Raw genomic sequence first — 113,492 nt, 5'->3', positions numbered from 1 at the left:
CGACAGGCTCTTCCTGAGCAGCGCTCCGAACCCGAACCCGAACCAACGACCAGTAGCGCAACATCGCTATCACTTCGACCAGGGCGAATGGACTGCGCCACCAGGGCTACAGTAAGGACCGCCGGTGCGACGGCAATCGCTGGCCTGGCCGGAGGGCTTGCGCGAGAACGGCCATCCGATGGGCCGACTCGACTAAGGAGCTGACCAACCGCTCCCTCGGCGCCCGGCTCTAACACCGCGGCGTGAAGTGACCCTCGCGTCAGCATGGCCCAGTCCAAGCCGGTTGGCCTGAATCCAGCGTTCAGCCTTGAACGGGCCAAAGGCCACACCAGCGAACCCTCCCAGCCCGCAAGACTCACCCCACCTGCCGCCCGACACTTCCCCCCGACCTCGGCGACCCCACAGGAAGCCTCCCCTCGCGCGCTGCGGCACGCCCGGCCCAATCCGGCCGGCGCAGCCCGGATCGCGCCGGAACCACCGCGCAGCGCCTCTCCTGCTCGCATCTCACCGGGGCGGCGGGGGCACCGGACCTGGGGCCCCGCGGCGCGGTATACTCGGCCTCAGTCCCCTACAGCTAATGTGTCGCGCTCCCGGCCTCGCAGGCGGACCGCGCAATCCCACAGAGCATGTCCGAAAACAACGATCAGACCCCCGGCCAGACCCCGAACCAGACCTACGACTCCAGCAAGATCACTGTCTTGCGCGGGCTCGAGGCCGTACGCAAACGGCCGGGCATGTACATCGGCGACGTCCACGACGGCACCGGTCTGCATCACATGGTGTTCGAAGTCGTCGACAACGCGATCGACGAGGCCCTCGCCGGGCACGCCGACGATGTGATCGTGACCCTGCACGAAGACGGCTCGGTGTCGTGCTACGACAACGGCCGCGGCATTCCGGTCGACATCCACAAGGAAGAAGGCGTTTCCGCGGCCGAGGTCATCCTCACCGTGCTGCACGCCGGCGGCAAGTTCGACGACAACAGCTACAAAGTCTCCGGTGGTCTGCACGGCGTCGGCGTCTCGGTGGTCAACGCGCTGTCCGAACAGCTGTGGCTGGACATCTGGCGCGACGGCCACCACCACCAGCAGGAATACGCGCTGGGCGAGCCGGTGTATCCGCTCAAGCAGCTGGAAGCCTCCGACAAGCGCGGCACCCTGCTGCGCTTCAAGCCGGCGGCGGAAATCTTCACCGACGTCGAGTTCCATTACGACATCCTGGCCAAGCGCCTGCGCGAACTGTCGTTCCTGAATTCCGGCGTCAAGATCACCCTGGTCGACGAGCGCGGCGAAGGCCGTCGCGACGTATTCCAGTACGAAGGCGGCATCCGCTCCTTCGTCGAGCATCTGGCCCAGCTCAAGACCCCGCTGCACCCGAACGTGATTTCGGTGTCGGGCGAGCAGAACGGCATCACCGTGGACGTGGCGCTGCAGTGGACCGATTCCTACCAGGAAACGATGTTCTGCTTCACCAACAACATTCCGCAGAAGGACGGCGGCACCCACCTGATCGGCTTCCGCGCCGCGCTGACCCGCACGCTCACCAACTACATCGAAAACAGCGGCATCGCCAAGCAGGCCAAGATCGCGCTGTCCGGCGACGACATGCGCGAAGGCATGATCGCGGTGCTGTCGGTCAAGGTGCCGGACCCGAGCTTCTCCTCGCAGACCAAGGAAAAGCTGGTCAGCTCCGAAGTGCGCCCGGTCGTGGAAAGCACGTTCGGCGCGCGCCTGGAGGAGTTCCTGCAGGAGCACCCGAACGAAGCCCGCGCGATCACCGGCAAGATCATCGACGCCGCGCGTGCGCGCGAGGCCGCGCGCAAGGCGCGCGACTTGACCCGCCGCAAGGGCGCGCTCGACATCGCCGGCCTGCCCGGCAAGCTCGCCGACTGCCAGGAAAAAGACCCGGCGCTGAGCGAACTGTTCATCGTCGAGGGCGACTCCGCAGGCGGTTCGGCCAAGCAAGGCCGTAACCGCAAGACCCAGGCGATCCTGCCGCTCAAGGGCAAGATCCTCAACGTCGAGCGCGCGCGCTTCGACCGCATGCTCGGCAGCGCCGAAGTCGGCACCCTGATCACCGCGCTCGGCACCGGCATCGGCAAGGACGAGTACAACCCGGACAAGCTGCGCTACCACCGCATCATCCTGATGACCGACGCCGACGTCGACGGCTCGCACATCCGCACCCTGCTGCTGACCTTCTTCTACCGGCAGATGCCGGAGTTGATCGAGCGCGGCCATGTCTACATCGGCCTGCCGCCGCTGTACAAGATCAAGCAGGGCAAGAACGAGCTCTACCTCAAGGACGACGCGGCGCTGGACGCCTACCTGGCCAACAACGCCGTCGAAGGCGCCGCGCTGATCCCGGCCGCCGGCGAGCCGCCGATCGAAGGCGCCGCGCTGGAGAGGCTGCTGCTGGCCTACGCCGGCGCGCGCGAAGCGATCGCGCGCAACGCGCACCGCTACGACCCGGCCGTGCTCGAAGCGCTGCTCGACTTCACCCCGCTCGACAGCGAGCACCTGCTCGCCAACGTCGACGAGCGCCACGAACTCGACGCGCTCGAAAAGCGCCTCAACCGCACCGGCCTGGGCAAGCCGCGCTACTCGCTGCAGCTGCACAACGCCAACGAGAGCCGTCAGGCCGCGTTGCTGGTCACGCGCAGCCACATGGGCCAGGAACTGACCCAGGTGCTGCCGCTGTCGGCGTTCGCCGGCGGCGAGCTGCGTGCGCTGCGCGAAGCCGCGCAGCAGTTGCACGGGCTGATTCGCGAGGGCGCGCAGATCCTGCGCGGCAACCGCGCCCAGCCGGTGCAGAGCTTCGTCGAAGCGCAGGCGTGGCTGCTCGAAGAGGCCAAGAAGGGCCGCGCGATCCAGCGCTTCAAGGGCCTGGGCGAAATGAATCCCGAGCAGCTGTGGGACACCACGGTCAATCCGGAGACGCGCCGCCTGCTGCAGGTGCGGATCGAAGACGCGGTCGCCGCCGACCAGATCTTCAGCACCCTGATGGGCGACGTGGTCGAACCGCGCCGCAACTTCATCGAGGACAACGCGCTCAAGGTCGCCAACCTCGACGTCTGATCCACGCACGATGCCGGCCTCCGAGCCCGCCAGCGCCGCCGCCGCGGCGCTCGCCCCGCCGCCGCTGCCTGCGCTAGCGCAGGCAGCCCCACCGCGGCGCGTGCGCGCCGTGGTCGGCCACGCCGCGCTCGACTTCGCCATCGCCGTGGCGATCGTGCTGGCGCTGAGCATGATCGCGATGATGGCCTGGGCGTTCGCGCGCGGCCTGGAGATCGCCATGCGCCAGCCCGGTTCGGCCGCCACCGACGCCCTGCAGGCGATCGGCCAGCCCGGCGCGCTCGCGCAGCTGAGCATGGCCATGGCCGCGGTAGGGGGCGCCGCCGTGGCGGTCTACCTGCTGCGCCGCCGCGCCGGGAGCGAGGAACGCGCCGCCTCCTGGCGCGCCGCACGCCGCCCCGCGACCTGGGGCTGGGCCCTGGGCGTGGGTCTGGCCGCGTTCGGTCTCAGCGCCGCGCTGAGCTGGATCGGCGAGCGGCTCGGCATCGAACCCGTCCCCAGCAACGTCCAGATGATCCAGGCCGCCCTGCGCAGCCAGTTCGCCCTGACCCTGCTGTTCGCGGTCGTGGCCGCGCCAGCCTACGAAGAGCTGCTGTTCCGGCGCGTCCTGTTCGGCCGTTTCTGGGCCGCCGGCCTGCCAGGGCTGGGGATCGTCCTGAGCAGCCTGGCCTTCGCCCTGATGCACGAGGTGCCCGGCCTGAGCGGTAACGGGCCCGGCGCGATCGCCCTGCTGTGGCTGACCTATGCCGCGATCGGCGCCTCTTTCGCCTGGGTCTACCGCCGTACCGGCACGCTCTGGGGACCCATAGCCGCACATGGAATCAATAATTTGCTCGCCTGTGCCCTGCTCTATCTGCACAGCTGAGCCACCGGTTCGTCGGGATTGACGAAAAGTTAATCCTGATCGGTCTACAACGCGTTCATACGTACTGGGGAATCGCATAAGTGAAGCGTCTACTGCTCAGTGTCCCGATCGCGCTGATCGTGACCGCCTGCGCCACCACGACCTCGCCCACCGGGCGGCGCCAGAACGTGGGCGCGGTGTCGCAGGAACAGCTCAACCAGATGGGCGCGCAAGCCTTCGTCGAGGCCAAGTCAAAGGGCAAACTCAGCACAGATTCCCGCCAGAACGGGTACGTCCGCTGCGTGGTCGATACGGTGACCCGCCAGCTGCCGCCCGGCTGGCAGGCGCAATGGGACGTCGCGGTATTCGTCGACAGCTCGCCCAATGCCTTCGCCCTGCCCGGCGGCAAGGTCGGCGTCAACACCGGCATCTTCAGCGTCGCCAAGAACCAGGATCAGCTGGCGGCGGTGATCGCCCACGAAATCGGCCACGTCGTCTCGCGCCACCACGACGAGCGCATCACCCGCCAGATGACCGCCCAGACCGGCCTGAGCATCGCCGGCGCCCTGCTCGGCTCGCGCTACGGCGAGGGCGCGGCCAACGCCACCAACCAGCTCGGCGGCGCCGCGGTCCAGGGCCTGTTCCTGCTGCCCGGCTCGCGCACCCAGGAGAGCGAGGCCGACGTGGTCGGCCAGCAGCTGATGGCCCAGGCCGGCTTCGATCCGCAGCAGGCGGTCAACCTGTGGGAGAACATGATCGCCGCCAGCAGCAGCCGGCCCCCGCAATGGCTGTCGACCCATCCGGACCCGCAGTCGCGCATCCAGGAACTGCGCGCCCGCGCCGGCGGGCTCATGCCGGTGTACCAGCAGGCCCGTTCTGCCGGCCGTACGCCCAAGTGTGGATGAACGCTACGCATTAAAGACAGTAAAACCCCGTATCGCGCCGCCCCGCGTTTCTGTTAGCGTGACGGCCCCCCGGCCCTGCGGCCATCGACCCCGCACACGCGGCAGCTGATTGAGGTGAACATGAACAAGCTCCCCACCCGCCACCGCACCGTGCTGACGGCCGCCATCGGCGCCGTGCTTGCGCTGGGCTCGATCGCCCAGGTTCACGCGCAGTCGGCGATGGACCGGGCCGAGGAGCGCCGTCAGCGTCATGGCGAGAAGAAGGAAGACAAGAAGGCTTCCGCCGCCGCGTCCAAGGTCGAATACCCCAACGCCACCCGTCAGCAGCCCGACGCCAAGGCCTCGGCCAAGGTCACCCCCAAGCTGAAGAAGATGATGGATCTGTACGACGCCGATAAGGGCAGCGAAGCGCGCGCCATCGCCGACGAGATCATCGCCAACTCCGCCGCCAACGCCTACGACCACGCCTTCGCCGCGCAGATCGCCGCGCAGCTGGCCTACGACGCCGACGACACCGCCGCCGCCATCGGCTACTTGAACAAGGCCCTGGAATTCAACGGCCTGGACAACAACGGCCACTACAGCTCGATGTTCATGCTGGCCCAGCTGCAGCTGCAGGAAGACAAGTACGCCGAGTCGCTCGCCACCATGGACCGCTTCCTGAGCGAGACCAAGAGCACCAAGCCCGAGCACCTGATCGTCAAGGGCAACGCCCTGTACCGTCTGGAGCGCTACGCCGACGCGTCCAAGATCATCAAGCAGGCCATCGACGCCTCGCCCGAGCCCAAGTCCGACTGGCAGCAGCTGCTGATGGCGTCCTACGCCGAATCCGGTCAGACCGGCGAAGCGACCAAGATGGCCGAAGCCGTCGCTTCCAAGAACCCCACCGACAAGCGCGCCCAGCTCAACCTGGTCGCGACCTACCTGCAGGCCGACCAGTACGACAAGGCCGCAGCGGTGCTGGAGAAGCTGCGCGCCGGCGGCCAGCTCAACGAAGACAAGGACTACCGCCAGCTCTACTCGACCTACCTGCAGATCGACGGTAACGAGAAGAAGGCCGCGGACGTCATCAACGAAGGCCTGACCAAGGGCATCCTGAAGCCGGATTTCCAGGCTTACCTGGCCCTGGCCCAGTCCTACTACTTCTCCGACCAGGTGAACCCGTCGATCGAGGCGTACAAGAAAGCCGCCCCGCTCGCTCCCGACGGCGAGACCTACCTCAATCTCGCACGCGTTTTGTGGCAGGAAGACCGCATTCCAGAGGCCAAGGAAGCCGCCAAGCAGGCGATCGCCAAGGGCGTGAAGAAGCCCGACGACGCCAAGAAGATCATCGCGCTGCCGGGTAAATAATCGGCACTCGATAGGCAAATCCGCCCTTGGAACCTAGGGCGTGGTTTGGTATATGCTAGGAGGTTCGCGCGACTGGAAACGGTTGCACGAACCGAACGACGGCCCGCGGCGCCCTTGCGTCCGGAAACACTTCCCGAGCTGACGGCATGACGCAAGACCTCGAAATCCACGCTAAGAAAGATGACGACCGCGAAGGGCTGAACTGGGCACGTATCGCCGGTATCACCTCCGCGATCGCCGTGCATGTCGCGGCGCTGCTCTTGCTGCTCGCGCCCATGGCGCCGCCGGCAACCGAAAAGGCGGAAGAGCAAGTCACCGTCGTTAACCTGATCAAGCCGCCGCCGCCGCCCCCGCCGCCGCCGCCGCCGCCGCCGGAACCGCCGCCGCCGCAGCAGATCCGTCAGCTGGCCGCGCCGCAGCCGACGCCGCTGCCGCCGCCGCCGGAAGAGCCGCCGATCGTGGTGGACGAACCGAGCCCGGTCGACATTCAGGCCGAACCGCCGTCGCCCCCGGCTCCGCCGGCTCCGGCCACGACGATCAGCTCGGGCGTCGATCCGTCGTCCAAGCGCCTCAATCCGCCGAAATACCCGCCGACCGAAGCGCGTCAGGGCGTGGGCGGCACCGTGGTCCTGGTCATCAGCATTGATGCCTCGGGCAACGTGCTCGACGTCTCCGTCGAGAAATCCAGCCGTAACCGCAACCTCGACCGCGCCGCCATGGATGCCGCACGGAAGTGGAAGTTCAACCCCGAGATGCGCAACGGCGTGGGCGTGCCCAGCAAGGTTCGCGTCCCGGTCGATTTCGTCCCGCCGAACTGATCGGGTTCGCGAGACGGGTGTAACGCTCTACGTACTACTTCTTTCCTTATCCACGACATTCAAAGGTAAGCGTCATGCTGCAGGAAACCACCACCGCTGCTACTGCCGGGGGCTCCAACGCCGAAGCCCTCCAGCAGATGAGCTTTGCCCATCTGTTGCAAAACTTCGACCTGGTCGGCTGGGTCGTGTTCCTCACGCTCGCGATCATGTCGATCCTGTCGGTCTACTGGATCGTCGTGAACTTCGTGAAGAACCTGCGTCTTCGCGGCAGTTCCGACCGCGTCGTCAGCACGTTCTGGGAAACCCCCAACGCGCAGGACGCCATCCGCTTCATGGAAGAGCAGTCGCGTAGCGAGCCGTTCTCCAAGATCGCGCTCGATGCCGCCCAGGCTGCCGCTCACCACCAGCGCCACGAAGGTTCGCGCCTGGTCGAGTCGCTCAACCGTTCCGAGTTCGTCGATCGCGCCCTGCGTCAGGGTGTGACCCGCGAAAGCTCGCGTCTGGAAAGCGGCCTGACCGTGCTCGCCACCGTGGGTTCGACCGCACCGTTCGTCGGTCTGCTCGGCACCGTGTGGGGCATCTACCACGCCCTGATCAAGATCGGTGCGACCGGCCAGGCTTCGATCGACGCCGTCGCCGGCCCGGTCGGCGAGGCGCTGATCATGACCGCCATCGGTCTGTTCGTCGCCATCCCGGCGGTGCTCGCGTACAACTTCTTCGTGCGCCTGAACCGCGTTACGAACAACAAGTTCGATACGTTCGCGCACGACCTGCACGACTTCTTCGCTACCGGTTCGCGCGTCGGCGAACTGGCCGCGAAGCGCTAAGTCGCCTAACCGCGACGTCTTCACCTTACTTGTAGTAGTTGGAGTTCGGACATGGCCTTCAGTACAGACAGCGACAGCGGCGGCCCGATGGCACAGATCAACGTCACGCCCCTCGTGGACGTGATGCTGGTGCTGCTGATCATCTTCATGATCACGGCGCCTCTGATGTCGCATAAGGTCAAGGTCGAATTGCCCGAAGCCACCCTCAACAAGCCGACGGCCACCGCGCTTCCGACGACGCCGATCACTCTGGCGGTCAAGGAAGACGGTTCGTTGTTCTGGAACGACGAACCGATCACCAAGGACCTGCTCGAGAGCCGGCTGTCGATCGAGGCTCAGAAGACGCCGCAACCGCAGATCAACGTCCGCGGTGACAAGACGACCAAATACCGCATCGTGCAAGAAGTGGTGAAGATTGCGCAGGGCCAAGGCATGCGTAAGGTCGGCTTCGTAGCGATCAAAGAACGCTAAGGCAAACGGAGACTATTTATGGCTTTCAGTTCCGGCTCCGGTGCAGGCGCTCCGATGGCTGACATCAACGTCACGCCCCTGGTGGACGTGATGCTGGTGCTGCTGATCATCTTCATGGTGACGGCGCCCGTGATGTCTTATCCGATCGAAGTCAACCTGCCGCAGCGCACGACCACGCCGCCGCCCCCGACTCCGCCGAAGGAGCCGATCCGCCTGCGGATCGACGCTTCGGGTCAGGTCTTCTGGAACGACACGCCGCAACCGATCACGGCGCTCCAGAGCATGATGGAAGTCGAAGTCCAGCGTGAGCCCACCAACCAGCCGATGCTGGAGATCGACGTCAGCACCGATGCCGATTACGGCATCCTCGCCAAGGTGCTGGCGAAGGCAAAGAACGCCAATATGGAAAAGATCGGCTTCGTGCAGAACGACTGACCGATCGACAAGTTTGACGCTTACCGTCGTGAAAACGCTGCCTTCGGGCGGCGTTTTTTTTGCGCTCTTGCCAGCCGGGCCGGAACCGGTTTAGCGTGGAACCGGGCATTCCGCCCAGTGGGGGTAGTGCAATGGCCGTCTCCGCGTATTTCGATTCCCCGTCCCGTAACGACGCCCGCGCCGTCGCCGAAATCAACATCACCCCGCTGGTCGACGTGATGCTGGTGCTGCTGGTGATCTTCATGGTGGCCGCGCCGGTGATGACCGGCACCTTGAACCTGAATTTGCCGGTGGCCACGCCGCCGACCGCGGAAGCTCCGCCACCGCGCGTGCAGTTGTCGGTCCAGGTCGACGGCAGCTATATGCTCGACGGCCAAGCGGTCGCGGCGGTGTCGCTGCAAGACGCCCTCGACACCCTGGCCGGCCGCGCCCCGCGTACCGTGCTGGAGATCGCGGCCAACGCCGATGCGGACTACCAGGGCTTCGCCACCGCGGTGTCCGCGGCCAAGGAAAGCGGCCTGAAGAACATCGCCCTGCAGTGACCGCGGCGCGAGCGCGCGGTGCGGCCTACAGCAGTCGCAGGTAGGCCCGCACCGTCGCGTCCAGGCCCGCGTACAGGGCCTCGCCGATCAGGGCGTGGCCGATCGACACTTCCAGCACCTGCGGGACCGTGCGCAGGAACTTGCCCAGATTGGCCTGGCTGAGGTCGTGGCCGGCGTTCACGCCCAGGCCGGCAGCCTGCGCGCGCCGGGCGGCATCGGCGAACAGCGCCAGAGCCGCACCGGCGTCGCCGCGCGCATGCGCTTCGGCGTAGGGACCGGTGTAGAGCTCGACCCGGTCGGCGCCGATCGCCGCGGCGATCTCGATGCCGTCGGAACCGGCGTCGGCGAACACGCTGACCCGGCAGCCCATGGCCTTGAGCTCGCCGATCAGCGGTCGCAGCGATTCGCCGTCGCGGCGGAAATCGAAACCGTGGTCCGAGGTCAGCTGGCCGTCGCCGTCCGGCACCAGGGTCGCCTGCGCCGGCCGCGCCTGCGCGCACAGGGCGAGGAAGCCCGGATAGCCCGCGCGCGGCGGCGCGAAGGGATTGCCTTCCAGGTTGAACTCGACCGCGCGCTCGCGGGTGAGCTGCGCCAGCGCCATCACGTCGTAGTCGCGGATGTGGCGCGCGTCGGGACGCGGATGCACGGTGATGCCATGGGCGCCGGCATCGAGGCAGGCACGCGCGGCGCCGACCACGTCCGGGTCGTTGCCGCCGCGCGAATTGCGCAGCACGGCGATCTTGTTGACGTTGACGCTGAGTACGGTCATGCGCGCAGTCTAGGGCGCGCCGACCGGTTTCCCAAGCCTGCCGAACCAGGCCTCAGCGCTGCTGCTGCGGCTCCGACGACGCCGGCTGCGACGACGCTGCGGCGAGCTTGCGCGCCTCGGCCTGCTCGCGCAGGCGGCGCAGCTCGGCCGGGTCCAGCATCATGCCCTCGTCGCGGCTCTGGCTGCCGATGCGCGCGGCCACCAGGCCCAGCACCCAGGCCAGGAAAAAGCCCAGCGAGGCCAGCAGGCAGACCACGAGCAGCACGCCCGAGGAAGTCTTGAAAGCGATTACGAGCGCGGCCAGGGCCAGCAGCAGAAACAGCCAATACATGGCGGCGGTGCTCCCGTCGGTAGGTGGTTGCCAGTCGCCGCGAGTGTAGCGCGCCGGTCGCCGGGCTACAGCCCGATGATGGTGCCGCCACGACCGCCCGTCGTACGCGACGTGACCCAGTGCGCGTTCACAGCAGCGGCGACACCAGCCGCGCCAGCGCCTCGGGCAACCGCCGGCGCCACAGCGGCTGCTCGCGGTCGGCGCGCACGCGCGGGGCGTAGCTGCATTCGGCCTGGATCAGCTGGGCCAGCTCCGCCGCCAGCGGCCCGTCGTGGAACATCACCGAAATCTCGAAATTCAGCCGGAAACTGCGGTGATCGAAGTTGGCGCTGCCGATGATGGCCAGGTCCTCGTCGCACAGCAGGGCCTTGGTATGCAGCATGCGCGGGCCGTACTCGTGGATTTTGACGCCGGCCTCGAGCAGTTCGTCGAAATACGAGCGCGCGGCGTAGGTGACCAGGCGGCTGTCGCTGCGCCGCGGCACCAGCAGGCGCACGTCCAGTCCGCCCAGCGCGGCCGAGGTCAGGGCCATGCGCGCGGCCTCGCCGGGCACGAAATAGGGCGTGACCAGCCAGACCCGTTCGCGCGCGGCGTAGATCGCGCCGACGTGCAGGCGGTGGATCGCCTCCCACGACGAATCCGGACCCGACACCAGCACCTGCGCAGCGATCTCGCCCGGCTGCGGCGCGGGGTGGGTCAAGCGCAGCGGCGGCTGGCCGGTGGCGTAGGCCCAGTCCTCGACGAACACCAACTGCAGCTCGCGCACGATGTCGCCTTCCAGGCGCAGGTGCAGGTCACGGTAGGCGTCCTTGCGGATGCGCTCGTCTTCCTCGTCGGTGATGTTGATGCCGCCGGTGAAACCGACCCGGCCGTCGATCACCACGATCTTGCGATGCGTGCGCAGGTTCAACCACGGCCGCTTCCAGAACCAGCGCAGCTTCATCGGATGGAACCAGGCGACTTCGCCGCCGGCGTCGACCAGCGATTGCAGGAAGCGGTTGGACGTCGAGCCCGAACCGACCGCGTCCAGCAGCAGGCGCACCTGTACGCCTGCGCGCGCTCGCTCGACCAGGGCATCGCGCAGCGCCGCGCCGCAGGCGTCGGGCTGGAAGATGTAATACTCCAGATGGATGTGCTCGCGCGCCTGCGCCACCGCTTCCAGCAAGGCCGCGTACTTGGCGCCGCCGTCGATCAGCAGACGCGCCTGGGTGGCCGTGGTCGGCGGCAGACCGGTGGTCGCCTGCGCCAGCTTCGCCAGTTCGACCGCCTCCGGCGACGACGACAGCCCCGGCAACGCCGCCGGCAGCGACGCACGCGCGCGCACCCGGCGCAGACGCTGGCGGTGGATCCGCTGCGGACCGAGCAGGTAGTAGATGAAGAAGCCCAGGTAGGGCAGGGCGGCCAGGCTGACCAGCCAACTGATGGTCGCCACCGGCTCGCGCTTCTGCAGCACGATCCACAATCCCAGCCCGATCAGGTACGCGGCCCAGCCGAGCGTGAGGTACAAGCCCAGGTGCGGGATCGCCGTAATCGCCTCCCAGGCTTGTTTGAGCGTATCCATCATCGGTCCTATCCTGGGGCGGCCGCGGCATCGGAACAGGCTGCGCGTGCCGTCGCTAGACTAAGTCGCATTCGCTTCGGCGCAAAGCCGTAAGGTCCGGTGTCGTCGCCGCAGGGCAGGACATCGGTGGAGGCCGACAGCGTCCAGCTCGGCGTCTATGCCGGCTCGAACGCGGCGGCCTCGGTCTGCGCTTCGGCGCGACGTACGCCCGCCACGATCTCCCGTCCCGGGCCGGCGATAGCGGCGCAAAGTGCGGGCCGCCCCGCGAGCGGTACGATGCGAGCCGGGCCTGCCGGCACGTACGTCAGGCAGCATGGCGCGGACGGGCAAGGGCACGGCGACCGCGCCGTGAGCGAGCGACGTCCTGGGGGCGCGGCCGACAGATCCGGCGCGCACCCGCCGACTCTCCCATCCGACCAGGACTTTCTCGCATGAAAATCGCATCGCTGCTGTTGCCGATCCTGTTGGCTTGCCCCCTGCTGCCCGCCGCGGCGCAAACGCATGTGGGCGCCGCTGCCGCGCGCAGCGTCAACGTGTCCGGCAGCGCCGAAATCAAGGTCGCTCCCGACGAAATCCTGCTCAACGTCGGGGTCGAGACCCGCGACGTCGAGCTCGCTCCGGCCAAACGCCTCAACGACGAGCGTGTGGCGGCGGCCTTGGCCTTTCTTGCCCGCAGCGGTGTGCCCAGCAAGGACGTGCAGACCGATTTCGTCAGCATCGAACCCCAGTTCGAGGACGACGACACCAGTCGCGCCGCACGCGAGCGCTCGCGCGTGACGCCGGTGGTCTATGTGGTGCGCAAGAACATCGGCATCCGACTGACCCGGGTCGGCGACTACGAGGCGGTGCTCGCGGGCCTGCTCGACAATGGCGTGCAGTACATCCATGGCGTCGAGTTCCGTACCTCGCAACTGCGCAAGCATCGCGACGCCGCACGCGCGCTGGCGGTGCAGGCAGCGAAGGAAAAGGCCGACGCGCTGACCTCCGGACTCGGCGCGCGCCGCGGCGCCGTGCAGAACGTGTCCGAATCCTATGCCGGCGGCTGGTGGCGCAGCGGCGCGTCCTGGGGCGGCAACCGCGGCCAGATGATGCAGAACACCGTGCAGAACGGCGGCGGTGGCGAAAGCGCGGACGGGGCGACCTTGTCGGTCGGGCAGATCAGCGTGACCGCATCGGTGGACGTGACGTTCGCGATCGAGTGAGAGCGGCGCGCCGGCGCGGACGAACGGAGCGTTCCCTGCAGGCCCTGTTCAGCCCCGTCGCACTGCCTGCGACGCTCGCGGCGTAGCCTGGCGGCATGGACGACGCCCGCCGATCCCAGCTCTCGATCCAGCCCGCCGCGATCAAAGGCCGCGGTGCGGCGTCCTACGTGCCCGGCCGTTACGCGGTCACCACCGCGCAGGGCGAGGACGACGGCTGGGGTTCGCTTCACGACGCGGCCGACGAACAATCGCGGCCGGACACCCAGGTCACCGAAGAGCGCGCGCGCAGCATCGTCAGCCGCAACGAATCGCCGGACATCGCCTTCGGCCAGTCGATCAATCCCTACCGCGGCTGCGAGCACGGTTGCGTGTACTGCTTCGCCCGGCCTTCGCACGCCTATTTGGAGCTGTCGCCGGGCCTGGACTTCGAGACCAAGCTCTACGCCAAGACCAACGCCGCCGAGCGCCTGCGCGCCGAACTCGCGCGGCGGTCGTACCGATGCGCGCCGATCGCGCTGGGCATCAACACCGACTCCTATCAGCCGATAGAACGCCGCTACAAGATCACGCGTTCGCTGATCGAGGTGCTCAGCGAGTGCTCGCACCCTTTCAGCCTGATCACCAAGAATGCCGGCGTGGTCCGCGACCTCGACCTGATCGCGCCGATGGCCCGGCGCGGGCTGGTCACCGTGTACTTCTCGGTCACCACCTTGGACAACCACCTGTCGTCGAAGATGGAGCCGCGCGCCTCTGCCCCGCACGCGCGTTTGCGCGCGATGCGTGAACTCGCCGACGCCGGGGTGCCGGTCGGGGTGATGGCGGCGCCGATGATCCCGATGATCAACGACGCCGAGCTTGAGCACATCCTGGCCGCCGCTCACGAGGCCGGTGCGCGCGCGGCCGGCTACGTGGTCCTGCGCCTGCCGCACGAGCTCAAGACGATCTGGCGCGAATGGCTGGCTTTGCACTATCCCGACCGCGCCGAGCACGTGATGAGCCTGGTCCGGCAGATGAGCGGCGGCAAGGACTACGACAGCGCCTACGGCAAGCGCATGCGCGGCGAGGGGCCGTTCGCACAGCTGATCGAACAGCGTTTCAGCAAGGCCTGGCGCCGGATCGGCTACGGCCGGCTGCCGGCGCTGGACACCAGCCAGTTCGTGGCGCCGCGCCCGGATTCGCCCCAGGGCGAACTGTTCTGAGTCCTATCGGCCGGGGCATGCGCCCCTTGGCGCACCGCGTCGTGGCGGTTGTTGGCGGTTCAGCGCAGAGCCCTGCCTGCACCGCGCCATCACGGTCGCAGCCGTTACACTTGCCCGCCAGAGGAACTCCGAGTCCGCAAAGAATGACCGAAGCCGCCGCTCACGAAACGGGCGAGGACCGTTTTCGCATGGCGATGCGGGCCTCCGGCATCGGTATGGCCATCGTCGATCTGCAGGGGCGCTGGGTCGAGATCAATCCGGCCCTCGAAAGCCTGCTGGGCTACAGCTCCGCTGAGATGGTCGGCCGGACCACCGCCGAATTCACCCACCCCGACGACATCGCGCTTTCCAGCAGTCTGTTGGAAGGCTTGGCCGATGGCGCCATTCCGGCGCTGGACGCGCGCAAACGCTACATACGCCGCGACGGTGCGGCGGTCTGGACTCACGCCAACGTCGCCCTGGTGCGCAGCGCGGAGGGCGCGCCGCGCTGCCTGCTGGTGCAGATCCGCGACATCGGCGCCCAGGTGGCGGCCGAGGATCAGGCGCGCAGCGACGCCGACGAGTTCGCCCATGCGCTCGACGCGTCCAACCGCCATCTGCAGCTGTTCGCCGACGCGGTCGCGCACGACCTGCGCGCGCCGCTGCGCTCGATCGAAAGCTTCTCGGGCCTGCTCGCCGACCGCGCCGCCGAACGCCTGGACGAGACCGACCGCGATTATCTGAACCGCATCCGCGCTGCGGCCGGCCGCATGACCGCGCTGCTGGCCGCGCTCAACGATCTCTCGCACGTGACCCGGACCACGATGCGCCTGGCGCGCGTGGACCTGAGCCTGCTCGCGGACTGGGTCGGCGCGGAACTGCTGGATGCCGATCCGCATCGCCGCGCCGACATCCAGGTGCAACCCGGCTTGTTCGTCGAAGGCGACGAGCGCCTGCTCAAACTGATGCTGACCCAGCTGATGGGCAACGCCTGGAAGTTCTCGCGCGAGCGCGATCCGATCCGGATCGAGATCTCCGGCGAACGCGACGACGGCCGCCTGCGTATCGCGATCCGCGACTACGGCGCCGGTTTCGACATGCGATATGCTCATAAATTGTTCGAGCCGTTCCAGCGCCTGCACGGGCCGGACCAGGGCGGCGGCCATGGCCTGGGCCTGGCGATCGCCAAGCGCATCGTCGACCGTCACCGCGGCCACTTGCGCGCGCAGTCGGGTCCCGATGTCGGCAGCACCTTCTTTATCGAACTGCCCACCGCTGCGGCGGTAGAGGACACCGTGCATGCATAAGGTCATCCTGTTGGTCGAAGACAATCCCGACGACGTCGAGCTGACCCGGCTCGCGTTCGAGGAGGCCAAGGTCGCCAACAAGCTGATGGTGGTCGGCGACGGCGCCGAGGCGCTGGACTATCTGTTCGCGCGCGGCCGCTATGCCGAGCGCGACCCCGCCGATTTGCCGTCGATCGTCCTGCTGGACCTCAACCTGCCCAAGGTCGACGGCCGCGAAGTGCTGCAGGCGATCCGCGCCAACGAATCCACCCGTACCCTGCCGGTCGTCGTGCTGACCACCAGCACCGAACCCTTCGACGTCGAAGCCAGCTACGCCCTGGGCGTGAACAGCTACATCCAGAAGCCGGTGGATTTCGAGCAGTTCGTGTGGGCGGTGAAGCAGGTGGGCTTGTACTGGCTGGTGTTGAACCATCCGCGTACGCCTTGAGGGCGCGTCGTCGCCGAGCTTGACCATCCGCTACGGAGCGAGCTCATCGACAGCGCCTTTCCCGCAAGTCGTGCTACCCCGAGGCAACGGGGTAGATCTCGAGGGAATCTCAAGGATCTGCCAACTAGCGCTTGATGCGCCTGAAATACTCGCGCGCATGAAGATCTGGGATATTCGGCCTGTTTGTCCCTGTGTACGTCCACATGGCATCAGGGCCTGAGAAGAAATAGGTCCAAACCTCTTCTTCACCTGTCGCGGATTCCCGTGCCGCTATGGCGACCATGCGCGCGTTGCAGAACAGAACTCTGTAGGTATTGCGCTCTTCGAATCCGCCGAATGGCCTGGGCTTGCCCCCTATCGAAACCTGAGTATCCGGCATTTTCAGATGCATATCCTTGGGGGTGAACTCCATCGTCATCTTGCCCATCAGGGAGGCAAGAAATTCGTCCTGACGCGGCTCCAACTTCGCCTTTGCACGGTTGAAAGCCATCGTCGCTGCCGCATCCGATTGCCAGGAGCCGATGATGAAATCGCAAGCCCTGGAGGCCGGCGACAGGACAAGTAGGATTGTAAGTAAGAGGATATGTTTCATGGTGTGGCACCTGGCTGGTTCAGCCCGACGGGTACGTCCAGTTAGAGAACTGAGATAGCTTATCGAAGGCTACATAACGGCAAATCGCCGCGGAATATCGTGCAAGACCGCCGAACCTCAAGCGGCGCGGTCAGCGCGGCCATAAATGGGTCGTCAGCCGTCGTACACGTACTCCATCGGCACGTACACCAAGCCATTCTTCGTTTGCGGTGTGTCCCTGGCGACGAAGCCGAAGCGCTCGTAGACCGGAACCGCGGGCAGGGACGAGTTGACTACGAATGCGTCGCTGCCGGACTCGGCCTTGGCATGTGTCCAAAGCGCGCGGGCAATGCCCTGCCCATGAGCATCCGCGCGGACGAACAGGTGGTAGAGATGCGAGCTCTCGCGCAAGGCGATGACGCCCAGAAGACCGCGCGGACCTTCCGCAACGTAGTAACGGAAACTCGGCGCCTCAATGCGCTCGGCCGTGGCCGAAGGAGTCAGCGTCGCCAGGAATGCAGCGGCTTCCGGGGGCGCCGGATCCTGCAGGTAATGGTGCGCCCAACCGGTGATCAGCCCACTGATCTCCTCGGCGTCGGATGCGCTTGCTGGGCGGATAAGGAAATCCATCGATGGCAATCAATGCTCGAAACGGCCGAAACCGCTTCGCGGCTCGCTGGAACAGGCGGTCAGCCACCGCCCGGGATATTGATGATCGTAGCCTGCATCACCGCAACCGTCTCCCGGCGCGAATCCCGCTCCCCGACCACCCGGCCCTGACAGACCGTCAGGGTCTTGCCCGCCTCTCCGCACCCAGGGCAGTCATCAGATCCTGAGTGGAGAAGCTTGCGGCGATATGAGTTTGCAGCTCGAACACGGACGTTCTCCACCACACTTGAATCAGGCGGGGCCATCGATACCGGGCCCGGCGACGTCCTTTCGAGAGCCTACAGGCAACCCGAGCTTGCTCAGCCGAGCGCGAACTAAACGCAGATGCAGGATCGGGTAGACGTTGAACACGATCTGCACCGCCACGAACAGAATCGCTTCCGCCACGAGCCCGCGGGCGCCCACGTAGACGATGTACGGCGTGAACAAGATCGCGGCCCAGAAATGGGTCGCCTCTGCGGACTCCGCTTGGCGCCGCAGTTCCGCCAGGCTTCGCTTGCCGGAAGAACGATACACAGAGTCGTTCAGATACCGAAGCGGCGTGTTACGCAATAGCGCGCCGAATCCGCGAACGCCCAGCCGGCGATACAGCCGGTCGTCGGGCAGGCTCGGCTGCACGGCGCGCAGAAGGCGGGGCAGGCGCAGAACGAACACCGGTTCGGCGAACTTTGCCAAGGCCATGAAATAGAACATCAGCAACAAGCCGAGCCAAGGCGAGCCATAGCCGATGACGCGCGCCAGCATGAAGAAGCAGGTGGCAAGGAAGATCGCGATAACGACCAGCTTTGTCAGATTGCGCCAGAACATCCACGCCGACTCCTTGGCCATGCTCGCTACCGCCTGAGCTGGGCCCAGCCGTAAGGCGGGTTCGGCTTGAATGGGTGGTCAACTCTCATCGGGATCCAGCTCGCTCGGGAAGCTTTCCCAGGGAGCATCGACGGATTCGACCAGGGCGACTTCGGTTCGAACAGGCGGTCCACAGGCTCACCTTCTGAAGTCGGTGTGCTGCTCAAGCTGATAGATGGCGTCTTGCACGTCTTCGAGTTTGGCGCTCAACGCCGCCTGGGCATCGTACAGGCCGCGGTTGTAGTAGTACGCGCCCAGTTCCCGGGACACGAAGTCGAGCAGGAACTGGGCGTCGAACTGGCCGATCGGCTGCTTGAGTTCCTCGGAGACGTACAGCTGGATCTTGCGGACGATGAGCGCCTGTTCGTCTTTGCTGAAGGCAATGTCGGTCATGGGTCGTATGGCTCAACGAATGAATCGATGCCGCTGACGGAGCCGGCATGAGGAGTGGTTCCGACTTCCGCACCGCCATGGAAGGTCTGGCTAAGCGCAGGCGCAGCCGGTGAGTCGGTCCTATTCCAGGATAAACGGCTCGGCCCCTCTCTCGATCAGGAGCGCTGCGATATCGCCGTTACCTTTCTCCGCTGCGCACGCCCAGGCATTGAAGCCGTCGGCGTCGCGGTGGTTGACGGCTGCGCCGCGCTCCAGCAGCAGGTGGACCAGCGGCATGTTCCCTCGCGCCGCTGCGATCATCAAGGCGGTGATGCCGGTATCGCTCACGCTGTCGATCGCGGCGCCGGCATCGAGCAGGATTTCGACGATGGCCGGATGCTGCCAGGCGGCGGCTTGGTGCAGCGCGGTCTGCCCGAAATCCGTACGGTGCGCGATGTCGGCGCCGGCGGCGATCAATCGTCTGACCAGCGCTTCGTGGCCGTTGGTGGCCGCGTAGACGAGTGGCGTCGATCCTACGCCGTTCGTCGCGTCGATCGCGGCGCCACCGTCGATGGCGAGACGAGCCGCCGCTTCGTCTCCTTCGCGGGCAGCTTTCAACAACAGGTCATTGAGTTCAGGCATTCGCCGCACCGCCATGCGTGGAGGTTGCCGTGGATTTCAGTACGAAGTCACGGCGCTGTGACTGGGCTCGCGGTCGCCGAAAGCGGCCGTTCGCTCATCCTCCGCCATACAAGCGCTCGGCCCGCTGGAACAAAATCCAACTGGTCGCGATGTACTTGTCCCCACCCTTGGGCCGGTTGCCGCGGTGGGTGTGGGTGAAGGCCGCCGGTGCGATCAACAGGTCGCCGACGCGGGGCGCGATCTTGCGCTGCTGATAAAGGAACTCGGTCTCGCCCTGTTCGAAGCCGTCGTTGAGGTAGATGGTCCATAGCAGATGGCGGTGCAGGGTTTCGGCGTTCGCATCGCGCGGGAACAGTTCGCAGTGCCAGTACGGGTAGCCGCCGCGGTCGGCGGTGTAGCGCTGCAGGTTGATCGCGCCGGGCCTCAGTACGGTCTGCACCACCGGGCTCAACGTAGCGTCATCCATCGCGGTTAGGCGTTCGGCGGTGAGGCGGTGGCCCTTGCCGTCGCTGCCGGGCACTTCCAGCATCAGCGGCGCGATCAGGGTGTGCGGGTAGCGGCGCAGGTAGCGCAGCAGGCCCTTGAACACGGCCTGGTTCAACTGCGACTCGGCGTCGCGCCAATCCTCGCGGCCGCTGATGGTGAGATCGCGGCTGTCCTTGAGTTCGGGCAGCACGCCGCCGCCGACGCGGCCGGGCACGGCGTCGCGGCTGGCGTCGAAGCGTTGCAGCAGTGCCGCGCAGGTCGCGCGGTCCAGCGCCTGCGGATAGACCTCGATGAAATCGTTCAGGGCGTCCTGCGGCGGGGCGTCGGTCATGCGCGGCTCTACGCTATGGATCGGGAAAGCGGCATCCTCGCATGCCGAATCGACGTTGCGAAAACGCAACATCGAAAGCTCGTGCGAGAGTGCATCACGTAACGAGGCCAGGCCTCACTGATCCATAGGAAAAGCACTCACACGCCACCGGCGCTGTGCCATTTCTACGTACCGACAACGAAGCATTTATGTCGCCGAACACCGGCGCAGACGGGCCGTTTCACGTAAAAAACTAGCAAAATCAACTATTTAAATGGTTGGCACGAACCTCGCGTCGCACTAGCCCGCCACGAACGGCTCCAGGCGCTACGCCACACCGATCGTATCCGGCGTCCCCGGATCGTCGCCGACGCGCAGACCATGCCGCAGCATCAACCGATACAGCGTGACCCGCGACACCGAGAGTTCGCGCGCGGCATCGACCAGGCGGCCGCGATTGCGCCGCAGCGCGCGTTCGATCGCATCCTTGGTCGCCGCATCGCGGATTTCGTCCAGCGTCAGCGGAGGAGCGGTCGTGGCGCTGTCGATGTGCAGGTCGGCGGCGGTGATCAGGCGGCCCTCGGCCATGACCACGGCCTGGCGCACGCGGTTGATCAGCTCGCGCACGTTGCCCGGCCAGGGGTGGCTATGCAGGGCATGGCGCGCGCAGGGCGAGAAGCCCTTGAGGCTGCGCTGGCTCTCCTGCGAATAGCGCTGCAGCGCATGTTCGGCCAGGCGGTCGATATCGCTGCCGCGGTCGCGCAGCGGCGGCTGCTGCAGGCGCAGCACGCACAGGCGGTGGAACAGATCGGCGCGGAAGCGGCCGTCGATGACCGCGGCCTCCAGGTCGTGATGGGTGGCCGAGATGATGCGCACGTCGATCGGGATCTGCTCGTGGCCGCCCAGGCGTTCGATGCTGCCCTGCTGCAGGAAGCGCAGCAGCGAGGCCTGGCTTTCCAGCGGCAGGTCGCCGATCTCGTCCAGGAACAGGGTGCCGCCGTTGGCCATTTCGATCCGGCCCAGCTTGCGCTGCTGCGCGCCGGTGAAGGCGCCGCGCTCGTAACCGAACAGCTCCGACTGCACCAGGCTGTGCGGGATCGCGCCGCAATTGATGGCGACGAACGGATGCGCGTGCCGGCGCGAATGCCGGTGCACCGCGGCCGCGGCCAGTTCCTTGCCGGTGCCGGTTTCGCCGGCGATGAATACCGGCGCCTCGGTCATCGCCGCCTTGCGCAGGGTGCGGCAGAGCGCGCGCATCGCGGCGCTCTCGCCGATCATGCCGTCGAAGCCGGCCTCGCTGGTGGTGTCGCCGTGCTCGCAGGCCAGGGTGGCCATGCCGTGGGCGTGGCCGACGATGGTGTTCAGCAGGGCCTCGGAGCAGGGCAGGGTGACGTAGTCGTAGCAGTAGTCGCGGATCAGCCGGCGCACCGGCTCCTGGTCCAGCTGGGCGGCGTCGACGCCGGCGACCCAGCCGACGTTGTGGGCCGATAGCGCGACCCCGAATTCGGCCAGATCGTGATGGGTGAAGCCCTCGCGCAGGTCCAGCAGGGCCGCGTGCGGCTGACGGGCGTCGCGTTGCAGGATGCGCAGAACGCTGCGCAGGTCGGGGGCCCGGCGCAGGTTCCAGCCCAGTGGTTGCAGCCATCCCAGCGAGAGCACCCGCCCGGCGGTGCCGCGGGTGACGTAGATCAGTTCGCGTGCCCGCGAAACTCGGGGCGATGGCTCGCGCGTGTCCGCTTGCGTGCCTGCCGGATCGTGCTTACCCGCGCCTCGAGCATCTTGAGCATGAGGCTCGCGCGGTCCACCGTTGGCCATCGTGCTTCTCCCCTCCCGTAGCGTGTGCCGCGCCGCTATCCGTGTGGGCAAGAGTATTCAACGCCGTGGGTGACCAGGAGCGGTCACCGCGATGACGAGCATCGCGGCGATTGGATTTCGCAGAGGCATGCACGAATCGCGCCAGTAGCGATTCATCCGCGGCGAACGCGCTGTCGCGCGCCCAGTCAGGCTTGGGCGTCGTGCTCGGCGTGGTAGCGCACCGCGGTCTCGACTTCCTGCTTGCTGCCCAGGAACACCGGCACGCGCATGTGCAGGCCGGTGGGCTGCACTTCCAGCATGCGCTGGCGGCCGGTACTGGCCGCGCCGCCCGCCTGTTCGACCAGGAAGCTCATCGGGTTGGCCTCGTACATCAGGCGCAGCTTGCCGCCTTGTGCGGCGCACTTGGCGTCGAGCGGATAGCTGAAGATGCCGCCGCGGGTCAGGATGCGGTGCACGTCGGCGACCATGGACGCGACCCAGCGCATGTTGAAGTCCTTGCCGCGCGGGCCTTCCTTGCCGGCCAGCAGATCGCCCACATAGGCCTGCATCGGCGCCTGCCAGTAGCGCTGGTTGGACATGTTGACCGCGAATTCCTTGGTCTCTTCCGGAATCTTCATGTTGCGCGTGGTCAGCACGAAGCTGCCGACTTCGCGGTCCAGGGTGAAGGCGTGGGTGCCGTTGCCGATGGTCAGCACCAGCATCGTGCTCGGGCCGTAGGTGGTGTAGCCGGCGCAGACCTGTTCGGTGCCCGGTTGCAGGAAGTGCTCGTCCTGGGCCTGGGTCACGCCGTCGGGGCAGCGCAGCACCGAGAAGATGGTGCCGACCGAGATGTTGACGTCGATGTTGCTGGAGCCGTCGAGGGGATCGAACAGCAGCAGGTAGTTGCCGCGCGGATAGACGTCGGGGATCGGATGCGAGGTGTCCATCTCTTCCGAGGCCAGGCCGGCGAGGTGGCCGCCCCAGGCGTTGGCTTCGAGCAGGATCTCGTTGCTGAGCACATCGAGCTTCTTCTGCGCCTCGCCCTGGATGTTCATGCTGGCCGCGCCGGGCGTGCCCGCATCGCCGAGCACGCCGCCCAGCGCGCCCTTGCCGACCGCGATCGAGATGGTCTTGCAGGCGCGGGCCACGACTTCGATCAGCAGGCGCAGGTCCGGGTTGATGCGCCCGGCGCGCTGCTCCTCGATCAGGTAGCGGGTGAGGGAGACGGCGGAGCTGGGAGCCTGGGTCATGAGGGGCGCGTGCGGTGGGCAGACCATCATTGTCGCCCATGGGCCCGGCGGCGGCATCCCGCCGGGCATCAGCATCGCTGTGGAGCCCGGGCCGGGACGGGCGCGGCCGCCCGGAAGCGGCCCCCCACGACCCGTCCCGGCTCAGGCACTGAGCAGGTTGTCGAACGAGTAGGTCATCACGTCCACCGACACGTACTTGCAGGTGTAGTTGCCGACGTTGGCGCTGGGCGCGGTTACCCCGACCCAATACTGCTGGCCGACGGTCAGCACGCCGTCGAGCTGGGTGGTGGTGACGGTGGCGCGGGTGCCGGCGGGGGTGAAGGTGTCGGAGTTGGGCAGCACGATGGCGCCGTTCTGGTTGGAGACGCGGACGACGACGGGCATGGCGGTTTCCTCTGCGTAAGTGAGCGTGCCTAGGGATTAACGCGCCGTCGTCGCGGCCGTGAACGGGCGGCGCATCAGCGGCAACGCAGGTGGCGCTCGCTGACCCCGAAAGACTGCGCGACCAGGCGCAGATCGTCGCCGGCGGCCATCGCGGCGCGGATCGCGATCCGGCGCAGGGCGATGAACACGCCCCAGGCCGAGGGGATTTCGACCGTGCCGGCCTCGCTGGCGTGGGCGAGCAGGCGCGCGTGGGTGGCTGCGCTGAGTTCGACCCCGAGCCGCTCGGCGAAGCCATGGCGATCGCGCGGCACGTACACGCGGCGCCCGCCCAGGGCGCGTACGAAGCGCAGCATGGCGCCGAACCCGTCATGACCGGCGATCTCGGCCGCGACCCAGGGCAGCGAGGCCAGCACCGCGACGCGGTGTTCCTCGCAGAACGCGCACAGCGCGTCGAAGGCGGGCGTGGCCGGGGCGGGCAGGCCCAGGAACAGCGCCGCCGGCGCGTGCGCCACGACGGAGAGGGCGGGCCGCAGGGCGGGCTCGGGCGGGTGCGACGACGCGTAGGTGTCCATACCGACCACAACGCCGCGCCGTCTGCGCCGTGAAGCGCGACGGGCGCGATCGGCAGCGCGTGAACGCCGCCGTCTGCACGCCGCTTCCGCATACCGCCGCGCGCGATCAGCGGCGATAACGGCGCTTCCCTTCCACGCAACGGAGCCCGACATGCCCTACACGATCAACGCCGGTGCCGCGCCGCTGGCCATCGCCGAATGCGAGTGGGCGGCCGCCGCCAACGTCGCACCGACCGCCGGCGGCGACACCCAACCGACGATCCAGTTCACCGCCTTCACCTCCTGCATCGGCATCGCCGCGCAGAACGCCGCCGGCACCCAGGTGATCGGCGTCCATCTGGCGATCTACGACGCCGCCAACAACCAGTTCTCGGCCGCCGACGTGCCGACGGTGGTGGCGATCCTGCAGGGCCAGAACTACAACCCCAACTCCGTGTTCATCATCGGCGAGACCGCGGTCTGGCAGGCCTCCGTGCAGGCGGCGTACAACGCCCTGATCGCGGCGCTGCCGAACGCGCAGATCTATTCGCTCGCCGACGGCACCTACGGCGCCGGCATCAGCGCCGGCGGCGCGCTGGAGCCGACGTACTGACGTGGGGGGCGGCGCGGTACGATGCGGGCCTTCCGCATCGTCCGCGCCGCCGTGTCCGCCCCCAGCCGTAAAGTCCTGCACGTCGACATGGACGCGTTCTACGCGTCGGTCGAGCAGCGCGACGATCCTTCCCTGCGCGGCGTGCCGGTGGTGGTGGCCTGGCGCGGCGCTCGCTCGGTGGTGTGCGCGGCCAGCTACGAGGCGCGCGTGTTCGGGGTGCGCTCGGCGATGCCGGCGGTGCGCGCCGAGCGCCTGTGCCCGCAGGCGGTGTTCGTGCCGCCGGACTTCGTGCGCTACAAGGCGGTCTCGCGCCAGGTGCGCGAGATCTTCGCCCGCCACACCGACCTGATCGAACCCTTGTCGCTGGACGAGGCCTACCTCGACGTCACCCGCACCAAGACCGGCCTGCCGTCGGCCACCGCCACCGCCGAAGCGATCCGCGACGCGATCCGCGCGGAGACCAGGCTGACCGCGTCGGCCGGAGTGGCGCCGAACAAATTCCTGGCCAAGATCGCGTCCGACTGGCGCAAGCCCGACGGCCTGTTCGTGATCCGCCCGCACCAGGTCGAAGCCTTTCTCGAACCCCTGCCGGTGGGCCGGCTGCCCGGTGTCGGCAAGGTGATGGAGGCCAAGCTGGTCGAGCTCGGCGTGCGCGTGGTCGCCGACCTGCGCGCCTTGGGCGGGACTGCGCTGGAGCAGCGCTTCGGCCGCTGGGGCCGGCGCCTGCACGAGCTGTCGCTGGGCATCGACGAGCGCCCGGTCGAACCGGAGCGGCCGACCCTGCAGATCTCGGCCGAGGACACCTTCGCCAGCGATCTGCGCCTGGACGAACTCGAACCGCATATCCGCCGCCTCGCCGAGAAAACCTGGGCCGGCTACCGGCGCGAGCCCGGACGGCTGGCGCGCACGGTGGTGCTCAAGCTCAAGACCGCCGACTTCCGCACCCTCACCCGCAGTCTGACCCAGCCGGCGCCGCCGGCCAGCGAACAGGAGTTGGCCGACATCGCCTGCGCCTTGCGCGCGCGCGTCGAGCATCCGGCCGACACCTTGTATCGATTGGTCGGCGTGGGGCTGTCGGGCTTCGTCGATGAGGACGGCTACGCCGCGCAGTCCGATCTGTTCGCGATGTCTGAGTAAAGCGCGGCCGGCGAATGCGCCGATTCGCGCATCGCAGGGATCGCGAATCATCGTGGCCGATGCGGTGCGCCTTGCGGCTTACCGCATCCTACGGTCGCGTCGGAGGCCGTAGGATGCGGTGGCAACCGCATCATCGCGACTACGAGCTACCGCGCAGGCCGCACACCCGTGGCTTATCGCATCGCACGACCGATCAACGCGCCGTGCGCCACCATGCCGAGGTCGCCGGCGGCGCGTGCAGGTTCACCGGCGTGCCCATCACCGGCGTCAGCGTCTCCACGCCGGCGTGGCGCGCCAGGGCGGTGATGCGTTCCATCGGGTCGGTCCAGGCGTGCATGGCCAGGTCGAAGGTGCCGTTGTGGATCGGCAGCAGGCGCTGGCCGCGCAGATCCAGATGCGCCTGCAGGGTCTGCTCCGGCAGCATGTGCACGCCCGACCATTGCGGGTTGTAGGCGCCGCATTCGAGCAGGGTCAGATCGAACGGGCCGTACTTCTCGCCGATCGCCTTGAAACCGTCGAAGTAGCCGGTGTCGCCGCTGAAATACAGGTTCAGCGACGAACTGCGGATCACCCACGAGGTCCACAGGGTCGGATTGTCGGCGAACATCGCGCGCCCGGAGAAATGCTGCGAGGGCGTGGAGACGAAGCGCACGCCGTCGATCGTGGTCGACTGCCACCAATCCAGCTGCTGCACTTTCGCCGCGTCCACGCCCCAGTCGATCAGCAGGTCGCCCACGCCCAGCGGCGCCAGGAAGTGTTCGGTCTTGGCCGCCAGTTCCAGCACCGCGGCCTTGTCGAGATGGTCGTAGTGGTCGTGGGACAGGATCACGCCCTTGATCGGCGGCAGCTGCGCGATCGTCATCGGCGGCGCATGGAAGCGCTTGGGGCCGGCCCACTGCACCGGCGAGGCGCGTTCGGAAAATACCGGGTCGGTCAGCCAGAACGCGCCGTCCAGCTTCAGCAGTACGGTCGAATGGCCGAATCGCACCAGACTGCCGTCGGGCGCGGCCAGCAATTGCTCGTGGGTCAGCGTCGCCACCGGCGGCGCCGTTTCCGGCACGGTGTCGGCGGGCTTGTCGAAGGCGAAGCGCCAGAGCATCGCCGGCATTTCGCGCCAGCCCACGGTCTTGGGTTTGATCGGATTGCGGAAACTGCCTTCGCGGTACTGCGGCGAGTCGGGGTAGGCGGTGCTGCGGCAAGCGCTGAGCGAGAGTGCGGTCATGAGGGCGGTGATGATCAATAGGAGGAGGAGCGCGCGGCGCGCGCGGTGTCGGCGCGGTCGACGCGCCATGGCGATGGGCACCGGCCAGGCGCCTGGGGTGGGATCGGGATCGGACATGGCGTCATCCGGCCTCGGCGGCGACCGGCAGCACGTAGCGCAGCGCTTCCATGCGGGTCGCGCGCCGCGGCAGGTCCAATGCGCGTGCGGCTTCGCTCCAGGCCGGCGCCTGCCACTGCAGGTTGATGCAGCCGAAGCGCTCGGCCGCCGCCAGCGCCTGTTCGAACAGCAGCGGTTCGAGCCCGTGTCCGCGCCAGGCCGCGCGCACATACAGGCCTTCCAGGCACAGGTGGTAGGCGCGTTCCAGCAGCGAGAAGCCGACCGTGGCGCTGGCGTAGCCGGCGGCTTCGCCGTCGACGAAGGCGACCCAGGCCCAGGCCCGCAGCGGCGGTTCGAACAGCGCTTCCTGCAGTTCCAGCAGGCCGTCGCGGGCATGGCCATAGGGCAGGCGCTCGAATGCGCTCTGCGCCGCGTGCTCTTCGCACAGGCGCAGCAAGGCCGGCAGGTCGGCACGTTGCACGCTGCGGGCGTGCATGCCGGCGGGGGCGGCGACCAGGGCCAGATGGCTGCGTTCGGGCGTGTTCGCGGTGGGGGACGACAGGTTCATACCTCCGCTCCCAGGTCGACGATTCCGGCTTCGCCGGCGGCCGGTGCGCACTGCTGCGCGCTGCGGCGGGCGCCGATCAGCTGCAGGCGGCGCTGCGCGTCGGACAGCGCCGAGCCCGCCGACGCGTAACGCACGCCGACCGCGATCGGCAGCACCGCCTTCCAGGCGCCGCGCCGGGCCCGGCTGGCGGCGTCGCGGGTGCGCTCGGCCAGGGCTTGTTCTTCGACCAGGCGGTCGCAGTCGAGGGCGGCGATTTCGGCCAGCGGGGTGCTGCTGCGCGGGATGGAGGCGCAGCCTGCGAGCAACGCCGGGGTTAGGATCAGGGCCAAAACGGGACGAGACGACACGAGCATGGCGATCTCCGTTCGATACGGCCCGTGGGGTGGGCCGGCACGATCGATCCTGCGCGCCGGGTTTTAAGAAGTTTTTAAAGGCTTTAAGAACTTCTTAATCGCGCCGCGTCACGCTCCGCACTCGCTCCGCTCGCTCCCATCACGAAGTCCGGATACGGTTGCCGCAATGAACATCCTGCTGGTCGAAGACGACGTCATGCTCGCCGAGGCGGTGCGCGACGGCCTGCGCCAGAACGGTTTCGAGGTCGATTGGGTCGGCGACGCCGGCCTGGCCAAGACCGCGCTGGTCGACCACACCTACGCCGCGGTGCTGCTGGACCTGGGCCTGCCCGGCAGTTCCGGCCTGAGCGTGCTGTCGGCGCTGCGCGGGCGCTACGACGCCACCCCGGTGCTGATCCTGACCGCGCGCGACAAGCTCAGCGACCGCATCGTCGGCCTCGACGCCGGCGCCGACGACTACATCGTCAAACCCTTCCAGCCCGACGAGCTGTACGCGCGGTTGCGCGCGGTGATGCGGCGCAGCCAGGGCCGGGTGTCGCCGGTGCTCAGCTGCGGCGGCCTGGTGCTGGATCCGGCGCGGCGCGAAGTCAGCCGCGACGGCGAGCCGGTGACGCTGAGCGCGCACGAGTTCCGCACCCTGATGTTGCTGATGGAACGCCAGGGCCGCGTGGTCACGCGCGAGCAGCTCGAAGAGGCCGTGTACGGCAGTTCCGGCACCATCGAGAGCAACACCATCGCGGTCTACGTGCACCAGCTGCGGCGCAAGCTCGGCGACGGCGTCATCGCGACCGTGCACGGCTACGGCTACCGCATCGGCGGCGCCTCGGCATGAGGACGCGTTCGCTGCGCTGGCGCCTGACCTGGGTGCTGCTGAAGGCGGTGATGGTGGCCTGGCTGGTCTGGATGGGCTGCCAGGTCTGGCAGCAGCGCATGGAGCGCACCGGCCTGTGGGACGCCTCGCTGCGCGACATCGCCGCGCAGGTCCTGGGCTCGATGCCCGACGGCCTGAAGAACCTGCCGGCGCGCGCGCGTCCGCCCATCCCCAACGGCGCGCGCGATTGGAAGATGAGTTTCCAGGTCTGGGTCGAGGGCCGCAACGTGGTCTATTCGCCGGCCGCGCCGTTGGAGCCGCTGAAGCCGGACTACGCCGACGGTTTCGTCACGCGCGTGATCGACGGCGAGCGCTGGCGCGTGTACAGCCTCACCGATCCGCAGCGCGGCATCACCGTCCAGGTCGGCCGCTCCAAGTACCAGATCGCCAACGAGATGCGCGGCTGGATCGCCTGGAGCGTGCTCGCGGCGGCGCTGATCTTCGTGCTGTTCGGCATCGCCGTGTGGGGCGTGATCGGGCGCTCTCTGCGGCCGCTGACCGCGCTGCGCAACACCCTGCTGCAGCGCAAGCCGCTGGATCTCACTCCGCTGGTCGCGCCCGACCTGCCCAGCGAATTCCGGCCGCTGGTCGACGCCTTCAACGGCCAGCTCCAGCGCGTCGACAACGCGGTCCAGCACGAGCGCCGCTTCATTTCCGACGCCGCCCACGAGCTGCGCACGCCGCTGGCGGTGCTGACCGCGCACGCCGATCTGGCGCTGCGCGCCGAGACCATCGAGGAGAAGAACACCGCGCTGCAGCGGCTCGCCGCCGGCGTGCAGCGCAGCGCGCGACTGTCGGAGCAGCTGCTGGACATGGCGCGGCTGGACGCCGGCGTCGATGCCGCGCCGCTGCTGCCGGTGTCGTTGTCGGAACTGGTGGTGCTGGTGGTGCGGGATTTCGAAACCCTGGCCCGCGACCGCCGCCAGCGCGTGAGCCTGCAGTCCGAGCCCTGCAGGATCCTGGGCGACGTCGACCAGCTCGGCATCCTGCTGCGAAACCTGATCGACAACGCGGTGCGCTACGCCGGCATGGACGGCCAGGTCGCGGTGTCGTGCCTGCAGGCGACCCGCGACGGCGTGGCCGGCGTCGAGCTGCGCGTGGCCGACAACGGCCCCGGCGTGCCAGAGGCCGACCGCAACCGCATCTTCGACCGCTTCTTCCGCGTGCCCGGCCAGTCCACGCCCGGACGCCCCGACAGCGGCAGCGGCATCGGCCTGTCGCTGGTTGCGCGGATCGCCCAGATCCACGGCGCCAGCCTGCATCCCTGCGACGGCATCGACGGCTGCGGCTTCTGCATCGCGGTGTTTTTCCCGCGCGCGCCCGACCCGGTGCCGTGAATTCGCAAGCCAGGCTACTGACAGCAGGCTGGCAGCAGCCCAGGCGCAGTCTGTGCCGGTGCGATAGGCACAGGCGGAGCGTCAGCATGGACCGGCAACGACGACGAATCCTGCAATGGGGCGTGGCCGCCCAGGCGGCGGCGATCGCCGCCGCGCTGCCCGCGACCGCCGTGCTCGCGCACGCCGCCACCCCTTCCCCGACAGGACGCCCCGCCATGTCCCATCAAGACGACCGCCGCGACGGCCGCCACGATTTCGACTTCTATCACGGCCGCTGGCAGGTCAAGAACCGCCGCCTCAAGGAGCGCCTGGCCGGCAGCGACGAGTGGATCGAGTTCGACGCCGTCGACGAATGCAAACCGGTGCTCGGCGGCCTGGGCAGCATGGACCGTTACACCACCGACTGGGGCGGCGGCATCGTCGGCATGGCGCTGCGCCTGTACCGGCCGCAGACCGGGCAGTGGTACGTGTATTGGGCCAGCGACCGCGACGGCGTACTGGAACCGCCGCTGATCGGCGCCTTCCGCGACGGCGTCGGCGTGTTCGAAGGCCAGGAAGCGCACCAGGGCCGCATGCTGCCCTCGCGCGCGGTCTGGTCGGGCATCAACGAACGTAGCCTGCGCTGGGAACAGGCGCTGTCGCCCGACGGCGGCAAGACCTGGGAAACCAACTGGGTCATGCACATGACCCGGCTGGCCTGAGCGCCGCGCTACCGCCCGCAGAACGATCCCGTGAACCCCACGCGCGCAAGCGCGCAGCGAGACATGTCATGAACGACAGCACATCCGCCAACGACGGCCGCCACGATTTCGACTTCTTCCACGGCCGCTGGACGATCCGCAACGAACGCCTGCGCGAGCGCCTGGCCGGCTCGACCGATTGGGAGGTGTTCGAGGCCAGCCAGCGCTGCGAGCCCATCCTCGGCGGCCTGGGCAACGTCGACGACTTCGTCAGCGACTGGGGCCGCCCCGGCAGCGCCGAGAAATTCCTCGGCATGACCCTGCGCCTGTTCAATCCGGAAACCCGGCAATGGAGCCTGTACTGGGCCGGCAACCACGACGGCGTGCTGGAACCGCCGGTGGTGGGCGCGTTCAAGGACGGCGTCGGCACCTTCGTCGGCGCGGCCGAGCACGAAGGCCGCCCGGTCCTGGCCAAGTTCACCTGGGACCAGATCAGCGCCAACGCCGCGCACTGGCACCAGGCCTTCTCCGCCGACGGCGGCAAGACCTGGGAAACCAACTGGCACATGTGGATGCGCCGGATCGACGAAAGCGGCCGCCTGGTCCACGACGACGCGGTGATCGAACTGCGCCAGTACACGATGAACCCGGGGCGGCGCGACGATCTGATCGGCCTGTTCGAACGGGAGTTCATCGAAACCCAGGAAGCGGTCGGCATCCACGTGATCGGCCAGTTCCGCGACCTCGACGGGCCCGACCGCTACGTCTGGGTGCGTGGCTTCCCGGGCATGCGCGAGCGCGCCGCGGCGCTGAATTCGTTCTACTCCGGGCCGGTCTGGCAGCGCCACCGCGAGGCCGCCAACGCGACCCTGCTCGACAACGACGACGTGCTGCTGCTCAAGCCCGCGCGCCCGGGCTCCGGCTTCCCGCCGGCGCCGGCGGCGCGCGCGCCGGTCGGCGCCAGCCAGTTGCCCGAGGCGGTCTACGTCGCCGGCATCTGCTCGCTGAACGCACCGGCCGAGGACGGTTTCGGCGAGCTGTTCGACTCTGCGTTCGCGCCGCTGCTGCGCGCTTCGGGCGCGGAACTGGTCGCGACCTACCTGACCGACCCCAGCGAAAACAGCTTCCCGCGCCTGCCCGTGCGCGAGGGCGAGCGGGTGTTCGTGTGGTTCGCGCGCTACGCCGACGAAGACCATTGGGCGAACGCGACACGCGCGCTGAACCTGGACCCGCGTTGGCGCGACGTGCTGGTGGAAGCGATGTTGGGCGACCTGGCCGCGGCCCCGGTACTGCTGCGGCTGGGCCCGGTCGTGCGCTCCGAGCTGGCCGACGCCGACGCACCGCGGAAGGCCGCGGCCGCGACGGTGGCCCGCGCCATGGCGATGGCCGCAGCGGTCGGCGACCCGCGCCACGGCCGCGATTCGGACACGGAATTGGCGGTCGCTTCGTAAGGCGAGCGTCGGATCGCCGCCGTCCGAAGTGCGAGCCTCAGTATTTCGCGCAATAGCGCTCGATAGTCCTTTTCAGGCGCTCTTGGCCCCCTCTCCCGCTCGCGGGAGAGGGCTGGGGTGAGGGCAAGCGCAAGCGCCGCGCCACCGCGCAATGCCGCTACCCGCCATCCCCACAAGCGCGCGCATCCAGCGACATCCACACCCTCTCCCACCCAGCCAGACGAATCTCAATCGCTCCCCCCAGCCGACACCCAAACACCCACCGCCATGCCCCGTTCCCCCGCCCGTGTTGAGCCCGGACCCGCGTCGCGGGATCATGCGGCATGCGCCGCGCCGACCGATTGTTCCTGCTGATCCATGCCCTGCGCGGACGCCGCCAAGCGATCACCGCCCAGCAGCTCGCAAAGACGCTGGCGGTATCGCTGCGCACGGTCTACCGCGACGTCGCCGACCTGCAGCGCTCCGGCGTGCCGATCGAGGGCGAGGCCGGAGTCGGTTACGTGCTGCGCAAGGGGTCGGACATCCCGCCGCTGATGTTCAGTCCCGACGAGCTCGAAGCCCTGGTGGTCGGCACGCGCTTCGTGCGCGCGTTCGCGGGCGAGCGCCTGGGCGAAAGCGCGACCGCGGCCCTGCTCAAGATCGAGGCGGTGCTGCCGCCGGAGCTCAAGGACCGCAGCCGGCGCACCCGCATCTTCGCGCCCCAGCTCGGCGACCGGATCGAGGCCAGCGGCCTGATCGACGTCCTGCATGCGGCGATTTCCGACCTGCGCGTGCTGCGCCTGCTCTACCGCGACGGCGAAGCGCGCGCCAGCCAGCGCGAGGTCGAACCGCTGTGCCTGTCGTTCTGGGGCGGCAGCTGGACCCTGGGCGCCTGGTGCCGCCTGCGCGGCGATTTCCGCAACTTCCGGCCCGACCGCATCGTCGAGTACGCGGCCACCGGCGAGACCTTCGGCGACAGCCGCGAGCGCGGCCTCGACGCCTATCTGCGTTCGGTCGGCGCCAATCCTGCCGACGTCCGTTGAACCGCGGAGCGCGCGCGAGGAGCGCGTGACGACGGTCGACGCGGCGCATTCGGGCCGCTTTCGCGGTGCCATTCCTGCTGCGGCGCGGCGCGTTTTCGACCCGATTTCGAGCCGTTCCGCACCCGCGTCGGCGACCGCTCGGGCGCGCAAGTGAAAAAAAAGCGCTTTTTCCGCCATTCGGCGCTTGGCGCGGCCGCCGTGTTGTCCTACATTCCGCCTTGCCGAAGGGGTTTCCTGGCAAACCATCCATTCATCGAGCATCACCGGGACAATTAAATGGCGACGAAGAAGAAAGTTGTAGCGAAGAAGAAGGCGGCTCCGAAGGCTGCCGCCAAGCCGGCCGCTCCGAAGCCGATCAAGGAAGCGCTGAGCAAGTCGGGCCTGGTCGCCCACTTGGCCGAAACCACGGGTGTGGTCGCCAAGGACATCCGCTCGGTGCTGTCGGCGCTGGAAGGCGCCGTGCACGCGTCGATCAGCAAGAAGGGCGCGGGTGCGTTCACCCTGCCGGGCCTGCTGAAGATCACGGCCGTCAACGTGCCGGCCAAGCCGAAGCGCAAGGGCATCAACCCCTTCACCAAGGAAGAGCAGTGGTTCGCTGCGAAGCCGGCTTCGGTGAAGGTCAAGGTGCGTCCGCTGAAGAAGCTCAAGGACGCCGCGGCCTGATCGCCCGTCTCGCGGAGCGCGGCCCCGCGCCGCCTCCGCACACCGCCCTCTCCCGTTCGCGGGAGAGGGTTGTGGTCGCCACGCCGACCCGGGCCCGGGCCCGAGAACCCGTACCCATCAAGTCCGTACTTATCGAGCCCGCTCCCATCGAGCCCGTTCCCATCGAGCTCGCACCAGCCAGCCGTTTGCCGGCTTGGCTCATTGCAGCGGCCCTCTTCGGCCGCGCCTGCGCAGCCTCAGATCACCCGTAGCGTGATCGCCTTCAGCACCGCACGGGTGCGGTCGCGGGTGTCCAGCTTCTCCAGGATCACCGACACGTAATTCTTGACCGTGCCCTCGGCCAGGAACATCGCGCGTGCGATTTCCTTGTTCGAATAGCCGCCGGCCATCAGCCGCAGCACCGAGACTTCGCGCTCGGTGAACAGCGCGCGCGGCGCGTCGTCGGCGTGGTAGCGGTAACGCGCGCGCACCGGCTCGGTGCTGACCGGCTGCAGCAGGGTGTCGCCGGCGGCGACGCGCACGATCGCGTCGTACAGATCCTCCGGCGCGGCGTCCTTGAGCAGGAAGCCCTGTGCGCCGGCCTCGGTCGCGCGCAGCAGCAGGTCGCCGTCGTCGAAGGTGGTCAGCAGCAGTACCGGGGTGCGGTCGCCGCGTTCGCGCAGCCGCACCAAGGCCTCGATCCCGTCCAGCCCGGGCATGCGGATATCGCTAAGCACCACGTCGACCGGCGTTTCCTGCAGACGGTCCAGCAGCGCCTGGCCGTCGTCGGCTTCGAACGCGATGCTCACGCCCTGCAGCTCCAGCAAGGCGCGCAAACCGGCGCGGACCAGGGCCTGATCGTCGGCCAGTGCGATCCGCGGCGGGCTCATGCGGGCAGCTCCGCGTCGATCCGCAGCGCGCCGCGCAGCGTGGTCTGCAGGACCAGGGTGCCGCCGGCCGCGGTCACGCGCTCGCGCATGCCGGCCAGGCCGTTGCCCTCGCACAGCGTGCCGCGCAGATGGCCGTCGTCCTCGACGCCGACCCGCAGCCGCTTGCCGTCGCGCACGATCGTCACCCGTACGTGTTCGGCATCGGCATGGCGGGCGCTGTTGGTCAGCGCTTCCTGGACCAGGCGCAGGATGGTTTCGGCGATGGCCGGATCGGTGAGGTGGACATCGTCGGCGATGCTCAGCTCCAGGCGCGGCCGCGGCAGCGGCGCGGCCAGTGCGCGCAGGGCCACGCCCAGGTCCAGCCCGCGCGTGTCGCGCAGGGCCTGGACCACGTTGCGGATGTCGCCCAGCAGTTCGGTCGACAGGCGCTGCGCGATCGCGATTTCGGAGCGCTTGGCGTAGTCCGGATCGGCGGCGAGCGCGCGCAGGTTCAAGGTCATGGCGGTGAGTTTATGCCCGGCGACGTCGTGCAGTTCGCGCGCCACCCGCAGGCGCTCGGCGTCGCGCGCGCTGTCGGCCAGCAGGGCGCGCGTGGCCAGCAGGTCGGCGTTGACGCGCGAGAGCTGGTCGCGGGCCTCTTCGGCTCGGCGCGCGTAGTGCGCGATCAGCGACGAGAATGCCTGGAAGCCGGCGAAGATCAGCACCACGATCAGGGCCGAGTTGTGGCCCGATGCGCGCAGCAGCAGGTACAGGGCCAGATCGATCAACACGGTCGCCGTCAGCGTGACCCGCGCCGGATAGATCATTGCCAGCTGCGCCGACAGGATCACCAGCAGCGCCGGTGCGGTGCCGCCGCGTGGCGCGGTCCAGGTCACCGCCAGCGCGCAGACCGCTTCGGCCGCCAGCAGCAGCGCGGTCGCCACGCGCCGGTCGCGCGGCACGAAATCGCCGATCAGGAAGGCCAGGCCGAAACCCGCCATCGCCAGCCACTGCCAGAGCCCGTCGTCGGCGTTGTCGTAACGCAACGACAGCGCCACCGCCAGCCAGGTCAGCAAGGCCGGCAGGTTGAGCGGTTGGAAGATCACGCGCAGGAACGCGTTGCCCAGGATCACTCGTTCGAATAGCGACTTCATGCGGCCATGCTGCGTGCGCCCGCGACCGCTGGCAATGCCCGTTCGGCGAAAGGTGACTTCCGGCAGGTCGCGGCGGTGACCGCCGACACTGCGCCGCGCCGCGGCGGCAGCGGAGGCTGTGCGAAACCGCCAAGGAGCCGCTGTCATGACTGCTTACTCGATGCTGGTGGCCACGCACGGAACCATCGGCGTGGTCGCGCTGGGCACGTTCTGGGCCGCCGCCGCGCTGCGCAAGGGCAGCCCGCTGCATCGCCGTTTCGGCCAGGTCTATCTGCTGGCGATGCTGGGCATCCTGATCACTGCGGTGCCGATGGCCGTGGTGCGCTACCTGCAGGGACAGCTCTACATCGCGGTGTTCCTGGGATACCTGGTGGCGATCACCGCCAACGGCGTCTGGGCCGCGTGGCGCGCGATCCGCGACAAGCACGATGTCGTGCGCTACACCGGACCGGTGTACGTCGCCTCCGGCGTGCTGGCGCTGCTGGCCGGCCTGGGCGTGCTCGCGCTGGGCGTGCGCGACGGCTCGCCCTTGTTCATCGGCTTCTCGTCGATCGGCCTGTTCGTCGGTTACGACACGCTCAAGAAGCGCCGGCATCGCCAGCGGCTGGCCGCGCGGCCGCGCTGGTGGATGATCGAGCACTACAGCGCGATGCTGGGCAACGGCATCGCCACTCACGTCGCCTTCCTGGCGATCGGCCTGCCGCGCCTGCTGCCGGCGGCGGACGGCGTGGCCCTGCATTACTTCGCCTGGTTCGGTCCGCTGGTCGCGGCGGTGATCGCAAAGGTGTGGCTGGACCGCAAGCATGCGCCGCGCAAACCCGTCGCCGCCTCGGGTACCGCGATCGCGGCCGGAAGTTCGCGCCCGGCGTGATCGCGGCCACGGCGACGACATTCCGTTCGGCTATGAGCACTGCGCCGGTGCGTCGCGGGCGTGTCCATCATCGGCCGTAGCAGGCCCGATGGAGCGGCGCGCTGGCCGCTCCTTGCGCTGCATCCAGTCGTCCGCGCGTCGGTGCCGCGGAGTTCCGGCACCCGGCGCCGCTCAGACGTCGCCGTCGTTGAGCCAGCCCTCGCCGGTGCCGCGGTGGTAGACGGCGTCGCCGGACAGCACATCGCCGGCCGGCACCGAGCCCTGCTCGGCGAGCCGGGCGTAGAGCGGGGTGAAGTCCGGCGCGGTCGCGTCCATCAGCTGTTCGAAGCTGTCGATCACGAAGTAGGTCTTCTGGTAGGTATCGATGCGGTAGCGCGTGCGCATGATCCGCTCCAGATCGAAACCGATGCGATTGGGCGCGTCCGAATCCAGACAGTAGATCGACTCGCTCTTGGACGAGACGATGCCGCTGCCGTAGATGCGCAGCCCGTCGGCCTGCTTGATCAGGCCGAATTCCACCGTGTACCAGTACAGCCGGGTCAGGTTGACCAGGGCCTCGGGCCCGATCGCGTGCGCCTTCACGCCGCCGCGGCCGTAGGCCTGCATGTAGTCGGCGAACACCGGGTTCATCAGCAGCGGCACGTGACCGAACAGGTCGTGGAACAGGTCGGGCTCGCTGAGGTAGTCGATCTGCTCGGGCTTGCGGATCCACCAGGTCACCGGGAAGCGGCGGTTGGCCAGGTGATCGAAGAAGGTCAGTTCCGGCAGCAGGCCCTCGACGCCGACCAGTTCCCAGCCGGTGGCCGCGCGCAGCACGGCGTTGAGGTCGTCGAACTTGGGGATGCGGTCGGGCGTCATGTGCATGGCGCGCTGCGCGGTCAGGAACTCGTCGCTGGCGCGGCCGACCAGCACCTGCTGCTGGCGCTCGAACAGCTGCGCCCACATCGCATGGTCGCCGGCGCTATACGTCGACCACGGCTGCTCCACCACGGCGGTCGTATAGACCGGCACGTAGCCTTTGTCGGTGAGCTGGTGTTCGACGCGCTGCGGCGTGGTGGCGTTCATGGCGGTGTTTCCTGGTTGATCCGTGACTGTATCGCCGGATACGCGCAAGAAGCTTGCGTTGTTGCGCTGGAACTCGGTTGTGGCGCATGATTCTTGCGTCATTAACGAAATAATTGCACGAATATGGCCGCCGTCGAGCTGGATCGCACCGACCTGTTGCTGCTGGCCGAACTCCAGCGCCAGGGCCGCCAGACCAATGCCGAACTGGCCGAGCGCGTGCACTTGTCGGCTTCGGCCTGCCTGCGCCGGGTCCAGCGCCTGGAACGCGAGGGCGTGATCGCCGGCTACCGCGCCGAGGTCGATCCCGAACGCATCGGCCTGGGCCTGCAGGCCTTCGTGCGCGTGCAGCTCAACCACCACGATACCGACGCGCTGGAGTCGTTCCGGCGTTTCGTCAACGAATGGGACGAGGTCGTCACCTGTCATGCGTTGACCGGCGACATGGACTACCTGCTGCTGGTGGCGGTGCGCGACCTGGAGCACTTCTCGCACTTCCTGCTCGACCGCCTGCTCAACCAGGCGGGCGTGGCCGACATCAATTCCAGCTTCGTGCTGCGTACGGTGAAAGCGTTCCGCGGGCTGCCGCTGCCGGCGAAGTAGCGCGGAGTCGAGGCGGCCGGAGCTGTCTGTGGGAGCGGCGTGAGCCGCGATGGGAGTTGGGCGGGTGCGCCGCTTCATGGATGAGTCGCGGCTCACGCCGCTCCTACCCCAAGGCGGGGGTGCGCTGGGAAGTGGAGAGACGATCGCGGCTTACGCCGCTCCCACAGAAGGCAGAAGGCAGAAGGCAGAAGGCGGAAGGCGGAAGGCGAATTCGGAGCGAAACCCGCCAGCAGGCGAAGTTCGCGGTCGCGGCTCACGCCGCTCCTACCCCAAGGCGGGGGGTGCGCTGGGGAGTGGAGAGACGATCGCGGCTTGCGCCGCTCCCACGGAGAGCGGCCCATGGCCGCACGGTGGACTACCCGATCGCCGTCAGCGCCGCCGCCTGCGCATGCAGCGCGGTGGTATCGAAGGCCGGCACCTCGATATCGTCCTGGCCGATCAGCAGGCCGATCTCGGTGCAGCCCAGGATCACACCCTGGGCGCCGCGCGCGACCAGGCCGGCGATGATCTCGCGGTAAGCCTGGCGCGAGGCGTCGCGGATCGTGCCCAGGCACAGCTCGTCGTAGATCACCCGGTGGACCAGTTCGCGCCCGGCCTCGTCCGGCACCAGCACCTCCAGGCCATGGCTTTCGCTCAGGCGCCGGCGGTAGAAGTCCTGCTCCATGGTGAAGCGCGTGCCGAGCAGGGCGACGCGCTGCAGGCCGGCGGCGCGGATCGCCGCGCCGGTCGGATCGGCGATGTGCAGCAGCGGCAGCTCGGAGATCGCTTCGACCTGCGCGGCGACCTTGTGCATGGTGTTGGTGCAGATCACCAGCAGCTCCGCGCCGCCCAGGCGCAGCCCGCGCGCGGCCTCGCCGAGCACGCGCCCGGCCTGCTTCCAGTCGCCGGCATGCTGCAGGCGCTCGATCTGGGCGAAGTCGACGCTGTACAGCAGCAGCCGCGCCGAATGCAGGCCGCCCAGGCGTTCCTTCACGGTTTCGTTGATCTGGCGGTAGTAGGGAACCGTCGATTCCCAACTCATGCCGCCGAGCAGGCCGAGTGTTTTCATGGGCCGAGTATAAGGACGGGCGCAGTCGTAGCGTCGGCCATGGGTAGGATGTGGTGAGCGCAGCGAACCGCATCATCGCCGCTGCCCATATTCACGCCGAGCGCGAGCAGGAACGACCATCGCCGCAGCGGAGCGAGGCGGGCGTTGCGATCAATCGGCATGCGCATCGCCTCCGGAACCATCGGTGCCGAAACGCTGGCCGAAGAAGTCGCCGGCGTTCCAGGTCGGGCGTTGCGGCGCGTCGCCGATCAGCCGCCCCAGGCGCGCGTTGAGGCGGGCCAGCCGCGCCGCGTCGGCGTACTGGATGGGCTGGCTCGTGTCGTCGCCGGGCTGGTGGTAGCGCTGGCTCAAGTAGTTGCGTTGCGCTGCACGCGGGTCGGCGCCGAAGCGCGCGCCCTCGACGCCGCCGTTGAGGTACACCGCCGGCACGCCGGCGCGGATGAAGGCGTACTGGTCGCTGCGCACGAACATGTTCTGTTCCGGCGCCGGGTCCGGCGACAGCGCCACGCCGACGTCCTTGGCGGCCTGGCGCACCAGCGGCGCCAGGCTGGAATGCTCGATCCCGACCGGCACCACATCGCGGGTCGGCGCCAGCAGGATCGGCATGTCGAGATTGAGATTGGCGACCAGGGACGCGGCCGGCACGGTCGGGTGCTGGGCGAACCACTGCGCGCCCAGCAATCCCTTTTCCTCGCCGGTGACCGCGACGAACAGGATCGAACGCCGCGGCGGGGTCGGCGCGGCGGCGAGTTTGCGCGCGGCCTCCAGCATCACCGCCACGCCCAGGGCGTTGTCGATGGCGCCGTTGTAGATCGCATCGCCGTCCACCGGCGGGCCGATGCCGACGTGGTCCAGGTGCGCGCTGAACACCACGTGCTCGGCCGACAACCGGCGGTCGGAACCGGGCAGGCGCGCGACCACGTTGCGCGATTCCAGCGGCGCGACGGTGTTGCGCGCGGCCAGGACGATGCGGCCGGGCAGATCGAAACCGCGCAGGCGGCCGGCATCGGTGGCCTGGTACAGCTCGGCGGCGGTGTGGCCGTTGCCGGACAGCAGCACGTCGGCCACCGCCGCGCTGACCCGTGCGACCACGCGCAGCGACGGCGTGCTGTCGATCGCGCGGCCGTCGCTGCCGCGCAGGCGCATGCCGGGGCGTTGCCAGTCTTCGGCCGAGCGCGCCCAGGGGTAGGTCTGCTCGTCGCCGGTGGTGGCCACGAACACGGCGCCGACCGCGCCGCGTTCGGCCACGGCGCGCAGCTTCTCTTCGGTGCTGGCGTAGAAGGCGCGCTGATCGGGCGCGAAGCGCGCCGGCGCGCCGCCGAACAGCACCGCGATCTTGCCGCGCAGGTCCAGGCCGGCGAAATCGTCGTGGCGCAGTTTCGGCGCGTGCACGGCCTGGGCCACGAACACGGCCGGCGCTTCGACGCGGGCTTCGGGCTGGTCGTAGTTGAGCAGCGGCAGGAACTGGTCGCGGAAGCGCAGCGCGGTGGTCGCGCCGTTGCGCTCGATCACCAGTTCGTTGCCCTCGGCCAGGCGCTGCGCGCGCAACAGCGGCACGCGCTGGGTGTAGCCGCCGTCGTCGCCGGCCGGACGCAGGCCCATCGCACGCAGGCGTTGGGCGACGTAGAGCGCGGCCAGGTCGTGGCCGCGGCTGCCGGTCTCGCGGCCTTCGAGCAGATCGTCGGCGAGGTAGCGCACATCGGCTTCGATGCGGCGCGCATCGGCCGCGGCGGATTCGTCGTAGCCCTCGTCGGGCGCCGCGCGCTGGCAGGCGCTCAGCGCCAGGGCGGCGGCGAGCAGCAGCAGCGGACGGCGGAAGATCGACAGGCGCGGCATGCTCGGCGGGGGCGCGTGGAAGGCCGGTAGCATCGCATGGGATCCGCGCTGCGCGGCCGCACGCGGGGTTCAGCGCAGGGCGACGCCGCCGTTGCGTACGAACTGGATGTCGGCGCTGTCGACCGCGCGGATCTCGACCCCGAAGCTGACGATGTCGGCCAGGGTCGCGTTGTGGTGCTCGCGGATGCGCGCGGCGGTCAGGTGCGGTTTGTCGTGGGTGGTATGGGCGTCGGCGGCCAGGGTCACCGGGTAGCCGAGCGCGGCGGCGCGGCGGGTGGTGGTGTCGACGCAGAAGTCGCTGGCGTAGCCGCCGATCACCAGATGATCGACGCCCAGCGATTGCAGCAGCGATTCCAGACCGGTGCGCAGGAATGCGTCGGGCGAGGTCTTGCCGACCACCAGGTCGTCGTCGTGCACGTCGAGTTTGGCCTGGAACGCCCAGCCCGGCGTGCCGGGTTCGAGCAGCGTGCCGATGCGTTCGTGGCGGACGAAGATCACCGGGGTTCCGGCGTCGCGCGCGCGTGCGATCAGCGCGTTGAGGCGCGCGATCACCGCGTCGGCGTCGTCCGGGCGCGGCTCGCCGTCGAACAGGCCGCTTTGGACGTCGATCACCAGCAGGGCAGGGGTCATGGGGGATCCGCTGAAAGACGCGCTCAGGGCGTGCGCCAGGTGCCGCCGGTGCTTTCGCAACTGCGTTGGGTGATCGCCAGCATCTGCGCGTTGCGAGCGTAGTAGTAGGTGCGGACCTTCTGGCCCATCGGATTCTCGCAGACGCCGCCGGCTCCGGCCGGGCAAGCGGGGCCGACGGTGGCGGTGGCGTTGCCGCCGGCGTTCTGGATCGAGCCGACGTTGGATTCGCACTGCGCCTTGTAGGCGCCGGACGGGTTGGCGGTGTCGACTTCGCTGCATTCCATGAACGGTGCGCCGTAGAGATTGCCCTGAATCAGGCAGGCGCCCTTGGCGGCGGCGAGCGGGCTGGCGAGCGCCAGCGCGCACAGGACCAGGCTGGGGGAAACCAGACGCATTGGGCGGACTCCTTGTGACCGAAAGTGGTGCGATCTACGCATCACTCTAGCCTGCCGCCGCGACGGGGTTAAGCCGCAGCGTTCATGGTTCGCGGCGCGGCGGGAAGCGCAGGACCACGCCCGGTTCGGGATCGGGGCGGTTCCACAGCACCGGCACTTCGCGCGGGCTGGGCGGTTCGAGCTCGTCCACGGCCGGCACCATGCTGTCTTCCTCGTCTTCCCAGCTGTAGCGCTTGCGCGGCGCCAGCGGGTCGCTGCGGCGGAACAGGAAGGCCGCGATCACGCCCGCCACCGCGCCGCCCAGGTGCGCCTGCCAGGAAATGCCCGGCTCGCGCGGAAGGATGGTCAGCAGCATGCCGCCGTAGAACATGAAGGCGATCATGGCCGCGGCGATCGACGGGCGGTCGCGACGCAGCAGGCCCAGCACGAACACCAGGAACATCAGGCCGTGGGTCAGGCCGCTGGCGCCGAGGTGATGGCTGCCGACGCTGCCGAGCAACCACGCGCCCAGGCCCGAACCCAGCCAGATCAGCGGCAGCGCCCGCACGGTGGCGCGCGGATACACGCCGCCGGCGAGCGTGCCCAGCATCAGCAACGAGATCGCGTTGGTGGCCAGGTGCTCGATCGAGCCGTGCAGCAGCGGCGCGGTCAGCAGGCCGAGCAGGCCCTCCGGCGACCACGGCTGCACCGCCCACGCGCCCACGTCGAACTGGCCCTGGGCGGTGTAGACGGCGGCGAGCACCAGCACGAAGGCCAGGCTGGCGTTGAGCGCGCGCAACAGCCGGCCGCGGTCGGCTTTGCGCTGGGCCGGGGTGTCGGGCGGGGCTTCGTGAGTGGGCAGGTGCATGTTTGCGAGATTGGCACCGGCGCCGGCGAATACAAGCCGCGCCCCGCGGGCCAGTTCGTCCCGCGAGTGGGACAGGGATGCCGCGCACGCTTCGTCGCCCGGCCGGCGGGGCTTGCGGCGGGGCGCAAGCGCGCGCCGCGTCGAAAGGCCGGCAACTGCGGCGATTTCCGGGCAAATCCCCCGGCTGCGCACGCAACCCGCGTAAAATGCGCCGATGAATAGCGACCTGCCCTCCGTACGCCTCAAGAACGCCTGGAAATCCACCCATCCCTGGATCTTCCAGCGCCTGGTCGACAAGCCCGCCCAGCGTCCCAAGCCCGGCTCCATCGTCGAAGTCTTCGGCGTGGACGGCGACTGGATCGGCCGCGGCTTCTACAACGGCCATTCGCGCATCGCCCTGCGCATGCTCGAAAACGATCCGAACGTGGCGGTCGACGCGGACTGGTTCGCGCGCAAGATCGCCGCGGCGGTGTCGCTGCGCCGCGACGTGCTGCGCCTGGACGAGGTCAGCGACGCCTGGCGCGTGGTCCACAGCGAAGGCGACGGCCTCAGCGGCCTGGTCGTGGACCGCTACGGCGACCTGCTGGTGGTCGAGTACTTCAGCGCCGGCGCGTTCCGCTACCGCGAATGGATCTACGACGCCCTGCGCGCGCAGTTCCCGGGCTGCCGCTTCTACGCCTTCGCCGACGAGCACGTGCAAAAGCAGGAGAGCTTCGACTTCCGCGGCACCGAGGCCGTGCCGCCGGCCGTCATCACCGAGTACGGCATCCGCTTCCGCGCCGACCCGGCCGGCGCGCACAAGACCGGCTTCTTCGCCGACCAGCGCGAGAACCGCGAATGGCTGTCGCAACAGGTCGCCGGCAAGCGCGTGCTCGACCTGTGCTGCAACACCGGCGGTTTCGGCGTCTACGCCAAGGCGCGCGGCGCCGAGGAAGTGATCGGCGTGGACATCGACGCCGACGTCATCAACATCGCCAAGGGCAACGCCAAGCTCAACAACGCCCACGTCAAGTTCGTGCAGGCCGACATCTTTCCCTACCTGCGCGATATGGGGAACGCCGGCGAGCGTTTCGACGTGGTGATCCTGGACCCGGCCAAGATGACCCGCGACCGCGAGCAGGTGATCCCGGCGCTGAAGAAGTATCTGGATATGAACAAGCTCGCCCTGGGCGTGGTCAAGCCCGGCGGCCTGTTCGCGACCTTCTCCTGCACCGGCCTGGTCAGCGAGGAGCAGTTCCTCGACATGATCCGCCGCGCCGCCTTCTACGCCGGGCGCACGGTGCAGGTGCTGAAGGTGTCCGGCGCCGGCGCCGACCACCCCTGGCTGGCGCAGGTGCCGGAATCGCGTTATCTCAAGGCGGTGTTCTGCCGCGTGCTGGACTGAGCGGAACGTCGTAACTCGCGCGAGTCGCGGGCTGCGGCGACAGCCGCGCCCTCGCGAAAGCTCGAATGGGCGCGTCCTGCTCTCTGTAGGAGCGGCGTAAGCCGCGATCGCGGGAATGCGCACGGCGTCGCGGGCTACGGTCCGCGTCGCTCGTGAATTCCATTCATGACGGCACGATCCATGTGGGTCGTAATCGCGCCGGTCGTCGATCGCGGCTTACGCCGCTCCCACAGGAAGCGGGCACGGTCCGCGTCGTTGGTGAATGCCATTCATGGCGGCACGATCCGTGTGGGTCGTAATCGCGCCGGCCGTCGATCGCGGCTTACGCCGCTCCCACAGGAAGCGGGCACGGTCCGCGTCGTTGGTGAATGCCATTCATGGCGGCACGATCCATGCGGGTCGTAATCGCGCCGGTCATCGATCGCGGCTTACGCCGCTTCCACAGGAAGCGGGCTCGGCCTCAGTCGCTGGGGTGTAAGCCGTCACCGCGACCATGCTCCCATCCGAAGCAAGCCCGGCCTCAAGCCGCGGTCGCGTAAGCCGCCCCCGCGACTACCAGGGCCACAGCCGCCACCGCCAGCGACGCCAGGCTCAAGCGATGCGCGCGCCGCAGCCGCTGCTCCAGCGTCATCGACGCCTGCTGCAGCGAGGTGATGGTCTTCTGCATTTCCGCCGCCAGCACCTTGATCGATTCGGCGTTCTGCGCGGCCACGTCCTGCAATTCGGTGATCTGCAGCGCCACCACGTCCGAAGGCGGGGCGATGGCCTGCGGCGGCGGGCGGGTGAAGTAGGGCCGCGCCAGGCGCAGGATTTCGGGGATCAATGGTGCGGCGACGGTGAACCAGGCGGCCATGGCGACTCCGGGCGGCGGCAACGCGCCGCGATCACGATGAGGGAGCCGCCACTGTAACGCCGACGGCCGCAACGACTTGTCGCGATCCGGCCGTCGGCCTGCGCTGGTGCGCGATTACTTGCGCGGCGCGACCATGCGCTGGTGGTAGTCGATGCCCTGGCCCCAGGCGCCGCCATGCTCCTGCGCGATCTTCTGCACCTGCGCGCCGGTGTTGCCGCGCGCCCAGTCGCCCTGCCATTCCAGCATCACCGCCATCCAGGTCACCGGCACCGCGCCGGCCTGGATCATGCGCTGCACCGCCATCTCGTGCGATTCGCGCGACACGTCGGCGCTGGCGTCGACCACCACGTAGACCTCGTAGCCGTCCTTCAGCGCCGACAGCACCGGCAGGGTCACGCAGCTGTCGGTCCACAGGCCGCTGACCAGCAGCTTCTTGCGGCCGGTGGCGGCGATCGCGGCGCGCACGCGCGGGTCCTGCCAGGCGTCGATCGAGGTACGGTCGACCGGGGTCAGCTCCGGGCGCGCGTCGGTCAACTGGCGGAACAGCGGGCCGCCGAAACTCTGCGCGCTGATGGTGGCGTAGGTGGTCGGCACCTCGAAGGCCTTGGCGGCCTTGCTCAGGCCGACCGCGTTGTTGATCAGTTCGACCACCGGGATCGACTGCACCGAGAACACGAACTGCGGTTGGTAGTCGACCATCAGCAGCACGCTGTTGTCGCGGGTCAGCGGCTCGCGCAGGTCGGCGTGGGCGGGCGCGGCGGCGGCGAGGGCAACGATGGCGGCGAAGGCGTAGCGGGCGAATGCGAGGTACATGACAGAAGTCCGAGTGGGGGTTGATGGATCAGCGCGCGACGCCCAGAGCGGGCAGTGCGGACGCAGCGGGAACGGAAACGGGGGCGGCGATGCGGCGGTTGGCCAGGACCACGCCGACGAACACCAGCGCCACCGCCGGTGCGAAGCCCCAGCCCAGGCGCTCGCCGAACAGCAGCGCGCCCCAGATCACGCCGGTCAGCGCGACCACGTAACCGATCTGGCTGTAGGCGACGGAGTCGGCGATGCGCTGCAGGGCGGCGGCGGCGACGTTGGCCGACAGGGTGACCAGCACCATCGCCAGCAGCAGCGGCCAGGAGGCGGCCAGCTGCTGCAGGTCCGCGCGCTGGCCGCTGACCGCGATCAGCGGCAGCACCGCCAGGGCCTGCACCAGCATCGTGCCGGCGCTGGACATCGGCGCGCTCAGTCCGCTCGGCCAGTAACGGCTGCGGTAGACGTTGCCGATCGCCAGCAGCACCGGCACGCCCAGGGCGATGGTCAGGGCCAGCGCCTGTTCGGCTTCGACCGAACGCGCGCGCGGCACCAGCACCAGCAGCACGCCGGCCAGGCCCAGGGCGGTGCCCAGGGCGGCGGTCGGGCTCGGCCAGCGGCGCTCGACCAGGGCGTTGAACAAGGAGGTGAACAGCGGCGACAGGGTCACCACCACGGTGAAGATGCCGGCCGGGATCCGCGCCAGCACCCAGTTGCCGAGCAGGGCCGAGCCGGCGACCGCGATCAGCGCGGCGATCAGATAGAAGCGGCGCGAGGCTGGGTCCAACGGCAGGCGTTCGCCGCGCACGGTCTGCACCGCCATCAGCACCGCGGCGGCGCCGCCGGTCTGGATCAGGGAAACAATCAGCGGGCTCAGGCCGCGGCCCAGCAGCAGCTTGCCGATCACGAAGATGGCGCCGACCAGGCTGCCGGCCAGCAGGGTGAGGATCAGGCGCTTCGTGGTGAGGTTCATGGCGTCGTACCGGGGCGGGATGGGCGGGACGAGGCCAAGTTACGGATTCCGGACCTGCGGATAATCGGCCCGGACGTGGTTAGACTGTTTCTCTATGTCAACAATCCCGCAGGGGCGCCTGCCCGTCCCCGATCTCGCCGGCCTGCTCGCCTTCGTGCGGGTGGCCGAACTGGGCAGCTTCGTGCGCGCCGCCGACGCCCTGGGCCTGTCCAAGGCCGCGGTCAGCAAGCAGGTTTCGGCGCTGGAAGGGCGGCTGGGTGCGCGCCTGCTGCACCGGACCACGCGCCGGCTCAGCCTGACCGAGGCCGGCCAGGCCTACCTGCGCCATGCCCAGTCGGCGTTCGCCGAGGCGCGCGCGGCCGAGGACGCGGTCGCCGGCACCGGCGATCTCGCCCAGGGCCGGCTGCGGGTGTCGGTGCCGATGACCTTCGGCGTGATGCACGTGGCCCCGCACGTCGGGCCGTTCCTGGCCCTGCATCCGCAAGTCGACCTGGACCTGCAACTGGACGACCGCCCGACCGACCTGGTCATGGAAAGCCAGGACCTGGCGATCCGCCTGGGCCGCCTGGAGGCCTCCAGCCTGGTCGCGCGCACCATCGCCCACAGCGGCGTGCTGCTATGCGCCTCACCCGCCTACCTGGACCGTCGCGGCCGCCCGCAGCGCCCCGACGAACTCGGCGCGCACGACTGCCTGCACTTCAGCCTGGCCGCGACCGGCCGCACCTGGGAACTGCGCCACGGCGAGGAAGTCGTGCGCGTCGCCCTGGGCGCGCGCCTGGACGCCAACTCCAGCCTCGCCCTCAAGGCCGCCGTGCTGGCCGGCGCCGGCATCGCCCGCATTCCCGAATTCGCCATCGCCGACGAGATCCGCGACGGCCGCATGGAACGCGTGCTGCCGCACTGGGACATCAACGGGCTGGATGTGCACGCGGTGATGCCGGAAAGGCGCTACGTGCCGGCGAAGGTGCGGGCGTTCGTGGAGTTTTTGGAGGCGCGGTGGAAGGAGAATCCGGGGTGGCTAAGCGCCGCACCGTGACTGCGCGCAGGGTCGAGCGGCGCTGCTGCGGCTTGTCGCCGGTTTCGTCAGTCGCTGCGCGAGGCGTCCAGTGCCAGACCGCAATGCGCGCTATACCGCACGTGCGCGTTGTGGCTGGCGAAGGCCCAGGTGGGCGTATACGCGCGCGACAGCCGATAGCGGCAATGCGGGCAGCGCAGCAGGAAGCTCAGTGCATACGCGACTGCGGTGTAGACGAAGGTACCCAACAGCAACAGCGACCACCAGTAAGAAACGCACCATTGCACGAACGCCGAATCCTGATTCGACGGGTTCCAGCTGACCATCATGGCCACAACGGCGGGCAGGATCGCGATGGCCTGGATCGCCAGTCCTATGCGCGCGATTCTGGCCAGTCGCTGACGCGGGGTAAGCATCGGATCTCCTGGATCGATGGTGCGGCTGGGCCAAGCATAGCCTCGGGACACCGCGCATTCTTAGTCCTTGAGAAGCTCCGGGCTACACTGTCGCCATGGCCGAAACCCCGCTGCTGCTGACCCTGTTGTTGATCGCCGTGCTGGCGGCGATCGTGTTGTTGATCGTGCTCCTGCTGCGCAAGCCCGACGGGCGACTGGAGCAGTCGCTGCGCGAGGAGCAGCGCGAAGGGCGCGGCGAGTTGCGCCAGCAGCTCGATAGCCTGTCGTCGGCGCAGGAGCAGCGCATCGAAGGCTTCGGCGGGCGTCTGACCGAACTGACCCAGCGCACCGACCAGCGTCTGGATCAGCTGGTGGTCACGCTGACCGACGACGCGCGCAAGGGTCGCAGCGAGGCGGCGGAATCGCAGCAGCGGTTCGCCGAGGGCTTGGGCCAGCGCCTCAACGAACTCACCCAGCGCAACGAGTTGCGCATCGGCGAGTTGCGCACGACCTTGGAGGAGCGTCTGCGCGAACTGCAGGCCGACAACACCGCCAAGCTCGAGCAGATGCGCGCGACCGTGGACGAGAAGCTGCAGACCACGCTGGAAACCCGTCTGGGCGAGTCGTTCCGGCTGGTGTCCGAGCGCCTGGAACAGGTCCAGCGCGGCCTGGGCGAGATGCAGCAGTTGGCCAACGGCGTCGGTGACCTCAAGCGCGTGCTGACCAACGTCAAGACCCGCGGCACCTTCGGCGAAGTGCAGTTGGGCGCGCTGCTGGAGCAGGTGCTGACCATCGAGCAGTACGACAGCAACGTCGCCACCGTGCCGGGCAGTGGCGAGCGCGTCGAGTACGCGGTGCGCCTGCCGGGCACCACGCCGGAGCAGCCGGTTCGCCTGCCGATCGACGCCAAGTTCCCACGCGAGGACTACGAGCGCATGCTCGACGCGCAGGACCGTGCCGATGCCGAGGCCTTGGCGATCGCCGCGGCCGGGCTGGAGCGTCAGGTCAGGGTCGAGGCCAAGCGCATCCGCGACAAATACCTGGCGCCGCCGCACACCACCGACTTCGCCCTGCTGTTCCTGCCCACCGAAGGCCTGTACGCCGAAGTGCTGCGCCGGCCCGGTTTGTTCGAGGCGCTGCAGCGCGACTTCCGCGTCACCCTGGTCGGGCCGACCACCTTGCTGGCCCTGCTCAACAGCCTGCAGATGGGCTTCCGCACGCTGGCGATCGAACAGCGTTCCAGCGAGGTCTGGCAGCTGCTGGGCGCGGTCAAGAGCGAGTTCGGCAAGTTCGCCGACGTGCTCGAACGCACGCGCACGCAGCTGGACACGGTGCGCAAGAGCATCGACGGCGCCGGCGTGCGTACGCGCGCGATCGAACGCAAGCTCAAGGGCGTGGAGACGATGCCGTCGGACGAGGCGCGGCGCTTGCTGGGTAACGACGATTTCGTCGAAGGCGACGACGAGGCCTGAGCTTTCCCTTCTCCCGCTTGCGGGAGAAGGTGCCCGAAGGGCGGATGAGGGGAGCGGCTGAGGTTGGAGTGACGCGCTTGCGGCGGCCCTCACCCCAACCCCTCTCCCGCGAGCGGGGCTACAGATTCGTCGAGCGACGACGAGGCTTGAGCTTTCCCTTCTCCCGCCTGCGGGAGAAGGTGCCCGAAGGGCGGATGAGGGCAGCGGCTGAGGTTGGAGCTACGCGCTTGCGGCGGCCCTCACCCCAACCCCTCTCCCGCGAGCGGGAGAGGGGCTATAGAGCGTCGGGCTTTTCAGTTGCGCGGCTGCTTGAGCGCGCACAGCCACCATCAACGGTTGTAATTCGCGTCCGTAGGCATCATCGGCATCGCATCCGCCGGGACGCTGGGGTTGCTGTCGTCGCGCAGGTAGTCCGGCAGGCCCTGGTCTTCGGCGTCCATGCGGTCGCCGAAGATCTGGTAGTCGCGGCGCTGCATCCACGAGTCGCGGACCAGGGTGTAGTCGTCCTCGGCGCCTTCGCGCAGGGCGTCGGTGGGCATCAGCTGGGCGCGCACGTCGACCAGTTGCAGGCCCTGCAGCGGGATGCGGATGCGATCCGGATCGACCTGGCGCAGCGGGCTCAGCGGCGCGTCGCCGACCGCGCCGAAGGCGTCGCGCACGGTGCGCGGGCCGAACAGCGGCAGTTCCAGGTAACGCGAGCGCTTCCAGCCCCACACGCCCATGGTCTGGCCGAAGTCTTCGCTGCGGTTGGGCAGCTTGGCGTCGCTGGCGGGGTCGAAGATGCCGCCGATGCCGACCGTGGTGTTGAGCGCGAAACGGCCCAGCGACTGCGCGGCCTGCTTGGGCTTGCCCTGCAGCAGCGCGTTGACCGCCGACACCGGCTGGCCGAGGTTGTTGAAGAAATTGCTCACGCCCAGGCGCACCGGGCGCGGGACCACGCGCACGTAGGCGCGCGCGAGAGGCTTGGCGATGATGCGATCCACCGCGTTGTTGAAGCGGTGCATCTTGCGGTTGTAGCGCTCCCACGGGTCGTAGATCGTCGGCAGCGAGGCCGGCGCCGGCAGGGTCGGGTCGGCGACCGGATCGTACTCCTGCGATTGCGCGCCGTAGAGCGCATCGAAGTCGCGCTCGGCGTCGGTGCGCGGGTCGGCCGGGTTGGCCTGCGCGGCAGCGGTGCCCGCGGCGGCGGCGGTGTCGGACGCGTGCTCGACCTCGGCCGGCGTGGAGGCCTCCAGCGCGGAGACCGGCTCGGGTGCCGCGCCGGCGTCGACCGCGGCGGTTCCCGCGTTTGAAGCATCCGCGGCTTCGGTGGCGGAGGCCCTCGCATCGGCCGCCGCGGATGCGGCGTCCTTGGCGGCTGCGTCGGCTTCGGTCCTGGCCGCAAGTTCGTCCAGCGTCGGCGTGGGCGTCGCGCTTGCGTCGGCGCCGGTCTTGCCATCCTCGATCTTGAGGCGGCAGGCCAGGGCCGCGTCGGCGCTGCCGTCGCCGGCCGCCAGGCAGGCTTCGTAGGTGGTGCGCTGCTGCGCCGACATCTGCTGCGCGTTGGCGGCGAGCGGCGCCAGGGCCAAAGCCAGAGCGATGGCGGAGGAAAGCGTGGGGGTGGGGGAGCGCATGGTCGCAGTCTATTCGCTAAGGGCGGCCTGGCCACATCCCTGGGGCGATGGCGACCGCAACGGTGTGTTCGGGATCAGCTGGAAAAGCCCAGTCCCTCGTCGAGTCGGTACGCGGTGCGCAGCTCGGTCAAACCGGGCGGCGTGCCGATCACGCTCACGCCCGGGGCGCGCGCGGCGAGTTCGGCCAACAGCGCCAGGCCGGCGCTGTCGACTTCGCTGACCGCACCCAGCTCCAGGCGGCGCAGGTCCTTGAGCAGCGGCAGCGCCTGCCGCCACAGCGCCGCCACCGCGGCGCGGTCGAGCGCGCCGGTGAACACCAGCGCTTCGCCTTCGCGTCGGACGGTGGCCGCGCTCATGCTCAGTTGCTCTGGGCCTGGGCCTGCAGACGGCCGGCCTGGATGTCGGCGGCGACCTGCGCGATCGACTTCTGCTTGAGCGGGGTGTCGAACTGGTTGCGGAAGGTCTGCACGAAGCTGACGCCTTCCACCATCACGTCGAACACCTTCCAGTTGCTGCCGATCTTGCGCATCAGGTAGTCGACCGGCACCGGCTCGCCGCCCTGGCGCAGGTATTCGCTGGACACCTTCACGATCGCGCCGCCGCGCAGCGGGGTTTCGGACTTGATCCGGACCTTGAGCTTGGCGTTGAAGTCCAGCAGCGAGGAACCGTAGCGCTGCATCAGGCTGGTGCTGAGCGCGTCGGCGAACAGCTTGACGTCGCTGTCGGAGGCGCCGCGGCCGTGCGTGCCCAGGACCAGGCGCGCGGCGTAGTCGCGGTCGAACATCTGGTTGAACTCGGTGCTGATGAACTGGCTCAGCGCGGCGCGGTTCTTGGTGAACTCGGCGCGGCGCGCTTCCAGCGTGCTCAGGATGCGGGTGCTGTTGGCCAGCACCATCTGGCTGGGCGAGCCGGCCGGTGCGGTGGTCGCGGCCTGCGCCGACTGCGCGAATACGGTGGCGGGCGCGGCGGCGAGCAGCGCCGACGCGATCACAAGGGAGATAAGGGTGCGCTTCATTTCTTGCTCTCGTCTTGGGTGGGGGCGGCTTCGCCTTGCAGGTACGCCGGAACGTCGTTGGTGGCGGGCGCCGCGGCGTCTTTCTTGTTGCCGCCCTGGGCACCGCCGCCGCTGAACATGTACTTGCCGACCAGCTGGATCAGGTCGACCGCGGGCTGGGTCAGGAAGATCTCGTCGCCGGGCTTGAGCGGCTCCGGATCGCCGCCCGGGGTCAGGCCGATATAGCTCTCGCCCAGCAAACCGCTGGTGAAGATGCCGGCCGAGGTGTCGGCGGGCAGGTCCTTGTACTGGCTGTTGATCGCCAGGGTGACCTTGGACTCGAAGGTCTTGGGATCGAGCTCGATATGCGCGACCTGACCTACCGCGACGCCGCCGATCTTGACCGGCGCGTTCGGGCGCAGCGCGCCGATGGTGGTGAAGCGGGCCTTGAGCGCGTAGCTGTCGCCGCCGAAGCCCCACTTGCCGTTGGTGGAGGCGATCGCCAGCACCAGCAGCGAGGCCAGGGCGAGCAACAGGAACGCGCCGACGGCGAATTCGATGCGGGGACTGCGGACGGACATGGGTGGATCTCCAAGTGTCGAGCGTTGTCGCGTAACAGCGGGTGTTGCATTGGAAAGTCCGCACAGGGATGTGCGGGTTCTTGCGAAGGGGCTCGCTATCTAAACAGCAATGCGGACATGACGAAGTTGAACATCAGCACCAGCAGGGACGCGTTGACCACCGCCTTGGTGGTCGCGACCGAGGTGCCTTCGATGGTCGGTTCGGCGTGATAGCCGACGTAGGCCGCGACCAGCGCCGAGGTGGCGCCGAACACGCCGGACTTCAACAAGGCCACGCAGAAGTCGTCGACGAAATCGACGTTGTCCTTCAGCGCGGGCCAGAAGTAGCCCGGGTCCAGGCCGATCACGTGCACCGCCTCGAGGTAGCTGGCGGCGATCGCGAAGCTGCAGAAGAAGCCGGTCAGCAGCGGCACGCTCAGCACCGCGGCCCAGAAGCGCGGCGCGACCGCCTTGCCGACCGGGTCGATCGCCATCAGGCCCAGCGCGGTGATCTGGTCGGTGGCACGCATCAAGCCCAGTTCGGCGGCGATCGAGCTGCCGGCGCGGCCGATGAACAGCAGCGCGGTGAGGACCGGGCCGAGTTCGCGGTACAGCGACAGGCCGAGCAGGGTGCTCAGCGAGTTGCTGGCGCCGAAGGTGGCGAGCGTGCGGTAGCCCTGCAGGGTCAGCACCAAGCCCACGAACGCGCCGCCAACGGCGATGATCGGCAGCGAACGTGCACCTATCTTGTAGATCTCGCGGGTCAACTCGCGGAAGAAGTCGGGCGTCGGCTTGGACGCGCGGAACACCGACAGGGTGAACAGGCCGGCGCGGCCGAGCTGGCGGGTGGCTTCGACGAAGGCCATCAGGCGGCCTCCGCCGTGCGTGGCGCCGCGTCGAAGGCGATCGGACCGTCGGGTTGGCCGCGCAGGAACTGCTGCACCAGCGGGTCGGTGCTGGCTTCCAGCTGCGCCGGGGTGCCGGAGAAGACGATGCCGCCGTTGGCGATCACGATGGCGTGGTCGGCCACGGGCAGGGTTTCGTGGACGTGATGGGTCACGATGATGCTGGTCAGGCCGAGGGTGTCGTTGAGGCGGCGGACCAGGCTCATGACCACGCCGGAGGCGATCGGATCCAGGCCGGTCAGCGGTTCGTCGTAGATCATCAGCGGCGGGTCCAGCGCCAGCGCGCGCGCCAGCGCGACCCGGCGCGCCATGCCGCCGGACAGTTCGCGCGGGTAGGCGTCGGCGGCGGCGCGCAGGCCGACCGCGTTGAGTTTCATCAGCACCAGGCGCTGGATCAGGGCATCGGGCAGATCGGTATGGGTGCGCAGCGGCAGGGCCACGTTCTCGGCCGCGGTGAGGTCGGTGAGCAGGCCGTTGCCCTGCAGCAGCACGCCCAGGCCCTTGCGCAGTTCCAGCAGCGCGCGCGAGCGGCGCGGCACGTCCTGGCCCAGCACTTCGACCCGGCCCGCGGTCGGCGCGAGTTCGCCGGTCAGCGCCGACAGCAGCGTCGACTTGCCGCTGCCGGAGGGGCCCAGCACCGCGACGATGCTGCCGCGCGGCATCGACAGGTTGATGTCGCGCAGCACGGCACGGCCGCCGCGATCGAGTCGCAGGTCGGTCAGGCGGACGATGGGCGTTTCGGTCGTCATGCTGTGGGCGTCATCCGGAGAGGTGCGGCCGCATGCGGCCCGCGTGGGGTCGCAAGTTTCGGCAGCTTGGCGGGCTGAGGCTGAACGGGGATGCAGCGCGGGCATTGTCGCAGGTTCCACGGCGACGCCACGAGAACGGCACCATCGTCGTGCCGTCGATGCTGGACGGCACGGATTAAGAAGGCTTTAAGCGCCGGCGTTACGCATGCGGCGTGGCGCCGGGCGCCATCGGACCGCCCGCTGGCGCAGGCTGGGTCGCCGCAAAGGATCGCCACGCCTGCGTCCGCGCTGCGGCAAGATGTCGCGATGCCCGGCCGTCCCGACTTCCGTCTCTACCATTCCAATGCGCTGGACGTGCTGGCCGGGCTGCTGGCGCAGGAACTGCGCACGCCCGCGCTGGGGCAGTCGGCGCTGGCGCCGGACGTGGTCCTGATCCCGCAGGTGGCGATGCGGCGCTGGCTGCAGGCGACCCTGGCCCAGGCCTACGGCATCGCCGCCAATCTCGAATTCCTGACCCCGGGCGAGTTCGTCCAGCGCGCGCTCGACGCCAACGTGCCCGGCGTGGAGGACGACATCGGCGCCGACGCGCTGCGCTGGCGCCTCTACAAGGAGCTCTCGCATCCGGCCACGCTGCGCGAACCGGCGCTGGCCGAATTGCGCGGCTATCTGGCCGGCGCCGACCCGCTCAAGCCTTGGTCGCTGGCCGGCGAGCTGGCGGGCCTGTTCGAGAAGTACCAGGCCTGGCGCCGCGACTGGCTGCTGGCCTGGGACGCGGGCCAGGCGCGCGACGACGCCCAGGCCGCGCTGTGGCGCCGCGTCGCCGGCGGGCGCCTGTACCGCGCGCGCCGCATTGGCGACTACCTGGCGCGCCACGGCGGCGACGATGCGCCGGCGCCGGCCGGGCTGCCGCCGCGGTTGTTCGCCTTCGCCACCCTCAACGTCTCGCCCGACGTGCTGCGGGTGATCGCGACCCAGGCCCGCGCCGGCGTGCTGCATTTCTATCTGCCCACGCCGACCCGCAAGTACTGGGGCGACCTGGCGAGCTACGCCGAGCGCCTGCGCCTGGACGAAGCCGGCGCACCGGCCGAGGCCGACGACGACAACCCGCTGCTGCAGGCCTGGGGCGCGGCCGGCCGCGACTTCATGGCGGTGCTGGGCGGCTACGAGGTGGTGCACCCCTCGGGCGAGATCGCCGCCTACGCCGATCCGGAAACCGATCCGGCCGACGATCCCGCGCGCGACAGCCTGCTCAAGCGCCTGCAGCGCGACCTGCTGCACCGGCGCGCGCCGGCGCTGCCGGCCTGGCGCGACAGCGTCGATACGGCCGACCCCAGCCTGCAGGTCCACGCCTGCCACACCCGGTTGCGCGAAGTGCAGGTGCTGCACGACCAACTGCGCGGCCTGCTCGAAGACCCGCGCTTCGATCCGCCGCTGCAGCCGCGCGAGATCGCGGTGCTGGCGCCCGACATCGATCCCTACGCGCCGCACATCGCCGCGGTGTTCGGCGGCCTGGCCGGGCGCCCGGACTTCATTCCCTATGCGCTGGCCGACGTCAGCCCGCTCGCCGCCGAACCGCTGGCCGACGTGTTCCTGCGCCTGCTCGCGCTGCCGGTGTCGCGCTTCGGCCTGAGCGAGATCCTCGACCTGCTGGCCACGCCCGCGATCGCCGACGCCGCCGGCCTGGACGCGCCCGCGTTCGAACGCCTGCATGCCTGGCTGCACGAGGCCGGCGCGCGCTGGGGCATCGACGACGCCCACCGCGCCCGCCACCAGGCGCCGGCCGACGACGCCTACACCTGGCGCTTCGCCCTCGACCGCCTGCTGATCGGGCATGCCAGCGGCGGCGACGAGGACATCGCCGGAGTCGCGCCGTACACCGAACTCGAAGGCAGCGCGCTGGACGCGCTCGACGCCTTGATCCGTTTGCTGCGCGTGCTCGCCCGCCACGAACGCGCGCTGGCCGCGGCGATGACGCCGGCGCAGTGGCGCGACCGTCTGCTGAGCCTGTTGCAGGCCTTGTTGCCGCAGCGGCCGCGCGAGTCCGGCGACCTGCGCACCCTGGAACGCCTGCGCCTGCTGGTGGAAGGCTTCGCCCGCGATGCGGGGCGCGCCGGCTTCGACGCGCCGGTGCCGGCCGAAGTGGTGCGCGCGCATTTCCGCGCCGCCCTGAGCGACGCCGACACCCGCGCGCCGCTGCTCACCGGCGGCGTCAGTTTCGGCCGCATGGTGCCGATGCGCCTGATCCCGTTCCGCGCGATCTGCCTGCTCGGCATGAACGACGGCGACTACCCGCGCCGCGATCCGGTCGGCGGCCTCAACCGCCTCGCCGCCGAACTGGGCACCACCGCGCGTCGCCACGGCGACCGCTCGCTGCGCGAGGACGATCGCTTCCTGTTCCTGCAGCTGTTCGTGGCCGCGTCCGAAGTGCTGTACCTGAGCTACCTGGGCGCCGACCCGCGCGACGGCAGTGCGCGCGAGCCTTCGCCGCTGGTGTCGGAACTGCTGGATGTGGCCGCGCGCTACCACCGCGACCCCAACGCCGCGCGCGCCGCCCTGATCGTGCACGAACCGCTGCAGCCGTTCTCGCCGGCCGCGTTCGGCGCCGGCGACGGGGCCGACGGCGCGCTCGAACCGCGCCGCTACAGCTACCGCGGCGAATGGCGCCCGGCGGCGCAGGCCGGCGCCGGCGAACGCAGCGAACTCGGGCCCTGGATCGACCGTCCGTTGGCCCCGGTCGAGGCCGCGCCGCGGATCGCGCTGGCCGACCTGCGCGCGTTCCTGCGCGACCCGCCGGGCGCGTTCCTGCGCCAGCGCCTCAACCTGCGCCTGCCCGACGCGGGCGACGCCGACGACGATGTCGAACCCTTGCTGCTGCCCGGCCGCGGCCTGCAGCGCCAGCAACTGCAGCAGGCGGTGTACGACGCCCTGCTGGCCGGGCAAGACGAAGGCCTGCAGGCGCGCTTGCGCGCCCGCGCGCTGCTGCCGTCCGGGCCGCTGGGCCGGCGCCAGCTCGACAGCCTGCTCGCCGAAGTGCAGCCCTACGCCGAGGCCTTCGCGCGCTGGCGCGAGGATCAGGCGCCGCAGTCGCGGCACTTCGAACTCGAACTCGGCGCGCAGCGGCTGCACGGCCGCATCGACGAGCTCTACGCCGCCGGTCTGGCGCGCCTGCGCTTCGGCGCCTTGCACGGCCCGGCCCAGATCGCCCACGGCCTGGACTGGCTGGTGCTGTCGGCGCTGGGCGACACGCGCCCGCTGGCGCAGTTCGCCCAGACCGGTGCCGGGGTCGGGCCCAGCCTGCGCGCGGCGCTCGCACCCGCGCAGGCCCGCACTGCGCTGGACGCGCTGCTGCGCCTGCGCGCGCACGGCCTGCGCGAGCCGCTGCCGTTTCTGCCGCGCGCGGGCTGGCTGTGGTACCAGGCCGACAGCGAAGGCCGCGACGCCTGGAACCAGGCCGCGCTGCAATGGCACGGCGGCAGCCACAGCTGGAGCGAGGCCGAGGCCGGCGGCGCGCGTCTGGCGCTGCGCGGCCGCGATCCGTTCGCCGCCACCGCCGAGGGCGCGGCCCTGGCCGACGAGTTCCGCGCCATCGCGCGGCTGGTGTTCGATGCCGTCGTGCACGGCCGCAGCGAGGAGGACGCGCGATGAGCGAACGCCCGCGCGACCTGTTCGACCCGGCGCCGGCCGCCGCCGTCGCGGACGACGATTTCCTGCGCCTGCCCTTGCACGGCCTGCACCTGATCGAAGCCAGCGCCGGCACCGGCAAGACCTACACCCTGGCGACCCTGGTCACGCGCCTGGTGATCGAGCGCGGCCTGCGCGTCGGCCAGATCCTGGCGGTGACCTTCACCGACGCGGCCACCCAGGAACTGCGCGAACGCCTGCGCCGGCGCCTGCTGCTGGCCGCGCGCATCGCCGCCGACGATCCCGCGCTGCCCGCAGCCGACGACGACGGCGAGCGCGCGGTCACCCGCGCCCTGATCGCCGCGCGTCTGCACGAGGAAGCGCCGGCGGCGTTGCGCGTGCGCCTGCAACGCGCCGCGCGCGAGATCGACCTGGCCGCGGTGGTCACCATCCACGGTTTCTGCGCGCGCGTGCTCAGCGAGCACGCCCTGGAAACCGGGCAGGCCTTCCTGGCGCCGGAGATGATCGGCAGCGACCGCGAGCTGCGCGAGGAGGTCGCGGTCGACCTGTGGCGCGCGCTCGGCACCGATGCGGTCGCCGCCGAACTGCTGCAGGCGCGCTGGCCGGCCGGTCCCCCGGCGCTGGCCGCCGACTTGGGCGCGCTGCTGCGCGCAGCGCGGCTACGGCCGCCGCTGCCCGCGGCCACGCCCGATCCGCTGCCGCTGCTGCAGGCGCGCGCCGACGTCCTGCGCCGGAGTTATCTGCAACACGGCGCGCAGGCCTTCGCCGATCTGGAAGCGGCGATGGCCGCCAAGGTGCTCAACGGCCAGACCTGGCGCGCCGAACTGCCCGGCGCCCTGAACGAGGCGCTGGCGCGCTGGTGCGCGAACGGCGACGCCAGCGCACGCATCGAACCGCGCATCGACCGCATGACCCCGGCCGCCTTGGCCGACCGCACCAACAAGGGCAAGCAGGCGCAGACTCCGAGTTCGCCGCTGTTCCTCGCCCTCGCCGATTACCTCGCCGCCGCCGCCGCGCGCGCGCAATGGCTGGACGCGCAAGGCCTGGCGCTGGTGCACCGCGTGCGCGAGGAAGCCGCGGCGCGCCTGGCCGAGCTCAAGCGCGTGCGCCGCGTGCAGACCTACGACGACCTGATCGACGGCGTCGCCGATGCCCTGGCCGGCCCGCACGCGGACGCGCTGATCGCTCGGCTGCGCGCGCAGTACGCGGTCGCCCTGGTCGACGAGTTCCAGGACACCGACGCGCGCCAGTGGGCGATCTTCGAACGCGTGTTCGGCCCGGCTAGCCGCGACGACGGCGGCGCGCTCCTGGATAGTCCGCTTCTGAATACCCCGCCCCTAAACAGTCTGTTTCTGATCGGCGATCCCAAGCAGGCGATCTACGGCTTCCGCGGCGGCGACGTCCACACCTACCTCGCGGCCGCGGGCCGGGCCGAACAGGCGCCGCCGCTGCGCCGCAACTTCCGCTCGCGGCCGTCGCTGCTGCGCGCGGTCGAAGCCCTGTACCGGCGCGCCGGCGCGGACGCCTTCGTCGATGCGCGCATCGGTTTCCTCGCGGTCGAGCCCGGCGGCGTGGTCGCCGACGAGGCCTTGCTGCGCGCCGGCCGCCGCGCGCCTGCGCTGACCCTGCGTCGCCTGCCGGCGCCCGACGACGGCCGCAAGCAAGCGCAGTGGAGCGCGCCGGAATCGCGCGAACTCGCGACCCGCGCCTGCGTCGCCGCCGTCCACACCTGGCTCGCGGACGCCCGCGCCGGCCGCGCCGCCATCGACGGCCGCCCGCTGCAGCCGGCCGACATCGCCGTGCTGGTGCGCAGCCACGACGAGGCCGCACGCGTACAGCGCGCCCTGGTCGCCGCCGGCATTCCGGCGGTCGCGGCCGGGCGCCGCAGCGTGTTCGCGACCGAACAAGCGCAGGAACTGCTGGCCCTGTTCGACGCCCTGCTCCAGCCCGGCGACGGCGGCCGCCTGCGCGCGGCGCTGGCGAGCGTATTCCTGGGCCTGGACGCGGACGCGATCGCGCGCCTGGACAGCGACGAGCTGTGGCAGCGCGACTGGCAGCTGCGCGCGCTGGAGTGGCGCGAGCGCTGGCAGCGCCACGGCCCGCTGGCCCTGGTCGCCGACCTGTGCGCGCAGCAGGCGCCGCGCCTGCTCGCGCTCGACGACGGCGAACGCCGGCTGACCAACCTGCTGCAACTGGGCGAAGCGCTGCAGGAGGCCGACGCCCGGGCGCTGGGCCTGCACGGCCTGGTCGACTGGCTGCGCCTGCGCATCGCCGAGGCCGACGACAACGACGAACAGCAGCAGCTGCGTTTGGAATCCGACGCGCGCCGGGTCCAGATCCTGACCCTGCACAAGAGCAAGGGCCTGGAGTTCGGCCTGGTGTTCCTGCCGTTCGCGGCGATCGGGCGCGAATCGCGCGGCGGCCGCCATTGCGAATACCCCGACGACGACGGTCGCGTGCTGCAGCTGGAAGGCGAGCACGACGACGCGGCCACCCCGAGCTGGAACGAAGCGCGCAGCCGTTCCTTGCGCGAGGCCGCGGCCGAGGATGCGCGCCTGCTCTACGTCGGCCTGACCCGTGCCAAGCACGCCTTGTGGCTGGCGACCGGGCCGCTGTACCTGGGCGCGGCTACGCCGTTGGCGCCGATGCTGGACGACATCGCCGCGCTCGCCACCGGCGACGGCCACGACATCGCCGTGGACGACGGCGCGCCCGAACCGCGTCCGCTGCCGCTGCCGCCGCAGGCGGGCGGGGCGGTGCCGCCCGCGCGCACGCTGCGCCGCGGCCTGTCGCGCGACTGGTGGGTGCACAGCTTCACCCAGCTCACCCGCGAGGACGCAGGCAACCGCGTGCAGGACGAGCGCGGCGCCGAGGACGAACCCGAACCGCTGATCCTGCCCGCGCCGCACGAGCTGCCCATCGACGTGATGGAGCTGCGTTTCTCCGGCAGCCGTTTCGGCAACGCCGTGCACACCGCTTTGGAGCGCTGCGATTTCGCCGCATGGCGACACTGGCGCCGCCTCGGCCTGGTGCCGGACGGACAGGAGCCGCTGCTGCGCACGGCGATGCACGAGCAGGGCTACACCGATGCCGACATCGACGGCGGCGGCCTGGACACTCTGGCGCGCCTGGTCGGCGCGACCCTCACCGCGGCCCTGCCCGAAGGCGCGCGCCTGGCCGATCTGCCGGCGAACGCGCTGCGCGCCGAAATGGAATTTCACTTCGCGCTCAACGATGCTTCGACCGCGGCGTTGCTGGATCTGCTGCACGCGCACGGCTGGCTGCGCGCGCGCCAGGCCTTCGGCCACCGGCGCCGCCTCGACGGCCTGATGACCGGCAAGATCGACCTGGTCTACGTGCATGAGGGCCGCTACTACCTGCTCGACTACAAGACCAACCGCCTGCCGTCCTACGATGCCGCCGCGATCGAGCGGGCGATGGACGACAGCGAGTACACCCTGCAATCGCTGATCTACACCCTGGCCCTGCACCGCTGGCTGCGGTTCCGGCTGGGCGCGGACTACGACTACGACCGCGATTTCGGCGGCACCCGTTATCTGTTCTGCCGCGGTCTGGACCCGATCCGCAGCCAGAGCGAAGGCGACGGCATCCATGCCCAGGTACCGCCGCGCGCGCTGGTCGAAGCGCTGGATGCACTGTTCGGCGGAGGCGCGGCATGAGCCTGATCGACGCCCTGCTGCGACGCGGCCGCCTGCGCACGGTCGACCATGCCCTGGCGCAGTCGCTGCGCCGGCTCGATCCGGCCACGCCGGAACTGGTTCTGGCCGGCGCGGCGCTGGCGTCGCGCGCGATCGCCGACGGTCACGCCGCGTTCGATCCCGAGCGGCCCGGCGAGGAGGTTGCGGACGTCGTCCTGGCTGAGCCGCAGCAGTGGTCGGCGGTGCTGCAGGCCTCGTCCTGGATCGCCACTCCTGTAGATGAAACGCCCGCCGATACCGGTGCGCCGCTGGTGCTGGAACGCGGCCTGCTCTACCTGCGCCGTTATCGCGAATACGAACGCCGCCTGGCCGCACGCCTGCGCGCGCTGGCCGCGCAGGCGCCGCCGCGCGTCGATGCCACGGCACTGGCGCCCTTGTTCGCGGCCTTGTTCCCGCAAGCGCGCGACGGCGACCGCCAGGCGCGCGCGGCGGCGCTGGCCTTGGCGCGCGCCCTGCTGCTGGTCACCGGCGGGCCGGGCACCGGCAAGACCACCACGGTCGCGCGCTTGCTGCTGCTGTTGATCGCGCAGGCGCGCCAGTCCGGCGCGCCGCCGCCGCGGATCGCCCTGGCCGCGCCGACCGGCCGCGCCGCCGAGCGCATGGCCGAAAGCCTGCGCGCCGCTGCCGCGTCGCTGCGGCTCGTGGCGGGCGTCGATCCGGCGCTGTGCGAAGCCCTGCCGGTGGAAGCGCGCACCCTGCATCGGCTGCTGGGCACGCTGCCCGACAGCCCGCGCTTCCGTCACGACGCGCGCGATCCCTTGCCGTACGACGCGATCGTGGTCGACGAGGCTTCGATGGTCGACCTGCCGCTGATGTGCAAGCTGGTCGAGGCCGTGCCCGACGGTGCGCGCCTGATCCTGCTGGGCGACCGCGACCAGCTGCCCTCGGTCGAAGCCGGCGACGTGCTGGCCGCGATCGTCGATGCCGCGGGCGAAGACGAAGCCTTGCCGGCATCGATAGCGCAGGCCTTGCAGCCCTTACTCGGCGACAGCCTGTCCGTGGACGACGGCATGCCGACCGCGCCCTTGGCCGGGCATCGCGTGCATCTGCAACGCGGCTACCGCCAGGCCGAAAGCCTGGACCTGGCGCCGCTGGCGCAAGCCACGCGCGCCGGCGACGCCGACACCGCCCTGGCCCTGTTGCGCAGCGGCGAACTGCGCGGCGTGAGCTTCCACGAGGATGCGATCGATCCCTTGTCCGGCCCCGGCCGCGAGCGGCTGTTGGGCGAATGGCGCGCATTGGCCGCGGTCGAGAATCCTGCGCAGGCCTTGGCCCTGGCCGCGCGCGTGCGTCTGCTGACCGCGCTGCGCGACGGCGCGCAGGGCGCCGCACCCTTGAATGCGCGCATCGAGGAAGCGCTGGCCGGCAGTCACCGGCCGGCGTACTTCCAGGGCCGTCTGCTGCTGATTACCGAGAACAGCTACCGCCACGGCCTGTTCAACGGCGACATCGGCGTCTGTTTGCGCGCGGCCGACGGCGCGCGCGAGAGCGAGGGTCCGATCGCCTGGTTCGCCGGCGGCAGCGAGGGCGTGCGCGGTTTCTATCCGGCCGCCTTGCCGGCGCACACCGGCGCGTTCGCGATGACGGTGCACAAGTCGCAGGGTTCGGAATTCGACAGCGTGTGGCTGCAACTTCCGCGCCAGGATGCGCGCAGCCTGTCGCGCGAACTTTTGTATACGGCGATGACCCGCGCCCGGCGCGAGCTGCATCTGTGCGCCAGCGAGGCGATCCTGCGCGCGGCGCTGTCGCGGCATGCGATGCGGGTGTCGGGGTTGGCGGGGAGGTTGCGCTAGGCGTTGCGCGTGGGTTTGGGTGGGGGTGGGGCAGAAGCATTTGCGCCTTTGGCGCTGCATTCCCCTCACCCCAGCCCTCTCCCGCAAGCGGGAGAGGGGGCTCTTATGCGATCGGTCGGGGCGATGGTGCGTGCGGTTCGCTTGCGCTCACCGCAGCTGCGGATCCGGCTCAGGCCAGTTCCGCGTCCTCGTCGTGGCGTGCGCCGGCCACGATCGCTTCGACTTCGACTTCCGGCGAAGGCGCGGCCTTGTTCGGACGCTGCTTGGCGACCTTGGCCAGTTCGGCCGCGATCGCCGCGGAGGCGTCCTCGGAGGCCTTGCGGAAACGCTGGCGGTCCGGGCACAGCACCTGCATGTAGTCGGCGTCGAAGTTCAGGCGTTCGACCAGGAAGTCGACGAACGCGCGCACCTTGGGCGACTGCACCTGGCCGCGCGGGAACACCGCGTTGAAGTCCATCTCCGGACCGGTCCAGCCGGCCAGCACGCGCTGCACATAGCCCTGTTCGGCGTAGGCCTTGACCGTGACGTCGCTGGCCAGCATCAGGCCTTCGCCGCACAGCAGCGCGCCCTTGAGCGCGCCGGGGTCGTTGGCGACCAGCACCGGATCGACCCGGTAGTCGATGTTGCGTTCGCCGTCGCTGAGCGTCCATACGTAGGCGCCGTTGCGCCGCGACTTCTGCATCGCCAGGGTGCGGTGGTGCTGCAGATCGTCCGGGTGCAGCGGCTCGCCGTGGCGAGCCAGGTAGTTCGGGCTGGCGTAGACCTGGGTGCGGAACACCGCCAGGCGGCGCGCGATCAGGTTGGAGTCGGGCAGCTCGCCGACGCGCAGGGCGACGTCGATCTCCTTGTCGATGATGTCCAGCGGTTCGTTGGTCAGCAGCATCTCCAGCCGCACCTCGGGATGGCGGGCGTGGAACTCGCCCAGCAGCGGCGCGATCCAGGTGATGCCGACCGAGTACGGCGCGGTGAAGCGCAGCCAGCCGCGCGGGCCGCCCTGCAGCTGGCCGACCGCGCTTTCGGCTTCGTCCAGTTCGCGGGCGATGCGCTGGCAGTGTTCGAAGTAGATGTTGCCGGCCTCGGTCAGGCCGAGCTTGCGGGTCGTGCGGTGCAGCAGCTGCGCGCCCAGGCGCGTCTCCAGATCCTGGACCTTGCGGCTGACCGTGGTCTTGGGGAGCCGCAGCGCGCGCGCCGCGGAGATGAAGCTGCCGTGCTCGACCACCTTGACGAAGATCAGGGTGTCGTTGAGATCGCGGGCCATGGGGGCCTCCGGATTGGGATGACGGGAAGGGCCGTCTCGGACCGGCTGGGGGGAGCCGAGCGGGGCATTAGCCCGATGTCGGGACAATTATTCCCTGAATCAACGGCTAATCAAGTGCCGTTCGTGCGCCTAATCTCTGCGGCACACCCGAAACCCCCTCCCGCCGCCATGTTGACCGCCCGCCAAGCCCGCCTCGCCTTCCTGCCGCTGATGATGATAGCGATGTCAGCCTTGATCGTGCTGGCCGCCATCGTCTTCCGCCAAGGCCTGTCCGAAGGCGCGGAAGAGGCCTGGATGCTGGCCTGGGTGCTGGCTTTCACGGTCGCCCTGCCGACCGCGATGCTGGTGCTGCCGGCGGTGGGCGCCCTGCTGTCGCACCACACTCGCCGCGAAATCATCCCGCTGACGGGAGAAAAAATCCCGGGAGCGGGACAATGAAATCCCCCCTGGTGATTCTGGGCGCCACCGGCGGCGTCGGCCGCGGCGTGGTCCGGGCGGCGGTCAAGGCCGGCTGGCCGGTGATCGCGGTCGCCCGCGGCGGCCGTGAGCTCAAGCTGCTGCAGGCGGCCTACCCCGAGGCCGACCTGACCGTGATCAGCGGCTCGGTCGCCAGCGACGCCGACGGCGCCAAGCTCGCGCGCGCCCTGCGCAAGCTCGGGCGCCCGCTGGCCGGCGTGGTCGCCGCGGTCTGCGGCAGCAACGAGCGCGGCCGCCTGCTCGACCATCCGGCCGCGTTCCTGCGCCGCAAGCTCGACGAAGACCTGCTGCCGCACCTGGCCGCGGCCCGCCACCTGCTGCCCTTGCTCGCCGAGGGCGATCGCGGCGGCAGCTACGTGCTGATCGGCGGCCCCGGCAGCGAGCATCCCTGGGCCGGTTACGGCCACCGCTCGATCGGCGCCGCCGCGCTGCGCATGCTCGCGCGCGTGCTGCACGACGAGGCCCGGCAGATGTCGGTGCGGGTGCAACTGCTCGCGGTCGACATGCCGGTGCGTACCGAACTCAACGATGGCCACGCCTGCCCGGAATGGCCCAGCGCGCTGTCCATCGGCCAGCGTGCGCTGGCCCTGATCGAACAGGCCGAGCAGCGCAGCGAGCCGGCGCGTGCCATCGTTACCTATGCGCGCGCGCCGGGCCCCTCGGCGCTGCCGCCTTACGCGGTCGACCTGTCGGACGACATCGACCGCGAACCCGTCCCACCCGCGGCCCAGACCGCGCGCTTCCAGCCAGCCGCCGCGACGAACGCGACGCCAGCGACCGTTACGCAAGATCCGGATAGCCCTGCCGACTCCAAGGCGCAACGCTGTCTGCAAGACGCTCGCGCACTGCTGAAAGCGATCACTTCTTCGAAAACCAACCAGGAACCCTACCCACAATGAGCCCTCGCAAAGTCCTCGCCCGCTCCGGCCGCGCCGGCCCCGGGCTCCCCGTACTCGCGCTCGCCGCGAGCGTCGTCATTGCCCTGGCGATGGCCGGCTGCGGCAGCCAGGCCGCCGAAGGCGAAGGCGGCGGCATGCCGCCGCCGGCCGACGTCAGCGTCGCCCAGGTGCTGAGCAAGCAGGTCCGCCAGTGGGACGAATTCACCGGTCGCGTCGCGGCGGTGGAATCGGTCGAACTGCGCCCGCGCGTCAGCGGCTACGTCGAACGCGTCGCGTACAAGGAAGGACAGGAGGTCAAGAAAGGCGACCTGCTGTTCGTGATCGACCAGCGCCGCTACCGCGCCGAACTCAACCGCGCCCAGGCCCAGCTGGAACGCGCGCGCGCCGAAGCGCGCCTGGCCCAGACCCAGGACCAGCGCGCCCAGACCCTGGTCGAGGCCAAGGCGATCTCGCGCGAAGAGTTCGAAACCCGCCGCGCCGCGACCACCCAGGGCAACGCCGGCGTGCGCGCCGCCGAAGCCGCGGTGGCTTCGGCCCAGCTGGATCTGACCTTCACCGAAGTGCGTGCGCCGATCAGCGGCCGCGCCGGCCGCGCGCTGATCACCGTCGGCAACCTGGCCCAGGCCGATCAGACCCTGCTGACCACCCTGGTCTCGCAGGATCCGATGTACGTCTACTTCGAAAGCGACGAGCAGACCTACTCGCGCTACAACGACCTGGCCCGCAAGGGCGAGCGCGCCGACAACAAGAACCCGGTCCGCGTCGGTCTGGCCAGCGAAGCCGGCTACCCGCACGAAGGCGCGGTCGACTTCACCGACAACCAGGTCGATCCGACCACCGGTACCATCCGCGCCCGCGCGGTGGTGGCCAACCCGGATCGCCAGTTCACGCCGGGCATGTTCGCGCGCGTGCAGCTGGAAGGCAGCGGCGACTTCAAGGCCATGCTGATCGACGACAAGGCCGTGCTCACCGACCAGGACCGCAAGTACGTCTACGTGCTCGGCCAGAAGAGCGAAGCGGTCCGCAAGGACGTGGTGCTCGGCCGCATGATCGACGGTCTGCGCGTGGTCCAGTCGGGCCTGGCGCCGACCGACAAGGTGATCGTGCACGGTGTGCAGAAGATCTTCTTCCCCGGCGCGCCGGTGGCTCCGAAGACCATCGCGATGGGCGCGCCGGCACCGGTGCCGGGTCAGCCCGTCGCCAGCACCGCCGGGGCGAAGTGATCGCGACACGCTGAACCCTGGGATCCTCCGGACGCCCTGATCCGTCATCCCCGCGAACGCGGGGATCCGGGGCGCTTCGGGCGAGAACGTCAGCGGCTCCGGATCTCCGCCTGCGCGGGGACGACGAGCTAAGCCGGACGCGCTCAGAGGATTTCGCAATCAAGGCCGTCGCCATGGCGACGGCCGGGGACTCATGCGGCTGCAAGCCGCACCAAGGAATCCGTTATGGACTTTTCCAAATTTTTCATCGATCGGCCGATCTTCGCTGCCGTGCTGTCGATCGTGATCTTCGCCGCCGGCCTGATCGCGATACCGATCCTGCCGATCAGCGAATATCCCGAAGTCGTACCGCCGTCGGTGATGGTGCGAACGGTGTACCCGGGCGCCAACCCCAAGGTCATCGCCGAAACCGTCGCCACGCCGTTGGAAGAAGCGATCAACGGCGTCGAAGACATGATGTACATCAAGTCGGTCGCCGGTTCCGACGGCGTGCTGGCGATCACCGTCACCTTCCGTCCCGGCACCGATCCCGACGATGCCGCCGTGCGCGTGCAGAACCGGGTCAGCCAGGCGCTGGCGCGACTGCCTGAGGACGTGCGCCGGCAAGGCGTGACGACCCAGAAGCAGTCGCCGGTGTTCCTGATGGTGGTGCACCTGACTTCGCCCAACGGCAAGTACGACACCCTGTACCTGCGCAACTACGCCCGTCTGCACGTCAAGGATTCGCTGGCGCGCCTGTCGGGCGTCGGCGACGCGCAGATCTTCGGCGGCGGCGACTACGCCATGCGCGTCTGGCTGGACCCGGACAAGGTCGCCTCGCGCGGCCTGACCGCCAGCGACGTGCTGCGCGCCATGCGCGAGCAGAACGTGCAGGTCTCGGCCGGCCAGCTCGGCGCCGAGCCCATGCCCAACAGCGACTTCCTGACCCTGATCAACGCCAAGGGCCGCCTGCAGAGCCAGGAAGAGTTCGGCAACATCGTGGTCAAGAGCGGCGCCGACGGCGAGATCGTGCGCCTGTCCGACGTCGCCCGCCTGGAACTGGGCGCCGGCGATTACAGCCTGCGTTCGCAGCTGGACGGCAAGAACGCGGTCGGCATCGGTATCTTCCAGTCGCCGGGCGCCAACGCGCTGGAGATCCAGGAGCAGGTGATCGCCAACATGGATCGCCTGTCCAAGAGCTTCCCGGAAGGCATCAAGTACGAGGCGGTCTACGACACGACCATCTTCGTGCGCGATTCGATCAAGGCCGTGGTCACCACGCTGCTGGAAGCGATCGCGCTGGTGGTGCTGGTGGTGATCCTGTTCCTGCAGACCTGGCGCGCCTCGATCATCCCCTTGCTGGCCGTCCCGGTCTCGGTGGTCGGCACCTTCGCCGCCCTGTACCTGCTCGGCTTCTCGATCAACACCCTGACCCTGTTCGGTCTGGTGCTGGCGATCGGCATCGTGGTCGACGACGCGATCGTGGTGGTGGAGAACGTCGAACGCAACATCGAGGAAGGCCTGACTCCGCTGGCCGCGGCGCACCAGGCGATGAAGGAAGTGTCCGGCCCGATCGTCGCGATCGCGCTGGTGCTGTGCGCGGTGTTCGTGCCGATGGCGTTCCTGTCGGGCGTGACCGGCCAGTTCTACAAGCAGTTCGCGGTGACCATCGCCATCTCGACGGTGATCTCGGCGATCAACTCGCTGACCCTGTCGCCGGCCCTGGCCGCGCGCCTGCTCAAGCCGCACGACGCCGCCAAGGACGCACCCTCGCGCCTGATCGACCGCCTGTTCGGCTGGATCTTCCGTCCGTTCAACCGCTTCTTCGCCTCCAGTTCGCAGAAGTACCAGGGCGCGGTCAAACGCACGCTGGGCAAGCGCGGCGCGGTGTTCGTGGTCTACGCGGTGCTGTTGGTCGCGACCGGCTTCATGTTCAAGATCGTGCCGGCCGGCTTCATCCCGCTGCAGGACAAGCTGTACCTGATCGCGGCGGTGAAATTGCCGGAAGGCTCGTCGATCGCGCGTACCGACGCCCTGCTGAAGAAGGTCACCGACATCGCCAGCGGCATCGACGGTGTGCAGAACACGATCTCCTTCCCGGGTTTGAACGCGGTGCAGTTCACCAACACGCCCAACACCGGCGTGGCGTTCCTGCCGCTCAAGCCCTTCGCCGAGCGCAGCCGTAGCGCGGTGGAGATCACCGCCGAGCTCAACCAGAAGATCGGCGGCTTCCAGGAAGGCTTCACCTTCGCCCTGATGCCGCCGCCGATCCTCGGCCTGGGCAATGGTGCGGGCTACCAGATGTTCATCGAGGACCGCAGCAACCTGGGTTACGGCGCGCTGCAGAACGCGGTCAGCGGGTTCCAGGGCACGGTCATGCAGACCCCGGGCATGGGCTACGCCAACAGCACCTACCAGGCCAACGTGCCGCAGCTCGACGCCGAAGTCGACCGCGTCAAGGCCAAGGCCCAGGGCGTGCCGCTGACCGAATTGTTCGACACCCTGCAGACCTATCTGGGCTCGGCCTACGTCAACGACTTCAACCAGTTCGGCCGCACCTGGCAGGTCATCGCCCAGGCCGACGGTTCGTTCCGCGACAGCGTCGAGGACATCGCCAACCTGCGTACCCGCAACGACCGCGGCGAGATGGTGCCGATCGGCTCGATGGTCAGCGTCAAGCAGACCTACGGCCCCGACCCGGTGCTGCGCTACAACGGCTACCCGGCCGCCGACATCGCCGGCGACGTCGATCCGCGCGTGATGTCCTCGGCCCAGGCCATGGACGTGGTCAAGAACGTGGCCGCCAAGGTGCTGCCGCACGGCATGGAAATCGAATGGACCGACCTGAGCTACCAGCAGGCCAGCCAGGGCAATGCCGCGATGATCGTGTTCCCACTCGCCATCCTGCTCGCGTTCCTGGTGCTGGCCGCGCTGTACGAAAGCTGGACCCTGCCGCTGGCGGTGATCCTGATCGTGCCGATGTGCATGCTGTCCGCGCTGCTCGGCGTATGGCTGACCGGCGGCGACAACAACGTGTTCGTGCAGGTCGGTCTGGTGGTGCTGATGGGCCTGGCCTGTAAGAACGCCATCCTGATCGTCGAGTTCGCCCGCGAGCTGGAACTGCAGGGCAAGGGCATCGTCGAAGCCGCGCTGGAAGCGTGCCGCCTGCGTCTGCGCCCGATCGTGATGACCTCGATCGCGTTCATCGCCGGCACCGTGCCGCTGGTGCTGTCGCATGGCGCCGGTGCGGAAATCCGCTCGGTCACCGGCATCACGGTGTTCGCCGGCATGTTGGGCGTGACCCTGTTCGGTCTGTTCCTGACCCCGGTGTTCTACGTCGCCCTGCGCAAGCTGGCCGGCAGCAAGCCGCTGGTGAACCACTCGGCCGATCACGTTGCCTCCGCGCATGCCTGATCGGCGCACGCCCACGCTGCAAGGTCTGGCGGTGGATTCTTCCACCGCCGGGCCCTCGGACCGGATCCGGTCCGTCCCCCACGAAACAAGGAACTTCCCCATGGCTAACCCACACGCTTCCAAGATCGCGCTGGTCACCGGCGCCACTCGCGGCATCGGCCTGGAGACCGTGCGCCAGCTCGCCACCGAAGGCGTGCATGTGCTGCTGGCCGGACGCGATCGCGGCAAGGCGGTCGACGCCGCGCTGCAGTTGCAGGCGCAGGGCCTGCCGGTCGAGGCGATCGCGCTGGACGTCACCAGCGACAGCAGCATCGCCGCGGCGGCCGAAGAGGTCGCCGCCAAGCACGGCCGCCTCGACATCCTGGTCAACAACGCCGGCGTGTTCCGCGACGACGGCCAGCTCAAGCCTTCGCAGCAGAGCCTGGACGTCTGGCTGGAGACCTTCAACACCAACCTGTTCGGCCTGATCGCGACCACCCAGGCTTTCCTGCCGCTGCTGCATAAAGCGCCGGCCGCGCGCATCGTCAACGTGTCCAGCATCCTCGGCTCGATCGCGCTGCACCAGGATCCGGCCTCGCCGATCTATCACTACAAGGTGCCGGCCTACAACGTCTCCAAGACCGCGGTGAACGCCTGGACCGCGCACCTGGCCTACGAGCTGCGCGACACCCCGCACAAGGTCAACACCCTCCACCCCGGCTCGGTGAAGACCGACATGAACGCCAACGGCGACATGAGCATTCCCGACGGCGCGCGCACCAGCGTGCGCCTGGCCCTGATCGACGAAGCCGGCCCCAGCGGCGGCTACTACCACTTGGAGGAAACCCTGCCATGGTGATCCGTACTCTGGCGCTCGGCGTCGCCGCGGCGCTGCTGAGCGCCTGCGCGGTCGGCCCCGACTACGTGCGCCCGACCCTGGCCACGCCGGACAATTTCGCCCGCGCCGGCGAAACCGTCGCGGTCGCGGATTCCGGCGCTGCCGATACCGCGGCACCGGAAGCCGACGTCGAATTCTGGCGCGGCTTCAACGACCCGATGCTGACCCAGCTGGTCGAGGACGCGCTGTCGGCCAACCACGATCTGCGCATCGCGCTGTCGCGTTACGACCGCGCCAACGCCCTGCTGCGCGGCGCCAAGTTCGACCGCTTCCCGACCCTGACCGCCAGCGCCAACGCCCAGGACGCGCGTTCCAGCGCCGACCAGCTGCCGGGCGTGGCCCAAAGCGGTCGCGACAACGAAAGCTACAGTGCCGGCGTCAACGCGACCTGGGAACTGGACCTGTGGGGCCGCGTGCGCCGCAACGTCGAATCGCAGCGCGCCGACACCTGGGCCACCGCTGCGGACTTGCAGGCGATGCAGGTCACGATCGTCGGCGAAGTCGCCGGCGGTTACGTCGATCTGCGCGGCCTGCAGGAACGCCTGCGGGTGGCGCGCGAAAACGCCGATAACCAGCGCGAAACCCTGCGCCTGGTCGATGCGCGCTTCTCCGCCGGCCGCGGCACCGAGTTCGACACCTCGCGCGCCCGCGCCCAGCTCGAAGCCACGCTGTCGCGGGTGCCGGCGTTGGAAGCCCAGGTCGCCGTCGCCATGCACCGCCTGGCGGTGCTGACCGGGCGCACGCCCGACGCCCTGATCGCCCAGCTCGAACCGCAGCAGCCGCTGCCGGCCTTGCCGGCGCGACTGGACGCCGGCACGCCGGGCGAGCTGCTGCGCCGTCGTCCCGACGTCGCCGCCGCCGAGCATCGTCTGCACGCGGCCACCGCGCGCATCGGCGTGGCCACCGCCGACCTGTTCCCGCGCTTCACCCTGGGCGGGCTGATCGGCAGCCAGGCGATCGACAGCAGCGCGCTGTTCGAACGCGCCAGCGAAACCCGCCTGGTCGCGCTCGGCATCGACTGGTCGTTCCTGGACATCGGCCGTGTGCGTGCGCGTATCGCCGCCAGCGATGCCGATGCCGCCGGCGAACTCGCGCGTTATCAGCAGGCCGTGCTGCTGGCGCTGGAAGACACCGAGAACGCCTTGGTGCGCTACGGCCGTGCGCGTATCGAGGACGGCCATCTGGAACGCGCGGCGCAGGACAGCGCCAAGGCCGCCCAGCTGGCGCGGGTGCGTTACGAGGCCGGCGCCGCCGACCTGTTCGAAGTGCTCGACGCCGAACGCACCCAGCTGCAGGCCCAGGACGCCTTCGCCGACGGCCGTACCCGCAGCGTCACCGGCGCGGTCGCGCTGTACAAGGCGCTGGCCGGCGGCTGGTCGTCGCGCACGCCGCTGCGCGAGGACGTCGCCCGGCGCTGAGGCCATGGTTTTGCGGCGGTCGGCCCGGCCGTCGCACGGCCCGCCTCCTGGTGGCGGGCCGGTTTTCTCCACCGCGCGCGGATGACGGCCCCGGCCGGATCCGCGTGAGCCGGGCGCGGATTCCGATCCGCGCCCGGTGACGGTTTCGAACGATGCAGCGTCGTCCGCGGTGCGGTGCCGACCCGTCAGTTCGGGGTCGCCTCGCGCGGTCGTTGCATTTCTTTCTCGCCGACGGGTCGGCGAGCGGCGCAGGTCCCTCCCCCTCGCGTGCGCCGCTGTCGCCCCGTCGGTTTTCTTTTCGCCTCCCGCCGCGCAGGCGCTAGACTCCCCGTCGCGGTCGCACGGGGATTCGGAAGCATGCGCAGGATGGGGAAGTGGGCGGGGCTCGCGCTGTGGTTCGCGCTGGCCTGGGCATTCGCCGCCCCCGCCGCCGCGCAGACGCTCACGGTGGAATGGCTGCGGGTCGAGGGCGCGCAGAAGTCGCTGCCCGACGCGGCGCCGGTGCGGGCGCGATGGACCAGTGCGAACCCCGAGGCGCCGGCACACCTGGAGTTGCCGCGGCACCGCGGCGGGCATTGGCTGCGCCTGCGCGTCGACGCTGACATCGTTGGCAGCGAACAGCGCGTCATCGGCGTGCAGGGTGCGCGCGTGTATGGATTGATCGGCTACTACCTGCCCGGATCCGACCGGCTGACCCTGCCCAGCCTGGTGCGCGGCAACGAGTCCCTGCTGCTGCGCCCGGGCTGGGCCCTGCCTCTGCCGGCGGGATGGAAACGCGCCGATACCGCCTACATCCGCATGCAAGGCGAAATTCCGGTCGTGCTGAGCGTGAACCTGTCGACCCGCGCCGAGTTCGCGCGCCAGCGCGAAGGCGCGCGCCGCTTCACCATAGCCGCCTACGCCGCCCTGCTGCTGATGACCCTGGCCGTGGCCGGTCTGTGGGCGATGTCGCGCGAGGCGGTGTACCTGTACTACCTCGGCTATCTGGTCTGCATCTCGGTGTACATGCTGATGATGTCGAACTGGCTGGAGGTACCCGAGCATTGGGCCAGCCAGGACGTGCGCCGCGAAGCCATCCCCTGGTTCATGGCGACCATGACCACCGTGTTCCAGATCGCCTTCACGGTGCGCTTCCTCGACTTGCCGCGGCTGCTGCCGTGCGCCGCGCGCGTGCTGCACGCGATCGTGTGGGCGAACCTGGCCTGGCTGGCGGTGCTGGTGTTCGCCTATCGGGCCACCAAGCATTACTGGTATCTGGGCGGCAACGGCTTGCTGCTGCTGGTCATCCCGACCCTCGTCTATGCCGCGATCGCGGCCTGGCGGCGCGGCGCCGAGTACGCCGGCTACTACCTGCTGGGCTGGACGCCGCTGATGGTCTTCGCCGGCCTGATCGCCGCCAAGACCTTCGGATTCGGCAGCTTCGGCTGGGACGAACACGGCCTGGTGCTGGCGGTGGTGCTGGAATCGGGCGTGCTGATGATGGCGCTGACCCAGCGCGCGGCCGCGCGCCATCGGCGCGCGCTGCTGGCGAAGCCGGCGCGGACGTGAGTCGTTAGACTCCAGCCACGCGGACGGTGAGATCGGCTATGCCAAGGAAAGTGGGCGCTGCATGGATCGCGATGGTGTTCGCGCTGGCCGCTTTGTTCGCGCTCGCGGCCCCTGCGCAGACGCTGACGGTCGAACGCCTGGACGCCGACGGCAGCGGCTGGGCGCGCCCGGACACCGCGAACGCGACCCAGCGCTGGACGACGGCCAACGCCGATGCTCTGGTGCGCATCGATCTGCCGCGCAACCGGCACGGGCGTTGGCTGCGTTTCAGCGTCGATCGCGACGTCGCCGCCGCCAGCCGGCGCGTCATCGTTTTGCGTAGCGCGCGCGCTTACGGCTACGTCGGCTATTACCCGCCCGGCTCGACGCGGATAGCGCTGATCGGCTATGTGCGCGAGGAAGGCCCCATGCTGCTGCGACGCGGCTGGGCGCTGCCGCTGGAGGCCGACTGGAAGGCCGGCGTGGCGGCTTACGGGCGCCTCGACGCGCGCCACGATACGACGCTCGACATCGGCCTGGCCGATCGCGACGAGCTGACGCGCGAGCTGGAAAGCGATCGCCGCTTCGCGATCGTCGTCTACGCTCTAATGCTGACGATGACCCTGGTGGTGGCCGGTTTCTGGGTCGCGTCGCGCGATCCGATGTACCTGTACTACTGCGGCTACATGATCTGCCTGTCCGCCTACCTGTTGATGATGACGGGCTGGATCAAGCTGCCGGACGAGTGGGTGGGGTCGGCGGCGCAGCGCGACGGCGCACCCTGGTTCGTCGCCACCCTGACCACCATGTTCCAGCTGTGCTTCAGCGTGCGTTTCCTGGAGTTGCCGCGCCTGCTGCCGCGGGCGGCGATCGCGTTGCGCGCGATCGTATGGGCCAACGCGATCGCGCTGGCGGCGCTGGTCCTGGCCTTCGACCACGTCTACCAGTACTGGTACATGGCGGGCAACGGCCTGCTGCTGCTGACGATTCCGACCCTCGTGTACGCCGCGGTCGCCGCCTGGCGGCGCGGCGCCCGGTATGCGGGCTATTACTTGATCGGCTGGACGCCGCTGATGCTGTTCGCCGGTCTGATCGCCGCCAAGGCCTTCGGCTTCGGCGATTCCTACCTGACCGAGCGCGGCCTGTTGCTGGCGGTGGTACTGGAAACCGGCGTGTTGATGATCGCCCTGACCCAGCACGCCGCCGACCGGCAGCGGCAGCTGCCGCCGCGACGGTCGGCGGAGCGCGGCTGAGGTTTTCGCGCTGCCGCGATGAGCACGGTCAGGCCGGCGTCGCGCGCCGGCACGAAGCGGCCGCGGCCGCCCGCAGACGTTAGACTCCGCGCATGCCGTTGGGGAATCGAGGGACGCGTCGGATCTGGGGCAGCGCGTGGCTGGCGCTGACGCTGGCGCTTGCCTGCGCCTTCAGTGCGCCGGTCGCGGCGCAGGCCCTGAAGGCCGAGCTGCTGTTGACCGAAGGCGAACTCGACGGGCCGCCGGCCTCCGCGCCGGTGACCGCGCGCTCCACCGCCGAGGAGCCCGGCGACCTGGTCTACTTGACCATGCCACGGCGCCAGGCCGGCTATTGGATCCGCCTGACCACCGATCGCAGCATCGCAGCCAGCGAAAGCCGGCTGCTGGTGCTGCGCGGCGCGCGCGCGCGCGGCCCGGTCACCTATTACCCGCCGGGCGCGGCGCCGCGCATCGTCAACGACGCCGAGAACGGCGGCCCGGTGCTGCTGCGGCGCGGCTGGGTGCTGCCGCTGCCCCACGGCTGGACCCGCGGCGACGTCGCCTACCTGCGTGTGGGCGGCAACACCGCCGAGGCGCTGAGCCTGCGTTTCGCGACCGTGCCCGAACTCGCGCGCCAGGAGCGCGGCGATTCGCGTTTCATGGTCGCCGCGTTCACCGCGATGATGCTGATGGCGGTGGCGATGCTGGCCATCTGGTACGCCTTCCGCGACCTGGTCTACCTGGCCTACGGCGCCTACCTGGCCTGCGCTGCGATCTATCTGCTGATGGTGTCGGGCGATGCGGCCGAGATGTGGGGCCTGGCCGGCCTGGCCAGCGGACGCCTGACCATGACCTGGACCCTGGCCACTTTGGCGACGGTTTTCCAGCTCGGTTTCAGCCTGCGTTTCCTGGAACTGCCGCGCCTGCTGCCGCGCCTGGCGATCCTGGTGCGCACCGTGCAGTGGGCCAACCTCGCCTGGCTGGCGGTGCTGCTGGTGCTGCGCGAGCGCGTGCACGGCTTCTGGTACATCGGCGGCAACGCGCTGCTGCTGGTCGGCATTCCGCTGATGTTCGTGGCCGCGATCATGGCCTGGCGCCGCGGCGCGCCGTATGCGGGCTACTACCTGCTGGGCTGGACGCCGCTGCTGCTGTTCGTCGGCGTGCTCGCGGCCTATCCCTTCGGCGTCGGCCGCGCCGAATGGGCCGACCGCGGCCTGGCGCTGGCGGCGGTACTGGAATCGGGCGTGTTGGCCCTGGCTTTGAGCCAGCACGCGGCCAACCGTCACCGCCTGGCACTGCTGGCGCGCCAATCCGGCGACCGCGACCCGCTCACCGGCACGCTCAATGCCGCCGCGCTGCGGCTGCTGCTGGAAACCTGGTCGGCACCGGGCAGCCTGGGACTCAAGCATCACGGCCTGCTGCTGCTGGACCTGGACCGCTTCGGCGAGATCAACGCCCGCTACGGCCGCGCCATCGGCGATGCGCTGCTGCAGCAGGCGCTGGCGCGGATCCGCGGGGTGCTGCGTCCGGACGACACCATCGCGCGCATGGGCGGCGACAGCTTCGCAGTGGTGGCCGAATGCGAGCGCGTCGACTGCGAGCTGCTCGGCCGCCGCCTCGCCGACGCCTTCAGCCAGCGTCCGTTCCGCATCGACGGCCACGAGATCGCGGCCAGCGCCAGCGTCGGCCTGGCGATGGCGCAACGCGGCGAACCGGTGCAGAGCCTGCTCGATCGCGCCGAACAGGCCTTGGCCGGCGCGCGCAGCGCCGGCCGCAACACCGTCGGGGTGGCGCCGGCCGCGACGCTGCCGACGCCGGAGCCGGGCTGAGCCGACCGCGCCGCGCCGGTCGCGGAACGCTGTGTGTTTCCGATGCCCGAGCGCAGTGGAGTAGGATGCCCATCCCCCATTGCTGAGGCTGCGTCATGGCCGACGACAAGAACAAGCCGACCCGCGAGCAGGCCGAGGCGGCCGTCCGCACGCTGCTGGGTTGGGCCGGCGAAGACCCCGCCCGCGAGGGCCTGCTCGACACGCCCAAGCGCGTGGTCGAGGCCTACGGCGACTGGTTCAGCGGCTACGACGACGATCCGCGCGAGTACCTGGCGCGCACCTTCGAGGAGGTCGCCGGCTACGACGAAATGATCGTGCTGCGCGACATCGAATTCGAAAGCCATTGCGAGCACCACATGGCGCCGATCATCGGCAAGGCGCATGTCGGCTATCTGCCCAACGGCAAGGTCGTGGGCATCAGCAAGCTCGCGCGCGTGGTCGAAACCTACGCGCGCCGCTTCCAGGTCCAGGAAAAGATGACCGCGCAGATCGCGCAGTCGATCCAGGACGTGCTGCAGCCGCTCGGCGTCGGCGTGGTGATCGAGGGCGCGCACGAATGCATGACCACGCGCGGCGTGCACAAGCGCGGCGTCAGCATGATCACCTCGAAGATGCTCGGCACCTTCCGCGAGGACGCACGCACGCGTGCGGAATTCCTGCGCTTCATCGACGTCGGTCCGGGGCGCTAACAGCGGCCCCACTCATCCTGCCGGCACCGTCGCCAAGCCCCTCTCCCGCCTGCGGGAGAGGGGTTGGGGTGAGGGCCCGCAGCAACGACCCCGCGTCGTAAGCCTCAGCCCGCCACCACCGCCGCTTCAATCTCGCGCGCAGCCGCCGGCGCTTGTTCCCGCAGCAGCGCCACGATCCCCGCCGCCGCCTCGCGCCCTTCGTACGCGGCCGTCACCACCAGGTCCGCGCCGCGCACGCCGTCGCCGCCGGCGAACACGCGCGGATGCGTGGTCTGGAACGGACGCGTCGCCGCCACGGCGCCGCCGCGCGACTTGCAGCCGCCCTTGTTCGGTACCCGGATGCGGCCGTCGTTCTCCAGTTCGATCCCGTGCGCGGCCAGCCAGGCCGGCGGATCGGGCTGGAAGCCGAACGCGATCACGACCACGTCCGCGTCCAGCACCGACTCGCTGCCGGGCACGATCTCGGCGCGTTGGCGGCCGCGCGCATCGGGCGCGCCGAGCACGGTTTCGGCCACGCGCACGCCGCTGACCCGGTCTTCGCCGAGCAGCGCCAGCGGCTGGCGGTTGAACAGGAAGCGCACGCCTTCTTCGCGCGCGTTGGCGACCTCGCGCGCCGAGCCGGGCATGTTGGCCTCGTCGCGGCGGTACACGCAGCTGACTTCGGCCGCGCCCAGGCGCACCGCGCTGCGCACGCAGTCCATGCCGGTATCGCCGCCGCCGAGCACGACCACGCGCTTGCCGCGCAGGTCGGGCAGTTCGATATGGTCTTCCCAGCCCGCGATCGCGCGGCCCTCGACCCGCTCCGCGCCCTGCACCAGGCGCCCGTTCTGGACCAGGAACGGCAGCGCCGGCAGCACGTTGGCCAGATCCTGTCCCGGCAGGCCGCCGTCGGTGTAGCGGTAGCTGCCCAGCCCCAGGAACACCGCGTCGAAGTCGGCCAGCAGGCTGTCGAAGGCGACATCGCGGCCGATCTCGACACCGAGCCGGAACTCCACGCCCATGCCTTCGAGCACCTCGCGCCGGGTCGCGATCACCGACTTCTCCAGCTTGAAGCTGGGAATGCCGAAGTGCAGCAGTCCGCCGATCGCCTCGTAACGGTCGAACACCACCGCATCGATGCCGGCGCGCGCCAGGCGGTCGGCGCAGGCCAGCCCGGCCGGTCCGGCGCCGACCACGGCCACGCGCTTGCCCATGCGCTGCACGGTCGACAGGTCCGGGCGCCAACCGCCGCTGAGCGCCTTGTCGACGATGTACTTCTCGACCGCGCCGATGGTGACCGCGCCGAAGCCGTCGTTGAGCGTGCAGCTGCCTTCGCACAGACGGTCCTGCGGGCAGACGCGGCCGCAGATCTCGGGCAGCGGATTGGTTTCGTGGCACAGCGCCGCGGCTTCGTCGACGCGGCCTTCGCGCGCCAGTTCCAGCCAGTTGGGAATGTAGTTGTGCAGCGGGCAGGCCCAGCCGCAGTAGGGATTGCCGCAGTCCAGGCAGCGCCCGGCCTGCTTCTTGGCCTCGGCTTCGCCGAAACGGCCGTAGAGTTCGCCCCAGTCGCCGCCCTGGCGCAGCGCCAGCGGGATCCGCGTCGGCATCTCGCGCGGCGCTTCGCGGAATTGGAACACCTGCTTCTTGCTCATCCTGCCTGACCCCGTGGGCTACGTTGTCGCATCGCCTGGCGGCGTGCGGCGGCGCACGAACCTGCGGTCCGCAGGCTCGCCATTTCACCCTCGGTCGAGGAGGGCGGGCCTACCGGTTTGTAGCGCGACGCACGAATATCCGGCGGCATCGTCTTTGCCGTTGCGTCCGCAAGACTGAGCCAAAGAGTATTGGCGCCTGTAACGAAAGAGGTGGAAATCACGCCGCGCTCCTCAGGGTTTCGGCCAGCGATTCCAAGCTCGCCGCCTTGGGCTTCACCAGCCAGAACTTGCCCATGTAGTCGCGCATCTCGTCCAGGATCCGGCGCGCCCACACGCTGCCGGTGAGTTCGGCGTGGGCGTCCAGCAGGTCGCGCAGGTGCGAGCGGTGGTGCTCGAAGCCGTCGGCGGAGATGCGCAGGATGTCGATCAGCTCGTGGTTGTAGCGGTCGACGAAATCGCGTTCGGTGTCGAGCACGTAGGCCATGCCGCCGGTGAAGCCGGCGCCGAAGTTCAGGCCGGTGCGGCCCAGCACCGCGACCACGCCGCCGGTCATGTACTCGCAGCAGTGATCGCCGGCGCCTTCGACCACCGCGGTGGCGCCGGAGTTGCGCACGCCGAAGCGTTCGCCGGCGCGGCCGGCCGCGTACAACTCGCCGCCGGTGGCGCCGTACAGGCAGGTGTTGCCCAGGATCGGCGTCTCGTGGGCGACGTAGCGCGCGCCGCTCGGCGGGCGCAGCACGATGCGGCCGCCGGCCATGCCCTTGCCGACGTAGTCGTTGGCTTCGCCTTCCAGTTCGAACCGCAGGCCGCCGGCCTGGAACGCGCCGAAGCTCTGGCCCGCGGTGCCGGTGAAGCGCAGCGTCATCGGCGCATCGGCCATGCCGCGGTCGCCGTGCAGGCGCGCGATCCGGCCCGACAGGCGCGCGCCGATGCTGCGGTCGGTATTGCGGATCGGGTAGGCGAACTCGCCGCCGCGCTTGTCGGCGATCACCGGCGCGAGCTCGGCTTCGAGCTGCGCGGACAGGCCCTCGGGTTCCAGCGCCGGGGCCGGCATGCCGCAATGGCCGCCGTGGCTCAGGCCGGAGCCGGCCAGCAGCGGCGCCAGGTCCAGGCGCTGCTGGCGCGCGCTGTCGCCGTCGATCTGTTGCAGCAGGTCGGTGCGGCCGACGATCTCGCCCAGCGTGCGTACGCCCAGCGTCGCCAGCCACTGCCGCACTTCTTCGGCCAACAGGCGGAAGAAATTCTCGACGCGCTCGGGCAGGCCGGTGAAATGCTCGCGGCGCAGCTGGTCGTCCTGGGTGGCGACGCCGGTGGCGCAGTTGTTGAGATGGCAGATGCGCAGGTACTTGCAGCCCAGCGCGATCATCGGCGCGGTGCCGAAGCCGAAACTCTCCGCGCCCAGCAGCGCGGCCTTGACCACGTCCAGCCCGCTCTTCAGGCCGCCGTCGGTTTGCAGGATCACCCGTTCGCGCAGGTCGTTCGCGACCAGGGCCTGGCGCGCCTCGGCCAGGCCCAGTTCCCAGGGCGTGCCGGCGTAGCGGATCGACGACAGCGGGCTGGCGCCGGTGCCGCCGTCGTGGCCGGACACGGTGATCAGGTCGGCGCCGGCCTTGACCACGCCGGTGGCGATGGTGCCCACGCCCGCGTGCGAGACCAGCTTGACCGAGATCAGCGCCTGCGGATTGACCTGGCGCAGGTCGTGGATCAGCTGCGCCAGGTCTTCGATCGAATAGATGTCGTGGTGCGGCGGCGGCGAGATCAGGCCGATGCCGGGCATCGCGAAGCGCAGCCGCGCGATCAGCTCGTTGACCTTGTGGCCGGGCAGCTGGCCGCCTTCGCCGGGCTTGGCGCCCTGGGCGATCTTGATCTGCAGCACTTCGGCGTTGACCAGATACTCCGGCGTCACGCCGAAGCGGCCCGACGCGATCTGCTTGATCTTCGAGACCTTGTCGGTGCGGTAGCGCGCCGGGTCTTCGCCGCCTTCGCCGGAATTGGAACGCCCGCCGAGCCGGTTCATCGCGATCGCCAGCGCTTCGTGCGCTTCCGGCGACAGCGCGCCCAGGCTCATCGCCGCCGAGTCGAAGCGCTTGACGATGGCCGACACCGGTTCGACCTCGTCCACCGCAATCGGAGTCGCGCCCTCGCTGCGCAGCTGCAGCAGGTCGCGCAGCGCCGCGGTCGGACGTTCGTTGACCGCTTCGGCGTAGGACTGCCAGTCGGACCATTCGCCGCTGCCGACCGCGCGCTGCAGGCGCGTCACCACGTCGGGATTGAACAGGTGGTACTCGCCGCCGGGCACGTAACGCAGCAGGCCGCCGATCTCGGGCAGGCGATTCGCGTCCCAGCCCTGTGCGGCCAGGTGCGCGGCATCGGCCTGCAGTTCGGCGAAGCCGGCGCCGCCGATGCGCGAGGGCGCGCCGTCGAAGCACAGTTCGACCACCTCGCGGTCCAGGCCGATGATCTCGAACAGCTGCGCGCCGCGGTAACTGCCGATGGTGGCGATGCCCATCTTGGAGATGATCTTGAGCAGGCCCTTCTTGATGCCGCGCCGGTAGCTGCGGCCGATCTGGGCGACTTCGCCGTGCTTGGTCTTGAGGATGCCGCGCACGCCCAGGTCGTGCAGGGTCTGGTAGGCCAGATACGGATAGACCGCGGTCGCGCCGAAACCGAGCAGGCAGGCGAAGTGGTGCGGATCGCGCGCGGTGCCGGTCTCGACGATCAGGTTGGATTCGCAGCGCAGGCCGGTACGCACCAGGTGCTGATGCACCGCGCCGGTGGCGAGCAGGGCGTGCAGCATCAGCGCGTCGCGGCGCGGCCGGCGGTCGGTCAGGATCAGCAGCACCACGCCTTCGCGCGCGGCCGCCTCGGCCTCGGCGCAAACCCGGTGCAGGGCTGCCTTCAGGCCTTCGGCCGGGTCGAAGTTGAGGTCGATGAATCGGTGCGAGCTGTCGAACGGCGCCAGCGCCAGCAGCTGACGCAGCTTGCGCTGCGCCAGTACCGGCGAGTTGAGGTGGATGTGGCCGACGTTGCCGGGTCCGTCGACGAAGACGTTGCCTTCGCGGCCCAGCTGCACCGCCAGCGACATCACGCAATCCTCGCGCAAGGGGTCGATGGGCGGGTTGGTGACCTGGGCGAAGGCCTGGCGGAAATGGTCGTACAGCGGCCGCACCTGTTGCGACAGCACCGCCATCGGCACGTCGTCGCCCATCGAACCGGTGGCTTCCTGCTCGGTCTCGGCGAGGGGGCGCAGCACTTGCTCGCGCTCTTCGCGGCTGAGCTGGAACAGCTTCTGGAACCCGGCCAGAGTGTCGGGATCGAAGGGCTCGGCGGCCAGGTTGGGATCGATCAGCTCGCTGTGCAGGTAGGTCATGCCCTGCTTGAGCCAGCGCTTGTACGGCGCGCGCGCACGGTTGATGCGGTCGATCGCCTCCGAATCCAGCAACTCGCCCTGGTAGAGATCGGCGGCGATCATCTCGCCGGGGCCGAGCTTGCCCTTGGCCTCGATCTCGCTGGCCGGCAGTTCCCACACGCCGGCTTCGGAGGCGATCAGGAAATGACGGTCGCGCGAACGCAGCCAGCGCGCCGGGCGCAGGCCGTTGCGGTCGAGCGTGCAGGCGGCGTAACGGCCGTCGCAGGTGACGATGCCGGCCGGGCCGTCCCAGGGTTCGGTGTTGAGCGCGTAGTACTCGTAGAACGCGGCGAGGTCGGCGTCCTTGTATTCCAGCGACTGCGTGGCCGGCGGAATCAGGATCCGCATCGCCTTGAGCAGGTCCATGCCGCCGGCCTGCAGCACCTCGAGCATGTTGTCCAGGCTCTGCGAGTCCGAACCGTCGGTGCCCACGACCTGGTCGAACTCGCGCAGGTCCAGGGTCGGCGTGCGCCAGGCGTGCGCGCGCGCCTGCGCCCAGGCGCGGTTGCCGGCGATGGTGTTGATCTCGCCGTTGTGGGCGAGCAGGCGGAACGGCTGCGCCAGCGGCCAGCGCGGCGTGGTGTTGGTCGAGAAGCGCTGGTGGAACACCACCGCGCTGGCGACCAGGTCGTCGCGGCGCAGGTCCGGATACAGCTGGGTCAGCCGGTCGGGCAGGACCATGCCCTTGTAGCCGATGCTGGCCGAGGACAGGCTGACCACATAGAAGTCCTGGATCTCGCGCAGGCGTTGCTCGGCGCGGCGCCGGGCCAGGAACAGCGAACGCTGGAAGCCGGCCGGATCGAACGGGGTCGCGGCTTCGACGAAAACCTGTTCGATCCGCGGCATGGTGCGGCGCGCGAGTTCGCCGCAGGACGCGGTGTCGACCGGCACGACGCGCCAGCCGGCGACGTTGAGCTGCTCGTGTTCCAGGGTCTGGGCCAGGGTCGCGCGGGCATGCGCGGCGTCGGCCTCGTCGTGCGGCAGGAACACCAGGCCGGCGCAGTAATGCGCGCCCAGGGCGATGCCGCTTTCGCGCGCGAGGCTGCGCAGGAAGCTGTCGGGATGACGGATCAGCAGGCCGCAGCCGTCGCCGCTGAGGCCGTCGGCGGCGATGCCGCCGCGGTGGGTCATGCGCGCGAGCGCTTCCAGCGCACGATCGACCAGCGCGCGGCTGGGGCGGTCGTCGAGCTGCGCGATCAGGCCGAAGCCGCAGCTGTCCCGCTCGTCGCGTGGGTCGTACAACATCGTTTGCTGCTTGGCTTGCATCGCATCTCCGGAAAGCTCTTGGGGGGCATGCCCGCAAAGGCATGCAAGAACGCGGATGGATCGCTTGCTGGCTGCGCGCTGGGGCAGAGCTGCCGAGGGCGCGGGACTGGTCCCGTACCTGCGTGTCCTTACCGAGCGTGAATCGAATAAATCATAATTTGTGCGCTGCGGCAATTCGTCCGGCGAGCGCTTCGGCGCGCTCGTCGCGCACGCCGCTCGCGAGGCTGCGACGGGCTCGGCGGATCGCAGCCAAGTGACTGATCGAAATGATGAATTTCGTCGCGTCGCGAGCAATTAGTAACTCCGGAAACCATCCCTGCGAGGCGTATGGCACGGCTCGCGTTCGCCTGCGCGCGCTAGACTGCGCCATCGCTTCCGTTTCGACGCCCCCCACGTGACCGCATCCGTTCCCGGCGCGCGCCGCGCCGCGCTCGTCTTCATTTTCGTAACCGTGCTGATCGACGTGTTGTCGTTCGGCCTGATCATTCCGGTGCTGCCGGGCCTGATCAAAAAATTCGCCGGTGGCGACACCGAACACGCGGCCTATTGGATCGCGGTGTTCGGCACCTTGTTCGCCTTCATCCAGTTCGTGTGCGCGCCGATCCAGGGCTCGCTGTCGGACCGTTACGGCCGGCGTCCGGTGATCCTGCTGTCGTGCCTGGGCCTGGGCCTGGACTTCATCTTTATGGCCCTGGCCAACACCCTGCCGTGGCTGTTGGTGGGGCGGGTGATCTCCGGCATCACTTCGGCCAGCTTCAGCACCGCCAACGCCTACATCGCCGACGTCACCCAGCCCGAAGAGCGCGCCAAGAGCTACGGCATGATCGGCGCCGCGTTCGGCCTGGGCTTCATCATCGGTCCGGTGATCGGCGGCCAGCTCGGCCACTACGACATGCGCCTGCCGTTCTGGTTCGCGGCCGGGCTGGCGCTGCTGAACTTCTGCTACGGCCTGTTCGTGCTGCCCGAGTCGCTGCCGCCGGAACGCCGCAGCGCCCGGTTCGACTGGTCGCACGCCAATCCGGTCGGCTCGCTGATGCTGCTCAAGCGCTATCCGCAGGTGTTCGGCCTGGCCGCGGTGGTGTTCATCGCCAACCTCGCCCATTACGTGTATCCCAGCGTGTTCGTGCTGTTCGCCGACTACCGGTATCACTGGAAGGAGCAGGAAGTCGGCTTCGTCCTGGGCGTGGTCGGCGTGCTCAGCGTGATCGTCAACGTGGTGCTGATCGGGCGGGCGGTGAAGGCCTTCGGCGAGCGCCGCACGCTGCTGCTGGGCCTGGGCTGCGGCGCGATCGGCTTCATGATCTACGGCTTCGCCGGCAGCGGCTGGATGTTCCTGGTCGGGCTGCCGATCAGCGCGCTGTGGGCCATGGCGGCGCCGGCGACCCAGGCGCTGATCACCCGCCAGGTCGGCGCCGACGTGCAGGGCCGCATCCAGGGCGCGCTGATGAGCCTGATCAGCCTGGCCGGCATCATCGGCCCGACCCTGTTCGCCGGCAGCTTCGGCTACTTCATCGGCAAGGCCACGCCGGTGCACCTGCCGGGCGTGCCGTGGTTCATCGCCTCGTCCTTGCTGGTCCTGGGCGTGCTGATCGCCTGGCGCTATGCGCGCGTACGCAACGCCCCCGCGAACGTGGTCGCCGAAGTCGCCTGACCTTGGGCCCTTGCCGTGGCGGCGCGCGCTGCGGCAAGGTCGGTCTTTCGTCCGCCACGGAGCCCGTCATGTCCCTGCGTCTTTGCCTGCTCGCGCCGCTGCTGTTGCTGGGCGCCTGCGCCAGTACGCCCGATTACCTCGACACCAACGCCGCCGTCGACGCCCGCCCGGAATGCGCCAGCCAGCCCGACCGCCCCGGCGAGCCGGTGCCGTCGTGGTGCGAGCGCAAGCAGGAAGCGCGCTGGGGCGACAAGGAAGACAAGATCGACCTGAAGGGCAAGGACAAGGACGACGAGCGCCGTTGAACCCGGTGCGCGCGCGGCGAGCGTCGTGCGGTACGGCCGATGGCGTCGGTGCGGTGCGCCTTCGGCTTACCGCGGCCTACGGATCACGTTCCGGCCGGGGGTGCGCCGGCAACCGCACCATCGAACGTCCCGATCGGCCCTGCGTTCAGGGTGCGATCGCGTCCAAGCGATCGCTCGGCATCGGGAACAGGGCCCAGAACGGTTTGCGCGCCTCGGCCCATTGCGCCGAGGCTTCGTTGAGTATGTCGAGCAAGGCCGCCGCGTCGTCGCCGGCCTGGGCCTGCCAGTCCTGGGCGCGTTCGAGCAGCAGCAGATAACCGGCCGCCGGCAGCCAGGACAGGTCTTCGAGCGAATCGGCCAGCGCATCCCAGTTGTGGCCGAACCAGTCGGGGAAGCTCAGCGCCGCGGCCATGCGCCTGAGCAGCTCGGCCTTGTCGGCGCAGCCGTCGAGGTCGATGCGCGCGACCGCGAATTCCAGGGCGGCGCCGGCCTCGGCCATGGCCTCGGTGTCGCGGGCATCGACGAAGTAGGCGCCGGCCTGGGCCGGGTCGGCGAGCAGGGCGCGCAGTTCGAGCGCGTTCATCGCGACGCTCCCTGCGGATCGAAGCGGCGGAAGCTGCGGTAGTGATCGTCGCTGTAGTAGTACTCGCTGGGCGGATCGCCGCCGGTGACGATGCGGCGTGCGCCGCGATCGTTCGAGCTCGGGGTCTCGACCGTGTACTCGCGGTAGTAGCCGCGCGGCCGGCTGGGCAGGCGGCGTTCGCGGTTCTGGAAGGTGCCGCCGTCCTGGCGATGCTCGTAAGGGCCGCCGCGCGCGATCCGGTCCAGCACCGCGTGGGCCTCGACCGGCAGGAAAGCGGGGTAGCCGGTGTCGGGCGCGCCTTGCGCCTGCGCCGACGCGCCGGGTTCCGGCGCGGAATGCGATGAGGCGCCGGGCGCCTGCGCGACAGGCGAATGCGCCGTTCGTTGCGACCACAGCCACAGGCCGAGCAGGACGACGGCGGCGATCAGCCAGGGCGCGCGACGCATGCGGAACTCCGTTGGGGGTCGTCGCCGAGTCTAGCGCGCGCCGGCACCGGCGCGCGGGCTCAGCCGCAGCGCAGGTTGGTGATGACGTTCTTGTCGTCGACGTCGATATTGAGCCGGCTTTCCTGGAACTCCATGGTCACCATTTGGCCCGGCTTGAGCACGCGTGCGCTCTTGGCGCCGGCTTCGCTGCGCGCGCGTTCGACCACGTCCGCGCTCGCGGTCTTGCCCAGCGCGGCGGACTTGGCGGCGTCGGCGTTGCAGGTCATCACTTCCGGCGGCAAGGGGCGCGACATCTGCGGCGGGTTGGCCTGGCTGGCGCAAGCGGTCAGGGCGGCCATGGCGAGGGCGCCGGCGGCGAGCGCGATACGGGACGAGGTCATGGCGGGGCTCCGGGTGGTGGGCGCGGTCAGGGTGCTCGCGCGTGGCTGTGCCGCAGATTAACCCGGGGCCGCCGGCCGTCGTTTCGAACAAGCGCGCGCCGTGCCGCGGCGCGCGCAGGTGCTGCGCGTCAGCCGCAGCGCAGGCCGGTGATCGCGCCGCGGTCGTTGAGATCGATGTTGATGCGGTCGGCGCGGTAGTCCATGGTCGCGGCCGAGCCGGGCTTGAGCACGCGCGCGTCGCGGCTGCCGGTGTCGCGCAGGATGCGGTTGGTGGTGTCGTCGTCGATGCCGCGGCCGATCGCCCAGCGCGCGCCTTCGGCATTGCATTGGCCGCTAGGGACGGTCGCGGATCCGGGCGGCGGCGGTGTGGTGGCGCAGGCGGCCATCGACAGCAGGACAACGATGGGCAGGACGAAGCGCGACATGGCACGGCTCCATTGAGTGAGATGCGCGCAGCCTGCGGCGCGCGCCGTGTGCGGCGCATGAAGGCGCCGCGCTAGTGCGGCGACTGTGCTTCGGCGTCGACCAGGCCCTGCAGCAGCCGCGCCAGGGTCACCACGTCCTGATGATTGTGGGCGGCGACGCGGCGCAGCAGGCCGGCGCTGCCGCCGCGCAGGTACTGCAGCCACGCGGCCGGCGCCTGCGAGCCGGGCAGGTCGTCTTCGCGCACGATCCGCAGCAGCTCGCGCTCGATCGTCGCCAGGCGGCAGTTCTCCCAGCGCCCGCGGTAACGGCGCCGGGTCGGAAACAGCAGATCGACGTGGTCGAGTTCGATCAGCGGGTCTTCGAGCCGGGCCAGCCGGTAGCGCGTCTTTAGCAGCGGCGCGTCGTAGCAGCGGCCGTTGTAGCTGGACAGCACGGTGTCGGGCTGCAGCCAGTCGGCGAACGCGCGCAGCATCGCCGCCTCGGCCGACAGCGTGGTGATCAGCAGCTGGCGTACGCGCAGGCCGTCGCCGCGCTGCGGGTCGCGGTGCCAGTCCGCGGCGCCGACCATGAAGGCGCGGGTGCCGGTGCCGCCGGCCAGGCCGGTGGTCTCGGTGTCGAAGAACAGCAGCCGCTGCGGATCGACGCAGTCCTGCGGCCGTTTGGCGAAGGCCAGCGACAGCGCCTGGGCCGGAAGTTCGCAGGGCAGGTGGTCCTGGATCAGGCGCAGGCCGGGCGCGATCTCCTCGCCGGGGAGATCGCGGTCCAGCGGCGCGCGCGGCGGCGCCCACGCGGCCGGCGCGCGTTCGCGCACGCCGAGCAGGCGGCGCAGTTGTTCCAGGCTGTGCTGCGCGTCCGGCGGCGCCGCCGGTGCGGGCATCGGTACGGGCGACGGCGGCGCCGCGCCACGCGCCTGGCGTTGCAGCATGCGCAGCTTGTCGGCGCTGACGCTCATGCCGCGGCGTCCTCGCGCAGCAGCGCCAGGACCCGCTGCGCCAGCGATTTCGGCGTGGTCGCGCCCTCGTGTTCGTCGGCGGCCAGGGCCGGGCCGACGCAGGCCGGGCAGCCGGCGCGGCAGTCGCAGCGCTCGACCAGTTCGGATGCGCGCGCCAGCAGTTCGGCCTGGCGCGTCCATAGCGGTTCGCTCAAGCCCACGCCGCCGGGGAAGTTGTCGTACAGATAGACCGTGGGCACGAACTGCTGCACCTCGCCCAGCACGACCTCGCCGCCCTCGACGCCGCGCAGCTGGCCGCGGCCGTTGCGGTCGCTGCTCGCGAACCAGGCGCCGTCGCCGTTGCCCACCGATTTCTGCAGATCGCGCGCGTCGGCCATCACCGCCACCGTGGCGACCACGTGCAGGGCGTGGCCGGCGCCGAGGAAACCGTCCAGCGCGTCCTGGCGCGAGGCGAAGGCCGAGCGCAGCACCGCCTGCGGCAGCTGCCACCACACCGCGGTGGTGTGCAGTTCCTGGTCGGGCAGGTTGACCGGGCCGTAGCCGATGTTCTCGTGGGTGTAGTAGCGGATCTTCTTGTAGCCGGCCACGCGCCGGACCACGTGGACCTCGCCGTGGTGGCTGTCGCCCAGGCCGGCCGCGCCGCCGTCGAAGCGCTCCAGGACCTTGAGCTTGGTGTAGTCGATCGAGTCGGTGTAGTAGTCGACGTGGGTGCGGGTGACGTAGGCCTTGCGGCCGTCCCAGTCCAGCTTCTCCACCTGATAGGGCGTGGACTGGATCATGTGGATCGCGCCTTCGTACAAGGTCAGCGCCGCGGCCGAGTAATCGACCTCGGCGATGATGGTCTGGCGGCCGTCGCTGCGGTCGACCACGACGAAGTTGCCGTCGGCGACCGAGCGCAGGCTGACCGCGTTGGCCGGGTAGCTGTCGGCGATCCACTCCCAGCGCTCGCCCTCGCGGTGCAGCACTTCGGTCTCGGCCAGCGCTTCCAGGTAGACCTGCGGGTCGATCGGGCCGTAGGCCTCGCCGACCTGGAACGGCAGCTCGAAGGACGCGCAGCGGATGTGGTCGAACAGGATCAGCGGCTGGTCCGGCGCGATCCGCGCGTGCTCGGGCGGGCTGTCGGCGAAGAACTCCGGGTGCCGCACCACGTACTGGTCCAGCGGCTGCGAGCTGGCGACCAGCACGCCCAGCGACGGACGCTGGCGGCGGCCGGCGCGGCCGAAGCGCTGCCAGGTCGCGGCGACCGAACCCGGATAGCCGTTGAGCACCACCGCGTCCAGGCTGCCGATGTCCACGCCCAGTTCCAGCGCCGAGGTCGAGACGATGCCGTCGATGCGGCCGTCGCGCATCGCCCGCTCGGCCTCGCGGCGTTCGCTGGGCAGGTAGCCGCCGCGGTAGGCGCGGATCCGCGCCGGCTTGCGCGGGTCGTGGTCGAACACGTCCTTGAGGTACTTGGTCAGCACCTCGACCATCAGCCGGGTCTGCGCGAACACCAGGGTCTTGAGCCCGGACTTGATCGCGATGCGGGCGATGCGGTTGCTCTGCGAGCGCGCCGAGGCGCGCAGGCCGAGGTCGGCGTTGACCACCGGCGGGTTCCACAGCAGCACGTGCTTGTCGCCGACCGGCGCGCCGGACTCGACGATCGCCCGCACCGGCGCCTCGATCAGCGCCTGCGCATGCGCCTGCGGGTTGCCGATGGTCGCCGAGCACAGGATGAACTGCGGTGTCGCGCCGTAGAACGCGCACACCCGCTGCAGCCGGCGCAGCACGTTGGCGACATGGCTGCCGAACACGCCGCGGTAGGTGTGGATCTCGTCGATGACCACGTAGCGCAGGTTCTCGAAGAACTGCGCCCACTTGGTGTGATGCGGCAGGATCGCCTGGTGCAGCATGTCCGGGTTGGAGACCACGATGTCGCCGTGCAGGCGGATCGCCTGGCGCGCGTCGCCGGGGGTGTCGCCGTCGAAGGTGAAGGCCTTGACCCCGAGCTCGCCGGCGCGGTTGAGCTCCAGCAGTTCGGCGACCTGGTCCTGGGCCAGCGCCTTGGTCGGAAACAGGTACAGCGCCTTGCTGCCCTGGGCCATGGCCGCGGCCACGACCGGCAGGGTGTAGCACAGCGACTTGCCCGAGGCGGTCGGGGTGACCACGGCGACGTGTTCGCCGGCCTGGCTCGCGGCCCAGGCCTCGGCCTGGTGGCTGTAGAGCTGCTCGATCCCGCGCGCGCGCAGGGCCGCCTTCAACGCGGCCGGGACTTCGTCCGGGATCGGCGCGTACGTGCCCGCGCGGCCCGGGATCGTGAAGCTGCCGGTGATCCGGTCGGCGTAGCGCCGCATCAGGGCATCGCCCAGGGCCTCGCCGTTCGCCGGCATGCGGTCGCCGCGCTGGCGCGCGAGCGGGTGCGAAGGGTCTGCGTCGTGGGCGAGGGCGAGGGCGCTGGGCATGGCCGGATTCCGGATCGGACAGCCGCCAGTGGACCCGCAGCCCGTCTCAGCCTGTGAGACGTTCAGCCAGCCGATACGCGGGCATCGGCCTGCGTCCGCTGAGGCCAAGCCGCGACCCGCACGCGCGACCCGCTAAAATGCGCCACCGTTCAGGCCCTGGCCCATGCTCCGACTCACCGACATCAAGCTGCCGCTGGACCATGCCGAGTCCGCGCTGGGCGAGGCGATCCTGGCCCGCCTGGGCATCGGCGCCGACGAACTGACCGGCTACACCGTCGCCAAACGCAGCTACGACGCGCGCAAGCGCGGCGACATCACCCTGATCTACTCGGTCGACGTCGATACCCCGCGCGAGGCCGAACTGCTGCGGCGCGCCGCGACCGCGCCGGCCGCGGCGACGCCGGTCAAGCTCGGCCCGACCCCGGACACCGCTTACAAGTTCGTCGCGCGCGCGCCGGCGCAGCTGCCGCTGCGGCCGCTGGTGATCGGCATGGGCCCCTGCGGCCTGTTCGCCGCGCTGGTGCTGGCGCAGATGGGTTTCCGCCCGATCGTGCTGGAACGCGGCAAGGCCGTGCGCGAACGCACCGTCGACACCTTCGGCTTGTGGCGCAAGAAAGTGCTCAACCCGGAGTCGAACGTGCAGTTCGGCGAAGGCGGCGCCGGCACGTTCTCCGACGGCAAGCTCTACAGCCAGATCAGCGACAGGCAGCATCACGGCCGCAAGGTGTTGACCGAATTCGTCGCGGCCGGCGCGCCCGAGGAAATCCTCTACGTCAGCAAGCCGCACATCGGCACCTTCCGGCTGGTGTCGATGGTCGAGCACATGCGCGCGACCATCGAATCGCTGGGCGGCGAAATCCGCTTCTCGCACCGGGTCGACGACCTGCTGGTCGAGACCGACACGGCCGGGGTGCGCCAGGTGCGCGGCGTGACCCTGGCCGGCGGCGAGCAGCTGCGCGCCGACCACGTGGTGATGGCGCTGGGCCACAGCGCGCGCGACACCTTCGCGATGCTGCACGAGCGCGGCGTGTTCGTCGAAGCCAAGCCCTTCTCGATCGGCTTCCGGGTCGAGCATCCGCAATCGCTGATCGACCGCGCCCGCTTCGGTCCGCAGGCCGGGCATCCGATCCTCGGCGCGGCCGACTACAAGCTGGTCCACCACTGCCGCAACGGCCGCTCGGTCTACAGCTTCTGCATGTGTCCGGGCGGCACCGTGGTCGCCGCGGCGAGCGAGCCCGGGCGCGTGGTCACCAACGGCATGAGCCAGTACTCGCGCAACGAACGCAACGCCAACGCGGCGATCGTGTGCGGCATCACCCCGGAGGACTACGCCGCGTACGGCCAGGGCCCGCTCGCGGGCATCGCCCTGCAGCGGCATTGGGAGGCGCTGGCGTTCGAGCTCGGCGGCGGCGAATACGAAGCGCCGGCGCAGCTGGTCGGCGACTTCATCGCCGGGCGCGCGTCCACGCAATCGGGCGAAGTCCGGCCCTCGTACACGCCGGGCGTGCGTCTGGGCAGCCTGGACGCGTCGCTGCCCGGCTATGCGATCGACGCGATCCGCGAGGCGCTGCCGGCCTTCGACAAACAACTGCGCGGCTTCGCCCTGCACGATGCGGTCCTGACCGGCGTGGAGACGCGGACCTCGTCACCGGTGCGGATCACCCGCGGCGAAGACGGCCACAGCCTCAACACCCGCGGCCTGTTCCCGGCCGGCGAAGGCGCGGGCTATGCCGGCGGCATCCTCTCGGCGGGCGTGGACGGCATCAAGACCGCCGAGGCGGTGGCCTTGAGCCTGGTCGCCGGTCTGGCGCGTGCGGGCGCCCGCGCGTGATGCGCGCCGCGGGCCCGGGCGCATGACCGACAAGCCGCATTCGCCTTCGTGCGAGCGCAACCGCGAGCCGATCCTGGCCGTGCTGCGGCACTACCTGCCGGCGCGCGCGAGCGTGCTCGAAATCGGCAGCGGCACCGGCCAGCACGCGGTGCACTTCGCCGCGGCGATGCCGGGCTGGACCTGGCAATGCTCCGATCGCGCCGAATACCTGCCGGGCATCCGCGCCTGGCTGGACGAGGCCGCGCTGGCGAACACGCCGCCGCCGTTCGAACTGGCCGCGGTGACCGAGCCGGCGCCCGGCTTCGCTCCGCCGCCGCCCATTCCTTCCGATCCGATCGCCCTGATCCGCGGCTACGACGCGGCGTTCAGCGCCAACAGCCTGCACATCATGGGCTGGCCGCAGGTGCAGGCGCTGTTCGCCGGGCTGGCCACCGTGCTGGCCGATGCCGCGACCGTGGTGGTCTACGGTCCGTTCAACTACCGCGGCGACTACACCAGCGACAGCAACCGCGAGTTCGACGGCTGGCTGAAGGCGCGCGACCCGGTCTCGGGCATCCGCGATTTCGAGGCCGTCGACGCGCTCGCGCGCGCCATCGGCCTGGGCCTGATCGCCGACGTCCCCATGCCGGCCAACAACCGCTGCCTGGTCTGGCGGCGCTGATCTTCCGACACTGGTGGTGCCTGATCGGCACCCGGTATGGTCGGCGCGACGGCAGGGACGCGCGGCGAAAGTGCGCCCTAGTCACGGCCGCCGCCTTGCCATGGAGCCTTCCCGCATGCGTCATTGGATCCTGTCCCTCGCGCTGATCGGCCTGTCCCTGCCCTGTGCCGCCGCCGCCCCGCCGTCCGCGGCCGAGGTCGCCCGCTACGCCCAGCAGCAATTGCAGGACAACTACCCGACCGACGGCCCCGGCGCGGCGCTGCTGGTGGCGCGCGGCGACCAGGTGCTGTTCCGCGGCGCGCGCGGCGAGGCCAGCGTCGAGCTGGGCGTGCCGCTCACGCCCGACGGCGTGTTCCGGATCGGCTCGGTGACCAAGCAGTTCGCCGCCGCCGGCCTGCTCAAGCTGGTCGAGGCCGGCAAGGTCGGCCTGGACGATCCGCTCTCGAAGTTCCTGCCCGATTATCCCAACGGCGCGCACATCAGCGTGCGCCAGCTGCTCAACCACACCTCCGGCGTGAAGAGCTACACCGGCATTCCGGGCGTGATGGCCGGTCCGATCCGCATGGACCTGAGCACCGCCCAGCTGATCGACACCTTCAAAAACCTGCCGGTGGATTTCGCGCCCGGCGCGCAGTGGGCCTATAACAATTCCGGCTACGTGCTGGTGGGCGCGGTGATCGAGGCCGCCAGCGGCCAACCCTGGCACGAATACCTGCAGCAGGCGCTGTTCCAGCCGCTGGGCCTGGCGCACACGCGCTGGGGCGACGATCACGCATTGATCCCCGGCCAGGTCCAGGGCTACACGATCAGCAACGGCCGGCTGGCGCCGGCGATGTACGCCAGCATGAGCCAGCCGCATGCGGCCGGCGCGCTGGTGTCCACCGTCGACGATCTGCTGCGCTGGAACCGCGCCCTGCATGAAGGCAAGGTGCTGCGCAGCGACACCTATGCGCGGATGATCGCGCCGGAAGGCGCCGCGCAGAAGGATCGCTACGGCTACGGTATCGCCCACACCACCCTGCGCGGCGGCGAGCTGCTGTCGCACGGCGGCGGCATCTTCGGATCGCAGTCGTTTCTGCTGTACGTGCCGGGCAGCGACGTGACGGTCGCGATCGTGCAGAACAACGACAGCGTCGCGCCCGGCAAGCGCAGCCCCAGTGTGCTCGCGCGCAAGATCGCCGCCTACGCCATCGGCCAGGCGTATCCCGAGCCCGGCGCAACGGCGCCGACGCTGGCGCAGTTGCGGCCGCTGGAAGGCGTGTACCGCTCCGACGCGAACACCGCGCGGGCGATGCGCATCGTCGACGGGCGCCTGATCTCGCAGCGCATCGGCGGCCAGCGCATGCAGCTCACCGCGATCGGCCCCGACGAATTCCTGTACGAGGACGGCCTGAGCCGGTTGCGCTTCGAACGCGACGCCGGCGGCGCTGTGACCGGTACCCGCTACTACCCCAACGGCGAAGGCGAGGGCGACTTCTCGCCGCGCACCCAGGAGCCGCTGCCTGCGGAGACCGTCGCGATCGCGCTGCCCGCGGCCGCGCGCGAACGCGTGGTCGGGCGCTATACGCGCGAGGCGATGGAGCTCAACGTGTTCCAGCAGGGCGAGCAGCTGATGGCGCAGATGTCCGGCCAGCCGCCGTTCGCGCTGGCCGCGACCTCGCCCACGCGTTTCGCGATCGACTCGGTCGGCGCGGTGCTGGAGTTCGCGCCCGAGCCCGGCCCGGCCAAGATCCTGACCCTGCGCCAGGGCGGCGCGGTGCTTGAGTTCCAGCGCGCCCCGTAAGCGCGCACGGCTGTGGCCGGCTCGAGCGGCCGTGGCCTTGCAGGCTTTCCATGGGAGCGACGTACCTTGCTCGCACGGCCCTCGGTCCGTGCCGGTCTGCCGACTGTGCCGGAGGCGGCATTCCGCGCCGACCGGCCGCGAAACGTGACCTATGGGAGGGGAGCGCGCGGCCAGCGCACGTAGGATGCGGGATCGTCCTCGTTACGCCGGAGCCGTCTCCATGCCCGTCCGTCCGTCGCCCGCCGTGCTGCCGCTGCTGATCGCGGCGCTGCTGCCCTTGTCGTCCGCCGCACAGACCGCGCCGTCGGCCGACAAGCCGGTGCCGGACAGCGCGTACCCGGGCACGCTGACGCTGGAGGTCGACGCCACCGATCTCGCCCATCGCGTGTTCCACGCCAGGCAGCGCATCCCGGTGCAGCCCGGGCCGCTGACCCTGCTCTACCCGCAGTGGCTGCCGGGCAACCATTCGCCGACCGGCCCGATCAACAAGCTCGCCGGCTTGGTCGTCACCGGCAACGGCCAACGCATCGCCTGGAAGCGCGACCCGCTCGACGTCTACGCGTTCAAGCTGGTGGTGCCCGAGGGCGTGAGCACCATCGAACTCGCGTTCGATTACCTCTCGCCGACCGGCGGCGACCAGGGCCGCGTGGTCATGAGCCAGGACATGCTGAGCCTGCAGTGGAACGCGGTCGCGCTGTACCCGGCCGGCCACGACGCCGGCCGCATCCGGATCGCGCCTTCGCTGAAGCTGCCCGCGGGCTGGCAGTCCGGCACCGCGCTGGAAGTCGATGCGCGCGAGGGCGACACCCTGCGTTACAAGCCGGTCCCGTTCGACACGCTGGTCGATTCGCCGCTGTTCGCCGGCCGCCACTACCAGCAGATCGACCTCGCCCCCGGCGCCAAGGTGCCGGTGCGTTTGAACGTGGTCGCCGACGATCCCAAGTACCTCGAGGCCAAGCCCGAGCAGATCGCCGCGCACCGGCGCATGGTCGAACAGGCGACGCGCTTGTTCCGCTCGCAGCACTACGACCACTACGACTTCCTGTTCTCGCTGTCCGACCAGCTCGGCGGCATCGGCCTGGAGCATCACCGCTCCAGCGAGAACGGCCTGGACCCGGAGTACTTCACCGACTGGGACAAGAACGTCGTCGGCCGCGATCTGCTCGCGCACGAGTACACCCACTCCTGGAACGGCAAGTTCCGGCGTCCGGCCGACCTGGCCACGCCGAACTTCAACGTGCCCATGCAGGACAGCCTGCTCTGGGTCTACGAAGGCCAGACTCAATACTGGGGTTATGTGCTGACCGCGCGCGCCCGGATGTGGAAGGAGCAGACCGCGCTGGAAGTGCTGGCGGTGACGGTGGCGGCCTACACCACCGACCGCCCCGGTTTCGCCTGGCGCAACGTCCAGGACACCACCAACGATCCCATCATCGGCCTGCGCCGGCCGCAGCCTTATCGCAGCCAGCAGCTCAGCGAGGAGTACTACTCCGCCGGCCAACTGATCTGGCTCGCGGTCGACGCCAAGCTGCGCGAACTCAGCGGCGAGAAGCGCTCGCTCGACGATTTCGCCGCCGCGTTCTTCGGCGTCGACGACGGCAGCTATGCGGTCAAGACCTACACCTTCGACGACGTAGTCGCGGCCCTGAACGGCGTCGCCCGGCACGACTGGGCCGGCTTCCTGCGCGAACGCCTGGACGCCAACGCCGCGCCGCTGGACGGCTTGGCCGCGAGCGGCTGGAAACTGGTCTACAGCGACAAGCCCAGCGACTACGTCAAGCAGACCGAAGGCGTGCGCAAGGTTACCGACCTGAACTGGTCGCTGGGCCTGATCGTGTCGAACAAGGACTCGACCTTGTCGTCGGTGCGTTGGGACGGCCCGGCCTTCAACGCCGGCCTGGCACCGGGCTCCACGCTGCTCGCGGTCAACGGCTACGCCTTCGAGGGCGAACGCCTGAAGGATGCGATCACCGCCGCCAAGGACAAAGGCCAGCCGATCGAGCTGGTGGTGAAGCAGGGCGAAATGGTGAAGACGGTGCGCATCGACTACCGCGACGGCCTCAAGTACCCGCGCCTGGAACGCATCCCGGGCACGCCCGACCGGCTGTCGAAGATACTCGCGCCGAAATAGGCCGCGGCCGCAAGCCGCGTCGCATCCGCCTTGGGTTCGCCTTGCGTTCGCCCTGGGTAGGAGCGGCGTGAGCCGCGACCGCGCCGTGGCCGAAGCTTGGCGGTCGCGGCTCACGCCGCTCCTACCTCGAAGCCGCCGCGGCAAAGCGACCCGGCGCATTCGATCCTCGCCGTCGCCACCTTCGCGCGCTAGGCTGCGCGCATCCGCCGCGACCGAGGCCGCCTGCATGCTCGAAATGAAATCCCAATGCGAACGCTGCGCCGCGGCCTTGCCGCACGACAGCACCGACGCGCTGATCTGCAGCTACGAATGCACCTTCTGCGCCGACTGCGTGCAAGGTCCCCTGGGCGGGGCGTGCCCCAACTGCGGCGGCCAACTGCAACCGCGCCCGACCCGCCTCGCCAAACCCGCCGCCGCATGAACGCACCACCTCCTGTGGGAGCGGCGTAAGCCGCGATCGAACCCCGGCTTAGTCGCAAGGTTCCATCGCGCCAAAAAGAAAGCCTCGCGGATGCGAGGCTTTCTTCGTACCGCGACCGCCGAAGCCGCTTACGCCGCCTGCACGATCCGCAGCGGATTGCGGTACTGCTTGATCAGCTCCGCCTCGCGCTCCTTGGCCTTGTGCAGGTGCGCTTCCTTGACGTGGCCGTAGCCGCGGATGTGCTCCGGAATCGAAGCGATCTCGGCGGCCAGACCGGCGTTGCCGTTGTCCAGCGTGCCCAGCAGGTCGCCGACGGTGCGTTCGTAGTCGGCGATCAGCTGGCGCTCCATCTTGCGCTCCTCGGTGTAGCCGAAGATGTCGAGCTTGCCGCCGCGCAGCTTGCGCAGCTTGGCCATCCACTTGAACGCGGTGAACACCCAGGGACCGAACTCCTGCTTGATCAGGCGGCCCTGCGCGTCCTTCTTGGCCAGCAGCGGCGGGGCGAGGTGGAACTTGAGCGTGTAGTCGCCGTCGAACTGCTGCTGCAGGCGGCGCTGGAACTCGCCGCTGGTGTACAGGCGCGCGACTTCGTACTCGTCCTTGTAGGCCATGAGCTTGAAGAAGTAGCGCGCGACCGCCTCGGCCAGATCGGTCGAGCCCGGCGCCCTGGCCGCTTCGGCGGCGCGCACCTGGGCGACGAAGTCCGAGTAACGCTTGGCGTAGGCGGCGTCCTGGTAGTCGGTGAGGAAGGCGACGCGGCGCGAGATCAGCTCGTCCAGCGAGCGCGACAGGCGCAGGTCGTCCAGCGGCAGGAAGGCGACGTTGTCGCTGTCGGCCTGGGCCGGCACGTGGCGCAGTTCGTCTTCGTTGCGGGTCGCGCGCGGGGCCGAGGTCGCACCCCATTCGTTGCCTTCCCACTCGCCCGGCGCCAGGTGCGGCAGGTCGCCCGGGGTGGCCTCGGCGCGGGTGGGCGCGTTGCGCACCAGGCCGGCGGCTTCGGCTACCGCGGCCGGGTCGATCACCGCCAGGCGGCCCCAGGCGAAGGCGGTCTTGTTCATGTCGATCGCGGCGCCGTTGAGTTCGACCGCGCGCATCAGCGCATCGAACGCGATCGGCACCAGGCCGCGCTGCCAGGCGTAGCCCAGGATGAACAGGTTGGTCGCGATCGCGTCGCCCATCAGCGCGGTCGCCAGCTGGGTCGCGTCGACCACGTGCGGGTCCTGGCCGCCCAGCGCCACCTTGACCGCGGCGATGATGTCGGTCGCCGGGAACTGCATGTCAGGACGGGTGGTGAACGTGCCCGGCATCGCTTCGTAGCTGTTGAGCACCACCGCGCTGCGGCCGGCGCGCACCTTCGACAGCGCCCAGTAATCGTTGACCACGACCATGTCGCAGCCCAGCACCAGGTCGGCCTCGCCGGCGGCGATGCGCACGGCGTGGATGTCCTGCGGGGTCTTGGCGATGCGGATGTGGGTGGTGACCGCGCCGCCCTTCTGGGCCAGGCCGGTCTGGTCGAGCACAGACGCGCCCTTGCCTTCCAGGTGCCCGGCCATGCCCAGCAGCGCGCCGATGGTGACCACGCCGGTGCCGCCGACGCCGGTGATCAGGATGTTCCAGGGCTGGTCCAGCGCCGGTAGCTGCGGCATCGGCAGGTCGGCCAGGCGGTCCTTGGCGCTGCCTTTCTTCTTCTTCAGGCCGCCGCCGTGCACGGTGACGAAGCTGGGGCAGAAACCGTTGACGCAGGAGTAGTCCTTGTTGCAGTTGGACTGGTCGATCTCGCGCTTGCGGCCGAATTCGGTTTCCTTGGGCAGCACCGACACGCAGAACGACTTCTTGCCGCAGTCGCCGCAGCCTTCGCAGACCAGGGTATTGACCATCACCCGCTTCTGCGGGTCGACCATCTTGCCGCGCTTGCGGCGGCGGCGCTTCTCGGTGGCGCAGGTCTGGTCGTAGATCAGGACGCTGACGCCCTTCACTTCGCGCAGGTGCTTTTGCACCTCGTCGAGTTCCTTGCGGTCGTAGAACTCCATCTCGCCCGGGAAGATCTCGCGCTTGCTCCACTTGGCCAGGTCGTCGGACACCAGCACGATGGTCTGCACGCCTTCGCTACGGACCTGGTGCGCGATCTGCGGCACCGACAGGGTGCCGTCGACCGGCTGACCGCCGGTCATCGCGACCGCATCGTTGTAGAGGATCTTGTAGGTGATGTTGACGCCGGTGGCGACCGACTGGCGGATCGCCAGCGAACCGGAGTGGAAGTAGGTGCCGTCGCCCAGGTTCTGGAACACGTGCGGGGTGTCGGTGAACTGCGCCTGGCCCGACCAGGTCACGCCTTCGCCGCCCATGTGGGTGAAGGTGTCGGTGCTGCGGTCCATCCAGGTCACCATGTAATGGCAACCGATGCCGCCGAGCGCGCGCGAGCCTTCCGGCACCACGGTCGAGGTGTTGTGCGGGCAGCCCGAGCAGTAATGCGGCACGCGCGGGAACGCGGCGCGCGGCAGGGCCAGCTCGGATTCCTTCTCTTCCATCCAGCGCAGCACGTCGCGCATGTGCTCGCTGTCGTGGAAGCGCTGGATGCGGCGCGCGATCACGCCGGCGATGCGCGCCGGGGTCAGTTCGCCGGTGGAGGGCAGGATCCAGTCGCCGTTCTCGTCGTACTTGCCGACGATCGACGGGCGTTGGCCGCCGTCCCAATTGTACATCGACTCCTTCATCTGGCTTTCGATGAAGGCGTGCTTCTCCTCGACCACCAGGATGTCCTGCAGGCCGCGCGCGAACCCACGCAGGCCGACCGGCTCCAGCGGCCAGGTCATGCCGACCTTGTAGACGCGGATGCCCAGGTCGGCGCAGGCGCGTGCATCCAGGCCCAGATACTCCAGCGCCTGCAGCACGTCGAGATAGCTCTTGCCGGTGGTGATGATGCCCAGGCGCGCGTTCGGCGAGTCGATGACCATGCGGTCGATCTTGTTGGCGCGCGCGAACGCCTGCGCGGCCTTGACCGCGTACTGGTGCAGGCGCATTTCCTGATCCATCGGCGGATCGGGCCAGCGGATGTTGAGGCCGCCCGGCGGCAGCTGGAAGTCGTCGGGGATGAGGATCTGCTGCGCCAGCGGGTTGACGTCGACCGAGGCCGAGGACTCGACCGTCTCGGCGATGGTCTTGAAGCCGACCCAGCGGCCGGTGTAACGCGACATCGCCCAGCCGATCAGGCCCATGTCGAGGATGTCCTGCACGCCGGCCGGGTTCAGGATCGGCATCATCGCGCTGACGAACTCGCCTTCCGAGCCGTGCGGCAGGGTCGAGGAGCGGCAGGCGTGGTCGTCGGCGGCCAGCGCCAGCACGCCGCCGTACGTGCCGGTGCCGGCGGCGTTGGCGTGCTTGAACACGTCGCCGGTGCGGTCCACGCCCGGGCCCTTGCCGTACCACATGCCGTACACGCCTTCGACCTTGGCGCCCGGGAACAGATTGGTCTGCTGGGTGCCCCAGACCATGGTCGCGCCCAGGTCCTCGTTGAGGCCGGGGGTGAACTTCACGCCGGCCGCTTCCAGATGCTTGCGCGCGCGCCACAGCTCCAGATCGAAACCGCCCAGCGGCGAGCCGCGGTAGCCGGAGATGAAGCCGCCGGTGTTGAGCCCGGCCGCCTGATCGCGCAGCCGCTGCATCAGCGGCAGGCGCACCAGGGCCTGCACGCCGCTCAGGTAGATGCGGCCTTCCTGGCGGGTGTACTTGTGCTCGAGGCCGTAGTCCGGGTCGAGGACACTGTTGGTCAGGGAGGTGTTCGCCGACGAGGGCGAGCTGAGTTCTGCGGTGCTGGTCATGGCGGGCTCTCGCGGCGGTGCCGCGGGTGGGCTGGCGGGGGAAGGACGGCGACGTCCGGCCGGGAGCCGGCGACCGCCGGGTCCGAGCAAAGACTCGGAATTATAGCCTTTGTGCGCAAATCGGCTTCCAGGTGACCCAATGCGGCATACCGGCCGCCACCGTATGGGCTCCCAGGCACTTCCCGCGTGGACGGCAACGCCGCTGGAACCGGTTACGCACGGGCGGTCGCGTTCGCGCCGGGCAGCGGCTAAGGTCGCGGCCATGCGCGTATATCTCGACGACGAACGGACCACCCCCGACGGCTGGGTACGGGTCTATTGGCCCGACGAGGCGATCGCCCTGCTGCGCCAGGGCACAGTGACCGAACTCAGTCTGGATCACGATCTCGGCGACGACGCCCGCGGCACCGGCTACGACGTGATCGCCTGGATCGAGGAAGCGGTGGCGCTGGGCGGTTTCCACCCGCCAGCGATCGCGGTGCACTCGGCAAATCCGTCGGCACGCCTGCGCATGGAGGCGGGGATCTCGGCGATCGCGCGATTGACGGCGAGATCGGGAGAGCGGGCATGAGTGCGCTGCCATGAGGATTGCGGAGCACGCCCTGGTTCGCATTGTCGCCCCGATTCCTGTCGAGCGCGTGGACGGAAGCTTCGGCGACGGCCGTCCGCCGGCGATGGGCGACATCGGCGTGGTCGTTCACGTTTACCCGATACTGCCGGCGCACGAGCCGATGTTCATCGTTGAAGGCGTAGCCGACGGTGGACGCGCCCGCTGGCTAGCGGACGTGAAGGCTTCGGAATTGGCTCCCGTCGAAAGTACGGCCACGCAGCGGCCGAGCGCATGAGTCGTCCGCTTGTTCCCGCTCACGCCACGGTGCTGTTCGAACTGACCGCGCTCACCCGGGCCGGCCAGGTCAAGCGGGTCTTTTCAGGCTATCGGCCGCTGTACGCCATCACCGCGGATATCTGCACCTCCGCTACCCACGAGTTTCTCGATGTGCCGCATGTGGAGACCGGCGATCGCGTACGCGCGCGGGTCTGGTTCCTGGTGCCGGAAAACTACCCAGTCGCCGTAGGATGCGCTGAGCGCAGCGAACCGCATCGTATTCGGGTTCGCGGAGTGCTTGAGATTGCGCGGACGTGCTTTGGAGGGGGCGACGGGCGGCGGCGCAGCGCGATGGTGCGGTTCGCTTTGCTCACCACACCCTACAAAGGCGTCAAGGCTTGCCGCCGATCCAGGTGCCGGCGACCTGCAGCGCTTCGTCCAGCACCACCAGGTCCGCGCGATAGCCCGGTGCGATCCGGCCCAGTTCGTGCCCCAGCCCCAGGAACTCGGCCGGGTAGGTCGACGCCATGCGGCAGGCTTCGTCCAACGGCAGGCCCAGGCGCCGCACGGTGTTGCGCACCGCGCCGGCCATGTCCAGCGCCGAACCGGCCAAAGTGCCTTCGGCGGTGCTGCACTTGCCGTCGCGGCAGGTCATGGTCTGGCCGTAGAGCACGAAGTCTTCGCGTTCGCCGCCGACCGGCGGCATCGCGTCGGTGACCAGCATGATCTTGCCGCGCGGCTTGGCGGCGATGGCGATGCGCAGTGAGGCGTCGTGCACGTGCTCGCCGTCGACGATCACGCCGCACCAGCTGTCCGGGTCCTCGATCGCCGCGCCGACGCCGCCGGGTTCGCGGCTGCCCATCGGCGTCATCGCGTTGAACAGGTGGGTCACGCCGCGCACGCCGTGGGCGAAGGCCTCGCGCAAGCGCAGGTAGTCGGCGGCGGTGTGGCCGGCGCAGACCAGCACGCCGCGTGCGGCCAGGGCCTGCAGGGTCGCATTGTCGAAGCGTTCCGGCGCCAGGGTGAGCATGGTCTTGCCGACGCCCAGCGATGCGATGCGGTCGAGTTCGTCCGCGTCCGGGGTGTGGAACTTGTCGGGGTTGTGCACGCCCTTGCGCGCGCTGGCCAGGTAAGGGCCTTCGAGATGGATGCCCAGGATGCCGGGTACGCCTTGCGCGATCGCTGCACGCACCGCCTCGATCGCGCGCAGCATCACCGCGACGTCGTCGCTGATCAGGGTCGGCATCAGGCCGGTGGTGCCGAACCTGCGATGCGCTTCGGCGATCCGGCGCAAGCCCTCGACCGTAGGCGCGTCGTTGAACAATACGTCGCCGCCGCCGTTGACCTGGGTGTCGATGAAGCCGGGGACCAGGTAACGGCCCTGCAGATCGACGACCTGCGCGCCCGCCGGCGCGACGCCCGGGACCACGGCGACGATGTGGCCGTCTTCGACGATCACGCACAGGTCGGACTCGAAACCGCGCTCGCTGAGCACGCGGCCGTTGACGAAGGCGCTGGCGGCGGTGGTGGCGGACGCGGACATCAGACCGTCTCGGTGACCTTGTTCAGGTGCGGCGGCAGATCCGGATTGTGGCCGCGCGCCACCGACAGCGCATTCACGGCCTTGTAGAAACTGGCCACGGTCAGCAGCGGCGTCATCGCCGGATGCAGCGAGGCCGGCATCGGCAGGGTGCCCGGCCCGGTGCGGCCCGGCGCGGCCAGCCACACCGGCGCGCCGCGCGCACGGAATTCCTCGGCCACCGCGACCGTGCCGTCGCCGGTGCCGTCGTCCTGGGCGAAGGCCAGCACCGGGAAGCCCGGGCCGACGATCGCCATCGGCCCGTGCTTGACCTCGGCGCTGCTGAAGGCCTCAGCGTGCAGGCCGCAGGTTTCCTTGAACTTGAGCGCGGCTTCCTGGGCCGCGCCCAGACCCAGCCCGCGTCCGACCACGAACAGGTTGCGCGCATCGACCAGGCCTTCGACCAGCGCCGACCAGTCCTGCGCGAAGGCCTGGCGCAGCGCGTCGGGCAGCGAGTGCACGGCGTTGAACAGCGCGGCATCGTTGCTCCAGCGCGCGGTCAGCTGCAGCAGCGCGGCCAGCGAGCACAGGTAGCTCTTGGTTGCCGCGACGCTGGTTTCCGGGCCGGCGTGCAGGCCGAGCACGGTGTCGGCGGTCTTGGCCAGCGGCGAGTCGAGCACGTTGACCAGGGCGACCACGTGCGCGCCGGCGGCCTTGGCGATCTCGGCGTTGCGGATCAGGTCCGGGCTCTTGCCCGACTGCGAGATCGTCACGAACAGCGCGTCCTGAAGCTGGGGCCGGATCGCGTAAACCGAGCCCACCGACGGCGAAGCCGAAGCGGTGACCAGGCCCAGTTGGGTTTCGAACAGGTACTTGCCGTAGGTCGCGGCGTGGTCGGAGCTGCCGCGCGCGCAGGTGACGATAAAGCGCGGCGGCCGGTTGCGCAGATGTTCGGTGAGGTCGTCGACGGCATCGGCATTGGCGGCGAACTGGCGCGCGACCGCGTCGCCGGCTTCCTGCGCCTCGGCGTACATGCGCGTGCTCGTCGGTTCCAGCAGGGTCTGTGTGCTCACGGCGTGGTTTCGCTCTGCAGTTCGGCGACGAAGTCGTAGGCATCGCCGCGATAGAAGGATCGGGTGAACTCGACGACGCGGCCGTCGTCGAGGAAGGTGCGGCGCTCGATGAACAGCCCCGGCGCGCCTTCGGGCAGGCCCATCAGGCGCGCTTGTTCGGCGTCGAAAGCGATCGCGCGCAGCCGCTGCAGCGCGCGCGCGGGGCGGATGCCGAGCTTGGCGAAGGCTTCGTAGAGCGAGTTTTCGACCAGGGCCGGGTCCGGCAGCACCGCCAGCGGCACCACGGTGCGCTCCAGCGCCAGGGCCACGCCGTCGGCGGTGCGCAGGCGGTAGTAGCGGATCACCGACGCGCCCGGCGACAGGTTCAGCGCCATCGCCTCCTCGGGCGTGACTTCGCCGACGCCGCGTTCCAGGAAGGTCGAGCGCGGGTCCAGCCCGCGCGCGCGCAGGTCGTCGGTGAAGCTGGTCAGGCGCGAGAAGGATTTGACGATGCGCTCGGCGACGAAGGTGCCGGCGCCCTGGCGCTGCACCAGCAGGCCGTCGGCGACCAGGCCGGCGATGGCTTTGCGCACGGTGACCCGCGACAGGTCCAGCAGCTTGCCCAGTTCGCGTTCGCCGGGCAGGGCCTGGCCGGCGGTGAGCTCGCCGTTCTCGATCGCGTGCTGCAGGGTCCGGCGCAGGTGCTGGTAGGCCGGCGCGCGACGCGCCTGGGCCTGACGGCGGAACTCGCTGACGAGGTAGGGCTCCATGCCTAAAAGATACCAGTTTCAGACCACTAGCGACAACTGAGGTACGGCGCAGCCATATAAACGGTTGATTTCGCGTGTATTTGCGTAACTGGTATCTCACTGGTATCTTTCCTGGTATGGTTTTGCCCATACCAGTCCGAGCCCGTCCATGAGCGTGTATTCCGTGCCGTCCCCGTCCCAGGCGCCGCATTCCGCGCCGCTGGCCCCGTTCGACCTGGTGATCTTCGGCGGCACCGGCGACCTGGCTCTGCGCAAGTTGCTGCCGGCGCTGTTCCACCGTTACGCCGACGGCCAGATCGTCGCCGGCACCCGGATCGTCGCGATCGCGCGCGACAGCCAGAGCGACGACGACTACCGCGGCCGGGTCCGCGAGGCCCTGGCCAAGTTCGCCAATCTCGATGCGCGCGAGTCCGACGCGATCGACGGTTTCCTGTCGCTGCTGCTGTACCGGCGCCTGGACCTGAGCTCGGACGCGGCCTGGCCGGAGTTCGCGGCCGAGTTCGCCGGCGACGAGCGGGTGCGGGTGTTCTACCTCGCGGTCGGGCCGGACCTGTTCGGCATCGTCGGCGACCGCCTGCAGTCGCACGGCCTGGTCGGGCCGAAGACGCGGGTGGTGGTGGAGAAGCCGCTGGGCAAGGACGGCGTCAGCGCCGACGCCATCAACGACGCGCTCGGCCGGGTATTCGCCGAAACCCAGATCTTCCGCATCGACCATTACCTGGGCAAGGAGACGGTGCAGAACCTGACCGCGCTGCGCTTCGGCAATGCCCTGTTCGAACCGCTGTGGAAGGCCGAGCACATCGACCACGTCCAGATCACGGTGGCCGAAACGGTCGGCGTGGAATCGCGCGCACCGTATTACGACAAATCCGGCGCGCTGCGCGACATGGTCCAGAACCATCTGCTGCAGCTGCTGTGCCTGGTCGCGATGGAGCCGCCGTCCTCGCTGGCCGCCGACGCGATCCGCGACGAGAAACTCAAGGTGCTGCGCGCGCTGCGCCCGATCGAGAACGGCAATGCCGCCCAGTACACCGTGCGCGGCCAGTACAAGGCCGGCGCGGTCGACGGCCGCGCGGTGCCGGGCTATGCGCAGGAACTGGGTGCGCAGTCGCATACCGAAACCTTCGTCGCGCTCAAGGCCGAAGTGAAGAACTGGCGCTGGGCCGGGGTGCCGTTTTACCTGCGCACCGGCAAGCGTCTGGCTGAGCGCGTATCGGAGATCGTGGTGACCTTCCGCCAGGTGCCGCATTCGATCTTCGAAGAGTTGACCGAGCAGGACCCGTCCAGCCGCCTGGCGCCGAACAAACTGGTGCTGCGTCTGCAGCCCGACGAGGGCGTGAAGCTGTGGCTGATGAACAAGGTGCCCGGCCCCGGCGGTCTGCGTCTGCGCCACGTGCCCTTGGACATGAGCTTCGCCGCAGCTTTCGGCGGCCGTCAGGCCGACGCCTACGAACGCCTGCTGATGGACGTGGTGCGCGGCAACCCGATGCTGTTCATGCGCCGCGACGAAGTCGACGCGGCCTGGAAGTGGATCGATCCGATCCGCGCCGCCTGGGCCGCGGGCGCCGAGGCGGCGCGTCCCTACACCGCCGGCAGCTGGGGCCCCAGCGCCGCAGTCGCCCTGATCGAACGCGACGGGAGGACCTGGCATGAAGATGCAGGCTGAGCGCTTGACCGTGATCGAACCGCTGCCGCTGCCCCTGCACGAGCGCTCGTTCGACGACGCCGAACAACTGGCGCAGGCCCTGGCCAAGCAAGTCGCGGCCGACCTGCGCGGCGCGCTCGCGCGCCACGGCGAGGCCTGCATCGCGCTGTCCGGCGGCAACACGCCCAAGCGCTTCTTCGCGGCCCTGGCGACGCAGACCCTGGATTGGGCGCGGGTGACCGTGCTGCCCATCGATGAGCGCTGGCTGCCGCCCGAGCATCCGCGTTCCAACGAGAAGCTGTTGCGCGACCACTTGCTGCAGCACAACGCCGCCGCCGCGCGCCTGCTGCCGATGTACCGCCCGACCGAAACCCCGGAAGCGGCGCTGATGCCGGTGCTGACCAAGATCGCCAACGAAGGCCTGCCGCTGGACGTGGCGGTGTTGGGCATGGGCGACGACGGCCATGTCGCCTCGCTGTTTCCCGACCTGGGCAGCGACAATCCGGCGCTGCGCGAGATCGGTCTGCAGCCGCGCGGCCGAGCTCCGGTGATCGCAGTGCGCACCGCGGCCATGCCCGAGCCGCGCATGAGCCTGACCCTGAGCGCGATCTTCACCGCGCCGGCGCTATACCTGCATATCGAGGGCGCGAAGAAGCGCGCCGTGCTCGACGTCGCGCAGCGCGATCCGCGTTGCGCGTTGCCGATCCGTTCGGTGCTGGCGGGCGCGCCCTCGCCGCCGACCCTGTACTGGAGTCCGTGATCGCTGCGGACCCCACAGACAGCGTCGCCGCGGATTCGTCCCCTCCCGCCCGCGGCGCGCTGTCGCCCTATGCCGGCCGGCGCACCGATCCGGACCTCCATCGCCAGCGCCTAGCAGCCAACGAGTCCCCGTGAATACCTCATTGCATCCCGTAGTCGCGCAAGTCACCCAAGCCATCGTCGAACGCAGCCGCGCCCGCCGCGCCGCCTACCTGGCGCGCATCGACGCCGCCCAGGGCAGCGGACCGCAGCGCCGGCGCCTGTCCTGCGGCAACCTCGCCCACGGTTTCGCCGCCTGCGCCAGCGGCGACAAGCAGGCGCTGCGTTCGGGCCACGCGCCCAACCTGGGCATCGTGAACTCGTACAACGACATGCTCTCGGCGCACCAGCCGCTGGAGCGTTTCCCCGAATTGCTCAAGGCCGCCGCGCGCGAAGCCGGCGCGACCGCACAGGTCGCCGGCGGCGTGCCGGCGATGTGCGACGGCGTCACCCAGGGCCGCGAAGGCATGGAGCTGTCGCTGTTCTCGCGCGATGTGATCGCGATGTCGACCGCGATCGCGCTGTCGCACGACATGTTCGACGCCGCGCTGTACCTGGGCGTGTGCGACAAGATCGTGCCGGGCCTGCTGATCGGCGCGCTGCACTTCGGCCACCTGCCGGGCATCTTCGTGCCGGCCGGGCCGATGACCTCGGGCCTGCCCAACGACGAGAAGTCGCGCGTGCGCCAGCGCTACGCCACCGGCGAGGCGACCCGCGACGAACTGCTGGAAGCCGAGGCGCGCAGCTACCACGGCCCGGGCACCTGCACTTTCTACGGCACCGCCAACTCCAACCAGATGCTGATGGAACTGATGGGCCTGCACCTGCCCGGCTCCAGCTTCGTCCATCCCAACACCCCGCTGCGCGACGCGCTGACCGCGCAGGCCGCGCGGCGCGCGGCGCAGATCACCGCGCTGGGCGAGGACTACCGCCCGATCGGCCGCATCGTCGACGAGCGCGCCATCGTCAACGGCGTGATCGGCTTGCACGCGACCGGCGGCTCGACCAATCACCTGCTGCACCTGATCGCGATCGCGGCCGCGGCCGGCATCGAACTGCGGCTGGAGGATTTCGATGCGCTGTCCTCGGCGATCCCGCTGCTGGCGCGCGTGTACCCGAACGGCAGCGCCGACGTGAACCACTTTCACGCCGCCGGCGGTCTGGCGTTCCTGATAGGCGAGCTGCTCGACGCTGGTTTGCTGCATGGCGATGTGGAAACGGTGGCCGGCCCCGGCCTGGACCGTTACCGCGTCGAAGCGAGGCTCGAAGGCGATGGGCGCATCGCCTACGTGCCGGCGACCGGACGCAGCGGCGACCCCTCCGTAGTGCGTCCGGTCGCCGAGCCGTTTCGCGCCGACGGCGGCCTGCGCGTACTGGTCGGCGAACTCGGCACCGCCGCGATCAAGGTCTCCGCGGTGCCCGAGGACCGCTGGGTCGTCGAAGCGCCGTGCCGCGTGTTCGCCGAGCAGCACGAGGTCAAGCAGGCCTTCGAGCGCGGCGAACTCGACCGCGACGTGGTCGTGGTGGTGCGCTTCCAGGGCCCGCGCGCCAACGGCATGCCGGAACTGCACCAGCTCACGCCCACCCTCACCGTGCTGCAGAAGCGCGGCCACCGCGTCGCCTTGGTCACCGACGGCCGCATGTCCGGCGCGTCGGGCCAGGTGCCCGCCGCGATCCACGTCACCCCGGAAGCCGCCTGCGGCGGGCCGCTGGCGAAACTGCGCGACGGCGACGTGATCCGCGTGGATGCGGTCGCCGGCACCTTGAGCCTGCGGACCGACGACGACTGGACCCAGCGCGCCGACGCGGTGGTCGACCTGTCCACCCACCACGTCGGCTTGGGCCGCGAACTGTTCGCCGCCTTCCGCGACTATGCTGCGCCGGCCGATCGGGGCGCGGGCGTGTTCGCGCCGACGCCGCTTTGATCGTCGATACCGCGACTCGCGTTCGCTCGCGCTTGCGGCCGTCATTCCCTTCGCGGGAATGACGGCAGAGAACCCGACGCAACTGAAGCCGGGCGACCATAGAAACACCTTCCATCCGTACCGCCGCACCTGGAGCGCAACATGCCTGCCCCCGTCCGCACCGCTTTCCTGTTCGACCTCGACGGCACCCTGGTCGACAGCGTCTATCAGCACGTGCTGGCCTGGAAGCAGGCGCTGGACGCCGACGGCATCCCGCTGTCGGTGTGGCGCATTCACCGCAAGATCGGCATGAGCGGCGGGCTGTTCACCAACATCCTGCTGCGCGAGACCGGTATCGACATCACCCCGGAGCGGGTCGAGCGCCTGCACCGTCTGCACGCACAGGCCTACGCCGCGCAGGCCGCGCAGATCCGACCGCTGCCGGGTTCGATCGAGCTGCTGGCCTACCTCAGCGACAACGATATTCCGTGGTCGATCGCGACCAGCGGACGCATGGAGACGGCGCGCCACAATCTGCTCGCGCTCGGCGTGGATCCGGACAAAGTGCCGGTGATCACCCGCGACATGGTCCGTCATGCCAAGCCCGACCCCGATCTGTTCCTGGCCGCGGCCGACAAGCTCGGCGCGGACATCGAGCATTCGATCGTGGTCGGCGACAGCATCTGGGATCTGCTGGCCGCGCGGCGTGCGCGCGCTTTGGGCGTGGGCCTGCTCTCGGGCGGCTACGGTCAGGAAGAGCTCGAGCGCGCCGGCGCGTTCCGGGTCTACGAGGACCCGGCCGACCTGCTCAAGCACATCGACGAAGTCGCCGCGCGCGCTTGAGCGCGGACGGCGATGGCGGCTAGCCTGAGCGGCAAGCGAGCGTGTCGCGTGTTGCCGTAGCCCCGACGCGGTCCGCGCGACGGCGGCATCCGCGATGGCCGCACTTCGCGAAAGCTGCACTCAGCAACAGCCGTACTCAGTAGCAGCTGCACCCCGCAACGATTTTCTGATTTTCACGGAGCCAGCGATGAATTCGATCCACGATCTGCAGGAACGCATCGCCGCCGTGCTGGCGCTGGCGGCGGTGGTGCCGGTGCTGGTGATCGACGAACTCGACCACGCGGTGCCGCTGGCGCGCGCGCTGGTCGCCGGCGGCTTGCCTGCGATCGAGGTGACCTTGCGCACGCCGGTCGCCCTGGACGCGGTGCGCGCGATCGCCAACGAAGTCGAGGGCGCCCGGGTCGGCGTCGGCAGCGTGCGGCGGCCGGCCGACTTCGCCGCCGCGCAGAAAGCCGGTGCGACCTTCGCGGTGTCGCCGGGCGCGAGCGCGGCCCTGATCTCCGCGGCGGCCTCCACCGACCTGCCCTGGCTGCCCGGCGCGGCGACCGCGTCGGAAGCGATGACCCTGGCCGACCACGGCTACCGCTACCTAAAGTTCTTCCCGGCCGAATCGATCGGCGGCGTGAACGCGTTGCGCGGCATCGGCGGCCCGCTGCCGGAGCTGCGCTTCTGCGCCACCGGCGGCATCGGACCCGACAACGCCCCGCACTACCTGGCCTTGGCCAACGTGCCCTGCGTCGGCGGTTCCTGGGTGTGTCCGGCGGCCGCCGTGAAGGCCGGCGATTGGGCGCAGATCGAAGCCCTGGCACGCGCCGCGGCGAAGCTGCGCGGCTGACAGCGCACGACCGTGCCGACTGAAGCGCGCGCCCTGCGCTGATTCGCGCGGCGACCCCGCTGCTTCCTGTAGGAGCGGCGTAAGCCGCGACCGCGAAACCTTCGGCCGCGACGCGGTCGCGGCTTACGCCGCTCCTMCCCCAAAGCGCGAACCGCAGGGCGGGCGCCAAAGCGAAGCGGGCTTGCCGTGCGCTGGTTGGGCGCGCCGCGGCGCAGCGACACGSKCGCTTCCTGTGGGAGCGGCGTGAGCCGC

At 69.7% G+C, this 113,492-nt stretch carries 100 protein-coding genes and 1 pseudogene; 53 read left to right on the top strand and 48 right to left on the bottom strand.

Annotation, left to right across the window (positions count from 1 at the left end; all coding sequences use genetic code 11):
• Positions 1-626: 626 nt before the first annotated feature.
• The 9 genes from gyrB (at position 627) to ASE10_RS07835 (ending at position 9,266) form a co-directional block, all read left to right on the top strand.
• The gene (gene gyrB / locus ASE10_RS07875; protein ID WP_055905605.1) at positions 627-3,077 is read left to right on the top strand and encodes a DNA topoisomerase (ATP-hydrolyzing) subunit B; all 2,451 of its coding nucleotides are present in this window, start codon (positions 627-629) and stop codon (positions 3,075-3,077) included.
• A 10-nt stretch (positions 3,078-3,087) separates the two neighbouring features.
• The gene (locus tag ASE10_RS07870) at positions 3,088-3,939 is read left to right on the top strand and encodes a CPBP family intramembrane glutamic endopeptidase (RefSeq protein ID WP_056306221.1); all 852 of its coding nucleotides are present in this window, start codon (positions 3,088-3,090) and stop codon (positions 3,937-3,939) included.
• Positions 3,940-4,019: 80 nt separating this feature from the next.
• Positions 4,020-4,823, top strand: a complete 804-nt coding sequence (locus tag ASE10_RS07865; RefSeq protein ID WP_056306219.1) for a M48 family metallopeptidase — start codon at positions 4,020-4,022, stop codon at positions 4,821-4,823.
• A gap of 219 nt (positions 4,824-5,042) precedes the next feature.
• Complete coding sequence (locus tag ASE10_RS07860) at positions 5,043-6,173, top strand: tetratricopeptide repeat protein (RefSeq protein WP_156087720.1); 1,131 nt, start codon at positions 5,043-5,045, stop codon at positions 6,171-6,173.
• Positions 6,174-6,319: 146 nt separating this feature from the next.
• Positions 6,320-6,991, top strand: a complete 672-nt coding sequence (locus tag ASE10_RS07855) for an energy transducer TonB (RefSeq protein WP_055905593.1) — start codon at positions 6,320-6,322, stop codon at positions 6,989-6,991.
• 74 nt (positions 6,992-7,065) lie between these two features.
• Positions 7,066-7,818, top strand: a complete 753-nt coding sequence (locus ASE10_RS07850) for a MotA/TolQ/ExbB proton channel family protein (protein ID WP_055905590.1) — start codon at positions 7,066-7,068, stop codon at positions 7,816-7,818.
• A gap of 51 nt (positions 7,819-7,869) precedes the next feature.
• On the top strand, positions 7,870-8,289 hold the full coding sequence (locus ASE10_RS07845; RefSeq protein ID WP_056306217.1) for a biopolymer transporter ExbD: 420 nt from the start codon (positions 7,870-7,872) through the stop codon (positions 8,287-8,289).
• Between the two features lie 18 nt (positions 8,290-8,307).
• Entirely contained in the window at positions 8,308-8,724 is a 417-nt protein-coding gene (locus ASE10_RS07840) for a biopolymer transporter ExbD (protein ID WP_055905585.1), read from the top strand.
• Between the two features lie 131 nt (positions 8,725-8,855).
• Positions 8,856-9,266 carry a biopolymer transporter ExbD gene (locus ASE10_RS07835; protein ID WP_056306215.1) on the top strand — a complete coding sequence of 137 codons (411 nt, stop codon included), beginning with the start codon at positions 8,856-8,858 and terminating at the stop codon, positions 9,264-9,266.
• 25 nt (positions 9,267-9,291) lie between these two features.
• Here the strand turns inward: ASE10_RS07835 and ASE10_RS07830 are convergent, their stop codons facing one another.
• The 3 genes from ASE10_RS07830 to cls form a co-directional block, all read right to left on the bottom strand.
• A complete protein-coding gene (locus ASE10_RS07830; RefSeq protein WP_056306213.1) occupies positions 9,292-10,035 on the bottom strand; it encodes a pyridoxine 5'-phosphate synthase in 744 nt (247 codons plus the stop codon).
• A gap of 52 nt (positions 10,036-10,087) precedes the next feature.
• Complete coding sequence (locus ASE10_RS07825; protein ID WP_055905577.1) at positions 10,088-10,366, bottom strand: hypothetical protein; 279 nt, start codon at positions 10,364-10,366, stop codon at positions 10,088-10,090.
• 127 nt (positions 10,367-10,493) lie between these two features.
• Positions 10,494-11,930, bottom strand: coding sequence for a cardiolipin synthase (gene cls / locus ASE10_RS07820; RefSeq protein WP_056306211.1), 1,437 nt, complete (start codon positions 11,928-11,930; stop codon positions 10,494-10,496).
• Between the two features lie 428 nt (positions 11,931-12,358).
• On the opposite strand from cls, the gene ASE10_RS07815 reads away from it, so the two are divergent.
• The 4 genes from ASE10_RS07815 (at position 12,359) to ASE10_RS07800 (ending at position 16,041) form a co-directional block, all read left to right on the top strand.
• Entirely contained in the window at positions 12,359-13,129 is a 771-nt protein-coding gene (locus tag ASE10_RS07815; RefSeq protein WP_055905572.1) for an SIMPL domain-containing protein, read from the top strand.
• A gap of 95 nt (positions 13,130-13,224) precedes the next feature.
• Positions 13,225-14,328 (top strand): PA0069 family radical SAM protein, encoded by a 1,104-nt coding sequence (locus ASE10_RS07810; RefSeq protein ID WP_055905570.1) that lies wholly within the window; start codon positions 13,225-13,227, stop codon positions 14,326-14,328.
• A 143-nt stretch (positions 14,329-14,471) separates the two neighbouring features.
• On the top strand, positions 14,472-15,614 hold the full coding sequence (locus ASE10_RS07805) for an ATP-binding protein (RefSeq protein ID WP_055905566.1): 1,143 nt from the start codon (positions 14,472-14,474) through the stop codon (positions 15,612-15,614).
• The gene (locus ASE10_RS07800) at positions 15,607-16,041 is read left to right on the top strand and encodes a response regulator (protein WP_055905564.1); all 435 of its coding nucleotides are present in this window, start codon (positions 15,607-15,609) and stop codon (positions 16,039-16,041) included. The genes ASE10_RS07805 and ASE10_RS07800 overlap by 8 nt, the downstream gene beginning before the upstream one ends.
• A 124-nt stretch (positions 16,042-16,165) precedes the next feature.
• Here ASE10_RS07800 and ASE10_RS07795 read toward each other — a convergent pair whose 3' ends face one another.
• The 10 genes from ASE10_RS07795 to ASE10_RS07750 form a co-directional block, all read right to left on the bottom strand.
• Entirely contained in the window at positions 16,166-16,633 is a 468-nt protein-coding gene (locus ASE10_RS07795; protein WP_055905557.1) for a hypothetical protein, read from the bottom strand.
• 153 nt (positions 16,634-16,786) lie between these two features.
• Positions 16,787-17,242, bottom strand: coding sequence for a GNAT family N-acetyltransferase (locus tag ASE10_RS07790; RefSeq protein ID WP_055905554.1), 456 nt, complete (start codon positions 17,240-17,242; stop codon positions 16,787-16,789).
• Positions 17,243-17,512: 270 nt separating this feature from the next.
• On the bottom strand, positions 17,513-18,109 hold the full coding sequence (locus tag ASE10_RS07785) for a hypothetical protein (protein WP_055905552.1): 597 nt from the start codon (positions 18,107-18,109) through the stop codon (positions 17,513-17,515).
• Positions 18,110-18,265: 156 nt separating this feature from the next.
• Complete coding sequence (locus tag ASE10_RS07780; RefSeq protein WP_056306209.1) at positions 18,266-18,520, bottom strand: DUF2164 domain-containing protein; 255 nt, start codon at positions 18,518-18,520, stop codon at positions 18,266-18,268.
• A gap of 120 nt (positions 18,521-18,640) precedes the next feature.
• Complete coding sequence (locus ASE10_RS07775) at positions 18,641-19,141, bottom strand: ankyrin repeat domain-containing protein (protein ID WP_055905545.1); 501 nt, start codon at positions 19,139-19,141, stop codon at positions 18,641-18,643.
• A 94-nt stretch (positions 19,142-19,235) separates the two neighbouring features.
• Entirely contained in the window at positions 19,236-19,958 is a 723-nt protein-coding gene (locus tag ASE10_RS07770; protein WP_055905542.1) for a 2OG-Fe(II) oxygenase, read from the bottom strand.
• A 306-nt stretch (positions 19,959-20,264) separates the two neighbouring features.
• Entirely contained in the window at positions 20,265-21,752 is a 1,488-nt protein-coding gene (locus ASE10_RS07765; protein ID WP_082559785.1) for a sigma-54 dependent transcriptional regulator, read from the bottom strand.
• A gap of 185 nt (positions 21,753-21,937) precedes the next feature.
• The gene (locus tag ASE10_RS07760) at positions 21,938-22,981 is read right to left on the bottom strand and encodes a class 1 fructose-bisphosphatase (protein ID WP_055905539.1); all 1,044 of its coding nucleotides are present in this window, start codon (positions 22,979-22,981) and stop codon (positions 21,938-21,940) included.
• 141 nt (positions 22,982-23,122) lie between these two features.
• Positions 23,123-23,365, bottom strand: coding sequence for a hypothetical protein (locus tag ASE10_RS07755; protein ID WP_055905534.1), 243 nt, complete (start codon positions 23,363-23,365; stop codon positions 23,123-23,125).
• Positions 23,366-23,439: 74 nt separating this feature from the next.
• Complete coding sequence (locus ASE10_RS07750; RefSeq protein WP_055905529.1) at positions 23,440-23,937, bottom strand: hypothetical protein; 498 nt, start codon at positions 23,935-23,937, stop codon at positions 23,440-23,442.
• A 151-nt stretch (positions 23,938-24,088) separates the two neighbouring features.
• Between ASE10_RS07750 and ASE10_RS07745 the strand changes: the two genes are divergently transcribed.
• Both ASE10_RS07745 and dinB read left to right on the top strand, forming a co-directional pair.
• Entirely contained in the window at positions 24,089-24,529 is a 441-nt protein-coding gene (locus ASE10_RS07745) for a hypothetical protein (protein WP_055905526.1), read from the top strand.
• Between the two features lie 21 nt (positions 24,530-24,550).
• Positions 24,551-25,666, top strand: coding sequence for a DNA polymerase IV (gene dinB, locus ASE10_RS07740; RefSeq protein ID WP_055905523.1), 1,116 nt, complete (start codon positions 24,551-24,553; stop codon positions 25,664-25,666).
• A 193-nt stretch (positions 25,667-25,859) separates the two neighbouring features.
• On the opposite strand, the gene ASE10_RS07735 is transcribed toward dinB, so the two are convergent.
• The 3 genes from ASE10_RS07735 to ASE10_RS07725 form a co-directional block, all read right to left on the bottom strand.
• A complete protein-coding gene (locus tag ASE10_RS07735) occupies positions 25,860-26,888 on the bottom strand; it encodes an MBL fold metallo-hydrolase (protein WP_082559799.1) in 1,029 nt (342 codons plus the stop codon).
• Positions 26,889-27,009: 121 nt separating this feature from the next.
• Positions 27,010-27,552 carry a GNAT family N-acetyltransferase gene (locus ASE10_RS07730; RefSeq protein WP_055905520.1) on the bottom strand — a complete coding sequence of 181 codons (543 nt, stop codon included), beginning with the start codon at positions 27,550-27,552 and terminating at the stop codon, positions 27,010-27,012.
• A complete protein-coding gene (locus ASE10_RS07725; RefSeq protein WP_157481127.1) occupies positions 27,549-27,905 on the bottom strand; it encodes a hypothetical protein in 357 nt (118 codons plus the stop codon). Before ASE10_RS07725 ends, ASE10_RS07730 begins: the two co-directional genes overlap by 4 nt.
• Before the next feature lie 166 nt (positions 27,906-28,071).
• Here ASE10_RS07725 and ASE10_RS07720 point away from each other — a divergent pair, with 166 nt between their 5' ends.
• The 6 genes from ASE10_RS07720 to ASE10_RS07695 all read left to right on the top strand — a co-directional run bounded on the left by ASE10_RS07720 (position 28,072) and on the right by ASE10_RS07695 (position 33,929).
• Positions 28,072-28,737: a response regulator transcription factor gene (locus ASE10_RS07720; RefSeq protein WP_055905515.1), complete on the top strand. Its 666-nt coding sequence runs from the start codon at positions 28,072-28,074 to the stop codon at positions 28,735-28,737.
• Entirely contained in the window at positions 28,734-30,113 is a 1,380-nt protein-coding gene (locus tag ASE10_RS07715) for an ATP-binding protein (protein ID WP_055905512.1), read from the top strand. The genes ASE10_RS07720 and ASE10_RS07715 overlap by 4 nt, the downstream gene beginning before the upstream one ends.
• A 215-nt stretch (positions 30,114-30,328) precedes the next feature.
• Positions 30,329-30,814, top strand: coding sequence for a hypothetical protein (locus ASE10_RS07710; protein ID WP_055905819.1), 486 nt, complete (start codon positions 30,329-30,331; stop codon positions 30,812-30,814).
• Between the two features lie 68 nt (positions 30,815-30,882).
• Positions 30,883-32,244, top strand: coding sequence for an NIPSNAP family protein (locus tag ASE10_RS20080; protein ID WP_056306207.1), 1,362 nt, complete (start codon positions 30,883-30,885; stop codon positions 32,242-32,244).
• Between the two features lie 323 nt (positions 32,245-32,567).
• Positions 32,568-33,266: a YafY family protein gene (locus tag ASE10_RS07700; RefSeq protein WP_055905506.1), complete on the top strand. Its 699-nt coding sequence runs from the start codon at positions 32,568-32,570 to the stop codon at positions 33,264-33,266.
• 276 nt (positions 33,267-33,542) lie between these two features.
• Positions 33,543-33,929 (top strand): HU family DNA-binding protein, encoded by a 387-nt coding sequence (locus ASE10_RS07695; RefSeq protein ID WP_055905503.1) that lies wholly within the window; start codon positions 33,543-33,545, stop codon positions 33,927-33,929.
• A gap of 236 nt (positions 33,930-34,165) precedes the next feature.
• Here ASE10_RS07695 and ASE10_RS07690 read toward each other — a convergent pair whose 3' ends face one another.
• Together ASE10_RS07690 and ASE10_RS07685 are read right to left on the bottom strand one after the other, a co-directional pair.
• Positions 34,166-34,798 (bottom strand): response regulator transcription factor, encoded by a 633-nt coding sequence (locus tag ASE10_RS07690; protein WP_055905500.1) that lies wholly within the window; start codon positions 34,796-34,798, stop codon positions 34,166-34,168.
• Complete coding sequence (locus ASE10_RS07685; RefSeq protein WP_055905498.1) at positions 34,795-35,931, bottom strand: histidine kinase; 1,137 nt, start codon at positions 35,929-35,931, stop codon at positions 34,795-34,797. Before ASE10_RS07685 ends, ASE10_RS07690 begins: the two co-directional genes overlap by 4 nt.
• Positions 35,932-36,076: 145 nt before the next feature.
• Here ASE10_RS07685 and ASE10_RS07680 point away from each other — a divergent pair, with 145 nt between their 5' ends.
• Positions 36,077-36,802 carry a hypothetical protein gene (locus ASE10_RS07680; protein ID WP_157481126.1) on the top strand — a complete coding sequence of 242 codons (726 nt, stop codon included), beginning with the start codon at positions 36,077-36,079 and terminating at the stop codon, positions 36,800-36,802.
• A gap of 171 nt (positions 36,803-36,973) precedes the next feature.
• On the opposite strand, the gene phhA is transcribed toward ASE10_RS07680, so the two are convergent.
• The gene (gene phhA, locus ASE10_RS07675; protein ID WP_055905492.1) at positions 36,974-37,867 is read right to left on the bottom strand and encodes a phenylalanine 4-monooxygenase; all 894 of its coding nucleotides are present in this window, start codon (positions 37,865-37,867) and stop codon (positions 36,974-36,976) included.
• A gap of 123 nt (positions 37,868-37,990) precedes the next feature.
• Here phhA and ASE10_RS07670 point away from each other — a divergent pair, with 123 nt between their 5' ends.
• Positions 37,991-38,467, top strand: coding sequence for an Lrp/AsnC family transcriptional regulator (locus ASE10_RS07670; protein WP_055905489.1), 477 nt, complete (start codon positions 37,991-37,993; stop codon positions 38,465-38,467).
• 355 nt (positions 38,468-38,822) lie between these two features.
• On the opposite strand, the gene ASE10_RS07665 is transcribed toward ASE10_RS07670, so the two are convergent.
• From ASE10_RS07665 to ASE10_RS07645, 5 genes are all read right to left on the bottom strand, one after another.
• Positions 38,823-39,515: an aspartate/glutamate racemase family protein gene (locus ASE10_RS07665; protein WP_055905485.1), complete on the bottom strand. Its 693-nt coding sequence runs from the start codon at positions 39,513-39,515 to the stop codon at positions 38,823-38,825.
• Between the two features lie 150 nt (positions 39,516-39,665).
• Positions 39,666-41,384 (bottom strand): M20/M25/M40 family metallo-hydrolase, encoded by a 1,719-nt coding sequence (locus tag ASE10_RS07660; protein WP_056306205.1) that lies wholly within the window; start codon positions 41,382-41,384, stop codon positions 39,666-39,668.
• Between the two features lie 36 nt (positions 41,385-41,420).
• Positions 41,421-41,981, bottom strand: coding sequence for a cysteine hydrolase family protein (locus tag ASE10_RS07655; protein WP_056306203.1), 561 nt, complete (start codon positions 41,979-41,981; stop codon positions 41,421-41,423).
• Between the two features lie 23 nt (positions 41,982-42,004).
• Positions 42,005-42,376, bottom strand: coding sequence for a hypothetical protein (locus ASE10_RS07650; RefSeq protein ID WP_055905476.1), 372 nt, complete (start codon positions 42,374-42,376; stop codon positions 42,005-42,007).
• 82 nt (positions 42,377-42,458) lie between these two features.
• On the bottom strand, positions 42,459-43,223 hold the full coding sequence (locus ASE10_RS07645) for a rhomboid family intramembrane serine protease (protein WP_056306201.1): 765 nt from the start codon (positions 43,221-43,223) through the stop codon (positions 42,459-42,461).
• A 214-nt stretch (positions 43,224-43,437) separates the two neighbouring features.
• Here ASE10_RS07645 and ASE10_RS07640 point away from each other — a divergent pair, with 214 nt between their 5' ends.
• On the top strand, positions 43,438-44,607 hold the full coding sequence (locus ASE10_RS07640; protein ID WP_055905470.1) for a class I SAM-dependent rRNA methyltransferase: 1,170 nt from the start codon (positions 43,438-43,440) through the stop codon (positions 44,605-44,607).
• Between the two features lie 520 nt (positions 44,608-45,127).
• On the opposite strand, the gene ASE10_RS07635 is transcribed toward ASE10_RS07640, so the two are convergent.
• From ASE10_RS07635 to ASE10_RS07625, 3 genes are all read right to left on the bottom strand, one after another.
• Positions 45,128-45,460: a hypothetical protein gene (locus ASE10_RS07635; protein WP_056306199.1), complete on the bottom strand. Its 333-nt coding sequence runs from the start codon at positions 45,458-45,460 to the stop codon at positions 45,128-45,130.
• A 114-nt stretch (positions 45,461-45,574) separates the two neighbouring features.
• On the bottom strand, positions 45,575-46,273 hold the full coding sequence (locus tag ASE10_RS07630) for a hydrolase (protein WP_082575566.1): 699 nt from the start codon (positions 46,271-46,273) through the stop codon (positions 45,575-45,577).
• A 28-nt stretch (positions 46,274-46,301) separates the two neighbouring features.
• On the bottom strand, positions 46,302-47,234 hold the full coding sequence (locus ASE10_RS07625) for a DMT family transporter (RefSeq protein ID WP_056306198.1): 933 nt from the start codon (positions 47,232-47,234) through the stop codon (positions 46,302-46,304).
• 94 nt (positions 47,235-47,328) lie between these two features.
• Between ASE10_RS07625 and ASE10_RS07620 the strand changes: the two genes are divergently transcribed.
• Complete coding sequence (locus ASE10_RS07620; protein WP_082586073.1) at positions 47,329-48,270, top strand: LysR family transcriptional regulator; 942 nt, start codon at positions 47,329-47,331, stop codon at positions 48,268-48,270.
• Between the two features lie 47 nt (positions 48,271-48,317).
• On the opposite strand, the gene ASE10_RS07615 is transcribed toward ASE10_RS07620, so the two are convergent.
• Positions 48,318-48,665 (bottom strand): hypothetical protein, encoded by a 348-nt coding sequence (locus ASE10_RS07615; protein WP_056306196.1) that lies wholly within the window; start codon positions 48,663-48,665, stop codon positions 48,318-48,320.
• 95 nt (positions 48,666-48,760) lie between these two features.
• Here ASE10_RS07615 and rmuC point away from each other — a divergent pair, with 95 nt between their 5' ends.
• Positions 48,761-50,116 carry a DNA recombination protein RmuC gene (gene rmuC / locus ASE10_RS07610; RefSeq protein ID WP_056101349.1) on the top strand — a complete coding sequence of 452 codons (1,356 nt, stop codon included), beginning with the start codon at positions 48,761-48,763 and terminating at the stop codon, positions 50,114-50,116.
• A 329-nt stretch (positions 50,117-50,445) separates the two neighbouring features.
• Here the strand turns inward: rmuC and ASE10_RS07605 are convergent, their stop codons facing one another.
• From ASE10_RS07605 to ASE10_RS07580, 6 genes are all read right to left on the bottom strand, one after another.
• On the bottom strand, positions 50,446-51,729 hold the full coding sequence (locus ASE10_RS07605; protein WP_327037119.1) for a VacJ family lipoprotein: 1,284 nt from the start codon (positions 51,727-51,729) through the stop codon (positions 50,446-50,448).
• A 74-nt stretch (positions 51,730-51,803) separates the two neighbouring features.
• Positions 51,804-52,085, bottom strand: a complete 282-nt coding sequence (locus tag ASE10_RS07600) for an STAS domain-containing protein (RefSeq protein ID WP_055905457.1) — start codon at positions 52,083-52,085, stop codon at positions 51,804-51,806.
• A gap of 2 nt (positions 52,086-52,087) precedes the next feature.
• Complete coding sequence (locus tag ASE10_RS07595) at positions 52,088-52,744, bottom strand: ABC transporter substrate-binding protein (protein ID WP_055905455.1); 657 nt, start codon at positions 52,742-52,744, stop codon at positions 52,088-52,090.
• A complete protein-coding gene (mlaD, locus tag ASE10_RS07590) occupies positions 52,741-53,304 on the bottom strand; it encodes an outer membrane lipid asymmetry maintenance protein MlaD (RefSeq protein ID WP_056306194.1) in 564 nt (187 codons plus the stop codon). The genes ASE10_RS07595 and mlaD overlap by 4 nt, the downstream gene beginning before the upstream one ends.
• 95 nt (positions 53,305-53,399) lie before the next feature.
• Positions 53,400-54,149 carry an MlaE family lipid ABC transporter permease subunit gene (locus ASE10_RS07585; RefSeq protein ID WP_055905449.1) on the bottom strand — a complete coding sequence of 250 codons (750 nt, stop codon included), beginning with the start codon at positions 54,147-54,149 and terminating at the stop codon, positions 53,400-53,402.
• Positions 54,149-54,937 (bottom strand): ATP-binding cassette domain-containing protein, encoded by a 789-nt coding sequence (locus ASE10_RS07580; RefSeq protein ID WP_055905446.1) that lies wholly within the window; start codon positions 54,935-54,937, stop codon positions 54,149-54,151. The genes ASE10_RS07585 and ASE10_RS07580 overlap by 1 nt, the downstream gene beginning before the upstream one ends.
• A 306-nt stretch (positions 54,938-55,243) precedes the next feature.
• Here ASE10_RS07580 and recC point away from each other — a divergent pair, with 306 nt between their 5' ends.
• From recC to recD, 3 genes are read left to right on the top strand one after another with little or no spacing between them, the layout of a single operon-like run.
• Positions 55,244-58,582, top strand: a complete 3,339-nt coding sequence (gene recC / locus ASE10_RS07575; protein WP_056306192.1) for an exodeoxyribonuclease V subunit gamma — start codon at positions 55,244-55,246, stop codon at positions 58,580-58,582.
• The gene (locus tag ASE10_RS07570) at positions 58,579-62,259 is read left to right on the top strand and encodes an exodeoxyribonuclease V subunit beta (protein WP_055905441.1); all 3,681 of its coding nucleotides are present in this window, start codon (positions 58,579-58,581) and stop codon (positions 62,257-62,259) included. The genes recC and ASE10_RS07570 overlap by 4 nt, the downstream gene beginning before the upstream one ends.
• Entirely contained in the window at positions 62,256-64,091 is a 1,836-nt protein-coding gene (gene recD / locus ASE10_RS07565; protein WP_055905438.1) for an exodeoxyribonuclease V subunit alpha, read from the top strand. Before ASE10_RS07570 ends, recD begins: the two co-directional genes overlap by 4 nt.
• 169 nt (positions 64,092-64,260) lie before the next feature.
• On the opposite strand, the gene ASE10_RS07560 is transcribed toward recD, so the two are convergent.
• A complete protein-coding gene (locus ASE10_RS07560) occupies positions 64,261-65,349 on the bottom strand; it encodes a LysR family transcriptional regulator (RefSeq protein ID WP_055905435.1) in 1,089 nt (362 codons plus the stop codon).
• Between the two features lie 168 nt (positions 65,350-65,517).
• On the opposite strand from ASE10_RS07560, the gene ASE10_RS20555 reads away from it, so the two are divergent.
• From ASE10_RS20555 to folE, 10 genes are all read left to right on the top strand, one after another.
• A complete protein-coding gene (locus ASE10_RS20555; protein WP_055905432.1) occupies positions 65,518-65,787 on the top strand; it encodes a DUF2798 domain-containing protein in 270 nt (89 codons plus the stop codon).
• Complete coding sequence (locus ASE10_RS07550; protein ID WP_055905429.1) at positions 65,784-66,725, top strand: SDR family oxidoreductase; 942 nt, start codon at positions 65,784-65,786, stop codon at positions 66,723-66,725. Before ASE10_RS20555 ends, ASE10_RS07550 begins: the two co-directional genes overlap by 4 nt.
• Complete coding sequence (locus ASE10_RS07545) at positions 66,722-67,948, top strand: efflux RND transporter periplasmic adaptor subunit (RefSeq protein WP_055905426.1); 1,227 nt, start codon at positions 66,722-66,724, stop codon at positions 67,946-67,948. Before ASE10_RS07550 ends, ASE10_RS07545 begins: the two co-directional genes overlap by 4 nt.
• A gap of 225 nt (positions 67,949-68,173) precedes the next feature.
• Positions 68,174-71,341, top strand: coding sequence for a multidrug efflux RND transporter permease subunit (locus ASE10_RS07540; protein ID WP_055905423.1), 3,168 nt, complete (start codon positions 68,174-68,176; stop codon positions 71,339-71,341).
• Between the two features lie 100 nt (positions 71,342-71,441).
• Entirely contained in the window at positions 71,442-72,179 is a 738-nt protein-coding gene (locus tag ASE10_RS07535; RefSeq protein ID WP_055905419.1) for an SDR family oxidoreductase, read from the top strand.
• A complete protein-coding gene (locus ASE10_RS07530; protein WP_055905415.1) occupies positions 72,173-73,636 on the top strand; it encodes an efflux transporter outer membrane subunit in 1,464 nt (487 codons plus the stop codon). The genes ASE10_RS07535 and ASE10_RS07530 overlap by 7 nt, the downstream gene beginning before the upstream one ends.
• A 357-nt stretch (positions 73,637-73,993) precedes the next feature.
• Complete coding sequence (locus ASE10_RS07525) at positions 73,994-75,184, top strand: 7TM-DISM domain-containing protein (RefSeq protein WP_082559781.1); 1,191 nt, start codon at positions 73,994-73,996, stop codon at positions 75,182-75,184.
• Positions 75,185-75,222: 38 nt separating this feature from the next.
• A complete protein-coding gene (locus ASE10_RS07520) occupies positions 75,223-76,416 on the top strand; it encodes a 7TM-DISM domain-containing protein (protein ID WP_082559780.1) in 1,194 nt (397 codons plus the stop codon).
• 92 nt (positions 76,417-76,508) lie between these two features.
• A complete protein-coding gene (locus ASE10_RS07515; RefSeq protein WP_056306190.1) occupies positions 76,509-78,224 on the top strand; it encodes a diguanylate cyclase in 1,716 nt (571 codons plus the stop codon).
• Between the two features lie 95 nt (positions 78,225-78,319).
• A complete protein-coding gene (folE, locus tag ASE10_RS07510; protein WP_055905403.1) occupies positions 78,320-78,913 on the top strand; it encodes a GTP cyclohydrolase I FolE in 594 nt (197 codons plus the stop codon).
• 104 nt (positions 78,914-79,017) lie between these two features.
• On the opposite strand, the gene ASE10_RS07505 is transcribed toward folE, so the two are convergent.
• The 3 genes from ASE10_RS07505 to ASE10_RS20075 all read right to left on the bottom strand — a co-directional run bounded on the left by ASE10_RS07505 (position 79,018) and on the right by ASE10_RS20075 (position 85,553).
• Positions 79,018-80,544, bottom strand: a complete 1,527-nt coding sequence (locus ASE10_RS07505; RefSeq protein WP_055905400.1) for an FAD-dependent oxidoreductase — start codon at positions 80,542-80,544, stop codon at positions 79,018-79,020.
• Between the two features lie 217 nt (positions 80,545-80,761).
• A complete protein-coding gene (gene gltB, locus ASE10_RS07500) occupies positions 80,762-85,198 on the bottom strand; it encodes a glutamate synthase large subunit (protein WP_157481123.1) in 4,437 nt (1,478 codons plus the stop codon).
• 172 nt (positions 85,199-85,370) lie between these two features.
• Entirely contained in the window at positions 85,371-85,553 is a 183-nt protein-coding gene (locus tag ASE10_RS20075; protein WP_157481121.1) for a hypothetical protein, read from the bottom strand.
• A 60-nt stretch (positions 85,554-85,613) separates the two neighbouring features.
• On the opposite strand from ASE10_RS20075, the gene ASE10_RS07495 reads away from it, so the two are divergent.
• Positions 85,614-86,870 (top strand): TCR/Tet family MFS transporter, encoded by a 1,257-nt coding sequence (locus ASE10_RS07495; RefSeq protein WP_055905394.1) that lies wholly within the window; start codon positions 85,614-85,616, stop codon positions 86,868-86,870.
• 68 nt (positions 86,871-86,938) lie between these two features.
• Positions 86,939-87,175 carry a hypothetical protein gene (locus tag ASE10_RS07490; protein WP_055905391.1) on the top strand — a complete coding sequence of 79 codons (237 nt, stop codon included), beginning with the start codon at positions 86,939-86,941 and terminating at the stop codon, positions 87,173-87,175.
• Positions 87,176-87,320: 145 nt separating this feature from the next.
• Here ASE10_RS07490 and ASE10_RS07485 read toward each other — a convergent pair whose 3' ends face one another.
• From ASE10_RS07485 to ASE10_RS07460, 6 genes and pseudogenes are all read right to left on the bottom strand, one after another.
• On the bottom strand, positions 87,321-87,758 hold the full coding sequence (locus ASE10_RS07485; RefSeq protein WP_055905388.1) for a barstar family protein: 438 nt from the start codon (positions 87,756-87,758) through the stop codon (positions 87,321-87,323).
• The gene (locus ASE10_RS07480; protein WP_055905385.1) at positions 87,755-88,204 is read right to left on the bottom strand and encodes a ribonuclease domain-containing protein; all 450 of its coding nucleotides are present in this window, start codon (positions 88,202-88,204) and stop codon (positions 87,755-87,757) included. The genes ASE10_RS07485 and ASE10_RS07480 overlap by 4 nt, the downstream gene beginning before the upstream one ends.
• Positions 88,205-88,263: 59 nt before the next feature.
• On the bottom strand, positions 88,264-88,584 hold the full coding sequence (locus tag ASE10_RS07475) for an I78 family peptidase inhibitor (RefSeq protein ID WP_055905383.1): 321 nt from the start codon (positions 88,582-88,584) through the stop codon (positions 88,264-88,266).
• Positions 88,585-88,712: 128 nt separating this feature from the next.
• Positions 88,713-89,009 carry an I78 family peptidase inhibitor gene (locus tag ASE10_RS07470; protein WP_055905380.1) on the bottom strand — a complete coding sequence of 99 codons (297 nt, stop codon included), beginning with the start codon at positions 89,007-89,009 and terminating at the stop codon, positions 88,713-88,715.
• A 71-nt stretch (positions 89,010-89,080) separates the two neighbouring features.
• A pseudogene (locus ASE10_RS07465) lies at positions 89,081-89,839 on the bottom strand (ribonuclease H-like domain-containing protein); the annotation flags it as partial.
• Between the two features lie 119 nt (positions 89,840-89,958).
• The gene (locus ASE10_RS07460; RefSeq protein WP_157481138.1) at positions 89,959-92,331 is read right to left on the bottom strand and encodes a DEAD/DEAH box helicase; all 2,373 of its coding nucleotides are present in this window, start codon (positions 92,329-92,331) and stop codon (positions 89,959-89,961) included.
• Between the two features lie 235 nt (positions 92,332-92,566).
• On the opposite strand from ASE10_RS07460, the gene ASE10_RS07455 reads away from it, so the two are divergent.
• The 5 genes from ASE10_RS07455 (at position 92,567) to ASE10_RS07435 (ending at position 99,230) form a co-directional block, all read left to right on the top strand.
• On the top strand, positions 92,567-94,234 hold the full coding sequence (locus tag ASE10_RS07455) for an NAD(P)/FAD-dependent oxidoreductase (protein WP_055905374.1): 1,668 nt from the start codon (positions 92,567-92,569) through the stop codon (positions 94,232-94,234).
• Positions 94,235-94,256: 22 nt separating this feature from the next.
• Positions 94,257-94,895 (top strand): DUF938 domain-containing protein, encoded by a 639-nt coding sequence (locus ASE10_RS07450; protein WP_055905371.1) that lies wholly within the window; start codon positions 94,257-94,259, stop codon positions 94,893-94,895.
• A gap of 115 nt (positions 94,896-95,010) precedes the next feature.
• Entirely contained in the window at positions 95,011-96,678 is a 1,668-nt protein-coding gene (locus ASE10_RS07445; RefSeq protein ID WP_055905368.1) for a serine hydrolase domain-containing protein, read from the top strand.
• A 220-nt stretch (positions 96,679-96,898) separates the two neighbouring features.
• Positions 96,899-98,809 carry a M61 family metallopeptidase gene (locus ASE10_RS07440; protein ID WP_056306188.1) on the top strand — a complete coding sequence of 637 codons (1,911 nt, stop codon included), beginning with the start codon at positions 96,899-96,901 and terminating at the stop codon, positions 98,807-98,809.
• Positions 98,810-99,044: 235 nt separating this feature from the next.
• Positions 99,045-99,230, top strand: coding sequence for a DUF1272 domain-containing protein (locus ASE10_RS07435; RefSeq protein WP_200945857.1), 186 nt, complete (start codon positions 99,045-99,047; stop codon positions 99,228-99,230).
• A gap of 128 nt (positions 99,231-99,358) precedes the next feature.
• Here the strand turns inward: ASE10_RS07435 and ASE10_RS07430 are convergent, their stop codons facing one another.
• Positions 99,359-103,048 carry an indolepyruvate ferredoxin oxidoreductase family protein gene (locus ASE10_RS07430; RefSeq protein WP_055905360.1) on the bottom strand — a complete coding sequence of 1,230 codons (3,690 nt, stop codon included), beginning with the start codon at positions 103,046-103,048 and terminating at the stop codon, positions 99,359-99,361.
• Between the two features lie 262 nt (positions 103,049-103,310).
• On the opposite strand from ASE10_RS07430, the gene ASE10_RS07425 reads away from it, so the two are divergent.
• Both ASE10_RS07425 and ASE10_RS07420 read left to right on the top strand, forming a co-directional pair.
• A complete protein-coding gene (locus ASE10_RS07425; RefSeq protein WP_056101282.1) occupies positions 103,311-103,619 on the top strand; it encodes a cyclic-phosphate processing receiver domain-containing protein in 309 nt (102 codons plus the stop codon).
• A 10-nt stretch (positions 103,620-103,629) separates the two neighbouring features.
• A complete protein-coding gene (locus tag ASE10_RS07420) occupies positions 103,630-103,893 on the top strand; it encodes a hypothetical protein (RefSeq protein ID WP_056306186.1) in 264 nt (87 codons plus the stop codon).
• A gap of 372 nt (positions 103,894-104,265) precedes the next feature.
• Here the strand turns inward: ASE10_RS07420 and nagA are convergent, their stop codons facing one another.
• From nagA to ASE10_RS07405, 3 genes are read right to left on the bottom strand one after another with little or no spacing between them, the layout of a single operon-like run.
• On the bottom strand, positions 104,266-105,417 hold the full coding sequence (gene nagA, locus ASE10_RS07415) for an N-acetylglucosamine-6-phosphate deacetylase (protein WP_055905356.1): 1,152 nt from the start codon (positions 105,415-105,417) through the stop codon (positions 104,266-104,268).
• Positions 105,417-106,427, bottom strand: coding sequence for an SIS domain-containing protein (locus ASE10_RS07410; RefSeq protein WP_055905806.1), 1,011 nt, complete (start codon positions 106,425-106,427; stop codon positions 105,417-105,419). Before ASE10_RS07410 ends, nagA begins: the two co-directional genes overlap by 1 nt.
• 35 nt (positions 106,428-106,462) lie before the next feature.
• A complete protein-coding gene (locus ASE10_RS07405; protein WP_055905353.1) occupies positions 106,463-107,215 on the bottom strand; it encodes a GntR family transcriptional regulator in 753 nt (250 codons plus the stop codon).
• A 148-nt stretch (positions 107,216-107,363) separates the two neighbouring features.
• On the opposite strand from ASE10_RS07405, the gene zwf reads away from it, so the two are divergent.
• The 5 genes from zwf (at position 107,364) to eda (ending at position 113,240) form a co-directional block, all read left to right on the top strand.
• Positions 107,364-108,881 (top strand): glucose-6-phosphate dehydrogenase, encoded by a 1,518-nt coding sequence (gene zwf, locus ASE10_RS07400; protein WP_055905350.1) that lies wholly within the window; start codon positions 107,364-107,366, stop codon positions 108,879-108,881.
• Positions 108,865-109,620, top strand: a complete 756-nt coding sequence (pgl, locus tag ASE10_RS07395; protein ID WP_055905347.1) for a 6-phosphogluconolactonase — start codon at positions 108,865-108,867, stop codon at positions 109,618-109,620. Before zwf ends, pgl begins: the two co-directional genes overlap by 17 nt.
• 130 nt (positions 109,621-109,750) lie before the next feature.
• Positions 109,751-111,583: a phosphogluconate dehydratase gene (gene edd / locus ASE10_RS07390; protein ID WP_055905344.1), complete on the top strand. Its 1,833-nt coding sequence runs from the start codon at positions 109,751-109,753 to the stop codon at positions 111,581-111,583.
• A 141-nt stretch (positions 111,584-111,724) separates the two neighbouring features.
• Complete coding sequence (locus ASE10_RS07385) at positions 111,725-112,405, top strand: HAD family hydrolase (protein ID WP_055905341.1); 681 nt, start codon at positions 111,725-111,727, stop codon at positions 112,403-112,405.
• 187 nt (positions 112,406-112,592) lie between these two features.
• Positions 112,593-113,240, top strand: coding sequence for a bifunctional 4-hydroxy-2-oxoglutarate aldolase/2-dehydro-3-deoxy-phosphogluconate aldolase (gene eda, locus ASE10_RS07380; RefSeq protein ID WP_055905339.1), 648 nt, complete (start codon positions 112,593-112,595; stop codon positions 113,238-113,240).
• The last annotated feature ends 252 nt before the right edge of the window (positions 113,241-113,492 follow it).

It is taken from the genome of Lysobacter sp. Root76, assembly GCF_001428685.1.
Taxonomy (GTDB): domain Bacteria; phylum Pseudomonadota; class Gammaproteobacteria; order Xanthomonadales; family Xanthomonadaceae; genus Lysobacter.
The sequence above is the reverse complement of the archived record's forward strand: the minus strand, read 5'-3'. Positions and strand labels throughout refer to the sequence as shown.

Bases quoted from the DNA above. Each gene is read 5' to 3' on its own strand.
- ASE10_RS07520 (WP_082559780.1), top strand. From the start codon at position 75,223: ATGCCAAGGAAAGTGGGCGCTGCATGGATCGCGATGGTGTTCGCGCTG.
- ASE10_RS07630 (WP_082575566.1), bottom strand. From the start codon at position 46,273: ATGTACCTCGCATTCGCCCGCTACGCCTTCGCCGCCATCGTTGCCCTC.
- ASE10_RS07645 (WP_056306201.1), bottom strand. From the start codon at position 43,223: ATGCACCTGCCCACTCACGAAGCCCCGCCCGACACCCCGGCCCAGCGC.
- ASE10_RS07725 (WP_157481127.1), bottom strand. From the start codon at position 27,905: ATGCTCGTGTCGTCTCGTCCCGTTTTGGCCCTGATCCTAACCCCGGCG.
- ASE10_RS07765 (WP_082559785.1), bottom strand. From the start codon at position 21,752: ATGGCCAACGGTGGACCGCGCGAGCCTCATGCTCAAGATGCTCGAGGC.
- ASE10_RS07440 (WP_056306188.1), top strand. From the start codon at position 96,899: ATGCCCGTCCGTCCGTCGCCCGCCGTGCTGCCGCTGCTGATCGCGGCG.
- ASE10_RS07775 (WP_055905545.1), bottom strand. From the start codon at position 19,141: ATGCCTGAACTCAATGACCTGTTGTTGAAAGCTGCCCGCGAAGGAGAC.
- ASE10_RS07790 (WP_055905554.1), bottom strand. From the start codon at position 17,242: ATGGATTTCCTTATCCGCCCAGCAAGCGCATCCGACGCCGAGGAGATC.
- ASE10_RS07815 (WP_055905572.1), top strand. From the start codon at position 12,359: ATGAAAATCGCATCGCTGCTGTTGCCGATCCTGTTGGCTTGCCCCCTG.
- ASE10_RS07850 (WP_055905590.1), top strand. From the start codon at position 7,066: ATGCTGCAGGAAACCACCACCGCTGCTACTGCCGGGGGCTCCAACGCC.
- ASE10_RS07680 (WP_157481126.1), top strand. From the start codon at position 36,077: ATGACTGCTTACTCGATGCTGGTGGCCACGCACGGAACCATCGGCGTG.
- ASE10_RS20080 (WP_056306207.1), top strand. From the start codon at position 30,883: ATGAACGACAGCACATCCGCCAACGACGGCCGCCACGATTTCGACTTC.
- ASE10_RS07505 (WP_055905400.1), bottom strand. From the start codon at position 80,544: ATGAGCAAGAAGCAGGTGTTCCAATTCCGCGAAGCGCCGCGCGAGATG.
- ASE10_RS07570 (WP_055905441.1), top strand. From the start codon at position 58,579: ATGAGCGAACGCCCGCGCGACCTGTTCGACCCGGCGCCGGCCGCCGCC.
- ASE10_RS07625 (WP_056306198.1), bottom strand. From the start codon at position 47,234: ATGAACCTCACCACGAAGCGCCTGATCCTCACCCTGCTGGCCGGCAGC.
- ASE10_RS07615 (WP_056306196.1), bottom strand. From the start codon at position 48,665: ATGCTTACCCCGCGTCAGCGACTGGCCAGAATCGCGCGCATAGGACTG.
- ASE10_RS07420 (WP_056306186.1), top strand. From the start codon at position 103,630: ATGAGGATTGCGGAGCACGCCCTGGTTCGCATTGTCGCCCCGATTCCT.
- ASE10_RS07580 (WP_055905446.1), bottom strand. From the start codon at position 54,937: ATGACGACCGAAACGCCCATCGTCCGCCTGACCGACCTGCGACTCGAT.
- ASE10_RS07800 (WP_055905564.1), top strand. From the start codon at position 15,607: ATGCATAAGGTCATCCTGTTGGTCGAAGACAATCCCGACGACGTCGAG.
- ASE10_RS07845 (WP_056306217.1), top strand. From the start codon at position 7,870: ATGGCCTTCAGTACAGACAGCGACAGCGGCGGCCCGATGGCACAGATC.
- ASE10_RS07830 (WP_056306213.1), bottom strand. From the start codon at position 10,035: ATGACCGTACTCAGCGTCAACGTCAACAAGATCGCCGTGCTGCGCAAT.
- zwf (WP_055905350.1), top strand. From the start codon at position 107,364: ATGAGCGTGTATTCCGTGCCGTCCCCGTCCCAGGCGCCGCATTCCGCG.
- ASE10_RS07770 (WP_055905542.1), bottom strand. From the start codon at position 19,958: ATGACCGACGCCCCGCCGCAGGACGCCCTGAACGATTTCATCGAGGTC.
- ASE10_RS07735 (WP_082559799.1), bottom strand. From the start codon at position 26,888: ATGACCGCACTCTCGCTCAGCGCTTGCCGCAGCACCGCCTACCCCGAC.
- ASE10_RS07825 (WP_055905577.1), bottom strand. From the start codon at position 10,366: ATGTATTGGCTGTTTCTGCTGCTGGCCCTGGCCGCGCTCGTAATCGCT.
- ASE10_RS07835 (WP_056306215.1), top strand. From the start codon at position 8,856: ATGGCCGTCTCCGCGTATTTCGATTCCCCGTCCCGTAACGACGCCCGC.
- ASE10_RS07560 (WP_055905435.1), bottom strand. From the start codon at position 65,349: ATGGCCCGCGATCTCAACGACACCCTGATCTTCGTCAAGGTGGTCGAG.
- ASE10_RS07620 (WP_082586073.1), top strand. From the start codon at position 47,329: ATGTCAACAATCCCGCAGGGGCGCCTGCCCGTCCCCGATCTCGCCGGC.
- ASE10_RS07760 (WP_055905539.1), bottom strand. From the start codon at position 22,981: ATGACCCAGGCTCCCAGCTCCGCCGTCTCCCTCACCCGCTACCTGATC.
- ASE10_RS07385 (WP_055905341.1), top strand. From the start codon at position 111,725: ATGCCTGCCCCCGTCCGCACCGCTTTCCTGTTCGACCTCGACGGCACC.
- ASE10_RS07730 (WP_055905520.1), bottom strand. From the start codon at position 27,552: ATGAACCTGTCGTCCCCCACCGCGAACACGCCCGAACGCAGCCATCTG.
- ASE10_RS07425 (WP_056101282.1), top strand. From the start codon at position 103,311: ATGCGCGTATATCTCGACGACGAACGGACCACCCCCGACGGCTGGGTA.
- ASE10_RS07860 (WP_156087720.1), top strand. From the start codon at position 5,043: ATGGACCGGGCCGAGGAGCGCCGTCAGCGTCATGGCGAGAAGAAGGAA.
- ASE10_RS07450 (WP_055905371.1), top strand. From the start codon at position 94,257: ATGACCGACAAGCCGCATTCGCCTTCGTGCGAGCGCAACCGCGAGCCG.
- ASE10_RS07660 (WP_056306205.1), bottom strand. From the start codon at position 41,384: ATGCTACCGGCCTTCCACGCGCCCCCGCCGAGCATGCCGCGCCTGTCG.
- ASE10_RS07530 (WP_055905415.1), top strand. From the start codon at position 72,173: ATGGTGATCCGTACTCTGGCGCTCGGCGTCGCCGCGGCGCTGCTGAGC.
- ASE10_RS07870 (WP_056306221.1), top strand. From the start codon at position 3,088: ATGCCGGCCTCCGAGCCCGCCAGCGCCGCCGCCGCGGCGCTCGCCCCG.
- gyrB (WP_055905605.1), top strand. From the start codon at position 627: ATGTCCGAAAACAACGATCAGACCCCCGGCCAGACCCCGAACCAGACC.
- ASE10_RS07605 (WP_327037119.1), bottom strand. From the start codon at position 51,729: ATGCGCTCCCCCACCCCCACGCTTTCCTCCGCCATCGCTCTGGCTTTG.
- ASE10_RS07455 (WP_055905374.1), top strand. From the start codon at position 92,567: ATGCTCCGACTCACCGACATCAAGCTGCCGCTGGACCATGCCGAGTCC.
- ASE10_RS07695 (WP_055905503.1), top strand. From the start codon at position 33,543: ATGGCGACGAAGAAGAAAGTTGTAGCGAAGAAGAAGGCGGCTCCGAAG.
- ASE10_RS07640 (WP_055905470.1), top strand. From the start codon at position 43,438: ATGAATAGCGACCTGCCCTCCGTACGCCTCAAGAACGCCTGGAAATCC.
- ASE10_RS07595 (WP_055905455.1), bottom strand. From the start codon at position 52,744: ATGAAGCGCACCCTTATCTCCCTTGTGATCGCGTCGGCGCTGCTCGCC.
- ASE10_RS07840 (WP_055905585.1), top strand. From the start codon at position 8,308: ATGGCTTTCAGTTCCGGCTCCGGTGCAGGCGCTCCGATGGCTGACATC.
- ASE10_RS07445 (WP_055905368.1), top strand. From the start codon at position 95,011: ATGCGTCATTGGATCCTGTCCCTCGCGCTGATCGGCCTGTCCCTGCCC.
- ASE10_RS07670 (WP_055905489.1), top strand. From the start codon at position 37,991: ATGGCCGCCGTCGAGCTGGATCGCACCGACCTGTTGCTGCTGGCCGAA.
- ASE10_RS07650 (WP_055905476.1), bottom strand. From the start codon at position 42,376: ATGCGTCTGGTTTCCCCCAGCCTGGTCCTGTGCGCGCTGGCGCTCGCC.
- dinB (WP_055905523.1), top strand. From the start codon at position 24,551: ATGCGGGCCTTCCGCATCGTCCGCGCCGCCGTGTCCGCCCCCAGCCGT.
- ASE10_RS07715 (WP_055905512.1), top strand. From the start codon at position 28,734: ATGAGGACGCGTTCGCTGCGCTGGCGCCTGACCTGGGTGCTGCTGAAG.
- ASE10_RS07635 (WP_056306199.1), bottom strand. From the start codon at position 45,460: ATGGCCGCCTGGTTCACCGTCGCCGCACCATTGATCCCCGAAATCCTG.
- ASE10_RS07490 (WP_055905391.1), top strand. From the start codon at position 86,939: ATGTCCCTGCGTCTTTGCCTGCTCGCGCCGCTGCTGTTGCTGGGCGCC.
- ASE10_RS07515 (WP_056306190.1), top strand. From the start codon at position 76,509: ATGCCGTTGGGGAATCGAGGGACGCGTCGGATCTGGGGCAGCGCGTGG.
- ASE10_RS07700 (WP_055905506.1), top strand. From the start codon at position 32,568: ATGCGCCGCGCCGACCGATTGTTCCTGCTGATCCATGCCCTGCGCGGA.
- ASE10_RS20555 (WP_055905432.1), top strand. From the start codon at position 65,518: ATGTTGACCGCCCGCCAAGCCCGCCTCGCCTTCCTGCCGCTGATGATG.
- ASE10_RS07785 (WP_055905552.1), bottom strand. From the start codon at position 18,109: ATGGCCAAGGAGTCGGCGTGGATGTTCTGGCGCAATCTGACAAAGCTG.
- ASE10_RS07405 (WP_055905353.1), bottom strand. From the start codon at position 107,215: ATGGAGCCCTACCTCGTCAGCGAGTTCCGCCGTCAGGCCCAGGCGCGT.
- gltB (WP_157481123.1), bottom strand. From the start codon at position 85,198: ATGTTGTACGACCCACGCGACGAGCGGGACAGCTGCGGCTTCGGCCTG.
- ASE10_RS07720 (WP_055905515.1), top strand. From the start codon at position 28,072: ATGAACATCCTGCTGGTCGAAGACGACGTCATGCTCGCCGAGGCGGTG.
- ASE10_RS07755 (WP_055905534.1), bottom strand. From the start codon at position 23,365: ATGCCCGTCGTCGTCCGCGTCTCCAACCAGAACGGCGCCATCGTGCTG.
- ASE10_RS07690 (WP_055905500.1), bottom strand. From the start codon at position 34,798: ATGAGCCCGCCGCGGATCGCACTGGCCGACGATCAGGCCCTGGTCCGC.
- ASE10_RS07550 (WP_055905429.1), top strand. From the start codon at position 65,784: ATGAAATCCCCCCTGGTGATTCTGGGCGCCACCGGCGGCGTCGGCCGC.
- eda (WP_055905339.1), top strand. From the start codon at position 112,593: ATGAATTCGATCCACGATCTGCAGGAACGCATCGCCGCCGTGCTGGCG.
- ASE10_RS07485 (WP_055905388.1), bottom strand. From the start codon at position 87,758: ATGAACGCGCTCGAACTGCGCGCCCTGCTCGCCGACCCGGCCCAGGCC.
- ASE10_RS07410 (WP_055905806.1), bottom strand. From the start codon at position 106,427: ATGTACGCCGAGGCGCAGGAAGCCGGCGACGCGGTCGCGCGCCAGTTC.
- ASE10_RS07780 (WP_056306209.1), bottom strand. From the start codon at position 18,520: ATGACCGACATTGCCTTCAGCAAAGACGAACAGGCGCTCATCGTCCGC.
- recD (WP_055905438.1), top strand. From the start codon at position 62,256: ATGAGCCTGATCGACGCCCTGCTGCGACGCGGCCGCCTGCGCACGGTC.
- ASE10_RS07430 (WP_055905360.1), bottom strand. From the start codon at position 103,048: ATGACCAGCACCGCAGAACTCAGCTCGCCCTCGTCGGCGAACACCTCC.
- ASE10_RS07585 (WP_055905449.1), bottom strand. From the start codon at position 54,149: ATGGCCTTCGTCGAAGCCACCCGCCAGCTCGGCCGCGCCGGCCTGTTC.
- ASE10_RS07540 (WP_055905423.1), top strand. From the start codon at position 68,174: ATGGACTTTTCCAAATTTTTCATCGATCGGCCGATCTTCGCTGCCGTG.
- ASE10_RS07460 (WP_157481138.1), bottom strand. From the start codon at position 92,331: ATGCCGGCGAACGGCGAGGCCCTGGGCGATGCCCTGATGCGGCGCTAC.
- phhA (WP_055905492.1), bottom strand. From the start codon at position 37,867: ATGAACGCCACCACGCCGCAGCGCGTCGAACACCAGCTCACCGACAAA.
- ASE10_RS07535 (WP_055905419.1), top strand. From the start codon at position 71,442: ATGGCTAACCCACACGCTTCCAAGATCGCGCTGGTCACCGGCGCCACT.
- ASE10_RS07600 (WP_055905457.1), bottom strand. From the start codon at position 52,085: ATGAGCGCGGCCACCGTCCGACGCGAAGGCGAAGCGCTGGTGTTCACC.
- ASE10_RS07810 (WP_055905570.1), top strand. From the start codon at position 13,225: ATGGACGACGCCCGCCGATCCCAGCTCTCGATCCAGCCCGCCGCGATC.
- ASE10_RS07710 (WP_055905819.1), top strand. From the start codon at position 30,329: ATGTCCCATCAAGACGACCGCCGCGACGGCCGCCACGATTTCGACTTC.
- rmuC (WP_056101349.1), top strand. From the start codon at position 48,761: ATGGCCGAAACCCCGCTGCTGCTGACCCTGTTGTTGATCGCCGTGCTG.
- ASE10_RS07655 (WP_056306203.1), bottom strand. From the start codon at position 41,981: ATGACCCCTGCCCTGCTGGTGATCGACGTCCAAAGCGGCCTGTTCGAC.
- ASE10_RS07470 (WP_055905380.1), bottom strand. From the start codon at position 89,009: ATGTCGCGCTTCGTCCTGCCCATCGTTGTCCTGCTGTCGATGGCCGCC.
- ASE10_RS07475 (WP_055905383.1), bottom strand. From the start codon at position 88,584: ATGACCTCGTCCCGTATCGCGCTCGCCGCCGGCGCCCTCGCCATGGCC.
- pgl (WP_055905347.1), top strand. From the start codon at position 108,865: ATGAAGATGCAGGCTGAGCGCTTGACCGTGATCGAACCGCTGCCGCTG.
- ASE10_RS07855 (WP_055905593.1), top strand. From the start codon at position 6,320: ATGACGCAAGACCTCGAAATCCACGCTAAGAAAGATGACGACCGCGAA.
- mlaD (WP_056306194.1), bottom strand. From the start codon at position 53,304: ATGTCCGTCCGCAGTCCCCGCATCGAATTCGCCGTCGGCGCGTTCCTG.
- ASE10_RS07805 (WP_055905566.1), top strand. From the start codon at position 14,472: ATGACCGAAGCCGCCGCTCACGAAACGGGCGAGGACCGTTTTCGCATG.
- ASE10_RS07795 (WP_055905557.1), bottom strand. From the start codon at position 16,633: ATGAAACATATCCTCTTACTTACAATCCTACTTGTCCTGTCGCCGGCC.
- ASE10_RS07665 (WP_055905485.1), bottom strand. From the start codon at position 39,515: ATGAAAACACTCGGCCTGCTCGGCGGCATGAGTTGGGAATCGACGGTT.
- ASE10_RS07685 (WP_055905498.1), bottom strand. From the start codon at position 35,931: ATGAAGTCGCTATTCGAACGAGTGATCCTGGGCAACGCGTTCCTGCGC.
- cls (WP_056306211.1), bottom strand. From the start codon at position 11,930: ATGATGGATACGCTCAAACAAGCCTGGGAGGCGATTACGGCGATCCCG.
- ASE10_RS07745 (WP_055905526.1), top strand. From the start codon at position 24,089: ATGCCCTACACGATCAACGCCGGTGCCGCGCCGCTGGCCATCGCCGAA.
- folE (WP_055905403.1), top strand. From the start codon at position 78,320: ATGGCCGACGACAAGAACAAGCCGACCCGCGAGCAGGCCGAGGCGGCC.
- ASE10_RS07750 (WP_055905529.1), bottom strand. From the start codon at position 23,937: ATGGACACCTACGCGTCGTCGCACCCGCCCGAGCCCGCCCTGCGGCCC.
- ASE10_RS07435 (WP_200945857.1), top strand. From the start codon at position 99,045: ATGAAATCCCAATGCGAACGCTGCGCCGCGGCCTTGCCGCACGACAGC.
- ASE10_RS07545 (WP_055905426.1), top strand. From the start codon at position 66,722: ATGAGCCCTCGCAAAGTCCTCGCCCGCTCCGGCCGCGCCGGCCCCGGG.
- ASE10_RS07525 (WP_082559781.1), top strand. From the start codon at position 73,994: ATGCGCAGGATGGGGAAGTGGGCGGGGCTCGCGCTGTGGTTCGCGCTG.
- nagA (WP_055905356.1), bottom strand. From the start codon at position 105,417: ATGTCCGCGTCCGCCACCACCGCCGCCAGCGCCTTCGTCAACGGCCGC.
- recC (WP_056306192.1), top strand. From the start codon at position 55,244: ATGCCCGGCCGTCCCGACTTCCGTCTCTACCATTCCAATGCGCTGGAC.
- ASE10_RS07480 (WP_055905385.1), bottom strand. From the start codon at position 88,204: ATGCGTCGCGCGCCCTGGCTGATCGCCGCCGTCGTCCTGCTCGGCCTG.